This is a genomic window from Nocardia sp. JCM 34519.1 (genome assembly GCF_020361265.1).
Taxonomy (GTDB): domain Bacteria; phylum Actinomycetota; class Actinomycetes; order Mycobacteriales; family Mycobacteriaceae; genus Nocardia; species Nocardia arthritidis_A.
On record NZ_JAIRBR010000024.1, the window covers coordinates 1 to 115,343 of the forward strand.

The following is a 115,343-nucleotide window of genomic DNA, read 5'->3' on the forward strand; positions in this document are numbered from 1 at the left end:
ACGCTGTTGGAGAACCTGTTCTTCAAGGAGAAGCGTTACGACCTGGCCCGCGTCGGCCGCTACAAGATCAACAAGAAACTCGGTGTGCCGCAAGACGAACGGGCGACGACGGCGCTCACCACGCAGGACATCGGCACGATCGTCGAATACCTGTTGCGCCTGCGCCGGGGCGACCGAACCATGACCGTGCCGGGCGGTATCGAGGTTCCGGTCGAGGTCGACGATATCGATCACTTCGGCAATCGCCGTGTGCGCACCGTCGGCGAGTTGATCCAGAACCAGATCCGAGTCGGTCTGGGCCGCATGGAACGTGTGGTTCGCGAGCGGATGACGACTCAGGATGTCGAGGCGATCACGCCGCAGACCCTGATCAACATCCGCCCGGTGGTCGCCGCGATCAAGGAGTTCTTCGGAACCTCGCAACTGTCGGTGTTCCTGGATCAGAACAATCCGCTGTCGGGTCTGACGAATAAGCGCCGCCTCTCGGCGCTCGGCGCGGGCGGCCTCACCCGCGAACGCGCGGCGCTGGAGGTGCGGGATGTGCACTACACCCACTACGGCCGCATGTGCCCGATCGAGACGCCGGAAGGCCCGAATATCGGTCTCATCGGGTATCTTTCGGTGTTCGCCCGGGTGAACCCGTTCGGGTTCATCGAGACGCCCTATCGAAAAGTGTTGGGCGGCAAGGTCACCGACGAGATCGACTATCTCACCGCCGATGTCGAGGACCGGCACGTCGTCGCCCAGGCGGACGAACCGCTCGACGCCGAAGGCCGATTCCGCAACGCGCGCATCACCGTTCGACGCGCGGGCGCGGAAGTCGAGGTGGTCGACTCGTCGGAGGTCGACTATATGGATGTGTCGCCGCGTCAGATGGTGTCGGTGGCGACGGCGATGATTCCGTTCCTCGAGCATGATGATGCGAACCGTGCGCTGATGGGTGCGAATATGCAGCGTCAGGCGGTGCCGTTGATTCGGTCGGAGGCCCCGTTGGTGGGTACCGGGATGGAGTTGCGGGCCGCGGTCGACGCCGGTGATGTGGTGGTGAACGAGAAGTCCGGTGTGGTGGAGGAGGTTTCGGCCGACTATGTCACGGTGATGGCCGATGACGGCACCCGCAAGTCGTATCGGATGCGGAAGTTCAACCGCTCCAACCAGGGCACGTGTTCGAACCAGCGTCCGATCGTGGACGAGGGCCAACGCGTCGAGGCCGGGCAGGTTTTGGCGGATGGGCCGTGCACCGAGAACGGTGAAATGGCCCTCGGTAAAAACCTGCTGGTGGCGATCATGCCGTGGGAGGGCCACAACTACGAAGACGCCATCATCCTCTCGCAGCGTTTGGTGGAAGAGGATGTGTTGACCTCGATTCATATCGAGGAACACGAGATCGACGCCCGCGACACCAAACTCGGTGCCGAGGAAATCACCCGCGACATCCCCAACGTCTCCGACGAAGTCCTCGCCGATTTGGATGAGCGAGGGATCGTGCGGATCGGTGCGGAGGTCCGCGACGGCGACATCCTGGTCGGGAAGGTCACCCCGAAGGGCGAAACCGAACTCACCCCGGAGGAACGGCTGTTGCGGGCGATCTTCGGGGAGAAGGCCCGCGAAGTCCGCGACACCTCGCTGAAGGTGCCCCACGGCGAGTCCGGCAAGGTCATCGGGATCCGGGTGTTCTCCCGCGATGACGACGACGACCTGCCGCCGGGCGTCAACGAGTTGGTGCGCGTGTACGTCGCCCAGAAACGCAAGATCCAGGACGGTGACAAACTCGCCGGCCGCCACGGCAACAAGGGCGTCATCGGCAAGATCCTGCCCACCGAGGACATGCCGTTCCTGCCCGACGGCACCCCGGTCGACATTATTTTGAACACCCACGGTGTGCCGCGACGGATGAACATCGGCCAGATCCTGGAAACCCACCTCGGGTGGATCGGCAAAGCCGGCTGGGACGTCGGCGCGGGCGCCGACGGCACCCGCCCCGACTGGGCCAAAGCCCTGCCCGAGGAAATGCTCGCCGCCCCCGCCGACTCGAATATCGCGACCCCGGTGTTCGACGGCGCCCGCGAAGAAGAACTCACCGGCCTGTTGGGATCGACCCTGCCCAACCGGGACGGGGAACGCATGGTCGACGCCAACGGCAAAGCCCAACTGTTCGACGGGCGTTCGGGGGAACCGTTCCCGTACCCGGTCGCCGTGGGCTACATGTACATCCTGAAACTGCACCACCTGGTCGACGACAAGATCCACGCCCGCTCCACCGGCCCCTACTCGATGATCACCCAGCAGCCGCTCGGTGGTAAGGCCCAATTCGGTGGCCAACGGTTCGGGGAAATGGAGTGCTGGGCCATGCAGGCCTACGGCGCCGCCTACACCCTGCAAGAGTTGCTCACCATCAAATCCGACGACGTCGTCGGACGGGTCAAGGTCTACGAAGCCATCGTCAAGGGCGAGAACATCCCCGAACCCGGCATCCCCGAATCGTTCAAGGTCCTGCTCAAAGAGCTGCAATCACTGTGCCTCAACGTCGAAGTACTCTCCTCCGACGGCGCCGCCATCGAACTACGCGAAGGCGAAGACGAAGACCTCGAACGCGCGGCAGCCAACCTCGGCATCAACCTCTCCCGCAACGAAGCCGCAACCGTCGACGATTTGAACTAGGCCGGCGGCTGCGGCGAAATTCGCTACTTCTCGATGTTTTCGAAATCGAACTGGCCTGCCCAGGTGAGTGGGGCCGCCTTCACCTTGTCCGAACGACCAGCTGCCGCAATGTAATCGAACAGCGGAATGCTGGGAAGGTCACGGAGCAAAAGGGTTTGGGCTTGGCCGACCAGCTTGTAGGACTCCTCCTCGGTCGGCGCGGCCAGTGCCTGGTCGATCAGGTGGTCGAATTCCGGATTGTTGTAGTTGGTGTTGTTGTATCCGGCGGTGCTGTAGTAGTTCGAGGTCAGGAACTGCAGCATCGTCGGATAGTCACCCTGCCAGCCGTAGCGGAACCCCTTGCCGATCGTCTTGTTCGTGATCGCCGACCGCATGTCCTTGAAGGCCGCGTACGGCGCGCCGACCGCGTCGATGCCGAGGGTGTTCTTGATGCTGTTGCACACGGCGTCGACCCAGGGTTGATGGCCGCCGTCGGAGTTGTACGCGATCTGGAACTGGCCCGACCATGGAGAGATCGCGTCGGCCTGCGCCCACACCTTCTTGGCCTCGTCCGGGTTGTAATTCAGCACATCGACCCCGGGCAGGTTCGGGTTGAAGCCGGGCAGCGTGCTCGCGGTGAAGTCACGCGCCGGGATTCGGAGGCCGTGGAAGATCTTGTCGGCGATCAGTACCCGGTCCACCGCCATCGAGATCGCCCTTCGGCGCAGCACACCCTCCTGGCCGCCGAAGTGCGCCATCGTCGGCTGCACGCCGATATGCGAGTTCTGTGCGGTGGGTTTGGTGATGGCGCGGTCGCCGAGATCCTTCTTGTAGGTGGTCAGCGCGCTGTCCGGAATGGTGTCGAGGGTGTCCAGGTTGCCCGCTTGCAGATCCGCGTACGCGGTGTCGAAGGATTGGTACATCACCATCCGCAGACCCTTGTTCTTCGGGGGCCTGCCACCCTTGTAGTCCGGGTTGGGCGCCAAGTCGACCTGGACGTTGTGTTTCCAGGCGCCATCGTGCGCGAACTTGTACGGCCCGTTGCCGATCGGGTTCTCGCCGAACGCCTTCAGATCCTTGTAGGCCACCGCGGGCAGCGGATAGAACGGCGCGTACGCCAGCTCGGCCTCGAAATCGATCGACGGGCTCTTCAGCGCGACGGTGAACGTGTGGTCGTCCACCACTTGCAGACCCGACATCGTCTGCACCTTGGGATCTTTCACGCTCACGTCGTCGTAGCCGACGATCGGGCTGAACACGTAGCCCTGAATCTGGGCGTTGGTGCCGAGCGCCGCGAAATTCCAGGCGTCGACGAATGATTTCGCGGTCACCGGGGTGCCGTCGGTGAACTTCCAGTCCGGCTTCAAGGTGATCTTGTAATGGATGCGATCGCTGGTGTCGATCGACTGAGCCACCTCGTTGTGGGCGTTGCCATTCGCGTCGTAGTACTTGAGGCCCGCGAACAACCGGTCGACGATGCGGCTGCCGTAGTTGTCGTTCTGGTTGGCGGGTAGCAGCGGATTCTGTGGTTCGCCGAGATTGGTTGTCACGACGCCCGTGTCGTCGCTGCTGTTACTGGACGAGCACGCGGTCAGCGCTAGTCCTGCGGTCAGCAACACCGCGGCGCCCAGCGCGGCGATTCTGTCGAGCCTCAACGGGTTCTCCGATCGACAAAGCAAAATTCGGACCGTCCGCGGCCCGGGGTGCCCGCACCGGGACGGTCCACTTGTGATTCCCTCGGACAGTAATCAATCCGGACGTCCAGTGTGATCGTATCGACCGACCAATTCGGCGACCGGCGCTCCCGCACCTCCCGTGACCACACCGGAATCGTGATCATCACGCATCCGATTCACCCGAAAGAGCCTGCGGGACCGTGGTATCACTGACCGAACGCGGTGTGCCGCGTGCTCGTGGCCCGGTTTCGTCGGCGCACGGAGGTACGGCAACGGAAGATCCCCAGTTGGTCCGGCGATCCCATCCGGGCATGCGGCCGCTCCGAAGGCCATGCGGATGTGTGGTGGTGCCGAAACCCTTGTTCTGATTGGCCTTTCGGATCGGAGTTCTATGCGCTCGTCTGTTCGTCTGTGTTCGATTGCCATGGCCGCCGCGCTGGCGGTGCTCGCCGGGGCGGCAACGCCCGCGCAGGCCCACGCCCAAGCGCCGGGGCCGGTCGCGCCGCTGGGGCCCGATTTCCTTTGGGGCGTCGCGGCTTCCGGATTCCAGACCGAGGGCTCGGCCCCGGATAGCAACTGGACGCGCTATATTGCCCGGTCGGGATACGAGCCATACCTGAATTCCGTTGACAGCTATCACCGTTTCCTCGAGGACATCGCCCGCGCGGCCGCACTGGGCGTCAAGGTGTACCGCGTCAGCATCGAATGGGCGCGGGTGCAACCGCGTCCGGATGGGTGGGACGAGGGCGCATTCCTGTTCTACGACGCACTGATCGGCGCGATCACGGCCGCGGGAATGCGGCCGATGCTGACGCTGGACCACTGGGTGTATCCGGGTTGGGTGTCCGGTGACGGCGGCTGGCAGGGCGACCGGATGGTGCAGCGCTGGCTCACCGGCATGCGCCGGGTGGTCGACCGGTACGCGAACCGGAATCCGTTGTGGGTCACCATCAACGAGCCGGTCGCCTATATCGTGCAGGAACTGAACAACACCGGCGTGCCCGGAGCCGACCGCGACCGGGTGTTCAACACGATCGCGGACCGAATGGCTCAGGCGCACAACGGAATCTACGACTACATCCACGGCGTGCAGCCGGGCGCCATGGTCACCAGCAATGTCGGATTCGTCGCGAAGGCCGACGAGCAGGTCAACGGGCCGTGGGTGGACCGGATCCGGGACCGGCTCGATTACGTCGGGGTCGACTACTACTTCGACGCGGTCGCCGACCCCAAGGCGGTCGCCCGCTCCGCCGCGGGCAGCGACACGCTGCAGCTGTGGGAGTTGCCGCTGGCGAGCGAGGGAATCTACTACGCGCTGCGGCGCTATCAGCGGATCTTCCCCGGCAAGAGCCTCTACGTCGTCGAGAACGGCATGGCCACCGAGAACGGGCTGCCGCGTCCGGACGGCTACGACCGCGCCGACTATCTGCGCGATGTCGTGTACTGGTTGCAGCGCGCACGCATGGACGGCATCCCGGTGATCGGCTACAACTACTGGAGCATCACCGACAACTACGAATGGGGTTCCTACACACCGCGTTTCGGCCTCTACACGGTGGATGTCCGCAGCGATCCGATCCTGCTGCGCCGCCCGACCGACGCCGTCGGGGCCTACAGCGAGATCACCAGGAGCGGCGGCGTACCCGGAAACTATCTGCCGACCCGCCCGCCGGCCGGCTGCTCCCAGATCGATCCGCCGTCCAGCTGCGACGATCCGGTCACACTTCCCGGGGTGTAGCCACCGCAATCGCGTTTTGCGGATGCGCGACCAGGCGGATGGTGACTACCTTCGCGATCATGGCGAGTGATGCAGCCTTCGATGACAGGGCCGTACTGGACACCGACGTGCGACGCGGGCCGCGGCGCCGCCTCGCGCTGCGGATCCCGCTGCTCAGCCCGGTCCTCGACAAGTTGGCGGGCGATCGGCACGCCATCATCGACCGGGTCGTCACCGCGCCCGCGCCGCTGCAGCCGATCGATCTCACCGACGACGCCAGGGTCGCCGAGGTGCTCGAGCTGGCCGTGCGGGTCGGTGAGGTGGTGTTGGCGTCCGGCACCAGCGTGATCGATACGACCGCCCAGGTCAGATTTATCGCCGAGACGTACGGGCTGTCGCAGTGCCATATCGACGTCACCTACGACGCGATTCGCATCTGGGCCGACCGCGGGCCGCTGCTGCCGCCCGCGAGCACCATGCGCGTCGTGCGCCACCGGGCGCTCGATTTCACCCGATTGGCCGCGGCCGACCGGCTCACCCGCCGCATCCGCCGGGAACTGCCGCCGCCGGAGGAGGCCCGTGCCACGCTCGACGCCATCGTGGCCGCGGCCCACCCGTATCCGCGCTGGGCCGCGACACTGGCGTGGTCGTTGCTGGCCGCCGCCATCGCGGCGCTGCTCGGCGGCGATCTGATCGTCGCGGCGGTCAGCTTCGTCGCGACCGCCGCCATCGACCGCACCAACCGGGTGCTCAACCGGTACGGTCTGCCGTTCTTCTTCCAGCACATGGTCGGCGGCGCGATCGCCGCGACACCGGCGATCGTGCTGTCCACACTGGCCGAACCACTGGGCATCAAGGTGGACGCCACCCTGATCATCGCCGCCGGAATCACCGTGCTGCTCAGCGGTTTACAGCTGTTCGGCGCGGTGCAGGACGCGATAACCGGCGCGCCGATCACCGCGTCGGCGCGCATGCTGGAGGTGATGATCATGACCGGCGGCATCATCGCGGGCATCGCGTGCGCGCTGCGGGTCGGTGAGATCACCGGCGCCACCGTGCCCGCGATCAATATGAATCCGAGCCGGGACAGCACCGACCTGGTACTCAAGGTGGTCGCGGGTGCGGTGGCGGCGTTCATGTTCGCGCTCGCCTGCTACGCCGAGCGGCGCGCGCTCGCGGCGGCCGCATTCGGCGGCGCGGCGGGCACCATCTGCTATCTGCTGGTGCAGGACGCCGGATTCGGCCCGGTGGTGTCCTCCGGCGTCGCCGCGACGATGATCGGCCTGGCCGGCGGTCTGCTCGCGCGGCGCGCCCTCACTCCCCCGCTGGTCGTCGCCGTCGCCGGAATCACCCCGCTGCTACCGGGTCTCAAGGTGTATCGCGGACTGTACGCGCTGCTCAACGATCAACTCATCCTCGGAGCCAACCAACTGCTCGCCGCCTTCGGCGTCGGCTGCGCCCTCGCCGCGGGCGTAACCCTCGGCGAATGGTTCGACCGCACCGTCCGCAGACCCCGAATCCTGCGCACCGACGGTACAACTCGCCGCCCCATCTTCTCCCGCCGTTCCGGAACAGTGTGATCCGTGGCTTCCGGTGGTTATCCCGCTTGTCAGTTGCGGTAAATCGCTACGTAAGCGTTGGTGACTGTCCCGATACTGGTGGGGCCCAAGCACGTAGCCGTGCCCTGACCGGACGGAGCGAAGGACCCACCCCACGAGCCCTCGTAAGGACCGATGGCCATGAGCGGAAAAGCATTCGGAATACCGTGCAGGCCAACACATTCGACGATCAGGGTGTACTCCCTGCCAGCAGGCGCGTCGGTGTCGTGACATGCCGCTGTCGCACCGAACAGATCTCGCGTGACGACACAGTCCTGCGGCGCGGCTTGCGCTGTCCCCGAGCCGATTACCGCCGCAAAGCCCAGCACCGACGCGGCCCCGACCGCCACCCGCCCCGCGGCAATTGTCGTTCTTCTCATGTGAAATCCTCCCGATAGGTCATCCGATCATCGGATATGAGCCTTGATTCGTTACGGCCGCTGAGCATTTCGCCTTTGAACGAGTGCAGCATGGCCACGCACAGGGTCTGCTCGGCATCGAACCATTCGAAGGTGCCGACCGGACGAAATCCCAAGCGGCCCGCCAGTTTCAGGGAACGTTTATTGGTTGTCCGAGTGACGATGAGGACCGGCTCGTCGGAGAGTTCGTTCGCTGCCGCGCGTAAGGCGGCGGTGGCGGCCTCGAATGCCAAGCCCGCGCCCCAGGCGTCGCGCCGCATCAGGTAACCCATCTCCAGTTCGCCGCCGTCTTCGGCGATATGGCCGGGCTGGTTGGCGGGGCGCCGCTTCAGCTCCAGTGTTCCGATGAGGTCGTCGGTGGCGTTGTCCGCGATGACGAAGGCGCCGGGGGCGGCGGTCGCGTTGGCGGTGCCGCCGATCGCATCGAGACGTTGCTCGACATCCTGCCGCGGACGCGGGCCGCCGAGATGTGCCCAGACCTCCGGGTCGGTACGCAGCTGGATGAGCCTTTCCCGATCGGTGTCGCGCGCCTTGCGCAGCAGGGTCCGGTCGGTTGCGATCCTGACGGCGGACAGCATCGGCAACTGGTTCATCTGGCTCTCCCTTTGCTGGATGTCGATCCATCAGATCACGACACCGCGTCACCGCGGCCCGACCGATCCGAAACGGCCACCGCCCAAGATCGAATTCCGCTGCTCGGAAGGGGAATTGAAAGCTCGCCGCCGAAGGTTTGAGTTCCCGCCCGCGAGGCACTACCGGTTCTGGAGGGGCGGTCTCGTCGAAGGAGGATGAGGTGGCTGTTGTGTGGGTGATCGTGGTGGTAGTGCTGATCCTGGCGGTCGTCGCAATATTGTGCTGGCCGCTGATCCAACGGCAGCGACTACGCAAGCGGTTCGGCGCGGAGTACGACCGGGCCGTGGCCGACCATGCGGACCGCCGGTCGGCCGAACGCGAGCTGAAGGACCGGGAGCGCAGGCATTCGCAGTTGGAGCTGCGGGAGCTGCCCGCCGAACGCAAGCGGTACTTCGCCGACGAATGGGCAGGCGTGCAGGAACAATTCATCGACAACCCCGATCAGGCGGTACATGCGGCGGACCGGCTAGTCACCGAGGTGATGGCCGAACGTGGCTATCCCACAACGGATTACGATCAGCAGGTGGCCGACCTCTCGGTCGAGCACGGCGGGGTACTGGACAACTACCGCAACGCGCACGCCATCGCCCTCCGGCACGACGGCGCCTCGACCGAGGATATGCGGACCGCACTGGTGCACTATCGCGCGCTGTTCGCCGAACTGCTGGACGGGAATTCGCACGACGCGCAGCGCGGTGACAAGCACGCGGCAGGATCCGAACACGATAAGAAGGACGTACTGCCATGAACGAACGAACAACGGACGCGACCGAACGCGACGATGCCGAGACCGGCGAGCATGCCACGCCCCACGGCGCGACCGACGACCCGAAGCTTGCCGCAGCCCACCGTCCGGCCGAATATGAAGCGCCGCAGGCGAAGACGGCAGCGCCGCAATCCGGCCCGAGCACGTCCGATACCGACACATCCACCGAATCGGCGGTACACGATATGCGTGAGGCCGGTATCGCAAGCGAATCCTCAGGCCCGCAACCGCAATCCGATCGAACTGCCGCGCAATCGAATTCGGAGCACGAACCGATCGAGCCGCTGTTCGTCGCGGCCGACCGGGAGCGGCTGCGCGACCGCTGGCGCGAACTGCAGATCGCCTTCGTCGACGATCCACGCGCCGCGGTCGAGCAGGCGCACGAACTGGTCGGCGCGACAATCGATCAGCTCACCGCGGCCTACGCCGATCGGCACAAGCGCATGTCCGATGAATGGTCGAGCGGCGCGGGCGATACGGAGGCGCTGCGCACCAGATTCCGCGAATATCGCGTGTTCTTCCAACAGCTGCTGTCGGTCTGAGCGATTCGGCCGGTTCACCCGCGGCCGACCACCGCCGCGAGCAATTCCCCTGCGGCGCCGCCGAGTTCGCGCGGCGCCCGCCAGACGGCCCGCAGCGTGCGGTGCAGATCCAGTTCGGTGACGCGCACCGGGCACAGCTCGCCGCGCGCGAGCTGGTCGGCGACGACGAGGGTGCTGAGCACGGCCGGGCCGACACCGCCGAGTACGCTGGCCCGGATCGCGGCGGCGCTGCCGAGTTCCAAAAGCGGTTCGGCGCGCGGATATTCGGCGAGCGCGAGATCCAGTGTGTCGCGGGTGCCCGAGCCGGGCTCGCGGACCAGCAGCGGGGTCGCGGCGAGTTCGGCGGTGGCGAGCGGGCGTTTGCGCCGCGCCCACGGATGCCGCGGCGCCACCACGACCACCAGGCTGTCGCGGGCCACCGCGACGCTGTGCAGCCGTGGCGGCACGGTGGGGCATTCGACGAATCCGAGATCGCATTCGCCGGCGAACAGTTCCTCGAACACCTGCTGTGAATTCTTGACCTGCAGGTGAATTTGGATATCCGGTCGCTGCCTGCGGAATTCGCCGAGCCAACCGGGCAGCAGGCATTCCGCGACGGTCAGGCTGGCGGCGATGGTGAGTTCGGCCGCTCGGTCGGCGCGCAGTGCGTGCGCCGCGTCGACCAGCCGGTCCAGGTCGGCGAGTACCTCCCGCGCCCAGTGCGCCACCACGGTGCCCGCCGGGGTGAGCCGGGAGCCGCGCGGGCTGCGTTCGACGAGTTGCAATCCGAGCCTGCGTTCCCACTGCCGCAGCGCGCGGCTCGCATTCGGTTGTGCCATACCGACATTCCGGCTCGCGGCGCCGAGGCTGCCCTGCTCGTCGACGGCCACCAGCAACTCCAACAGCACCAGGTCGGGCCTCGACATATCCCGATCATATGGGGTCGAGGCTCATATCACCGGGATATGAGGTGATAGCCGGATCGACTCTACCGCCGCCGATCCGCACCCCGCACCGTGATGGGGTGACAACCGAAGCGACCGGAAATCGAAAAACCCTGCCGGGCAAGACATCATGGCCGACTCACCAGGTCGCCGAATTGCGTGCCGCGGCACCGGGACTCGGCCTCGCCTGCGCGGTCATGGCGATCGTGCTGACGATCAACCACTATCTGCCCGCGCTGAGTCCCCTGCTGGTCGCGATCGTGCTCGGTGCGGTACTGGCGAATGTCGTTGCGCTGCCGCAGCGTTTACAGCCGGGCCTGCAATTCTCCGGCCGCAGACTATTGCGATCGGGGGTCGCGCTGCTCGGGTTGCAGCTGACCTTCAGCGATATTCTCGGACTCGGCCCGGTGGCCATCGTCGTCGTTATCGCGATCGTCGGATCGGGTATCGGGTTCACCATGTGGCTCGGCCGGTTTCTCGGCATCAGCTGGAGCCAGCGGCTGCTGATCGCCTGTGGCTTCTCCATCTGCGGCGCCGCGGCGGCCGCCGCGGTGGACGGCGTGATCGACGCCGAGGATGAGGAGCTGTTGACCGCACTGGCGCTGGTAGTCGTCTTCGGTACCGTGATGATCGGCGTAATCCCCTTGTTGGCCGATACTTTCGGGCTCGATCAGCACACCGGCGGCATCTGGGCCGGCGGCGCCATCCACGAGGTGGCCCAGGTGGTCGCGGCGGGCGGCGCGATCGGCGGTGCGGCGCTCACCGTCGGCGTGGTGGTGAAGCTGGCCAGGGTCGTGCTGCTCGCCCCGGTGCTCGCGATCGTCGGCTGGCAGGTGCGGCGCACCAGCCCGGACCGGGCCGCCGCGAAAAATGTTCCGCTGGTACCGCTTTTCGTGCTCGCCTTCCTCGGCTGCGCCGCGCTGCGCACCACCGGCATCGTGCCCACCGGAGTGCTCGGGCCCGCAAAATTGCTGCAGACCGCGCTGCTCACCGCCGCCATGTTCGCCATCGGCGCGGGCGTCCGGCTCACCGCGCTCGCCAAGGTCGGGCCGCGCCCGATCGTGCTCGCCGCCGCGAGCACCGGCTGGATCGCCGCTGTCGCACTCGGCGGTGCGCTGCTCGCGGGCTGATCAGCCCGAACTAATCGTGGCGCGGCTCAACCGTTTCCGGGAAGCGCTGGTGTATGCGCTCGATATAGCGCCGGACGTTGTGCAGGTCGACGCGTAGCGCGCGGGCTTCGTCCGGCCGCCGATTCCGCTCGGCGACGTCGACCGCGCGCGTCAGCGAGATGATCTGTGCGGCAAGGGCGTCCAATAGCACACGGGCCTGCGCCACATCCGGGTCCTCCGACATTCGCAGTTCATATCACGTTCCGGCGCGATAGACGGGCCGCTACGCGCGATCGATACCGGACGATAGCTGTTCACACCGCCGCCGCGATGTCCCGGATCACCTCCGCCATCTGCTCCGCATGGGTGCGCACGCTCAACGGGCACATCCGAACGGTGTAGGCGCCCGCCACCTCGGTGCTGGACAGGAAGTACCGTCCGGCGCCGTTGATCCGTTCCAGCAGTTGCCTGCTCGCCGCCGCGCCGTCGCGGTGCCGGAATCCGACGACGGTCAGATCCGGCGCCCACGGCACCTCCAGTCGCGGTATCCGCATCAGCTCGCGATGGGCGAATTCCGCGAGTTCGAGCTTTTCGGTGAGCGCTCGGCGGAACGCGCCGATGCCGTGCAGGTGCAGCGGCAGCCACAACCGCAAACCTCGCCACTCCCTTGATAATTCGGGGCCGATGTCGGCGTAGTCGGGCAGACCTGCGCACCGCTCGATATCGTGCAGATAGCTGCCGTCCCCCGAATGCGCCGCCCGCAGTGCGCTTTCCGAGCGCACCAGCACCACTCCGGTCCCGTACGGGAGGAACATGCTCTTGTGCGGATCCAGCACGATCGAATCCGCCCGCTCGATGCCGGTCAGCAACGCCCGCCCGCGCTCGGTGAGCTGGAACGGCGCACCGTACGCGCCGTCGACGTGGAACCACAGCCCCTCGCGTTCGGCCAATTCGCCGAGTTCGTCGAGCGGGTCGATCAATCCGGTACTCGTACTGCCCGCCGCCGCGGCGAGCAGGAACGGGCGCAGCCCACGCGCCCGGTCGGCGGCGATCATCTCCGCGGCTCGCCCCGTATCCATCCGCAGTTCCGCGGTGGACGGCACGATCCGGATCCGGTCGTCCGGCAGTCCGCACAGCCGCGCCGCCTTCGCGATGCAGTGGTGCGCGTATTCACCTACGTAGAGCACCGAATCCGGGCCGCCGCCGCGTTCGCGCGCCGCGACGACGGCGGCCAGCGTCGCCAGCGATCCGCCGGTGGTTATCAACCCACCAGCCCCTTCCGGCAACCCGAACAGGCCACACAGCCAGGCGATCACACTGTGCTCGATGGCGACGAGTTCCGGTGCGAGCGCGGCGAATCCGGTGAAGCGATTGAGCGACATGGCGATCATCTCGCCGATCGCGGCGCTGATCAGCCCGCCGGCCGGAAAGTACGCCAGATAGCCCGCGGACGCGGTGTTCAGTCCGCGATCGGCGGCGTCGCCGACCATCGACAACAGCTTGTCCAGCTCGCCCGGCAGCTCCGGCGGCGGCGCGAGCAGCGGATTCGCCGCCCCCGGACGCCACACCGGCGTCCGCGGCCATTTCTCGACCTGATCCGCTACGAAATCTATTGCCCGCATGCCCATTTCACGAATCGACGCAGCATCGGGCTCCAGTGGGAATTCCGTCATCCCGCGACGGTAGAACGCGACCGGTCGGCGATTCTTGTACGTGATTGCGGTAAGCAACTCCGCCCGTCTGCGCCCGATAGACGCCCGGCGGCATTCCGACGATGCGGCGGAAATGCCTCGACATGTGCGCCTGATCCACGAATCCGGTTTCGGCGGCCGCGACCGCGAGCGGGGTACCGGCCGCGAGCAGTTCGCGCACCCGGCGCACCCGCAGTTGGTTGAGGTATGCGAACGGCGGAAGTCCCAACTCCGCGTGGAATGCCCGCAGCAGTGCAAACTTTCCGGTTCCGGCGTGCTCGGCCAGCTCATCCAGGGTCGGCGGTGCGGTCATCCGCTCGTGCAGCATGGCCCGGGCCAGCGCGACATCGCGGCGGCCCGCAGCGCGCACCGGCCGCGGCCGCCGGTCGCCGTGCCGGGTGAGCAGCAGGCCGAGCGCGGCGTGCAGCGCCGAACTCGCGGCGAGCCGGTCACCGCGTTCGGCGGCCCGGTGCGCGACGCGAATAGCGTTGGCGCACAGGTCGTCATACACCACCGACCGCCGGAACTCCGTCGCGCCGGTCGACAGTTCCCGTGCCACCGCGCCGACCAGGGCCGGGCTCGGATATATTGCGCGATAACCCCATTCGCCCGGCGCCGCCGGCTGCCCGGTGTGCACCTGCCCCGGGTTGATCAGGATGAGTCCGCCGGGCCGCACCACCTCGTTGTCACCGCGGATACCGAGGCGCTCGCCGTTGATCTCGTTCAGCCCGATGGCGAATGCCTCGTGACTGTGCCTGGTGAATTCGTGCCGCCGGTACCGGGCCACCACCAGATCGACGTCGGCGACCGCCGGATGCCGCCAGTACCTGACCTGTTCTGCCACGGTCTCATGATCCCTCGGCCATCCGGCTACCGGGACCCCGAGACCGAGGGCGTGCGCCGGGAACTGGTAGACGGCATGATCATTCGGATAATTCAGCTTTCCCAATTGATTCGGATGAAAGGCAGCCCGATGGCCGGTGCGAAGCGGCGGTTCGCCGCCGCGTTCAGCGGTTTACTCTGCTGCTCAGCGCTTTTCGGCTCCCTGGCGCCGAATGCGACCGCGGCGCCGTTCGGCAAGAACCCCGACGGCAGCGTTGCGCCGCCCGGAGCGAACGACTGGAGCTGCGCGCCGAGCGCCGCCCATCCGGAACCCGTGGTGCTCGTCCACGGCACCTGGGACAACCAGAACGCCTGGGACGTGCTCGCGCCGCGACTGAAAGCCGTTGGCTACTGCGTATTTTCGTTGAACTACGGCCGAGACGCCACGAGTGTGTTCGGGTCGATTCCCGGGCAGTACGCGACCGGTGATATCCGGGCATCGGCACGGGAGGTCGGCGCGTTCGTCGAGCGGGTGCGGGCCGCGACCGGGGCGGCGAAGGTCGCACTCGTCGGCCATTCGCAGGGTGCGGTGGTGTCCCGGCAGTATGTGCGGTTCGACGGTGGCGGCGACCGGGTCGGCCACCTCATCACCCTGGTCGGATCGAATCACGGCACCTCGTACCAGGGGCTCGTCGACGCCAACCGCGTCGACACCCCGCAGAGCCCGGAGCATATGGCCGCGCCCCTGGTCGGCGTCGCGATAGTGCAGCAGCTGGTCGGCAGCGAATTCCTGCACCAGCTCAACGACGACGGCGAGACCGTACCCGGCATCGACTACACGGCGATCGCCAGCCGCCTCGACGATGTGTCGCGGCCGCCGGAGGAGACATTCCTCCATGCCGGTCCCGGCGCGACAGTGCACAACGTGATGGTCCAGGATCTCTGCCCCGCCGACCCCTACCTGCATGCCACCCTGCCGAATTCACCGACCGTCGCCTACATCGTCGAGCGCGCCCTCGATCCCTCCTTCGAGGGCAACCCCTGCCCCTAGCAGGATGGCCGGGTCGGTAGGCGCAGTTCGTCGCCCTTGCCGATCGTCCTGCGGCCCAACGGGGTTTCGAGGGTGACCGGGCCGCCGTCGGTCACGGTGACCGTGGTGGTGGACTTTTCGATGCGCACCGTGAGCCTGCTGTCGCCGACGGCCAGGCCGCGCACCGTCATGCCGTCACGAAAACCGCTGGGCAGCATGGGATCCAGGCGCGGACCGGAATCGGTCCAGCGCAGGCCGGTCGGGCCGTAGAGCAGGCCTTGCAGGAAGCCCGCCGAGCCGGTGACGAAGATCCACGCCGATTGTCCTTGGGCGTTCGCGCCGGAACGGTCACCGCGCGCCTCGGACTGAAAACCGTAGGGCGGGCGCACATACGGCTGCGCGCCCTGATCCAGGAATTCCTGGGTGCGGCACGGATCGTATTGCGCGCTCAGGATCGCGCCGACGCTGTTGCTCATATTCGGGCCGCCCGGATCGGTGCGGTCGAAGTAGTAGTGCAGCGTATCGACCGGCGAATAGCCTTGTCCCGCATAGGAGAACGGATAGCTGAGCAGCACCGTATCGGCCTGTTTGATCGGCGCGCCCGCGTAGCCGAGGTATTCGGCGGGCACACCGGGCACGATATCCGGCGGCATCGCCATATTCGCCTCGATATCGGCCCATCGCGGATCCACCGGCAGACCCGCCGATTGCGCTGTGCGCCTGGCGATTCGCATGGTGTTCATGACGCCGCCGTTGGTGAGGGCGTTGTCCACCGAGGTCGCGACGTATTCGTCGGCGCCACCGACCGGCGCGTAATGGTATTTGCCGTCCGGCAGTTTCGGGCCGACCCTGGCGGTGAGGTAGTCGGCGATCGCGACGATCACCGGCCCGCCGCCGGTGCGCAGCCACTGCTCGTCACCGGTCGCGAGATAGTACTGCCACTGCGACAGCACGATTTCGTTGTGCAGATGCTCTTCCACCAGGCCGCATACCGCGGGCGTCGCGCACCGCTGGCCCGGGCCCTCATCCCACGGGTACAGCGCCCCGGGCAGACCGTAGGCGTGCGCGTTCGCCTGTGCCGCGGGCAAGGCCGCGACCCGGAATTCTACGACGGTGCGCGCCAGTTCCGGATACAGCGCGAGAAGTGTTGGGAAGATCCAGGTTTCGGCATCCCAGAAGGTGAGACCGCCATAGTCGTCCGAGGAAAGGCCCGCGGGCTGCACCGACCACCGGTCCCCCGCCCGCACGCTGGCCAGCACCGAATACAGGGCGGTGCGCACCCAACGACCGTAATCGTCGCGGCCCTCGATCCGAATCGCGGGCTGCCACAGCGCATCCCACGCCGCGACGTGCTCGGCGCGGACCGCGTCGAAACCAGCGGCGCGGCCCGCTTCGGCGGCGGCCGTCGCGGCGGCGCGGGGGTCGGGACCGTAGTCGTCGGAGGAGATGCCGACGTATTTGACGAAGCCATAGCTGCCGCCGTCGCGCACGTCGAGCGTATAGGCGATGCCGTCGCCGCCGGGCAGCGCGGACCCGGCGGCACCCGCCGGTGCGTCCACCGCGGAGACCAGGTACGCAGTGTCGTCGGTGCCATCCGCGCGCATCCCGACCACGGTCCGGCCGCGATCCGGATCGGCGGTCGCGGTGATCACCGACGCGCGGCGGGCGGCCGCCCGATCGATCAGGTCGGTCACCGTGAGCGGGCCCGAGAAGTGCGGGCGCACAGTCACTTTCTGCACCGCCAGATCGGGACGCGCCCGCGAGACGAAGGTTTCGTATGCCAACTCCACCGGATGATCAGCGTCCGGCGTCCAGGTCACCCGAGTGGTGGCTTTCGCGGCGCGAAAATCCATGGTTTGCCGGTAATCCCGAACCGCGGCCGGGTCCACATCCGGTCGATAGGCCCGCCCCGCCGCCTCCACGGTGAAGCCGGACCACGCGGGCAGCGCCGCGATCACCTGAGTGTTGTTCCACGAAAGTTGCGAGCGCGCATAGAAACCCGCGAGATAAGTGCCCGTGTATCTGGGTTCCTGCAAGGGAAATGCCGTGCGCACGTCGTCGCCGTAGCCCTGGTAGCCGCCGCCGCTCGGCGGCAACATGGTCCCGATCCGGCCGTTGCCGAGATACGGGGCCGCCCGGAAGTCCTGCGGCGCGAACGTATCCGACGTGGCCGCCCACTGGCCGGAATCATCGGTCTCCGCGCGAACCGGCCGGGCCAGATAGGCCGACGGCAGTATGACGATGGTGAGCAGGATCAGCGCCATGCGCACGATGCCGTACCACATCCGCGATCCCCGGGCCGATGCCATCCGCGAGTGTCCTCTCGACGAGCGTGTTCCATCCACACCACAGCCCGCCTGACACACTATCGACCGGCGGGCCTGATCCCCGACAGGCACGCACGTAATGGTGCCAATACAACCGGCTCGTCCGGAAGCCGGGGAAACTGCCGGTTGTGGCAATTACTGGAAAGTCTCTGAACCCTCGGCCGGAAGGCAATTCAGCGCACCGGCGGCAGGGTGCGTTCGTTCGGGTCGACACCGGGCGGCATATTCGCGCCGTTGTTCGGCACATCCGGCCGGGGAGCGTTGGCCGCCCCGCGAATTTGCTGGCCCGGCGGCGGGAAATCGCAGTAATTCCACTTCGGCAGGGTGCCGTCCTGAACCACCTCGGGTTTGATCGGCGTCGATCGGTACTGGCAGTACGGCCGCAGCCAGATATCGAAGATGGCGTGGAATTCGTTGTCGTGCGCCGGAACACCCAGCGCCGCACCGCCGAGTGCCAAGGAGGGGAACAGCGCCCGCAGCGCCGAATTCCGCAGTTGCGCCGCCCTGACGATGGCCGAGAGGTTTGTGAGCAGGCCGGTGATCGGGTCGGCGCTGCGGTCGAGCACCGCGCCGAGCTCGGTCAATTGTCCTGGCGCGCTGTCCAATACGGTGCGCAGCTCGGCATTGGCCCGATTCAGCTGATCGACCAGCACGCCCGAATTACGGGTCAGGGTGGTCAGATCCGGTTGAGCGTGCTTGGTGGTCGCGGCGATGGTGCGCAGGTTGGTGATCAGATTCGTGGTCTGCGGCAGCAGATTGTCCAGACCGGCGGCGGCCAGGCTGAGCCCGTCGACCGTGTGCCGCAACTGATCCGGGCCGCCGCTCAGCGCGGTATCCAACTCGCCGAGTATCACCCCGATCTTCTCCGGGTCGAGCTGGGTGATGAGTGCGCTGGCATTGTCGAGCAGCGACCACACCGGCGTCGGTGTGTGCACCCTTCGCGGTTCGAACGGCACCACCGCCCCGTCGTCGAGGTACGGCCCCGCATCATGGGCCGGACGAAAATCCAGGTACTGCTCGCCCGCCGCGGACAATCGGGCGACGGCGACCTCCGTGTCGACCGGAATCCGGTATTTCGTGTCGATTCGTATCTCTGCGGCAATCGAATTCCCGGCATCGACCACGTCGACCTTCGCGACCTCGCCGACCCGTACCCCGCGCATGGTGGCATCACCGCCCGACTGCAGCCCGCCCGACGCGTCGAGCAGCACCGTGACGGTGTAGGTCGAGCGCAGCGGATTCAACCGCATCACCGAAACCAGCAGATACCCGCCGCCGACGAACAACACCAGCACCAGGCTCAGGTTCGCCAGCAGCAGCCGGTGCCGCACAAGGGCTTTCATCGCGGGCCCGTCAGCCGGGCGGTGACGATCTGCAGCACCTGCATCAGGCTGCCGACGAAATCCGCCATATCGGTCAGATCGAAGAATTTGCTGGTGCCGGGGGCCGTCAGCAGCCCGATATCGAGGTACTGGATATTCGCGTACGGCGCGAGCGCGCTGCCGCGGAAGGTGGCATCCACGTACGGCCGGATCTCGTGAAAGGCATCCTGTAGCGCGCCGAAGGTGTCACCGGTGGCGGCCAAGGCGGACATCAGCTTTCGGGTGTTGTCCAGCAACCCGTGCAACTGTTCGGTCGAGGAGTCGGCGTAATCACCGAGCGCCGCACTGACGGTCGCCACCTTCGCGAGCAATTCTCCCAGCGCCCTGTTGTTTTCGGCGATCGTGCCGAGCAGCGGCGGCAAGGTCTCGGCGACCTGCCCGAGTTCGGCGTGATTCGCCTCGATGGTGGCGGTGAGCGCGTCGAATCCGGCCAGCGCGCCGTCGATGCGGGAGCTGTTGTCGTGCAGGGTGGTGAAGGTGCTCGTCGTTTTGGTGATCAGATAGGACAATTCGTCGGCGCGGCCGCCGACCGCCGCGTCCAATTCGTCGGTCAGCTTCGCGATATCGGCGATGCCACCGCCGTTGAACAGCAGCGATATCGAGACCAGCAATTCCTCGACGGTGGCGCCCGCGGAGGTCTGCTCGATCGGCAGGGTGTCGCCTGCGCGCAGTTTCGGACCGTCCGGAGCAGCGTTCGGTTCGGCGAGCGCGATGAACATATCGCCGAGCGGCGTCGCCTGCCGCAGCTGAGCCATTGTGCCCCTTGGTAATTCGACATCCTTGCGGATATCGAGCTCGACCTCCGCCTGATAATTGGTGACGTCGATGTGCGAGACCACCCCGACATCCGAACCGCCGACCTTCACCTTCGCCTGGTCCGGCAGGTTGAGCACATTCGCGAAGACCGCATGGATCGGGTAGGTGGCGTCGAATATTCCCTTGGACGGCAAGGGCAATCGCTCCACCGTGACCCCGCAGCCCGCGGTCGTGGCCAGGACGGCCGCCGCGATCAGCGGAGCACCCGCCCGCCTCACTTCGTCAACCCCAGCAGCGCGGCGGTGATACCGAAATCCGGTCCGAGATCGGCGACCCGGCCGGTGCGGCAGCCGTCCGCACGCATCTGCAGCCGTTGGCATATCACCGCGATCTGCTCACCGGACAGCGCGGTGCCGAGCAGCGCGTGCAACCTGATGTAGCCGTATTGCCGGTTCATCGACCGATCGATGCTCTGCAGCAGCATCGGCGCCACGTCCACGATCTCGGTGACGCCGAACGCGTTGGCGCGCAGTTGATCCGTCACCTCGGTCAGCCGGTGCACGGTGTCGATCAGCCTGTCCTGGTACTTGCTCAGCAGCGAGCTGGTGTTGACCAGGAAGCCGTCGATCTGCTCCAGCGTCGCCTGCAGGCCCGGCGCCTGATCGGCGAGCAACCCGGACAGCTGGGTGGTCCGATTGCTGAAATCCCGTACGGATTCGTCGTTTTCGGCGAGCACGGTGGTGAGCTCGTTCAGCTGCACGATGATGGTGGCCACCGCGTCTTTGTTGTCGACGCCGACCTTCAGCGCACCGGACAGCGCGTTCAGCGTGTCCCGCAGCTTCGCACCGTTCCCGTTCAGCATCGGATACAGCACCCGGCCCGACAGCACACCGACCTCGGTGCCCGGCTCCGGCTTCAGCGCCGCGGCGAACTGATCGATGGTTTTGATCAGGGCATCGATCTCGACCGGCGTCCTGGTCCTGGCCGTCGGGAGATGCGTTCCGGCCGCGAGGGTTTCGCCGCCGGTGTACGCGGGTGTCAGCTCGATGTGCCGGTCGGTCACCACCGACGGCGAGACGATCGCGGCGACCACGTCGTGCGCGATCTTCACGTTCCGGTCGATCGAAAGGTGCACTTCGGCGAATGTCGGCTTGGGCACTACTTTTTCGACCCGGCCCACCGGCGTGCCGAGCACATCGACCTCGTCACCCTCGAAAACGCCCGCGCCGCTCTCGAAATCGGCGGTGATGCGAATCGTATTGCCCAGCGCGCTGTTCACCGAGCCCGGCACCAGCGAGCACCCACCCATCGCGAGCGCGATGCACCCGGCCCCGAGCACCCTGACCCACTCGATCATCACCGGCACCCCTCGATGACGTTCGCGAAACACAGCCAGTTGTCCGGGAACAGCCACGGGAAGGCGACCTCGGCGTAATTGCCGTTGCCCCAGGCATTCGCGAGATAGCGGACCGAGGGCGGCATGATAGACAGCAGCCGGTCCAGGTTCTCCTTGTTCTTGCGCAGGCCCTGGGTCATGGTGTCCAGTTGGTCGATGGTCGGGCCGAGTTGGTCGTCGTTGTCGGCGCCGATATCGCGCAGTTGCCGGGTGAGCGTGGCGATATTGTCGAGCAGCTGCCGCAGCAACCCCTCCCGCTCCATCACCCTGGCCGCGATCGCATCGCCCTGGGTGATCACCAGCCGCACGCTGTTGCGGTTCTCCCCAAGGATTTTCGTCACCCGGTCCAGATCCTGCAGCAGGTTCGCGACTTCGCCGCGCCGCTTGTCGATCACCTCGGCGAGCGCGCCGACGCTGTCCAGTGCCTGTGCGAACAGCTGCGGCGAACTGCCGAACTGCTGGTCGAGCAGGTTCAGCGTGGTCACCAGCTTGCCGGTGTCCAGCGCCGCGAACTTCGGCGTGCCGATCTGCACCACATCGGCGAGGTTGTACGGAACATCGGTGTTGGACAGCGGAATCCGATTTCCCGGCAGGCCGGAGTGGTCGCCGGGTCGCAGATCGACGTAACGACGGCCGAGCAGGGTGGCCAGCCGGATCGATGCCTTCGCGTCCGGACCGGGCCGCACGTCGCGGTCCACCTGAAGGGTGACCGTCACGAAGCTGCCGTCCAGCCGCAGCCCCGAAACCCGGCCCACCGCAACGCCGGCCACATCCACCTCGTCTCCCACCCGGACCCCCGCCGCCTGCGCGAACTCCGCCTGAATGGATTGCTCACCGGCGCCGAGCATTTGGCAGCCGCGGGGCACCGCGAGCATGAGCGCGAGCAGCACCGCGCCCAGCAGGCCGATCCACAGATTGCGGTTCCCGTCGAATCGGGCGAGGATGCCGGTCACGGACGGCACACCGCCGACTGCGCCGGGCCGCCGATCTGCGAGATCAGGCCGCGCGGGAAGAGCACACCCCACAGCGTGATGTCGACGCGGCACATGTAGGCGTTGGTGTAGGTGCCCTCGTCGGCGAATCGGCCCGCGTCGGCCATGATCGCGGGCAGATCGACCGCCGTCCGGTCCAGCCGCTCACCGTTGGCCAGCAACAGATCCAGCGCGTCCCTGGTAGCGCGCTGGGCCGGTGCCAGCTGCGGCTGGACCCGGGAGAGCATGGCGACGACCGAGCCGGTGGCCTCGGCGATCCGCGTTGTCGATCGCTGCAATGACTGCCCCTGTTCGTACAGTCCGTTCACCAGCGCCCTCGTCTGGGTCACCAGTGTCTCCAATTCGCTTCCGCGCCTTGCCAATTCGGACATCACACCGGAGAGCTCGGTGATCACGTCACCGAGCAGCGTGTCGCGCTGGCGGAAGTCGGTGGCCAGCGCGGCGGCCTGGGTGATGAACGCGCTCAACGACACTCCGTCACCCTGCAACGCCTGGATCAAGGTCTCCGAGAGGTTGTTCACCTGATCCGGGGACAGCACCTGGAACAGTGGCCGGAAACCATTGAGCAGCACCGACACCTCGAACGACGGTTCGGTGCGGGCCAGCGGGATCGTGGCGCCACCGGGCAGCGGCGCCGGATCGCCGTCCTTGCCGGGTTCGAGTGCGATGTAGCGCTGACCGATCAGATTCTGGTAGCGGACAAGGGCTTTCGTATTGCCGTACAACTTCTTGTCGCGCCGCACCAGAATTCGCACCCGCGCGTGATCGGCGCCGTCGAGCTCGATGCCATCCACCTTCCCGACCCGCACGCCCGCCATGCGCACGTCGTCGCCCTCGCGCAGCCCGAGCACATCGGTGAAGGTCGCGGTGTAGGTGTCGGTCGCCCCAGGCACCGGCCGCGCCAACGTATTCCAGATCATCGCCGTCACCAGCACCGAGACAACGGCGAACAAACCGAATCCGATCAGCGGCCGCCGGATGCTCATTTCCCCTCCCCCGGGCTCACCTGCACGGTCCCGCCGCGCAGAATCGTTGCCAGCAAGAGATATTCGGCGGCGTTCGGCCGTCGGCCGAGCAGCGCGATCTGCGCGGCATCGCCGGAGAGCGCGATCGTGCCGCCCGGCTGCGCCAGCGCGGCCGGAAACAGGCCCTGCAACGGTGTTCCGGCGAACGGATCGGGTCCGCTGTGCGGCAACGGATTTCCGGGCGCCACAGGTGCGGGCGGCGGTAATCCGGCGGCCGCGTCCAGCCGGTGCGGGCGCATGGATTCGGGCAGGTAGCCGTAATCCGGTACGGCAGGGGCGTTTCCGCAACTCGGACCCGTCAGCGCGCCGTAGCGCGGGCAGTCGGCGACGGTATTCGGCTCCCACGGGGTGAAGCTGATGCCCGCGTTCCAAACCTGTTGGTGCTGTGGACCCCAGGTGAAGGTGGTCTTCAGCCGGCGGGTCGAATCGTTCAGGTTGGCGATGGCCCTGGTCACCGAGTCCGGGTCAGCGGCGAGACCGCCGAAGGTATCGCTGGTGCCCGCCGTAACCTCCTTGCCGACATCGGGATTGCGTGCGAACAGGTCCTGCACCGTGCCCACCGTGCTGGTACTTCCGGTGAGCAGCGCCACCAGCTGTCCCCGCCGGTCCGCGACGGTGCGCGCCGATTCGACCGAATTCGCCAGCACCCCGATCAGATCCGGCGCCGACTGATTCAACGCGCGCATGGACGCCGCCAGATCGTCGAGCAGGCCCGGCGTGTCGGGCGTCGCGGCGCTCACCTCGCGCAGCCAGCGATCCACCCGCTCCAGCGTCGAGCCGGGCAGCCGGCCGCTGCCGTCGAGCGCGTACGAAAGGGTGCCGAGCACCCGGCCGAATTGCATCGGATCGATCTTGTCGAGCACGCCGCGCACCGAGGTGAGGGTGTGCTGCAGCGTGATCGTGCCCGCGCCGTGGTCCTGCGCGATCCGCGAACCCGCGTGCAGGAATTCGCGATCGCCGCCGTTGAATACGAGTTCGACACCGGCCACCGCGAACAGATTGTCGGGCACCACTCGCGCCGTCACATTCGCCGGAATCTTGCCCGCGAATTCCGGATCCAGATCGATGTGCACCGATTGCTCCGTGCCCACCGCCGCGACCGAAACATCGGTCACCTCACCGATCTGCATGCCGCGGAATTTGACGGCTGATCCCTGTGGCAGACCGTCGCCGACATTCGTCAGCTGCGCGACCACGGCTATTTTCGATCCGAAAGAGCCGGTGTAGCGGCCCATCAGGAAACCGAGCGCGAGCGCGAAAACCACCAACCCCGCGGCACCCGCGATAAGCAGTTGCCGCGCGGTCGGACCACGCCCGGTCTGATCGATCACCGGCGGGCTGACACAGAATCAGCAAGTGTGACGCAACAGCGCGTGCCGCACCGCAACGAACTCCCCTCTCAACGCCGATGATCAGCCGATTTCGCGAGAAGCCTAACCATTCGCCGAGCCGCAGCACGGCCGCCACGCCGTTCCAGCTATCACTCGGTGAATAGTCGTGGGCCACTCGTCCTGCACCGATTCCTAACTGTGCCAGACAGTTATGCGCTACCGTTTCGGTTATGTGCAGCCCGTTTTTCGGCAGGTGGTACTCGGCGGGGATGTCCGTGGCGGAGCCCATCTTCCTGCGACCGGTCCGGCGGAAATTGTTGGCCGATGCGCGCGGCCGGGTCCTGTTCATCGGGCTGGGCCCCGGACACGACATCGGCTATCTTCCGGAAGCGGTGACCTCGATCGCCGCCGTGGAACCGAACCCGGCAATGCGCTCGACCGCGCGGGCGCGGGCGCGCCGCCACGGGATAGCGCTCGAAATCCACGACGCGTACGCGGAGAACCTGCCGTTTCCGGACGCCGAATTCGACACCGTCGTCTTACCGATGGTGCTGTGCAGCGTTCAGGATATGGCGGCGGCGCTGGCGCAGGTGCGGCGCGTATTGCGGCCCGGCGGACAAGTCCTGGTGCTCGAGCATGTGCACGCCGGCGACGACGGTCTGCTCAACCGCGCGATCGGTTTCACCCAGGACGCCATGGAACGCCCGTGGATGGCGCTCGCCGACGGCTGCCACCCGAACCGTCGCACCCGAGAAGCGTTGCGCGACGCGGCATTCGACACCTCCGGCCTGCACCGCATGATCCCCCGCCTGCTGCCGCCGACCCCGATGACCATCCTGCTGGTCGGTCGCGCCCTCCCGACGGCGGCGTGAATCCCGCCCGAGGCGCAGGTACGCCTACCGCTCGCCCAACACCGGTTCCATCGCTCCGCGAAATGCCCGCAGGCACAGTGCCGTCAACTCGTCTCGGGTGATGGTCCGCGATTCGATCCATTCGACGCACACCGCCCGAACGAAGACCAACCACCCGTGTATCGCCACCGCGGCCAATTCCCGTGCGTGGCCTTGTAACCCGAGTTTGTCGAGAATGCGCTGCCCGACCATGGTCAATTCCTCCGCGATGATCGCCTGGATCACCGGATCACCGGACAGCGCACCGCGATTCACCGACAACGCCTCGCGGGGATGGTCGACGAAGTATTGGATGTGCGCGTCCAGCCCGGACGCGAAGATCTCCTCGAACGAGCGATCGTCGTCGAGTTCCGTGCTGGACAGCAGCCGGTCGCTGGCCCGCCGGAAGACCGCGGCATAGAAGTCGCGCTTGGTCGGAAAGTAGTGGTACATCAGGCCGCGCGTGACGCCGGCGCGCTCGGCGACCACCTCCATCAGCACATCCTCGTAAGGCATTTCGGCGAAGAGGGCCGCGCCGATATCGAGCAGTTGTCCGCGGCGCTGCTCCGGGCTCATCCGTCGTCGTACCATCCGCGATACGTTACTTGACACACGTACAACAACGGGTACCTTCGCTATTGCACACACGCACAATAAGAGGATTCGCCATGACCTCCACCGTCAACCTCCCCACCGTCCCCGGCTACGTGAACTGGCTCGTCCGAAAGGCGCTGCGCTCACCACTGCATCCGATGCTCAGCCGCAGCATCATGCTGCTCACCGTCACCGGCCGGAAAACCGGCGCCCGCTACGTCATTCCGATCCGATACCTGCGTGAGGGCGACATCATCACCTGCTACACCGACGGCGGGTGGTGGCGGAACCTGCGCGGCGGCGCCACCGTCGAATTGCGGATCGCCGGGCGGGACCGGAGCGGAAATGCCACGGCGACAAGGGGTTCCGCCATCGTCGCCCAGGGCCTCGGCCGCTTTCTGCAGGCATTTCCGAGCGATTCGAAATACTACGGCGTCCGCCGCGACGCCGATGGACGCCCGAATGCGGGCGATATCGACGCGGCCGCCGCCTACACCACCCTGGTCCGCATCGAACTCGCGAGCTGAAGGTCGACGACAAATCCATTGCCCGACGGCTTCTTCCATCGTGCTCTATACCGAAGGGCCTACGGCGGAGGAATTCTCACCTCAGCCGCGACCGGCCGACGCACGTCGGTCCGCGACATAACTTATGCCGGTGACGATGTCGGGTTCGATGCGGAATATGCGGGCCTGCGCCCCGGATATTCCAACTGGTAGTAGACGCCGATAGCGCTCCAATTCCGCGGCGTCGGTGACCGCCTCGGTGAGCCCGGTGACGATCACGCACCAGCCGAGCAGGGTTTCGTGATCGATCATGTCCGCTTCGTACGCCACCACCTGCCGGTCCGCCGAAAAGCCGGTCCCGAGATGCGCTCTGATCACCACGCATCCGCCATCGACGATGTGGTTGACCGGCCGGAGGGTGGGCAGGGCGTAGCGCGCGAAGACCACTCGGCCGAACCGAGCGGTCCCGAGCAACCGCAGCGATTCCACGATCGGTAACTCACGCGCCTGCCGCTCATCCTCGACAGCCATGAATAACATTATTCCGCACCACGTTTCGCAATGACAGCGTCAACCCCGACACAATCTCACCGTCGCGGCAGACCGCGCGGATGCTCGAAATGCACCGGACCGGGTGGATTTCCGGTCACCGCCTCGATGATTTCCGCGGCCAGCGCGGCGACTTTCACGTTGCGGTGCTGGGATATTCCGCGCAGCCGGTCGAAGGCATCGTCGCGGGAGCAGCGGAATCTGGCCATCATGATGCCGAGCGCCTGATCGATGGTCGATCGCGAGGCCAAGGCGGCGTGCAGTTGCTCGGTCTGCGCCGCCCGGTCGGCCGCCGTCAGCGCCAGCGCCAACAGCACACCGATGTGGTCGGCGGTCAGCTCCGCCGCATGCCGGGCGGTGGCGCCGAATCCGTTCCGTTCAGTCGCATACAGCACGAGCGCGCCGACCGGCGCGGACCTGATCACCAGCGGCTGGGTGAAAACCGACCGGATTCCCTGTATACGCAACTGCTTCGTATGATCCGGCCACCGCCGTTCGAGATCGAGATCCGGCGCGGACACCGCGAGCCCGGTGGCGAGGGTCTGCCTGGCCGGACCGAGATCGCGAATCCGGTTCTCGGCCAAAACCGTCCGGCGTAGATCGACGGTCCCGCCGACGAATTCGGCGCCCGCGCGGACAACGATGATGCCCACCATCGGCTTGCCGGGCAGCATTCGCGTCACGATCGCGCCGACCTCGGCCAACGAATCGGTGAGATCCCCGCTCGCCAGCAACAGCCCGGCAAGTCGCGACATTCCGGCGGCCAGTTCATCGGTCATGTCAGCGCCTGCAGTCCCTGGACGATCCGCGAGACATCGGCGCGCACTACCCGGGCGGTCGCTCACTACACGGACGGTCCCCGTGTGACCGCCCCGCCCCGACGTCACACGGCTACACAATACCCGGCCGGGCTCGTGTCAATCCCCTTGTGCGCATGGCATTGTCCCGCGCACGGTGGTCAATGGCCGTTGGCGCGCCTGCTCCACAATTCCATCGGTGGCCGTGCGGACGTCAGCGCGAGCATCGATACGCCGGTTTCCCTGATCATCCGATCGAGGCAGTCGAGCAGCTCGACCATGGCCGATCTGGCCGCGCGCAACTCCTCGACACCGACCTGCTCGCCGTCGAAGATCGCCCGCACCTCCTGCAGCCGCAGCCCGATACCGAAGATTTCCCGCACCAGATCGTCGCCGAGCGCGGCGAATGCCGCGGTATCGCCGGAGAGTCCGGCCCGGTCGTGGGAATAGGCCATCGGCCAACGGAATTCCCACGCACGCGCATCACGATTCCACATCGGCTCAGTCACGGAGATCTCCATCGGCGGTAGCGGATCCGGAGCCGCTCTTCGGGACTCGAGGGAATTATTACGAAATGATACCCGCTCAGACCCGAAATCCCTCGGCTGCCGGGGGTTTCGCAGGTGTAAAAACCGTGTGGGCACAATAGGCCGATGGAGATCGCCGAGCTGATCGCGGATTTGGTGGCAGCGCACCGTGGCGGGCCCGCCCCGCTGGTGCTGGTCGGAGATCCGGTGCTGCGCCGGGAGGCGCAACCCGTTGCCGGACAAATCGATTCGGCGCTGCTGCGCGAACTGGCCGACATCATGTTCGCGACCATGCGCGCCGCGCCCGGCGTCGGGGTCGCCGCACCGCAGATCGGCATCCCGCTGCGGATGGCGGTACTCGGCGATCCGGCGACCGGCCTCGACCCGGAGGTGGCGGCGGCGCGCAAGCGGCGGCCGCTGCCCGAGTTCACGATCCTCGATCCGAGCTATACCGCCGACGGTGCGCCGGTCGGATTCTATGAGGGCTGCCTCAGCATGCCCGGATTCCAGGCCGTCGTGCGGCGGCCCGAGTCCATCGTGGCGAGCTACACCGACCTCGACGGCGCCCGGCACACCGAGCGACTCACCGGCTGGCCCGCGCGCATCTTCCAGCACGAGACCGACCACCTCGCGGGCACCATCTACATCGACAGAGCGCTCACCCGGTCCATCACCACCAATGCCGCACTCCAGGAACGATGGGCCCAGCCGACACCGGCCGCGGCGGCGGAGGCGCTGGGCTTCGACCCGGCGTGACGGATCAGTGCCGGTGCGTATTGTCGGGTTGGTCGGTATCGCCGGGATGTTCGAAACCCGGTGCCATCACCAGCGATTCGCGGCGGCGCAGGTCGAGCCAGCGGGCGAAGGCGCGCAGCCGCTCGCCGTCGTCGCGGCGGGCGATGCGGACGGGCCGGTGCGCGATCTCCTCGACGCTGAGGTAGTACCAACGGTTTCCGTCGATCAGCGGGCCGATCACCGTGCCCGGCACCGCGTCACGGGCCGCGGCGGCGAGCACGGCGGGTAGGTCGTCGAGTGTGCTCCAACCAAGGCTCGACAGCGACGGCCGGGCGGATGGCGGATTCCCCGTCCCCATCGCATAGCCGATCCGCCACCACCGCACCGAATCCGGCGTCTCCACCTCCCGATCCGCGCCGGGAATCACCGCGAGGAATGCGGCCGCGACCGCCGGATCGGACTGCCACGCGGCGCAATTGATCGATCCGAGCTGCACCGCGCCGACCGCGTCCAGCGGCACCGTCGCGCGCGATGCCACCGGAACCGCACGGCGGCACAGCTCTTCGGTGCAGATGACGTGCGCCGTCCAACGGACCAGCTGCCGGTATTCGCTGGTACCGGCTTTCGGCAGCGCCGCGGCCCGCCGCCCGGCGTGCAGTGCCGCCAGGCGCGCGTCGAGCCGCTCGCGCGGCACGGGCGCGCCGTCGATCCAGCCGATGACGGGTGCGTCCTGCCGGATCATGCCGCCACCACGAACGGGATCGCGGGACTGTACTGGATGCGGCCGAACCACATGAGCTTCACCAGGATCCACCAGCGCCCAGGACGCGCGTCCGGCGGCACCGCGATGTCGAAGGTCAGCTCACCATCCGAATTCGGCGGCACCCGGAACCCTTTACTGCCGGGCCCGACGAATTCCCAAGTACCCCAGGGGCTGATCGGCATGGCCTCGCCCTCGATCGGACTGCTCGCGATGCTGCGCACCCGCAGCGCGAGCTCGGCGGCGCCACCGGGCCGGACGGTGACCGATTCGGTGATCGCGGTGATCTCCAGGCCGAGCAGCCGCGCGGAATCCGCCGCGGTACCGGCGTTCTGGGTGCCCTGGTCGAGTTCGGGCCCGGCTGGCGGCGGCAGCACGGCATCGGTGCCCGCGCCGGGCACCAGCACGGTGAGCACATCCTCGATGGTGTCCGCGCCGACCGCGAGTTGCGCGCGAACGAAATACAGGCCGGGCGCCACCCCGCCGGGCGTCGCGATGGTGAGCGGGAACGCGGTGTGCCCGCCGGGCGGCAGCGTGACAGGGCGCGTCGCGGGTTCGGTGACCCAGCCCTGGGGCGCGTCGACGGTCAGCAGCGCGTCGACGGCGGTTTCGGTGTACTGGCCGGCGATGGTGATGGTGCTGTCGAGCGGTTCGCCGGTGGCGGTGAACACCGTCGGCCCGGCCGAGATGGTGACCGGCAGGAATCCGAGCGGCGCGGGTCCTCGGTTGTGCAGCCAATATCGCGAGTACACCGGCTGCGCTGGTTCGGTCTGCCGCCCAAGGGTTTTCCCGTCGCGATCGGCCGCGTAACTCTTCGGCTCGCCGACGATGGTGGCGATCTGGCTCGCGTCGAGCGCGGTGATGATGACGTCGTCCTCGATGCTGAGCACCGCGTCGCGCCCCTCCTGTTCGAGCAGATCGGTATGCCGCGCGGCGATCCAGCCGAAGGCCGAGAAAACCGTTGCGCGGACCGGCAATCCGTTGGTCTCCACCAGCCGCACGGTGAGTCCGGCGGCCGGGTCCAGTTCGGCGGGTGCGCCGTTGGCGCTGGGATTCCCCGCGGGCTTCACGGTTTGGATCTCGACCCGGCGCTCCGGCGTCGCCCGCAGCAGCGCGTAGGTGGGTGGCAGATCCCCCGCATGACCAACGGAGGTGCGGGCGTGCATGGGCGCGGAGAAGGCGTGGCCGTGCGCGACCAGATCGACGGCGCGCCAGTCGCCCGCCCCCGCGACGATGGCGTAGTCGAATTCGTGTGTCCAGTGCTGTAACTGGAAGGCCGAACCGTCCGGCGTGCGGCGGCGCGGCGGGTCCAGCCAGACGCCCGACGGCCAGCCGGTGCAGGACCGCATGAGCGACAGATGCAGCGCGCCGCTCGGGTCGATCGCGAAACCGGGCATGCCGCGGCTGAGCAGCCCGACGGTGTACGCGTCGAGCGGCCGGGTGGCGCCGAATTCGACGGCCGTCACCCGCGCCGCCGTATGCGCGCCGAATTCGATGGCCAGCGCCGCGATCTCGGCGGCCAGCGCGTCGGCGTCCCGGCCCGCGACGATCACCGCGGGCAGCGCACCGATGTCGCGGAGGTCGGCGTTCGGCACCCACGCCTGCTCCACCGCCCGCTCGGCCGGCACGAAAAGCCTTGCGCTGTCGGCGGTCTCGAGCTGCCGCCGCAACTGCGCGGCATACCGCGGATCGCGCGCGACGAGTTCGGCGGCCAGCGGGTTGGTTTCGGGTCCGCCGAGCACGATTCGCACATCGGGCAGGTTGGAATCCACGTCGAGCCAGCCGTATCTGCTGCCCGCCGCCGTGGACGTGGTCGCGGTGACCCCGATTCCGGCCAGTGCGACCACCAGATCGCGGGCGTCGGCCGCGGCGTCCAGGGTGGGCACCACGATCTCGGCGACGGCGATCGCGGCCCGTCCCAGCTCGGCGCCGTCCGGGTCGTGCACGGAAAGGTGTGCGGTGCTGCTGAGCGCGAAGCAGGTGTTGGCCGGATTGTCCAGCGTCCACGGTGCCTGCGCGGAATCCACGTCCGGCAGCGCGAATCCGCGGGCGATCACCGCGCCCGCCACCTCGGATACCGGCCGCGCGCCCGGCACCTCGACGGCGAACTTCACCCGCAGCAGCCGATCGCTCCCGGTGAAGTCGATCACCCTGGCGCGCAGGTCGATTCGCGCCAGCCCGGCCCAAAGGGTGATCACCTGTTCGTATTCGACCTCGCCGACCACACCCGTGACGACGAGCCGCTGCCCCGCGGCGCACCGCTCGACTCGCAGGCTCGACGCGGGCCGCTCCGCCGAACTCACCACCCGCCCGGTCGGCACGAGATGCCATGGCCCCTCGCCGAATTGCGGATGCTGCGGATACTCCTCGTACACCCGCAGCTCGTTGCCGAGCCCGCCGTCGCGCAGCAGCTCCCGGCCGGAGGCCAGCTCGCGGATGCTGGTCAGGCCGCCGCCGCGGGCGAGATCCGCTCGGACGGCGAAGAATTCGTTGCCGATGGTGTCGGTCTCGACGGATGCCCAACCGGCGCCGGATGTTTCGGCGGGAAGCAGGCGCCAGGTGCGCCAGCCGATGCCGGGCACATCCACCGCGACGAAGGTCGCCGTATCGGCCTCGACGACGAACGGGACATCCGCGCCGGTGTCGTCGACGAGCCGGAACGCGCCGGGCGGCATGGTGATTCGCACCAGGTCGGTGCGGGTGAACGACAGCGTGTTCACCACGACGACCGGCAGACCGTCCCCCGCCGTATCGATCCGCCCGATGAGCGCGGTGAGCGCGGTATCGCGCACGTCCGCGGCCAGATCGTGCGCTTCCCGCCATCCGGTGACCAGGTCGATGTACACCTGGTCGGATTCCGAACCGGTGATCCCGTCGTGGTGCGCCCCGAAGGCGAGGTGCCGCCAGACCTTGTCCAGCGCGGCCTCCGGATACCGGCCGAGCCCGAGCAGCGCCGCGCAGCTGGCCAGCTTCTCGGCGTCGGTGGCGGCCGTCTCGGCCGCCCGCTGCGCCTGTTTGGTGTCGATATAGGAGACGTCTTTACCGGTGTAGATCGGATTCATATCGCGCGACTGCGGGCTGGGACGGACGCCGCGCTCGGCCAGTTCGGCGTGCACGGCCGCGAAGAAATCCTTGGGCAGACCGCAGATGAACCGCGGCCAAACGTATTTCGCGTTCCAGTCCCGGTGGATCTCGGTGACCCACTTGTTCGGCGGGGTGTAGTCGGTGCCCACCGGTAGCAGGCAATTCCTGGTCGCCGCAACGGGTTTCAGCGCCTGGAACAGTTCGTAGACCTTCTGCTCGGCCTCCGGCAGGGTGGCCGAGGAATCCATCCACCACCCGGCCGAATAGTGGTTCGGCATGTAGTGGGTGAGCACCCCGCGCCCGGACGGCGCCAACCATTCGAATTCGGCCGGGAATTGCATGTGGCGAGCGTCCCCGCCGACGCCGTGAACGGTGTTGAGAATCGGCCCCCACTGATGGAACGGCCCACGCGCCCACGAGGTGCTGCTCAGCCCGGCCTCGGCGACCAGCCCGGGAAATTGCGGATCGTGACCGAATACGTCGAGCTGCCATGCGGTTCGCGGCCGCGCGCCCATGATCGAACGCTGATATCCGATGCCGTACACCAGATTCCGGATGGTGGTCTCGGAGCCGGTGAGGTTGGTGTTGGGCTCGTTATAGGTGCCGCCCATGATCTCGACCCGGCCCTGTGCGATCAAATCCCGCAGCACCGAACGATATTCGGGAAATGTGTCCCAGAACGGCTTGAGATAGTCGACCTCGGCCAAGACGAACGCGTAGTCGGGATCCGACAGCGCCATGGTGAGATGCGCACGCACCAGGTTGAATCCGTTGTGCTCCCACACCGGCCGCGTCGTACCGTCGTTGCCCTGCAGCTCCCAGGTCTGGGTGAACGCGGCCTGGGTGTTCCACCACACCGGGTCGTAGTGGAAATGCGAGATCATGAACATGGTCCAGCCCGGTTCGGCCACCGTCACCGCGGTCTCCAGCCGGGCGGTTCCCGCCGTCACCGTCACGGGTAGTTCGGCGCCAGGGCGCGCCTCGATGGTGAGCGGCACGTCGACGACGACCTGCCCGTCCCCGTCCGGAACCGCCGCGCTCCCCCGCACGGACCGCCCGCTCACCTCGATGGTGCACGCCCCTGCGCGACGCAGAGTCACCCGTAGTACTTGCCTGGGTTCCGCCGCGGATCCCACGAAGAGGTCGGTCGAGTCGGCGGCGACGATCTGCGCGGTCACCTCTTCAGACTCCCATGCGAAGCGATCTTCTACCGGCGGATGAAAGATGACGGTGGGTCATGCGGGCACGACCCACCGTCGGCAGCGCCCCGCCGGATCGGGCGACGGAACACTTAGCAACTGTTTGCACATTAGTTGCCCGATTATCGGACCTGAAGTTTGATTCGCCCACTGAAATTCACCCGGGCCGACTTTTCGCCCAGCGCGCCGGACTGCTTAAAGTTACGCCGAGCAGACGCCGCCGAGATTAACCCCAAACGAAGGAATCAATACGATTTCTTATTGGGGTGATTTGGATTACACCCACTTGCATGAAGTTTGCTGAAGATTAACGCTTTTAGACATGGCCCATTTGCTCGTTTTCACGCGTCCATCGAAAGGTCACCTATATCCGCTTGTTCCGGTTTTGGGGGAATTATCGGCTCGGGGACATCGAATCACCGCGGAAACCTTGCCGGGCAGTCGGGAGACGCTGGCCCCGCTAGGCATCGAGACCCGCGACCTGCCCGCCAACCTGGTCCACAACGGCCTCGGCGACAGCGCACAGCGCTCACCGTTGGCCGCGCTGCGGGCGGCGAGCCGCTCCCTGGTCGACAACATCCCGGCCGAGATCGCCGCGATGCGCGCCGCGGTCGCCGCGACCCACCCCGACGCCCTGCTGATCGACATAACCTCGGTCGGTGCTCAAATCTTCGGCGCCGCAACGGGTTTGCCGTGGGCATCGTGGTCGCCGATGCTGCTGCCGATGCCATCGAAGCAGGTTCCGCCGTTCGGCTTGGGGCTGACTCCGAAGCCGGGCCCGCTCGGCAGGCTGCGCGACGCGACCGTGCGCGCCGCGATGACCCGGATGTGGGACGAGGTGCTCTCCGACCTCAACGCGGCCCGCCGCGGCCACGGCCTCGAACCGCTCCGGCACACCCTCGACTACCTGGCCCAACCGCCGCTCATGCTGAATTTCACCGCGCGGCCCTTCGACGATCCACGCGACGACTGGCCGACCGAGGTGCACCAGATCGGCCCCGGCCTCTGGGCGCCGCCCGCCGACCGCCCGGCCTGGCTGGACGGGATCGACAAGCCGCTCGCGCTCGTCACCTGCTCCACCGAATTCCAGGACGACGGCGAGCTGGCACAACTGGCGCTGGACGCGCTCGCCGGCAGCGGCATGTACACGGTGGTGACGACGGGTGCGGTGGACCCGTCCGGCCTCACGGTACCGGCCGACGCCCGCGTCGAACGCTTCCTGCCGCACCACCTGCTGCTGGACCGGGCCGAGGTGGTGGTCTCGCACGGCGGTATGGGCATCACCCAAAAGGCTTTGGCCGCAGGCGTTCCCGTGTGCGCCGTGCCGTTCGGGCGGGATCAGCGCGAGGTGGCCCGGCGGGTCGTCACGAACGAGGCCGGGGTGTGGGTGTCCAAGAAGAACCTGAACCCGGCACGGCTGCGCGCGGGTATCGACGAGGCCATCACCCGCCGGGCCGGCGCGCGGCGGGTCGCCGCCGGATTCGCCGCGGCGGGCGGCCCGGGCCGCGGCGCGGATCTGCTCGAACAGCACCTCCGGCTATCGGCCGCCGCCATCTCGATCGGCAGGTGACCCGGTGGCCGACGGATGGCGTCGCTGGGCTGCGCTCGGTGCGGTGTGCCTGGCCGCACTGCTCATCGGCATCGCGAATACCGTTGTGAACGTTGCCCTTCCGGCGCTCGGCGGCCAGCTCGGCGCGTCGACGTCCGCGCTGCAGTGGGTGATCGACGCCTACATCCTGGTGCTGGCCGGGCTGCTGCTGGTCGGCGGCTACCTCGGCGACCGGTACGGGCGCAAGCGGATGCTGCTGCTCGGCCTCGCGCTGTTCGCGCTCGCGTCGCTGGCGGCGGGTTGCGCGGACAGTGCCGGTGCGCTGATCGCGGCCCGCGCGGTGCTCGGCGGCGCGGCGGCGCTGATCTATCCGGCCACTCTGGCCAGCATCGCCGCGACATTCACCGACCGGGCCGAGAAGGCGACCGCGGTCGGCATCTGGTCGGCGGTTTCGGGCCTTTCGGTAGCGCTCGGACCGCTCGCCGGCGGCCTACTGCTCGCCCATTTCCATTGGGGCGCGGTATTTTTCGTCAATCTCCCGGTAGTGGCGGCGACCTTCGCCGCGGTACTGGTTGCGGTGCCGGAATCGCGCGGTCCGGTGATCGGGCGGCTGGATCGGATCGGCGCGGCGGCCGCGATCATCGGCACCGGACTGCTGGTGTGGGCGATCATCGAAGCACCGCAGCGCGGCTGGCTCGATCCGGTGATCCTCGCGGCCTTCGCGGCGTCTGCCCTGGTCCTGGTCGTATTCTTCCGCTGGGAGCGCCGGACGCGGCATCCGCTACTGGACATCCGGCTGTTCCGCGACCGCCGCTTCTCGATCGCGAGTTGGTCCATCACCACCGCCTATTTCGGGCTGGTCGGCTTCAGCTTCATGATCACCTTCTTCTTCCAGACCGTGCGCGGTTACAGCCCGCTGCGGGCCGGGCTCGCCACCATCCCCTACGCCGTCGTGGTCGCCGCGACCGCGCCGCTCGCGATGACTCTCACCCGCAGATTCGGCACGAAAATCGTTGTCGCGGTGGGGTTGTCGCTGATGAGCTGCGGCTTCCTGCTGGCCTCGACCATCGGCGTTCGGTCCGCCTACCTCGGCCCGATCCTGCCGAGTATGTGCGTGATGGCGGCCGGACTGGCCTGCGTCACCGGTCCGGCGACCGACGCACTGCTCAACACCGTGCCGCCGTCGCGCGCCGGCGTGGTGTCCGCGGTCAACGACACCACCCGTGAACTCGGCGCCGCCCTCGGCGTCGCCGTCCTCGGATCCGCCATGAGCTGGACCTACCGCGACCGGCTCGCCCGGCTCTGGTCCGAGCTGAACATTCCGGGCGCGCTCGTCGAACGGGGACGCGGATCCGCCGTCACGGCGCTCACCGCGGCGCCGGACGCCACCGCCGCCGACGGCGCCCGGCTGGCCTTCGTCGACGGGCTGCGCACCGGCGCGTTCGCCGCCGCCGCGGTCACCGCCATCGGCGCGCTGCTCGCCATCGCCCTACTGCCCCAACGTGATCGAACCACCACCGACCATCCGGCGAGCGAACTCGCCGCACTGGCCGGATGACAGCCCCGCCCTGATGACGAAGCCGTCGTCGACCCCCACTACCCACACTGGAGGCCAACAATGGTTCACCTGATCGACACAATCGCTCTGGAACCGCTGGACGACAACGTCTTTCGCAGCGCACCCAAGGCGGGCACAACGCCGGCCCGGGTATTCGGCGGTGAAATCGCGGCCAAGGCCGTCGCGGCGGCCGCGGGCAGCATCGGCGCGGAATTCGCCATCCATTCGCTGCACGGATATTTCGTTCGCCCGGGCGACCCGGAATCGAGTATCGATTTCGAGGTGGAGGCGGTGCGCGACGGCCGCACATTCGCGCTGCGGCACGTGGTCGCGCGGCAGGGCGACCGCGACATCTTCGTCATGAACGCCTCCTACCACGTCGGCGATAAAGGTGTGCGGCATGCGGATCCGGCGCCGATGGTCCCCGCGCCGGAGGCCATCGCGCGCTTCGGCCCGGCCGAACCCGGCCACGCCTGGCTTTCGGCGATCGGACTGGACGACAACTGGGAGATCCGCCGGATCCCCGACGGCCTCACCGATTCGGCCGACGGCCCGCACACCCGCCAGCAGGTCTGGCTGCGCTACACCCATCCGCTGCCCGACGACCCGGTCCTGCACAGCTGCGCCCTCGCCTACGCCAGCGACATCACGCTGCTCGGCGCGGCGCTGACCCGGCACAACTGGGTCAAAATGCAAACGGCCGCACTGGATTACTCGATCTGGTTCCTGCGCCCGTGCCGCATCGATGACTGGCTGCTCTACGACGAGGCCTCGCCGTCGGCCGATTTCGGCAGGGCGTTCACCAACGGTCGCGTCTTCGATCGCGACGGCAGGCTGGTCGCGATGGTCGCGCAGGAGCGGATGCTGCGGCTGGTCGACGCGGTCTGATCGACTCCCCGAACCCGCCCCAGTTGCGAATCCTTCCGGCTCAACTAGTTTGACGTGCGTGAATGATTCGGGACTTCCGGCCACTCGCCTCACGCGTAGGCGTTTTCTGGGTGGCGCCGCGCTGGCCGCGGCGTTCGCGGCGATGCCGCCGAACGTGCGGCGTGCGCTCGCCCAACCGGTGACGCCGCAGCCGATCGAACACGTCGTGCTGCTCATGCAGGAAAACCGTTCCTTCGACCACTATTTCGGCACCATGCCGGGCGTACGCGGCTTCGGCGATCCGGGCGCGATCCGGTTACCCAACGGCGCATCGGTATTCCAGCAACCGGATCCGCAGAATCCGGACGGCTACACGCTGCCGTTCCATCTGGACACCTATCGCAACAGCGTGCAGAAGATCCCGTCCACCTCACACGCCTGGTCCGTGCAGCACGCCGCGCTCAACGGCGGCAAGATGGACCAGTGGCTGCCCGCACACCGCAAGGCCGACGGGGTGAACGGCCCCTACGTGATGGGCTACTACGAAAGGGCAGACATCCCTTTCCATTTCGCGCTGGCCGACGCCTTCACCGTATGCGACGCCTACCACTGCTCGGTACTCGGACCGACCTGGCCCAACCGCATGATGTGGATGACCGGAACCATCGATCCGAATGGCACGAACGGCGGCCCGATCATCCGGAACGTCCCCGGCGGCTACAGCTGGACGACCTATCCGGAACGCCTGGAACAGGCCGGGGTGAGCTGGAAGGTCTACAACGAGATCGACGACTACGGTCTCAACCTCCTCGAACAATTCGATCAGTACCAGACGGCCGGGCCGGATTCCCCGCTGTTCGCCAAGGGCATCGCCACTTCGCCGATCGGCCAGTTCGAGGCCGACGCCCGCGCGGGCAACCTGCCCGCGGTGTCCTGGATCCTGCCCAACGCCGCGGCCTGCGAACATCCCGACTACCGGCCCGCCGACGGCGCGAAGTTCATCGCCGACCGGATCAACGCCATCGCCGCGAATCCGGATGTTTGGGCCAAGACGGTATTCATCCTCAACTACGACGAGAACGACGGACTCTTCGACCACGTGGTTCCGCCGCTGCCGCCCAGCGGTGAACCGGGCGAATTCGTCCAGGGCGCGCCCATCGGCGGCGGCTACCGGGTGCCGTGCGTCATCGTCTCGCCATGGACGGCGGGCGGCTGGGTGGCGACCGAAAAATTCGACCACACCTCCTGTCTGCGATTCCTGGAGTGGTTCACCGGCGTTCGCGAGCCGAATATTTCCGACTGGCGCCGCCGCACCTTCGGCGACCTGACCTCGGCGCTGCGCCTGGACCGGCCGCCGAGCACTCAGCCGGTGCAGTTTCCGGGCGTCGACGCGGAGGTGGCCCGCGCCAACGCCACCGACCTGCTACCCAAGCCGCAGGTCCCGGCGAGCCCGCAAACCGAACCGGCACAGGAGCCGGGCACCAAACCGCATATCCCGTAATCGACCGGCACCGAACGATATTCGAGCCGGATCGCTCAGCCGAACGGCATCTGCACCGGCGCATGATACCCGGACGAGGGCGGCGCGGACCCACCGCCGAACGGCATCTGGACCGCGCCCTGGTTACCAGATGACGGAGCGGAACCGCCTGTGCCGAAAGGCATTTGGGCAGGACCCTGGTACCCCGGCGTCGATGGCGCGGATCCGCCCGAACCGAACGGCATTTGGGCAGGCCCCTGATTACCGGAGGACGGCGGCGCCGGTCCGCCTGTGCCGAACGGCATCTGGACTGGACCCTGGCTTCCAGACGGCGGAGCGGAACCGCCTGTGCCGAACGGCATTTGAGCCGGACCCTGATAACCGGACGACGGCGGCGGGGATTCGCCCGAACCGAACGGCATTTGCGTCGGGCCACCGGATCCGGGCGATGCCGGTACCGGACCCGTTGCGCCGAACGGCATTTGCGATGGAGCATGGTAATCGGGAGCGGGTGCGCCGGATCGGGTGTCGCAGAACATGACACAACCGCCGGACAGAGGTTGCGCAGGTGCCATGATGCCGCCGCCGGATGACGCGCAGAACAGGACGCAACCACCGTGCGGCGCGGGCGGCGGCGCCGGATTTCCGGAGAAGGGGTAGTCGACCGCGACCGCCGCCGGAACCAGTACCGCCGCCGCCACTCCAACGCCGATCACGGTGATCGCGGCCATCGTTGCGACTTCCTTCCGCAAGCGGGTTCGTCGTGCTCCGACCTGCCTGGCGAAACGGGCGTCAACCGCCCCTGAATCCCACGATAACCGCACAATTCGAGACCCGTCGCGACCTGACGTACCGCCCCGGGAAAGCCCTGCACAGCGCCGTCCATCCCGATTGATGCCGCGCTACCGGTCCGCGACCTCCGGGACTGCCCGTCATGCGCCGACGACGCGACCGGTTCGCCGCTCAGCGAACCGTTTTCGGCCCCGGCGCCGCACGGTTCGAGCGGCCGACCGTGCGCCAACATTCCTCCAGCGAAAGGACTTTCGGCCCTAGGTGGGTGAGATCATCGCGATGGAAGGTTGACGGGTGGGTACGCACGCGCTTCCTGTCGACCGCACACCGAGACCATGACCCGGGCACCCGCACGCATGCGGCGAGTCCAGGTGACGGTGCACGGCGTGGTGCAGGGCGTCGGCTACCGCCCGTTCGTCTACCGCCTCGCGCACGAACTCGGTCTCACCGGTGATGTGCGCAATGCGGGCGGCCAGGTCGTCGCGCGGGTCGCGGGCGACACCGATTCGATCGCCGAATTCGTTGTGCGCCTTCACGATTCGGCACCGGCTGCGGCCGTCATCGACGATATCGCGGTGACACCGCTCGCCGCGGGTATCGAGCTGAGCCCGGATTTCGCGGTCGCCGACAGCGGACCGGCCACCACGCCGAGGCTGGCCGCGCGGGTTCCGCCGGATCTGGCGATCTGCCCGGCCTGCCTGCGCGAACTCTTCGATCCGGCCGACCGGCGCTACCGTTACCCGTTTCTCAACTGCACCGACTGCGGCCCGCGCGCGACGGTGATCGACGCGCTGCCCTACGACCGGGAGCGCACCGCGATGCGCGAATTCCCGCTGTGTCCCGCTTGCGCCGCGGAATACCGCGATCCGGCCGATCGGCGTTTCCACGCCGAACCCACGAGCTGCCCGGACTGCGGCCCCCGCCTGAGCTGGCTGCCGACCGGTGCCACCGGGGATGACGCGCTGTCGGCGGCCTGCGCCGCGGTGGCTGCGGGCGGCATCGTCGCGATCAAGGGCATCGGCGGCTATCAGCTGGTATGCGATGCGCAGGCCGCGCATACCGTCGCCAGGCTGCGCGCGTGCAAGCCACGCCCGGCCAAGCCGCTGGCAGTCATGGTCCGCGATCTGCCTGCGGCCCGGACCCTCGGCGTGGTCGACACCATCGCGGCCGGGCTGGTCACCTCGCCCGCCGCGCCGATCGTGCTGCTGCCCCGGCACGCCGGCGCGCCCGTCGCCGCCGATATCGCACCCGGCACCGCGACGATCGGCGTCTTCCTGCCGTACAGCCCGCTGCATCACCTGCTGCTCGCCGAATTGGACCGCCCACTGGTGGTGACCAGCGGTAACCGCGGCGGCGCGCCGACCGTCATCGATGACGCGGCCGCCGTAGCCGCGCTCGGCCCGATCGTGGACGGCGTCCTGTGCCACGACCGGGCGATCCGCGCCCGCTACGACGATTCGGTGGTGCGGGTGGTCGCGGGCCGGACCGTCACGCTGCGCCGCGCACGCGGCTACGCCCCCGGCGCGCTGCCGCTGCCCATATCCGCGCCCAGGCCGGTGCTCGCGGTCGGAGCTCAGCTGAAACATACTGCTGCCCTTGCTATTTCGGACAGCGCGAGTGTCGGGCCGCATCTCGGCGATCTGGCCGACGCGGATGCGTACGCCGCCTTCGAGGCGGGCATCGACGCGCTTTGCCGGTTATCCGGCGCACACCCGGAATTCGTTGCGCACGACCGTCATCCGGGCTACCTGTCGACCGGGTACGCGCGTGCGCACTGGCCCGTTGACCGCCGCATCGCGATCCAGCACCACCACGCGCATATCGCGGCCACCGCCGCCGAACACCTTGTCTCCGACCCGTTCGTCGGAATTGCCCTGGACGGCTTGGGCTTCGGTGACGACGGCACGCTTTGGGGCGGCGAGGTGCTGCTGGCGAACTACACCGGATACCGCCGGGTCGGCCGGTTCGCCACCGCGCCGCTGCCCGGCGGTGCGGCCGCGGTGCGCAGGCCCGCCCGTATGGCGCTCGGATACCTTTGGGGCGCAGAGTCTTTCGGAACGGCACTGCCCGAAGAGGCGGCGGCCGGACTGCTGGACCGACTACCCGAACGGGAAACCTCCGCCGTCCGCGCGATCATCGAACGAAATATCAACTGCCCCCGGGCATCCAGTGCCGGACGACTGTTCGACGCGCTGGCCGCGCTACTCGGCCTCTGCGACGACAACAGCTACGAGGGCGAGGCGGCCGTCCGGCTGGAGGCCGCCGCAGCCGAATTTGCCGGTACCGCAACCGAACCGTTGCGCTGGGCGCTGCACCGCCGCGACGGTTTGCTGGTATACGACCCGACGCCGACCCTGTGCGAGGCGCTCGCCTGTGACCGCCCGGTCGGCGAGATCGCCGCGCGATTCCACCGCACTGTCGCCGCGGTGGTGGTAGCCATGGCCGTCGATGCCGCGGCGGCCCTCGCACCGGATCCTGTCGTCTGCCTCGGCGGCGGCGTCTTCCAGAACGCGCTGCTCACCTCCCTCGTACTGTCCGGCCTAGCCGATGCCGGACTGAAAGGTCTTGTCGGTGAGCGGATTCCGATGAACGACGGCGGAATCTGCTACGGCCAGGCCGCGATCGCGGCCGCCACGATCGCCGACAACCCGGCACGGTCGCGAATCCCTGCCCCACCAACGATTAGGAGCTAGCCGATGTGCCTCGGAGTGCCCGGCCGGATCGTCGCGGTGACCGACGAATCGCCGCTGCGGATGGGGACGGTCGATTTCGACGGAATCCGGCGCCCGGTCTGCCTGGCCTATGTGCCGGAGGCCGCGCTCGGCGACTACGTGATCGTGCACGTCGGCTTCGCGATCAGCCGAGTCGACGAGGTCGAGGCGGCGAAGACACTCGCGGTGCTCCGGGCGATCCCGGACGCCATCGCCACCGAACTCGGACCCGATGTGGAGGTCGTATGAAATACCTTGACGAATACCGTGATCCGGCGCTGGCCCGGCGGCTGCTGCACGAGTTGCGGGCCACCGCGACCCGGCCGTGGGCGATCATGGAGGTCTGCGGCGGGCAGACGCATACGCTGGTCCGCCAGGGCATCGACGAGTTGCTGCCCGCGGGTATCCGGATGATCCACGGACCGGGCTGCCCGGTGTGCGTCACCCCTCTGGAGATGATCGATCAGGCGGTCGAAATCGCCGCCAGGCCGGGGGTGATCTTCACCAGTTACGGTGACATGCTGCGGGTTCCGGGCAGCACCGGCGATCTGCTCGGGGTGAAGGCCCGCGGCGGCGACGTCCGGGTGGTGTATTCGCCGCTGGACGCGGTGACCATCGCCCGCGAGCATCCGGACCGCGAAGTGGTGTTCTTCGCGGTCGGTTTCGAAACCACCGCACCGGCGAACGCGATGGCGGTGCTGCACGCCGCGACCACCGGGGTGACCAATTTCAGCATGCTGGTGAGCCATGTGCTGGTGCCGCCCGCGATCACCGCGATACTGGACGCGCCCGACAATCAGGTGCAGGCCTTCCTCGCCGCCGGGCATGTGTGCGCGGTGATGGGCTGGACCGAGTACGAGCCGATCGTCGCGAAATACCAAGTGCCCATAGTGGTCACCGGTTTCGAACCGCTCGATCTGCTGGAGGGCATTCTAATGGTGGTGCGGCAGTTGGAAAGCGGCACCGCCGAACTCGGCAATCAGTATGTGCGCGCCGTGCGCCGTTGCGGCAATAGCGAAGCGCAGCAGACGATTCGGCGGGTCTTCCAGGTGAGCGAGCGCAACTGGCGTGGTATCGGCACCATTCCGGACAGCGGGCTCACCCTGGCCCCCGAATTCGCCGGGCACGACGCACGGCGCCGCTTCGGCACCGACGACACGGTCGCCACCGAGAACGCCGATTGCATCGCGGGCGATATCCTACGCGGCACCGCACTGCCCACCGACTGCCCGGCATATGGCACCCGCTGCACACCGCGCAAACCGCTTGGCGCGCCGATGGTTTCGTCGGAGGGCACCTGCGCGGCCTTTTACACCGCCGGACGGCGGCCGAATGCGGCGGTGGGTCGATGAACACGGCGCGGATAGCCGACCCCGCCTGCCCGCTCCCCCATACGGAGAACGAGCGGGTGCTGCTCGGACACGGATCCGGCGGCCAGCTGATGGCGGAGCTGATCGATCGGGTGATCGTCGCCGAACTCGGCGATCACGAACCGCTGCAGGATGCCGCGATCGTCGAAATCGACGGCGCGGGCGTGGTTTTCAGCACCGACAGTTTCGTCGTCACCCCGCGCTGGTTCCCCGGCGGCGATATCGGCGCGCTCGCGGTGCACGGCACGGTCAACGATCTGGCCATGCGCGGCGCGCGGCCGGTCGCGCTCTCCCTGGCCTATGTGCTGGAGGAGGGGTTGTCGCTGGCCGAGCTGCGGGCCGTCACGGCCTCGGTGGCCCGGGCGGCGTCCGCGTGCGGCGTTCGCGTCGTCACCGGCGACACCAAGGTGGTCGGCAGCGGCGCCGCCGACGGAATCTACATCACCACAACCGGAATCGGCGCCCGGCTGCCCGGCGCCGACCCATCGGCCACCCGCGGCAGACCCGGTGACGTGGTGCTGCTGTCCGGCCCGATCGGCGCGCACGGCACCGCGATCCTCTGCGCCCGTGGCGATCTCGGCTTCGACGCCGATATCCGTTCCGACACAAGGCCGTTGCACGAGCTGGTGGCCGCGCTGATCGCGACGTGCGGGACCGACGTGCACGCGCTGCGCGATCCGACCCGCGGCGGGCTGGCCAGCGCGCTCAACGAACTCGCCGCCGCATCCTGTGTCGGCGTCGAGATCGTCGAGGCCGATGTGCCCGTGCCCACCGAGGTCGCCGCCACCTGCGAACTGCTCGGCCTGGACCCGATGCACGTCGCGAACGAGGGCTGCCTGGTGGCCTTCGTCGCCGAGGCCGCGGCCGAGCGCGCGCTCGCGGCCATGCGTTCGGTGGCGGCGGGCGCGGCGGCGACGGTGATCGGCCGGGTCACCGACGGTCCGGCGGGACGGGTCACCGCGCGCACGCTCATCGGCGCGGCCCGCATCGTGGACATGCTGGTCGGCGAGCAGTTACCGCGAATCTGTTGAAAGGCGTTGCGGGTGAATGGCATCGGTCGCAACGCACGGGGACGTTGGACCCTCGTCGCAGACGCGCGGCCGGGCCAGACTCGATGGGCGAAGGCAGGGAGGCAGTGCGATGACCGGCTCCGGTGACAGTGCGAACGAGACCGCCGTGATCGACCGCGACGGCCTGGATCGGCTGGTGGATGTGCTGCGCGAGCAGCGATACCGCGTCATCGGACCGCAGGCGCGCGACGGCGCGATCGTCCTGGACGAACTCGATTCCGGCACCCGGTTGCCCGCCGGTTGGGGCGTGCGCACCGCGCCGGGCAGCTACCGGCTGTTCCGCCGCGAGGACGAGGCGGTTTTCGCGAATTCGGCGGGCCCCGGCTCCTGGAAACAGTTCCTGCATCCGCCGCATCGCAAGGTGTGGGAGACCGGACCGGATTTGAATATCGTTGCGGCCGAGGATTTTCCGGTACGCACCGCATTCATCGGCGTGCGCGGGTGCGATCTGGCCGCGATCGCGGTGCTCGGTCGGGTGCTCGGCGGCGGCACGCATCCGGACCGATCGTATGCCGCCCGCCGCGCCGGACTGTTCATCGTCGCGGTCAACTGCACCGAGCCGGGCGGCGTGTGCTTCTGCGCGTCCATGGGTACCGGCCCGGCGGCGGGCCCAGGCTACGATCTGGCCCTCACCGAACGCGTCGACGACGCCGGACACCGCTTCCTGGTCGAAGTCGGCACGCCCGCAGGGGCCGAGGTGCTCGCGGAGCTCACCGCCCGCCCCGCCGATACCACCGAGATCGCGGCGGCACATGCCGCAGTTGCGGCGGCCGCGGACCGGATGGGCCGCGCGATGCCCGATGTCGACGTGCGCGCGGTGCTGCGCGAATCCCGCGAGTCACCGCACTGGGACGATGTGGCGAGCCGCTGTCTGACCTGTGCCAACTGCACCATGGTGTGCCCGACCTGCTTCTGCACCACCACCGAGGACGTCACCGACCTGACCGGCGAGCACGCCGAACGCTGGGAACGCTGGGCGTCCTGCTTCGAACTCGACTTCTCCTACCTGCACGGCGGCAGCGTGCGGCAGTCGGGACAGAGCCGCTACCGGCAGTGGCTCAGCCACAAGCTCAGCACCTGGCACGACCAGTTCGGCAGTTCCGGCTGCGTCGGCTGCGGACGGTGCATCGCCTGGTGCCCGGCCGGAATAGATCTGACCGCAGAGGTCACCCGGCTGGCGGAACTCGGCTCCGCGGAACGACTTTCGCAAGGGGGCCAGGTATGACGACCGCTGCCGAACTCGCCGAATTCGCCCAGCTGGCCACGCTCGGCCCCGAGGAGTTGGCGGTACTGGCCGCGGCCGGGCACGACGTCACCTACCCGACCGGGCATCGGCTGATCGTGGAAGGTCAACGGGCGGACCGCTGTTGGCTGATCCGCGACGGTGCCGTGCTGCTCGACGCGCAGGTGCCGGGACGCGGTGACGTGGTGGTGCAGACGCTCGGATCCGGCGATCTGCTCGGCTGGTCCTGGCTGGTGCCGCCGTATCGCTGGCATTTCGGCGCGCGCACCGTCGACACCGTGCACGCGATCGAATTCGATTCCACGACGCTGGCCGAATTCGCCGAATCCGACCCGGCATTCGGCCACGCGCTGACCCTGATGCTGTTCGGCGCGGTGCTCGAACGGCTGCAGGCGACCAGGGCCAGACTCCTCGATCTCTACCGCAATCCGGCCGAAACCTGTACCTGCACACCGGTGCGGATCGGCGGCCTGCGATGACCGTCGGCGCACCGGCCCGCGACACGCAGGCCGACGACATGATGCGGCCGTACCGGGTGGTCGACCGTATCCAGCAGACCGCCGACACGGCGACGCTGCTGCTGGCGCCGACCGGCACCGCCGCTCCGCCATTCTTGGCGGGACAGTTCATGATGCTCTACCACTTCGGCGTCGGCGAGGTCGCGATTTCGATAAGCGGAAACCCTTGTGCCACCGACGGTTTGCTCGAGCACACGATTCGCGCGGTCGGCGCGGTGAGCGGTGCGCTGCACGATCGCGCGGTCGGCGAATCGATCGGCGTCCGTGGGCCTTTCGGCACCGGTTGGGATCTGGCGTCGGCCGCCGGGCGCGATCTGGTCATCGTCGGCGGCGGGGTCGGCCTCGCGCCGCTGCGCCCGGTGGTGCTCGGCGCGCTCGCCGACCGCGCCCGCTACCGCCGGGTCACGCTGATCACCGGCGCGCGCACCCCGGCCGACATCCTGTTCCGCGATGATCAGCAACGCTGGAAAACCCATGCGGCACTGGACCTCCACCAGACCGTCGACCATCCAGCACCCGGCTGGACCGGCCCCATCGGCTTCGTCACCGAACCGCTCGCCCGGCTCGCCGTCGACCCGGCGAATACGACGGCCTTCCTCTGCGGCCCGGAACCGATGATGCGGTTCTGTGCGCAAACCCTGCTGCGCAAAGGCATTCCGGCCACCGATATCCGAGTCTCGCTGGAGCGCAACATGCGCTGCGGTGTCGCCCGCTGCGGCCACTGCCAGCTCGGCCCGCTGCTGGTGTGCCGGGACGGTCCTGTCGTCGATTACGCGACCGCCGAACCGCTGCTCACGGTGCGGGAGCTGTGATGGGCGCCCCAACACTCGCGGTCTGGAAGTTCACCTCCTGCGACGGCTGCCAGCTGACCCTGCTCGACTGCGAGGACGAACTGCTGGCGCTCGCGGGCCGCATCCGCATCGCGCATTTCACCGAGGCGTCCAGCGCGGTGGAGCCCGGACCGTACGATGTCTCGCTGGTCGAGGGCTCCATCACCACGCCCGACGACGAACGCCGGATCGCCGAAATCCGCGCGCAATCCCGGATTCTGGTGACCATCGGGGCGTGCGCCTGCCACGGCGGTATCCAGGCACTGCGCAATTTCGCCGACATCGCCGACTTCACCTCGGTGGTTTACGCCAGCCCGCAACATATTTCGACGCTGGCCACCTCGACGCCGATCGCGGCGCACGTACCGGTGGATTTCGAGCTGCGCGGCTGCCCGATCGACCGCCGCCAACTGCTGAACACGTTGGGCGCCTTCCTAACCGGTCGCGCACCCGATATTCCGAACACCAGCGTCTGCACCGAATGCAAGCGCCGCGGCACCACCTGTGTGACCGTGGCACACGGCATTCCCTGCCTCGGCCCGGTCACCCAGGCCGGTTGCGGTGCGCTGTGTCCGTCGTACCACCGCGGCTGCTTCGGATGTTTCGGCCCGATGGCGCGGCCGAATGTCGGTGCGCTGCTGCCGATCCTGCGCATCAACGGAATGTCCACCGACGACGTCGACCGAGTCTTCACCACCTTCGCCGCGGCCGCGCCCGCCTTCGCCGAACGGAATCGCGATGAGTCACCGGAGTAGACAGCTGCGGGTCAGCTCGCTGGCCAGGGTCGAGGGCGAGGGTGCGCTGCGCGTCGTGATCGATGATGGCGTCGTAGCTCGCGCCGAACTGAATATCTATGAGCCGCCACGATTCTTCGAGGCGTTCCTGCGCGGTCGCGCATACACCGAACCACCCGACATCACCGCACGCATCTGCGGTATCTGTCCAGTGGCCTACCAGACCAGCGCCTGCAACGCGCTGGAACAGATCTGCGGCGTCGAACTCGACCCGCCGCTGCTCGCGCTGCGCAGGCTGCTCTACTGCGGCGAATGGATCTCCAGTCACGCCTTGCACATTCACCTGCTGCACATACCGGACTTCCTCGGCTATCCGGACGCCATCACGCTGGCCGCCGATCACCGGGATCTGGTGGAACAGGGTCTCGCGCTGAAGAAGGCGGGCAATGCGCTGCTGGAATTGATCGGCGGCAGGCCGATCCACCCGATCAACGTGCGCGTCGGCGGGTTCTATTCGACGCCGGGCCGGGCGGATCTGGCACCGCTGGCCGAACAGCTCAGGCGTGCACAGGATTACGCGATACACACGGTCCAGTGGGCGGCCGGTTTCGACTATCCGGACCTGGAACTCGAGCACGACCTGCTCGCCGCCGCCGCACCGGATCGGTATGCCATCGAGAACGGCATCGTGCACACCAGCACCGGATTATCCTTTCCGCCACAGGAATTCGCCGCACATGTGGTCGAACGCCAGGTGCCGCACTCCACCGCTCTGCACGCCGAACTCGACGGCAGGCGCTATCTCACCGGGCCGCTCGCGCGATACACGCTCAACTACGAACAGCTCTCACCGCTGGCCAAGGAGATGGCGGCGCAGGCCGGTCTCGGTACCGTATGCCGGAATCCGTTCCGCAGCATCCTGGTTCGGGCCGTTGAGGTCGTCTACGCCGTCGAGGAGGCACTGCGGATCATCGGCGACTACGAAATGCCTTCGCGCCCAGCGGTTCCCGCCGAGGCACGGGCCGGGATCGGGCACGGGGTGACCGAGGCGCCGCGCGGATTGCTGTACCACCGTTACCAGGTCGACGCCGACGGCATCGTCCGCGCCGCGAATATCGTCCCGCCCACTTCACAGAATCAGGCAGCCATCGAGGACGATCTGCGCCGCGTCGTCGCGGCCAACCTGGACCTCGACGATGCCGCGCTCACCGCGCTGTGCGAACGCACCATCCGCAACTACGATCCGTGCATCTCCTGCTCGGCACATTTCCTGGAGCTCGAGGTGGTGGGTCGATGACCGGGCCGCGGGCCGTCGTCATCGGCGTCGGCAACGAGTTCCGCCACGACGACGGCATCGGCCCCCGCATCGCCACCGATCTCGAAAAACTCGGCCTGCCAGAGGTTCTGGTGACGCTGTGCGACGGCGAACCCGCGGGCCTGCTCGACCTGTGGGCCGGCGCCGAATTGGCGGTCGTGGTAGACGCGGTGCTGTGCGAACCGTGCACGCCGGGCCGCATCTGGCGCACCACCGTCGACGCGCTGCGCGGCGTCACCCGCGCCGCCAGCTCGCATGCCATGGGAATCCCGGACGCGCTCCCGCTCGGCCGGGCGCTCGGGCGGGTTCCGGACGAGCTCGTGGTTATCGCGGTCGAGGCCGAATGCCTGGAACTCGGTATCGGCCTTTCGGATCCGGTGGCCGCCGCCGTACCGGACGTGCTGGCCGCCGTACTCGCCGAACTGGCCCGCATCGGCATCGAGACGCCGGTCGAGCCGGATCGTTCATGACGCGCTGGGTTTACGCCGATTCGCCGCCCAGCCAACCCTTTTCAGGCCGGCATCACACAGTTCGAGCAGGCGCGCACGGTCGTCGTCGGCGCACTGCGCCGCCTGCGCCTCGGCGCGCAATGCCGCGATGTGCTGCCCGAGCGCCCCGACGTCGCCGGAGGCGAGCGCCTGCCGGGCATCGTGCAGCGCCTGGCGAATGCGCTGTTCCAAATCGTTCATCGCACAACACCTTCCGAACACGGCGTGACCACTCAACGATAGATCGCGCCGCGCGCCGGACGGCCGGTTTACGCTCAGCCCGCCGGGACGATCAGCCCGAGATCCGCGTCGTAGCGGCGGTACAGCAGGTGGCCGCGTCCGGTATCCCGGTCGGTGTAGAACAGGTACGGCAACCCGTATGCGCACAATCGCAGCGTCGCTTCGGTTTCGGTCTGTTTGCGCGCGGGCTTCGGATTGGTTGTCAGCAACGTGGTGTCGGCCGGATGCACCCGATGCTGGCGGGTCATTTTCAAACCCGTCGGCCCCGCGCGGTAGATCACGGCATCCTCACCGGTCTCCGCGTCGGTGAACAGGTGCGCGTCGTAATCCATGGCATCCAGCACCGCGGCGGCGGCGAGCGGTTCGGCGACCAGCAGCGGGTACACCTTCCGCCGGGCGAGGTCACCGGGCCCGATACCGGCGAGCGGGCGGGCGGCGGCATCGGGCCACGGTCGCGGTCGCCACGGCGCGGACAGTTCCGCGATCCGCCGTTCCAGCCGCACCACCACCGTCAGGATGTCGCCGCCGCCGCGCGTCATCGTCTGCACCCTTACCGGCTTGTCCCCGACCCGCAGATTCACCTGGATGAGCAGCGGCCCGTCGTCGCAGTTCGCACCGGTCACCCGGACCCGTGCGCCGCCGGGGATCCCGTATCGCTCCAGCAGCCTGCCGATCGCTCCGGACACCCGTTCCATCTCCAGCGACGAAACCCGGCCGCGCGCGAACACGACCACGTCGGGAAATCTCGGCGACGACCACCCTTGTGACGCGCGCGGCAACGTCGGCCCTCACTTTCGGTCGATCCATCGGACGCGTTCCGTGGAGTCACCCACTCTGGCCGATGCCGCGCATCGAACCAAGATCCGAAAGGGATACGAAGTTGGGGACCAAAGACCTTGACACCCTCCGCCACAACAGATTTCGCTTCACCATCGAGTGCACTCGACCGAGCACCGCCTGCCGGTCGTGCCCGGCGCCACATTCGGTGGCCGGGCCTTCGGTTGCCCACTATCCGGGGCGCTACGCTCGAAAACGCCTCCCCGGCAATCCAGCGGTCGAAGGTGCCCCCGCCGACGAACGGAAGAATGGTTCCCATGCGCACAGCAGCACGACGCGACAACCGAATCGGTGAGGCACGGTCCGCGACACCCACCATCGCGCAGCGGATCCGCTACGCCTGCGGCGGCACCCTCCCACCGTCGATGTCGGAGTGGGTGATCGACGATCTGACCGGACCGGGCGCGGCCCGCCGCTACCTGCTGCGTATCTTGATCCCGATCATCCCGCCGCTGTGCCTGTTCCTGCTGATCCCCGGGCCGCTGTGGATGGGTCTGGCGATGATGGCGCTGCTCTATCTGCCGCTCATCTATTTCACCGTCGCGCTCATGTACGTCTACCGGCGCCACCGGCTGGCCAAGCACGGCCTCGATCCGGCGCTGGCCGATGTGCGCGAACGCGACCGGGCCGCCGCCGAGCGCGCGGCGTACGAGCGCCGCCACGGCCGCGGCTGATCCGTTGCCGCGCAGGCTATTTCGTCTCCATATCGATGACGACCTTGATGTCGGCATATTCGCCGGGCCGGAATGCCTCGGCCGCCCGCTCCAGTGGCAGCCTGCGCGTGATCAGGCCCGCCAGCCAGCCGGTATCGGCCCGCGCCAGCGCCGCCGCGGCCTGCTCGTAGTGGCGGCGGTTCGCGTTCACCGAGCCGAAGATCACATCGTTTTCCAGCACCAGGTTTCGGTTCAGCAGTCCGGCGTCCACCTGCGCCGCCCGGCCTGCCGATGACACACCGGTGAGGCAGACGATGCCCGCCGGGCTGCTGGTCTCCATCGCGCCGAGGGCGACCTGCGCGTTGCCGGTGGCCTCGATCACGATGTCCGGGGCGATCTTCGGGCCGACCACCGTCAATTCCTCGGTGTGATACTGCGCGCCGAGCTCGGCGACCAGCTTCGGCTTCGGCCCGTCGGCGACGCGATCGAGCACATGGACTTCGAGTCCGCGCTCGCGGCCGAGCAGCGCCGCGAGCAGCCCGATCGGTCCGGCGCCGGTGATCAGCACCCGGCGTGGCGCGAACCACGCTCGCGCACCGATCTTTTCGATCTGCTCCCAGGCCTTGGCCACCACCGTCGCGGGTTCCAGCAGCACCCCGACATCGGCCAGGCCCGGATCCACCTTGACTGCGTACTCCGGCTCGATAGTCCACTGCTGCGCGGCGTAACCGTCGCGTTCCTTGATGCCGCGCTCGGTGTATTCGCCGTTGCGGCACATATCGAATTCGCCCCGGGCGCAGGCGCCGCACGGCAGTGGATCCGGCCGCCGCACGATGCCGACCACCAGATCGCCCGTCGCGAATCCGCTGCTTGCGGGCGCCGTTCGCACCCGGCCGAGCGATTCATGGCCGAGGGTCAGCCGTTCCCGGCCCGGCGGCGCCCAACCGTATGCGCCGGAAGCGATTTCGCGATCGGTGCCGCAGATGCCGACCGCGATGGCGTCGACCGTCAACGCACCGGCCTCCGGCGCCGGGTCCGGCACCTCCGTTACGCCGAGCGTGCCGGGTGTCTGCGGAATCAGGGTGAGCGCGCGCACAGCATCTCCTTATCTCGGGTATCGCGCACAGCGAATACCCGGACGCGGCCGTTCACACCCCCGACCGCTCGGACCATACGCCGGAAGCGCCCGCGACAGGCCGGATTCGGCGCTTGCCGAGGGTCAGCGCGCGGCCATGCGCAGCGCGGCATCCAGACGGATGACCTCGCCGTTGAGCACCGGATTGTCGATGACGTGCGCGACGAGCGCGGCGAACTCATCCGGGTGGCCGAGCCGCTGCGGGTGCGGAATCTGTTCCGCCAGTGCGGTTCTCGCCTCCGGCGAGAGGCCGGCCAGCAGCGGCGTATCGAACATGCCGGGCGCGATGGTGACCACCCGGATGAGATGTTCGGCCAGATCGCGGGCCAGCGGCAGGGTCATGCCCGCCACCGCCGCCTTGGACGCCGAGTACGCGGCCTGACCGACCTGCCCGTCGAAGGCCGCCACCGACGCGGTGTTCACGATGACGCCGCGCTCGCCGTCGACCGGCGCGGTGCGGGCGATGCGCTGGGCGGCCAGCCGCAGCACATTGAAGGTGCCGACCAGGTTGACCTCGACGACGAGTTGGAAGGCGGACAGCGGAATCACCCGATCCCCCGTGAGCACCCGGCCGGGCAGCCCGATGCCCGCACAGTTCACCACCGCCCGCAGCGGGCCGAGGGATTCGGCGACATCCAGCGCGGCCGCGACATCGTCCTCATCGGTCGCGTCACCGGGCGCGAAGGTCAGCCCGGGTTCCGCGGCCACCCGCGCGGCATCGGATTCCGGCAGGTCGAAGCTCACCACCGCGGCGCCGTCGGCGGCGAGCCTGCGCGCGGTCGCCAGCCCGAGCCCGGAGGCGCCTCCGGTGACCAGCACCACGTTGTCCCGGATCTGCATATGGTTCCCTCCGAACGACGCGAATCAGGCGCAGCCATTCATATCAGCAAGGAACCACGTTATCAATAAGGCATCTTTTTAAGAGGGGACGACCGCCCGGACGATATGCGGACCGAGGCGTTCCGCCGGTAGATCCGCGCCGAGGTAGCGGCCGATCGCGGCGGCCGGATCCAGATCCTCGGCGACCTCGAATCCGGCGGCGCGCAGTTCCCCTGCCATCTCCTCCGGGGTGAACAGGCTGAGCCAGCGCTCGCCCAGCGCGGCCAGCCGGGCGTCGCGCACCTCGGCCATTGCCTGTTCCTCCGGCGTGACGGCGCGCACCGGCTGGGCATAGTCGAGCACCACCTCGGTGCCCGGTGCTAGACCGGCCAGATAGCGCAGCGTCGCGCGGATCGCATCGCCGGTGAGATAGACGACGACACCGAGCCAAATCACGAAGGCGGGCTGGCTCGGATCGAATTCCGTTGCGGCCATGGCTTGTTCGAGTGTCTGCCGTTCGAAGTCGACCGGCACGTAGGTCACCGAGCCGGGGATATCGATCGCGGTCTCGCGCAACCGGTTCCGCTTCCACTCCTGGGTGGCCGGATGGTCGATCTCGTAGACACGCAGTCCCGCATGCGGATTGCGGTAGGCGAGGGTGTCCAGACCCGCGCCGAGCACCACCGCCTGCGTCGTGCCCGCGGCGACCGCCGCCGCCAGCGCGTCGTCCGCGTACCGCGCTCTGGCGGCGATGATCAACCGCATCCTGCGACGGATTGCCGGATCCTCGTGGATGTTCAGCGAATCGACCATGCCGTCGACGATGCGAACGGCGAGCGGATCGGTGAAGATCCGCCCGCCGTCCTCGAGCTGGTGCTCCGCACGATAGATCGCGACACCCATCGCGGTGCGGCTCGGTTCTCCGGTCTGCATGCACAAACCCTTTCCTGCTCAGACCACGTGCCGGAAAGGCTTGTCCACCAACCACTTACGCCGACACACAGTACAGTTTGACTACTCCGCAAGCCAGCGTATCGGCACCGGTCAGGCGCAGATCACGCACGGTCATCCGGTGCTCGAAAATGCCTTCGTCGCGGTGGCCGAGGAGCTAAATCTCGGTAGAGCGGCGCGGCGGCTGCACATTACCCAACCCGCGCTGAGCCGCCAGATCCGCCGGACGCTTCGCCGCCGATCCGGCCGCGCTCACCGCTTGACTCTCACACCATGTCAGGCGGTGCAGTGGAGTCATGGTCTCCTACATCGGCTCCGGCCCGTACTGCTACAGCAACTCACTCGCCATGCTCATCGGATCCGACGCGCCGCCGGTCGGTCTGATCGAAACCCTCACCGGCGCACCGTTCGGCGTCGAACTGTATCGCGGCCCCGGGGCGACGCCGGGCGGCATGCCGTTCTTCAGCCCGGTCGGCTGGGATCCGGAAATCGGCCTGGACGCGGCCATCGAACTGCTCGGCCGCACCTGCGCGCGCACCACCGGCGGCACGCCCGATGAGGCGCTGGACCGGCTGCGGGCGGCGGTGTCGCACGGGCCGGTGCTGGTCGGCCCGGTGGATATGGGACTGTTGCGGTATCACCCGAACTCCGGAAATGTCGATGGCGCAGACCATTACGTGGTGGCGCTGGAGGTCGGCGACGATTCGGTGCTGCTGCACGATCCGCAGGGCAACCCGTACGCGACGCTGCCGATCACGGATTTCCTGGAAGCCTGGCGCGCCGACCGCATCGGCTACACGAATACGCCATACGTCATGCGATTCGGATTCGACGTCGAGCGCGACGTGGAACCCCTTGCAGCACTGAATGATTCGCTGCCACACGCGGTGCGCTGGCTCACCGGCGCGGCACAGCAGGCCGAACAGTTCGCCGAACTCGCCGACGCGGAACTGCCCGAACCGGCGCGCGGCCTGCTGAGCTGGTTCTCCGTCGGACTCGGCGCGCGCAGGCTCAACGACGCATCGATCCACCTGCGCGATATCGGCCGCACCGAGGCCGCCGATATCGCCGCCGAACAGTCCAGGATCATCGGCGGACTGCAATATCCGGTAGCCAACAAGGACGATGCCGCCTTCGCCGCCGGAATGCGCCGCCTCGCACCCGGCTACGACCAACTGCGTCAGGCCTTGCAGTAACCGAACCGCCACACCGAGCTCGCCCGAAACGCGGCAGGCTCCGCGACGCATCGACCCACCTGCAAGCGGCGGGCCACGCCGAAAACCGCGACCGCACAGTCCAGAACCATTGGCGGACTGCGATATCCGGTGGCCGACACGGATGACGCGGCCGTGCCACCGGAATGCGTCTCCTGGCACCCGGCTACGACCAGCTGCGCCGGGCCTTGCAGTGACCGAACCGCCGCACCGAGCTCGCCCGAAACGCGGCAGGCTCCGCGACGCATCGATCCACCTACGAGCGACGGGCCACACCGAAGACCGCGGGCGAACAGTCCAGAATCATCGGCGGACTGCGATATCCATTGGCCGACAAGGATGATTCGGCCTTCGCCACCGGAATGCGCCGCCCGATCTCGGTCTCGCTCCAGCACGCCACGGTCGCCGGTGCGAGTTCGATGCGGCGCAGCCGAATTCGCCGTAGCGTCAGAGGTACCCTGCAACTGCCCAGCTCAAACTAGCAGTGCCCCAACGCGTTTCACGGTGCGGATGATCGGGGCGGATTCCAGTGTCGCCACTCCGGACACCCCCGCGATCCGTTCGGTGAGATAGCGTCCGAGGTCGACGGCGTCGCGGCAGTTGACGGCAGCGACCAGATTGGTCGGGCCCGTGGTCAGTCCGACGAAGGCGACCTCGGGATGCCGGGCCAGTTCCGCCCCGACCGCGGCCACCGCCGATGGCTGTGCGCCGATCCACAGCCTGGCCTCGGTGCCGAATCCGAATGCGGCGGCGGGGATATCGAGGCGGAAATGCAGAATCCCGCTGCGCCGCAGGATATCCATGCGGCGGCGGACGGTGACCTCCGACCAGCCGGTGGCGGTGGCGAGCTCGGCATAGGAGCCGCGGCCGTCCCGGCTGAGGGCGGTCAGCAGCGCGCGCTCACCGTCATCTAAATGCGTTGGGGTAGTGGCGGTTTCGCCGAGCTCCGGACGCAACCGGTCGATCTGGTCCGGCGTCAGCACATCCGGGGCCTGCCACTGGTCCGGCACCTTGAACCCGCCCAGGATGAGATGCGCCGACATCGCGACGATCCGGCTGGTGCGCGGAAGTTTGTGCAGCAGTAGCGATTCCTGGTCGTCGGTATTGCGCGTTTGCACGGTGCACGACACCTCGGTCCCGCCGGAGAGCAGGTAGACGAAATGCGTATCGTCGCGGGCGGCAAGCGCATTCGCCACCGATTCGGCCGCGTCGGGTGTGCAGCGCAGTCGAATGGTCCACTGCGCGTGGCCGAGTCGGCTGCCGTCCACCGCGCCGACCACCCGCATCCCGTATTCGGCGCGCAGCCGCCGGTAGCGACGGGCGACGGTGTTCTCCGAAATGCCGAGCACCTCGCCGACCGCCCGGAAGGGGACCCGCCCGTCGATCCGCAGGGCGTGCAGAATTCCTCGATCGACGGAATCCATCGATGATCCTCCATTCGATGACGGTTTCCAGCAAGAATAGCCTCGACTATGCGGAGATCCGCGGCCAACTGGCCATGATCGTGCCCATGAGCAACGACCCGAATATCCTCGTCCTGGCCGCGACCGGCAATGTCGGCTCCCAACTCGTCCACCAGCTACTCGACGCGGGCCACGGCGTCCGCGCCGCCACCCGAAATCCGGCTACCGCCGAATTCCCGACCCAGGTCCAGGTGGTTCACGCCGATCTGGCCGAGCCGGATACGCTGCGCGCTTGCGTCCGCGACTTCGACGCGGTGTTCCTGCTGTGGCCGCTGCACACCGGCGCGCAATTCCCGAAGGCGCTCGACATCATCGCCGAACGCGCCCGCCGCCTGGTCTTCCTCGGCACCGGCGGCGTCCCGGATCTGCCGTATACCGAACAGCTGCGCCTCGTGCACGGCCTCGGCATCGAATCCGTTGTGCTGCAACCCACCATGTTCGCCGTCAACACGCTGTGGTGGGCCGACCAGATCCGCGCGGGCGATATCGTGCGCGGCAGCCACGGCGATTTGTCGATGTGCCCGATCCACGAGGCGGATATGGCCGCCGTCGCGCGGCACGCGCTCACCGAATCCGGCCATGCCGGAGCCACATACACGATGACCGGCCCGCAGGTGCTGACCAGAGCCGAGCAGGTACGGGTGATCGGCGAGGCGCTGGGCAGACCACTGCGCTGGGTGGAGCTCACCCGCGCCGAGGAACGCGAACGCCTGCTCGCCGATCCGGACTTCCCGGACTCCTACGTCGATGTGCTGCTCGATGGTTTCGACGCGATGCGCACCGGCCCGCAACAGTTTCCGACCAGCACCGTCACCGACATCACCGGCCGCCCGCCGCGCACACTGCATCAGTGGGTGCTCGACCACCGCGCCGAATTCCGCTGAGCCGCAACAACTCAGTGGTAGGAGGAAGCACATTGATCGACAGACCATTTCGCTTCGGTATCGGATTATCCGCCGACGCGTCGATGTCCGGCTGGCAGCACCAGGCCCGAGCGGCGGAAGACCTCGGCTACGACGTGATCATGGTGTCGGACCATCTCGGAATGGCCGCGCCGTTCCCGGCATTGACCGCGCTGGCCGCCGTGACCACCCGGCTGCGGCTGGGCACATTCGTGCTCAACACAGGCTTCTACCAACCGGCGTTGCTGGCCCGCGACGTATCGAGCACCGATCTGCTGACCGGGGGACGCCTCGAGCTCGGACTCGGAACCGGTTGGGCACAAGACGAATTCGCGGATGCCGAGCTGCCGTTCCCGTCCGCCGGTCAACGGATCGCCCATGTCGAGCGCATGATAACCGAGCTGCGGCGGCGGTTCGCGACCGGGAATCCGCCGGTGCTGCAACAGCCCGCTCCGCCGATCCTCGTCGCCTGCCGCGGCGATCGGCTGCTCGCGATGGCGGCCGCCAATGCCGACATCATCTCGCTGGCCGGCGTGGACGTGACCGAACGCCCGGTCACCGAGGAGGCCGTCGAGCGGGCGCTTGCCGATCGCGTCGAATTCATCCGCGCCGCGGCCGGACGCCCGATCGAGCAACTGGAACTCGGATTGACCATCATGACAGTGCATTTGGACGGCAGAGGCATGCCCGACCTGACGACGCAACGCATGTTCGCTCCCGGCCTGTCCGACGACGAACTGCTGGCCCTGCCCGGCGTCCTACACGGTTCGCCCGATGACATCGCCGGAACACTCGAGCGCTATCGGCAGAAATACCATCTGACCCACTTCGTCGTGCCCGCCACCGCCATGGCCGACTTCGCCGAGGTGATCCAACGTCTCCGCTGAGCCGCAAACGAAATCGGGGCCGAGCGGCTGGTCGACCCCGATTTCACCGCGTTATTTCTTGGTGCGGTCCCGCTTTTCGCGCACGCGCACCGAGATACGCACCGGCGACCCGTCGAAGCCGAACTCCTCGCGCAGCCGCCGCTCCAGGAACCTGCGGTAGCCCGCCTCCAGGAAGCCGGTGGTCAACAGCACGAACGTCGGCGGCCGGGTGGTGGCCTGGGTGGCGAACAGAATGCGGGGCAGCCTGCCGCCGCGCATCGGCGGCGGCGTGGCCGCGACCACCTCTTTGAGCCAGGTGTTCAGCCGGCCGGTCGGGATCCGCTTATCCCACGACTCCAGCGCGGTTTCCATTGCGGGAACCAGCTTTTGGACGGCGCGCCCGGTGTGCGCGGAAATATTGACCCGCTGCGCCCACGGCACCCGGACCAGTTCCCGGTCCACCTCCTTCTCCAACTGGAGCCGGCGATCCTCGTCGACCAGATCCCACTTGTTGAAGGCCAGCACCAGCGCCCGGCCGGAATCGGCGACCAGGCTGATCACCCGCAGATCCTGTTCGGTGATCGGCTGCGAGGCATCGATCAGCATGATCGCCACCTCGGAGGCCTCCAGCGCCGATTTGGTGCGCAGCGAGGCGTAGAACTCGGTTCCGCTGGCATTGGCCACCTTTCGGCGCAGGCCTGCGGTGTCCACGAATTTCCAGATCTTGCCGCCCAATTCGACGAGCGAGTCCACCGGATCGACGGTGGTGCCCGCCACATCGTGCACCACCGAACGCTCATCGCCCGAAAGCTTGTTCAGCAGACTGGATTTGCCGACGTTCGGCTTACCGACCAGCGCGACGCGGCGTGGGCCGCCGAGGCCGCCGGAACCCTCGCGCGGGGTCTCGGGCAACACCGCGAGGATGTCGTCGAGCAGATCGCCGGTGCCGCGGCCGTGCGCGGCGCTGACCATCCTCGGCTCGCCGAGCCCGAGCGACCACAGTGCCGCCGCCTCGGCCTCGACGCGCTGATCGTCGACCTTGTTGGCGACCAGGATCACCGGAATCTTGGAGCGGCGCAGCTTCTTCACCGCCGCCTCGTCGGTCGCGGTCGCGCCGACGACGGCGTCCACCACCAGCACGATCGCGTCCGCGGTTTCCATCGCCAGCTCGGCCTGCCGCGCCACCGACTGCTGTAGACCCTTGGCATCGGGCTCCCAGCCGCCGGTGTCCTGAACCCAGAAGCGGCGGCCCGCCCAGTTGGCCTCGTACGAGACGCGGTCCCTGGTGACGCCGGGAATGTCCTCTACGACGGCCTCGCGCCGCCCCAGGATCCGGTTCACCAGCGTCGATTTGCCGACATTCGGGCGGCCGACCACGGCGAGGGTCGGCATGGCGAGCTGTTCCTCGTCCTCCGGCTCACCCGCCAGATCGACGATCTCCCAATCGGATTCGTCGCTCCAGATACCGTCGCCCGCAAGCACGTCCTCCGTCACGACCGCCCCTCTCCGGCCGAAACCTGCTGCGCCACAACGCGATACAACTCGTCGATGACCTCGTCCATATTCATTTCACTGGTGTCGACCAGCACCGCGTCCGCGGCCGGCCGCAGCGGCGACACCTTGCGGGTGGAATCGAGGGTGTCGCGGCGCTGCACGTCGGCGAGCACCGCCGCGTAGTCGTCACCGCGCCCCTCGGCGATGTTCTGCTGATTACGCCGATGCGCCCGCGCCTCCGCCGAAGCGGTCAGATAGATCTTGGCGTCCGCGTCGGGCAGCACGACGGTGCCGATATCGCGGCCCTCGACCACGATCCGCTGCGCCACCAGCGTGAGCTCGCGCTGCAGGTCCACGAGCAGTTCGCGCACCTCGGGCACCGCCGACACCGCGGACACCGCCTTGGTCACCGCGTCACCGCGGATCTCCGCCGACACGTCGACACCGTCGAGCTCGATCAGCTCGCGCCGCGGATCGGTGCCGATGCGCAGCGGCAACTCCTTCACCGCCGCGGCGATGGCGGCCGAATCGGTCAGCTCGATGCCCGCGCGCAGCACGCGCAGGGTGGCGACCCGATACATGGCGCCGGTGTCCAGATAGCGGGCGCCCAGCCGGGTGGCCAACCGCCGCGACACGCTCGACTTACCGGTCCCCGACGGCCCGTCCATCGCGACGACCAGCGGCGACGTGCCCGACAGCCGCTCGGCCCGGACCGGAATCTCCACACCGTTCACAACGACACCGCCTCATACAATTTGCCGATTTCATCGCGGCCGAGCACCCGCAGCGTGCCCGGACGCTGATCGCCGAGCGCGACCGGCCCGATATGCGTGCGCACCAGCCGGGTCACCGGATGGCCGACCGCGTCGAGCAGCCGCCGCACGATGTGCTTGCGCCCTTCGTGCAACACGATCTTGACCAGAGAACGTCCCTCACCCAACTCCAGCACCTGGAACCGGTCCACCTTCGCCGGACCATCCTCCAATTCGATGCCGTCGCGCAGGCGCTTACCGGTGATCTTGGCGTTGACCTCACCGTTGACCGTCGCGAGGTAGGTCTTGGACACCTCGTACGAAGGGTGCATCAGCCGGTGCGCGAGATCGCCGTCGTTGGTGAGCAGCAGCAGCCCCTCGGTGTCGGCGTCCAGCCTGCCGACATGGAACAGGCGCTGGCCCGCGGCGATGCGCTCGGCGACGATATCGCCGACACACGGCCTGCCGAGATCATCGGACATGGTGGACTGCCAGCCCTTCGGCTTGTTCAGCGCCAGGTGCACCAGTTCCTCGCGGACCATGATGCGGGTGCCGTCCACCCGGACCACCGCATGCTGCGGATCGATCCGCAGCCCCTGTTCGGTGACGATCGCGCCGTCCACCTCGACACGGCCCGCGGCGATCAGCTCCTCGGCGGCGCGGCGCGAGGCGACACCCGCCTTGGCCAGCACCTTCTGCAGCCGTTCGCCCTCGCCCCACGGCAGCTTGGTGTGGCCGCCCTCGGCGGGCGTGTCGACGTGCTGGCGGCGGGCCGGTTTGGCATTGCTCAGCAGCGTCGGCTGCTGGGACTGCCGCTGCGGCTTGGCGTTCTTGGTTTTCTTGCCGACCGGCTTACCGGGCGTCGCGGATTCGGTGCGGCGCTGGGTCCCCGGCTCCTGCTTACGCCCGGGTTCGGCTTTGCGTTGCGAATTCCGTTGCGGTGCGGCATTTCCCGCACCATAGCCGGTACCACGGGCACCGGCTCCCCGGCGTGGCGCGCCGTCGCGCTGCCGATCGGGGATGCCGCGTTCGGTGCTCCCCCGCTGTGCCGCACGGGCGCCGCGGCTGGTGCCCGCGGTGCGGCCGGCGCCACCCCGTGCGGGCTGGTCGCCTCTATTTCTACGATCCGGTGTGCCATCTCGGCGAGCGGAAGTATTCATCTGTCCTAATCCTCGGCGCCGAGATCCAGGTCGGTCTCGGCGGGTTTCCTCAGCCTGGTGTAACGGGGATCCGTATCCAGGCTCTCGTTGATCTCATCGATCAGGTCGACGCCGGGCAGCAGCGGCGCCAACGGTGGCAGGTCGCTCACCGACGCCAACCCGATCCGTTCCAAGAACAGTTCGGTGGTGCAGTAGAGCGTCCCGTTGGTTTCCGGGTCTGTCCCGGCCTCGGCAATCAAGCCCCTGGCCAGCAGGGTCCGCATCACACCGTCGACATTAACGCCACGCACCGCGCTGACCCTGGTCCGGGTCACCGGCTGACGGTAGGCAATCACCGCCAGCGTTTCCAGAGCCGCCCGCGTCAATTTCGACCGCGAGCCGTCGAGCAGCATCCGTTCCACATACGGCGCGTACTCGCTGCGAGTATAGAAGCGCCAGCCGTCACCGACGAAACGCAGATCGATCCCGCTGCCCCGCTCCGACAGCTCCGCCGACATCGCGCGCAGCGCCGCCTCCACCCGCGGCGCGGTATCGGCCAACGCCGCGGCCAGCTGTTCTACCGGGGCCGGAGCGTCGACGACCAGCAGCATCGCCTCCAATGCCGCGCGGAATTCGGCATCCCCGAGCGGTTCGGGCGTGAGTTCCGCCACCTCGTCGGCTGAGGCGGCGTCATCATCGCCGGTGTGATCGAGATCAACGAGGCTCGCGTCGGTCGCCCACGCCGGATTCGCCGACACGACGGCATCGGGCGAGTCAGCGGCATCGGGCGAGTCAGCGGCAGCGGGCGAGTCAGCGGCAGCGGGCGAGTCAGCGGCATCGGCCGAGTCAGCGGCATCGGCCGAGGCGGCATCGGGCGGAGCTGAAGTACCGATCGAGGTGTCGGCATCAACCGGGATCGCGGCACCGACCGAGGCGGATGCACCCTCCAGACCCGAAGTACCGATAGGGGTTTTGCCACTGACCGGGGTCGCCGCAGCAGCCGAGGCCACAACATCGGCCGCAGTAGCAGTCGCGGCGGCATCAACCGAAACAGCATCGTCTGAGGCGACAGCATCCGCCGGGGCCGAAGTACCAGTAGGGGTTTCGGAGTCCACCGAGGTCGCGGCAGCGGACGACGCAGAAGCATCAGCCCGAGCCGCAGCCGCGATCGCAGCGGCGACATCGACCGGAGCAGAGGCATCCGCCGAGGCCGACGTACCAACAGAGGCATCGACACCACCACACACCGCAGCATCGCCAGAGATCGCGGCATCGCCAGACACCGCGGCGTCGGCTGATGCAGCAGCATCGACCCGGGCCGCAGCGGCGATCGGAGCGGCGGCATCGACCGGAGCAGCATCCGCTGGGGCCGACGTATCAACACCGCCAGACGCCGCAGCATGGCCAGAAGCCGCAGCATCGGCTGAGGCAGCCGCATCTGCCCGAGCCGCAGCGGCAATCGCGGCAGCGACATCGACCGGAGCAGAGGCACCCGCCGAGGCCGACATAGCAACAGAGGCATCGACATCGCCAGAGGTCACGGCAGCGCCAGAGGTCGCGGCAGCGGACGACGCAACCGCATCAGCCCGAGCCGCAGCCGCGATCGCAGCGGCGACATCGACCGGAGCAGAACCATCCGCCGAGGCCGACATACCAACAGAGGCATCAACATCGCCAGACAACGCAGCATCGCCAGAGGCACCGGCATCGCTAGACGTTGCAGCATCGGCCGACGCAGCCGCATCGGCCCGAGCCGCAGCGGCGATCGCGGCAGCGACATCGACTCGTCGAACGGGAGCCTCGACCGAGGCGGCATCCACGGGAACGGCGGCGTCGGCATCGACGGAGGAGTCCGCGGATTCCTCCGTCCGCCCGCTGAACTCGTTCACCCGTAGTCCTCCTCGATGGTCAATGCCGGTGTGTGCGCCGCCCCGTTCTCCGGATCCCCGATCCAGCTGATCGACAGCGGCCCGAGCGGATCGGGCTGGTCGAATTCGATTGTCTTGCCGCGGTACAGCTCGAGCAGCGCCAGAAAACGGGCGACGATCTCGATCGGTATCGCGCAGTCGGCCACCAGCTCACCGAAGGTGGTCCAGCCGCCGGGTCCGCGCAGCTTCAACCGTTCCAGCACCAGCGCGGCCTGTTCGGCGATCGAAATGGCATGTGCGTGCAGGTGTTCCAGACCGACCTTGCGGACCGGCCGGGGCCGGAACGCCGCTGCGGCGATATCGGCGAAACCTGCCGCGTCAACCCCAAGGGTAACCTCCGGCAGCAGGCCGAGGTAACGCTCCTCCAACCCCACCGCGCGCGGGTAACGCCGCAGCGCCACCGCCTCCAATTCGCCGAGCAACTCGGCGACCTGCTTGAACGCCCGGTATTGCAGCAGCCGGGCGAACAGCAGGTCGCGCGCCTCCAGCAGCTCGAGGTCCTCGGCGTCGGTCACCTCGCCGGAGGGCAGCAGCCGCGCCGCCTTCAGGTCCAGCAGCGTGGCCGCCACCACCAGGAATTCGGTGGTCTGATCGAGGATCTTGTCCGCGCGCAGCTTGTGTTCGTCGGCCAGGCTCGCGGTCAATGCCTTGGTGTAGGCGATGAATTCGTCGGTCACCTTGTGCAGCGCGATCTCGGTGACGTCCAGCTTGCGCGAGCTGATCAACTGCAGCAGCAGGTCGAACGGTCCCTGAAAGTTGCTCAGGCGCAGCTGGAATCCGGATGGCGGCTGCGACTCCCGTTCCGCCGCAACCGGTTCGGCGGACACGCCGGTATCACCCTGCACGACAGCAGGTTCGGTACCGATGGTTTCCGTTGTCGACTGTCGTGCGGCTGGGGCAGGCCCGGTCACCGGCCGGACCGGTAGATGACTTCCCGCGCCATCGACCGATATTGTTCGGCTCCACTGGATTTGGGGGCCCAGGTGGTGATGGGTTCACCGGCGACGCTGGCATCGGGGAATCGGACGGTCCGCGAGATCGCCGAATCGTAGACCAGGTCGCCGAATACCTCGACGACCCGCGCCATGACCTGCCGGGAATGTAGTAGGCGCGCATCGAACATGGTGACAACGATGCCGTACAGGCTCAGCCGCGGATTCAACCGGTCCCGCACCTTCTCCACGGTGTCGTTGAGCAGGGCGAGGCCGCGCAGCGAAAAGTATTCGCATTCCATCGGAATGATCACGCCGTCCGAACACGCGAGTGCGTTCACCGTGAGCAGACCGAGCGAGGGCTGGCAGTCGATGAGGACGTAATCGTAGTTGTCGCGGATGGGCGCGAGCGCGCGGCCGAGCGACTGTTCCCGCCCGACCTCGTTGACCAGCTGGATCTCCGCGGCCGATAGATCGATATTGCTCGGCAGCAGATCCATGCCTTCGACCCGGGTGTGCATCAGCACGTCGTTGATGCCGACCTTGGAGCCGATGAGCAAATTGTGCACGGTGAATTCCAGATCGTGGTGCGCCACACCCAATCCCGCGGACAGCGCGCCCTGCGGATCGAGATCCACCAGCAGCACCCGCCTGCCGTATTCGGCGAGCGCGGCGCCGAGATTGATGGTCGAGGTGGTCTTGCCCACCCCGCCCTTCTGATTGCACATGGCGATGATCTGGGCATTGCCGTGCGACTGGACCGGCGCCGGGTCGGGTACCAGGCGCAGCGGGCGCCCCGTCGGACCGAGTGTCGCGTCGTCCGGCAGATCCGCCCCGGACCACACGGCTGCTTCCGCCGCGGCGGCCGAGTACGGACCTCGCGGGCCCATAAGCGGCTGCGCCCCAGCACCCATCGGCGGCTCCGCCGCGTCGGCTGTCGTCACGATCCGCTGCTCCTTATACGTTCCTGCCCGTTTCTTCGCCGAGCCTAGCGAAGCCGATCAGGCCCGACCTCGCTTACGGCTCCTCCTCGCTGGCGCTCGGTTCCGCCGTGCGCGATGCGCGCTGTATCTGATGGTTCGCTCTCTTCGTTCGCTCACGTACGGTCCAGCTTCCGATAGACGCTACCGCCCGATCGCTCGAGATCCACGCTCGGACACGCGACAGCGGTTTTCCGGCGATTCGCGGATAAGTCTCGAATGCGCCATCCACGCCTTTCCGGCCGGTCGATACCGGCCGTTTCGTCCGAATTCGCGGTCGGGTGTGTCGCGCCGCATGGTTTTCGTGTTCGCGTACACCGCGATCCGCTGCGCGCGAACACAAATGGTATGCGCAGCGGCGGTCAACGCGCCCGGGGATGCGCGGTCGCCCAGACTTCGCGCAGGGTATTGACGGTCACCAGGGTGTAGATCTGGGTCGTCGTCACCGAGGCGTGCCCCAGAAGTTCTTGTACGACACGCACATCCGCGCCGCCGTCGAGCAGATGGGTGGCGAACGAATGCCGCAGCGTATGCGGCGAGACCGCCGCGTCGATACCCGCGCGCTCGGCCGCGGTCTGCAGCACCTGCCACGCGCTCTGCCGCGACAACCGCCCCCCGCGCGCGTTCAGGAACAGCGCACCGGCGTTCGCCTTGCCGCGCGCGGCGAGCAGCGGCCTGCCGCGCACCAGGTATGCGTCGACCGCGGCGAGCGCGGGCCTGCCGATCGGCACCATGCGCTGCTTACCGCCCTTGCCGTGCAACACCACCGCCCGCTCTGCGGTGTCCAGATCGTCGACGTCGAGCCCGACCATCTCCGAGATCCGGGCACCGGTCGAATACAGCAGCTCGAGCAGCGCCCGGTCGCGCAGCCCACGCGGCCCGCCGTCCGCGCCGTCACCGTCCACCGGGCCGCCCGCCGCCTCCAGCACCCGCAGCACCTGTTCGTACGGAAGGGCTTTCGGCAACCGGCGGCCGGGGGCGGGCGGTTTCACCGCGTGCGCGACATCGGTGACGGTGAGCCCCTCGGCGGCGGCGAACCGGTGCAGCCCGCGCACCGCGATCAGTGCCCGCGCCACCGAGCTCGCGGCCAGCGGCGGATGCTGCGGACCACCGGCCCGCAGCGCCATGATGAATTCGGCGACATCACCCTCGGTCACCGCGTCCAGCGCCGAAATACCGCGCCCGGTAAGGAAATTCCGGTAGCGGTCCAGATCGCGCCGGTAGGCGCCGAGCGTATTGCGCGCCGCGCCGCGCTCGACGGCGAGATGGTCGAGATAGGCGTCGATCTCGCGCGCGAGCACCACGGGCGCCCCGTCAGGCTTCCGACTGCTGTTGCGCGGCTTTGCGTTCCAGGAACGCGGTGGGTCGCCCCGGCCACGGCGCATCGGCGGGCCGCGGCGCGATACCGCCCGCCCGCGCGGCGGCCAGCGCGAGCACACCCGCGACGGCGGTGGCGTTGGAGATCTCCCCCGCCAGCGCCGCGCGCACCGCCTCCGCCACCGGCAGTCGCACCAGCTCCAGATCGGCCTCCTCGAATTCCGGTTCGGGACGGTCGGTTTCGGACAGGCCGACAGCCAGGTACACGCGCAGCGCCTCATCGGTGAAGCCGGGCGAGAGCGCGACATCCACCAGCACCGACCAGTCCCGCGCCGCCAGCCCCGTCTCCTCGGCGAGCTCGCGCCGCGCCGCCGTCAAGGGATCCTCGCCCGGCACGTCGAGCAGCCCGGCGGGCAGTTCGAGCAGCCGGGTGCCGACCGGATGCCGGTACTGGCGGATCAGCACCACGTTGTCGGCATCGTCGACGGCGAGCACGGCCACCGCGCCGTGATGTTCGACCACCTCACGTTCGACGACCTTGCCGCCCGGCATGGCCACCTTGTCGAGCCGCAGCGCGAGGATCGCGCCACTGTAGACGGTCCTACTCGCCACCGTCTCGAAATCGTGGCTCCCCGGACCGTTCACTCAGGCACCCTGCTCCGCGTCGGCGAATTCTTCCTCACCCGGGATGTCGACCGGAAGACGTTCGGCCAGTTTGTATTTCAGCGCCGCCGCGATAAGCGCCGCGAACAGCGGATGCGGCCGGGTCGGGCGGCTCTTCAGCTCGGGATGCGCCTGCGTCGCCACGAAGAACGGGTGCACGTCGGCGGGCAGCTCGACGAATTCGACCAGGTGCCCGTCCGGCGAGGTGCCGCTGAACTTCAGCCCGCTCTGCGCGATCTTGTCGCGGTAGGCGTTGTTCACCTCGAAGCGGTGCCGGTGCCGCTCCGACACTTGCTCGCCGCCGTATGCCTGGGCCACAACCGAACCCTTTTCCAGCACAGCGGGATACGCGCCGAGCCGCATGGTGCCGCCGAGATCGGCCGCGCCCGCCACCGCGTCTCGCTGATCGGCCATCGTCGAAATCACCGGATGCGGTGTGTCCGGATCGAATTCGGCCGAGCTCGCCTCGATCAGGCCGGCCGAGCGGGCCGCCTCGATCACCACGCACTGCAGGCCGAGGCACAGCCCGAGCAGCGGAATGCCCCGTGTCCGTGCGTATTTCACCGCACCGATCTTGCCCTCGATGCCGCGGATGCCGAAGCCGCCCGGAATCAGCACCGCGTCCACCTCGCGCAGCGCGGCCTGTGCGCCCGACGGGGTCTCGCATTCGTCCGACGGCACCCAGCGGATGTTCACCTTCGCCCGCGAGGCGAAGCCGCCCGCGCGCAGCGCCTCGGTCACCGACAGGTACGCGTCGGGCAGGTCGACGTACTTGCCGACCAGCGCCACCTCGACGGTTTCCCGCGGCGAATGCACCCGCTCCAACAGGTCGCCCCAGACGGTCCAGTCCACGTCGCGGAACGGCAGCCCGAGCTTGCGCACCACGTAGGCGTCGAGGCCCTCGCGGTGCAGCACGCGCGGAATGTCGTAGATCGACGGCGCGTCCGGGGTGGAGATGCACGCGTCGACGTCGACGTCGCACATCAGCGCGATCTTGCTCTTCAGACCCTGCGGCACGTCGCGGTCGCAGCGCAGGATCAGCGCGTCCGGCTGGATACCGATGCTGCGCAGCGCCGCCACCGAGTGCTGGGTCGGCTTGGTCTTCAGCTCACCCGACGGCGCCAGGTACGGCACCAGCGACACGTGCAGGAAGAAGACGTTCTCCCGGCCGACGTCGTGGCGGATCTGCCGGGCCGCCTCCAGAAACGGCTGCGACTCGATATCGCCTACGGTGCCGCCGATTTCGGTGATCACCACATCCGGGGTCTGACCCTGCAGATCCGGACCGGCCATGGCGACGATCCGGCTCTTGATCTCATCGGTGATGTGCGGAATCACCTGCACCGTATCGCCGAGGTATTCGCCGCGGCGCTCCTTGGCGATGACCGACGAATAGATTTGCCCGGTGGTCACATTCGCGTCCCTGGACAGATCCCGGTCGAGGAATCGCTCGTAGTGGCCGACGTCGAGATCGGTCTCCGCACCGTCCTCGGTCACGAACACCTCTCCGTGCTGGAACGGATTCATGGTGCCCGGATCGACATTCAAGTACGGGTCCAGCTTCTGCATGGTGACCCGCAGTCCACGCGCCGTCAGCAGCTGTCCGAGGCTGGAGGCGGTAAGACCCTTACCCAGAGAGGAGGCGACACCACCGCTGACGAAGATGTGCTTCGTGGCCGTTCGCGCCTGAATCCGTGTTTGACCCACGGGTCTTCACGGTAACACGGAAAGGGAGTCCGGATCGAACGCCACGCGCGTTTGCCATCCGGTGACTGGGCCGCGGTCAGCGTGGCATCGCCGCGAGTGTGAGCGACGTCGCCTTGGTGCCGGTGCCGTATCGGCCCGCGCCGCCGCTGAGCTGTTCGGTCAGGCCGAGGGCGGTGGTGACGCGGCCGATCTCGCGGTCCAGGTTGTCGACGGTGGTTACGCTGCCCGCCAGCGCGGCGTCGGAGCGGACCGCCGCGATCGGCCCCGGCGTATCGGCCGATCCGGCGCGTCCGGCCAGTACGACACCCGCGCCGCGGCCGCGCAGCGCGCCGGCGAACCGCGCGAGATTCGAACCCTGATTGTTCTCACCGGATTTCGCGCCGTTGCCGGTGAAAACGACCGCCAGCTGCGCGGGGCGCACCGCGGGATCGCCGTATGCGAGGAAGCCGCCGCCGCGCAGCGTCTCCAGCGCCAGCCCCAGCTCCTGCGGGGTGCTGCGCGGTTGCGCGTTGCCCGGGTCTAGCAGCAGCACCAGGCCGAGCAGGTCGCCGGCCAGGCTGCCCTGGTCCACCGCGCCGGTGCGCAGTTGGGCGCCCGCCGGGATGACGTTGGTGATGGCCGTGCGCAGCCGGTCGCCCTCGGTGGCGTCGAGGAAGGCATCGGTGAGCGCGATCTTGCCGGTGACGGTGGCATTGGCGGTTTCCAACGCCTTGGTGACACCCTCGACGTCGGCCGGATCGGCGTCGGGTGCGGTGAAGACCACGACGGTGCGGTCGGCGAGGGTGCCGCCGAGGATGCGGCCCGCCGAACCGGCGATGAACCGGTCGGCCGCGTTCAGCTGATCGGTCAGTTTGCGATTCTGGTCGGCCGTCGAATCGAGCTGCTGGCGCAGATCCGTCTTATCCGCGCGCAGCCCGGATAGCAGGTCGGCGGCCAGCGTCTGCGAGCCGAGCACCACCCCGATGGCGAGCGCGAGGAAGATGGCGGCGATGGAGATTGCGTGCTGGCGAAGCGAAATCATCTGCGTCCCTTGCTACTTTCGCTCGACGTAATGTGCCAAGAACCGATGTCCCCAGTGCGAGAGCCGATGCCAGCTGTCCAAACCCCAATTCAGCACGTCGGTACCGGAATTCGAGGCTAGTAGCACCACGATCACCGCGATCAGCGCCGCGAGCACCACCAGCGCGATCGCGGTGCCCGACATCCGGTTGCGGTACAGCGTGGCGACGGCTTTCGCATCCATCAGCTTGGTGCCGAGCTTCAGCCGGGTCAGGAAGGTGGCGGGATTGCTGTCGCGGCGGCTGCGGTCGAAGAAATCGTCGAGCGAGGCGGCCGCGCCGACGGTCACGATGAGCGCGGCGCCGTGATGGTGGGCCAGCAGCAGCGCCAGATCGGCGGGCGCGCCGGAGGACGGGAAGGTGGTGGCCCCGATGCCGAGGTCCTGGATGCGCTCCAAACCCTTCGCATGCCCGTCGGTGTCCGCGGGCAGGATCATCTCCGCGCCGGATTTCAAAGTGGCCGTGGTGATTTCGTCCGGATCACCGACGATGAGATCGGGTTTGTAGCCCTGCTTCATCATGGTGTCGGCGCCGCGGCCGACACCGACCATGATCGGCGCGTACTCCTTGATGAACGGCTTGAGCCGCTTGAGGTCGTCGGCGTGATCGGGCCCGTCGGCCACCACGACCACCTGCCGGTGCTTCATGTTCAATTCCAGCTCCGGCACACCGATTCCATCGATGAGCAGGGCACTTTCGGTGCGGATGAACTCGATCGTGTTGCCGGCGAACGCCTCGAGGTGATCGGCGAGACCGTTGCGCGCCTCGATCATCCGGTCGGCGATGGCCGATTCGGTGAGCTCGATGCCCTCGACCAGGACCTCGGGTTCCTTCTTGGTCACCTTGTCGGCGTAGACGACGCCCTCGTCGATGCGGACCTTGACGCCGTCCTTGATCCTGCCGAAGGCATCCGAGCTGACCGTATCCAACAGCAGAATTCCGTTGGCCACCAACACTTCCGGGCCCAGATTCGGATAGCGGCCGGAGATCGACGGCGAGGTGTTCACCACCGCGACCACTCCGGCCTCGACCAGCCGGTCGGCGGTGACGCGATCCAGGTCCATCTCGTCGAGCACCACGATATCCCCCGGCCCGACCCGCTTGAGCAGACGCCTGGTGTTGCGGTCGACCCTGGCTATCCCGGTCAGTCCGGGCAGCGTCTCGGTGTTCTTCGACAGCAGTGCCAGCATCCTCATGGCCCGATAATGGCCGCAAACCCTCAACTAATGGTGGAGGCGCGCCGCCACCATGCGTCACATTCGTCACTGTGATACTTCCGGGTACCGCGATGTGTCATGGTCGCTCGCGCACCTCGGTGCGGGCGGGCAACCGGCGGAGGCTGGGGATCAGGAGTAGCACGATGTTGCAGGCGAGGATGCCGAGACAGCAGATCCACATGACCCGAATGGCCCCGAGCCGATCGGCAACTGTGCCTGCCAGAAGATAGCCGAGCGGTACGAGGGCGTTCTCACCGATCATGATCAGGGACGTCACCCGGCCGATGAGACGCTCAGGCACCTGTTGCTGCTTGGCGGTCTCGAAGAGGACCACCGCGAGCTCCAGACCGATGCCACTGATCAACATGGACCCGAGCAGCAGGGTCGGCCGGGGGCCTGCCGCGAGCACGGCTAGGGGCAGGGGCCACACGATCTGCACCAGCACGCAGGCCAGCATGAGACGTCTGGGACGCCAGCGCAGCGCGACGACGGACCCGAGCACCAGCCCCGCCGAGAAGACGGAGACGGCCCAGCCCCATTGGGCTGCTCCGCCCTGCCTCCCGGAGAGGATCAGCGGACCCAGCAGCTGGTAGCCGGCCAGCCACAGGGGGACGGTGATGGTACACGAGAGCGCATAAGCCCACATCCAGGGGCGGCTGCGAAAAGCCTGCCATCCCGCACGGACTCTCCTGGTCGTGCCCGCTTGGACAGGCTGCGGTACGCGCAGGAGGAGCAGGACCAGAACGCATGCGGCGAACGACGCGCCCGCGACCAGGAGCACCCGGCCGAAGCCGAACGCAGCCCCCAGCAGGGATCCGAGTCCGGGTGCCGCGATGCGAGAGAGGTTGAGGACGAGCCGCAGCGAGGCGTTGGCCCGTTGCAGGGCGGTGGCCGGGACGAGCTGGACGATCAGCCCTTGGAAGGCAGGTTGTACGGCCGCGGCGGCTGCCCCCGTCACGGCCGCGGCGCCGGCGAACATCCAGACGGCCGCATGCCCGGCAATCAGGAGGGCGCCCATAACGGCCTGCACCGCCGCAAGAACGGTGTTTCCGGCGACGGCGAGGAACGAGCGCGAGACACGGTCGGCCAGCACTCCGCCCAAAGGGAGCAGCACCGTCTGGGTGAGCACGGAACTTGCCAGCACAAGCCCGGCGTCGAAACCGTCACCGCCCACATGGAGCACGGCGAACGCGATGACCACGTTGACGAGGCTGGTGCCCGCAGTGGACACACCGCGGGCAACGACATAACGGCTGTATGGTCCGAGCCATTCTGCGGTAGATGAATAGGGCTTCGCGACCAACTAGAGCTCAGTCCCGTCGGCGCGTTGCCCGCAAGCTGAAAGAAACCGGTAGCGCCTCCCCGTCGATCAGTAGCTGGTAGCGACCATCGGCATTACGGGTGAGTGGGTTTCCAGAGCGAGGGGAAGCCTCGGCTCGATCCATATACTCGGTGAGGGAATCGATCCGCAGGCCCGCCGCGGCGGCCGCGGTCACTATTTCACCGATTCCGTGGGCGTAGCCGACCGTATGACTTCGCTCCATGGGAATGTCGATTCCGGAGTACGTGGCGGAAATTTTCCGATGAACGGGTTTCGCACCTCCGTACGGGAAATCAACGCGGACCGGTTCGACGGAATTGATCATCTGCACCAAGGGATGGGTCTCCACCACGACCAGCTTTCCATTCGGGCGCAAAGCCGCGGCAGCGGACCGCATCCATGCACCGATATCGGCTATCCAGTAGAAGATCCCATAGGAGGCGAATACCACATCGAATCGTGCTGCCAGATCGTCGGGCAGTCTCTGCGCGTCCGCAACCCGGAATACGGCAGAACATCCCGCCTTATCGGCCAGTTTTCTCGCTATATCGATCGCGGCGACAGAGTAATCGAGACCGGTAGCCGCAGCACCCAGGCGAGCCCAGGAGATGGTGTCCAAGCCTATATGGCACTGCAGGTGGAGAAGCTCGAGCCCGGATACGTCCCCGACCGCATTTGCCACTTCACCGCGTTCACGTTCATCAAGACTTGAAACTCCGGCCAGAAATTGCTCGACTTGATAGTGAGAGCTGATTTCATGCTCGCCCGCAATGTGATCCCACCAGAGCCTGTTGACTCGATTCGGATCTGCGACCTCCGAATCGTCACGGCGCGGGTTTGTCACGTCAGGCCTACCGGCAAGGAGATGAGTCCACGTAGCGCCGGATTTCTTTCGATGACCGCCGGACCCGTCAACCTCGCCAAGGGGTAATCCCTTCCGAGGGCTTCCAAAGCGACACCTCCAATGGACTGGGCGAGCGCAATTCCGACACAGGCATGCGCACCGCGCCCGAAACCGAGGTGCGGATTCGGGCGGCGGTCCAGGATCAGCGTGTCCGGATCTTCGAAGCGTCTGTCGTCGCGATTCGCCGACCCTAGGAGGGCAATAATGCTCTGCCCTTCCTCGATCCGTCTACCGTGCAAAATGATCGGTTTCACACAGAAACGCGCAGCGGATTGTGCGCTGCCTTCGAAGCGGACGAGCTCGTTGATCGCCTGGAACCTGGATGGACTCGAGCTGAAGCTCCGCAGACCATCCTCCCGGGACAGCAAGGCCCGTAAGGACAACGCAAGAAGACGCTGCGTCGAGTTGATTCCCGCGAGCAGGACAACCCGCAGCGAGTTCAAAAGAGCATCGCGGTCCACAAACTCACTCTGCGGCATGTTGCGGATGGTCCGAAGAAGTCCACTATCCGCCTCCTCGTACCAGGCGTCGAGGGTGTTCGTGACGATTTCCCGCTCCGCCAATCCGGTTGTCGCCCCTTCGGGTATCAGACCGTGCATCATACTGCGCACAATAGCGATCGACGCATCGGAAACACGGCCTACCGACTCCGTCGGCAGCTCGAACAGCGAAAGCGAGACCTTCGTTGTCAGCGGTACGGCAACAGATTGTACGAAATCGAAGGAATCAGTGCTGTCGAGGCCCTTGATCAATTGCCCCAATAGCTTGTCGACGCGTCCCTCGATAATAGATTGATCTGTGCCCTGGAGAGCTGTGACGATGACGTCACGAATGCGTGCATGCTCGGCTCCGTCCAGCGTCTGCACGCTGATCCGGGATTTCGGCAGGTCCTGGCCGAATCTCCGTGGGTCCGCGCCGAAGACGTCCGTGTCCCGCAAAATCCTCAAACAGTCGTCATAACGGGAGACGACCCACGATTGCATACCTTCGTGCCAATACAGCGGGTGTCGCTGCCGGAGCTCGGAAAAAGTAGGATAAGGGTTTTCCAGGAAGTCGGCATCGAGTGGATCGAATGTGAAATCAGCCACGTTTCGTCATCTCAATCATCCCATATCGGCCGCGCAGCTATGCGTCCCCGACAATAGGGCCGCATAGCTGCGAATTATCTCCCTAGGATCAGTACTCGTGACGCATTGCTGTTCACCTCGATCCATACTCGACTATAGGGAATACGATACCTACGGCCCGCCCGGCCCTTCAAGGTGCGAACAAATAGTAGGAATTTGTTATTTCGGCTCGGAAGTATTAATACAAACGACAAGGACGTCGCGAGTCCGGTGCGCTTACGGTGCGGCGTGGCTCGCGATTCGGGACCGTACCCGGCGTCAGCTGCGTGGGTCGAGAAAACCGACCGTTATGGGGTCCGGATCGAACGGGCGGGTTGCGCCCAGATGATCATCCGGAGGTACCGGCCTGCGCGGTTCGCGGACACCCGCGGCGCCGCCACCGGGTTCGCCGCGGTACTTCACCGAACGTGCGACTTTGGTCTGTTTTGCCTTATCCCGACCGCGGCCCATGGCTGACCTCGCATTACTACCGGGCTGCCCAAAGATTCATCGGCGGCCGACTGAATACTCTTTACTGAAAGCCACTTTAGGCGTGTCCGACGCAACCAGGGATCATGCAGGAATCAGTCGTCGGTCAGCTGCTTACGAAACTCCTGCCGCCAGTGGGGGTCCTGACGGCAGCCTATGACCAAGCCCAGGGCTTCCCGGACCGGCAGGCTGAGCGCATCGGCCAGGGCGCGGGCGGCCATGGCGCGGTCCTGCCAGACAGACCGGTCGTTCCAGTCGGCGTATGTCACCTGGGCCTCGGCGTGCACGCGGCGCAGCCGCAGGTCAAGGGCGGAATCGTCGGTAATGCCGGGGCGATCCTCCGCGCTGAGCAGGAGCAGTGCCTCGGTGACCTCCTGATAGCTGTCGAGCCCGGTCTCGGTGGCCAGCGCCGACATCTGCGCGGCGAGTGCGCGGCGCAGGCGCTCGGGCGGCGCGGCGTCAACGAGGGAGGCAAACCGGTCAGGCACGGATACCCCGAAGTTGTTGTCCGCGAGCAGAGGAAGGATCCGCGCGCTGTCGAGTTCCCCGTCCAGGCCGGGCGGTGGCAGTGGGATGCCGCAGCGGCGAACGACCGTGTCGCACACCGCCAGCAGCCGTTCCTGCCACTGCTGGGGTGTGGGTTCCTGACCCGGCATGGGCAGACCGCTGACCACGACCTGTCGGTCCGGATCCCAACGCGCCGCCCACTCGTCGTGCGGCGGCAGACCCGAGAAGACCTCGAACGGGTCGCGCGCGCCGTCAGGCAGGACGGCCCATCCGGTGTGATACTTCGTCACCAGTTCGCCGTTGTCGAAAAGGGATACCGAGATAGGGCCGCTTTCACCCCGATAGCTGACCGACACCGCGCGAGTGCCACGGGACACACGGCGAAGCACCTCGTCGCGTGTGCCCTCCAAAATATGGTGACCTTCCTCCATGCCGAACGCCCAACCGTCGTGGGTTCCCACGCGGACCACCGGCAGCAGCACGCTAGGGCTCTGCCACTGATCCGGACTTTCCGCCTCCTCCCGCCACCGTGGGCGCCGGGTCTCGGGCAACGCGCCGAACCGGATCAGGAGTTCGTCCTCGTCCAAGGCCTGCGCGAAGGTCAGGCAGAAATCGTCGTACCCGCTGGGCCAGGACTTGGTCGGCGCGGCGTGGGAAGTCGTCCGGCGGGGCGCGGCGATGACCGGGTCGGCGAGCCCGCGGTCGAACAGAGACCGCGGCTCGTGTCGCCGTTCTGGAGCGAGCTCCCACAGCAGCATCCCGTCGTCGACGACAGGCACATACGACAGCCCCACCGTCATGACGGTTCCGCCCTCCAGGGAGTCGGCGACCTGCTCCATGAAGGCCGCCAGGCTTCCCCATTTCCCGAATATCGTGCCCTCGGCCTCCGCATCCTGGCCCACCGCACCGAACGACTCGCCTGGACGGCAATCCACGACCAGCGCGTCCGCACTTATGTTGCGGGCGAAGGCCAGGAAATCCCGGTGCCAGTAGCCCCCGGGTCCCCCGAGTAAGCCCTCGGGTCCCTCGAGCAGCCCGTCCTCGGCGTACCTGGCCCACGTCTCCTGCTTACCCAAGCCCGAGGAGACGATCTGGCCGAGGGTGTAGGGCTCAAAACCGGGAAACGTGAAACCCCCTTCCTCCGGGGAAACGTAACCCCGCTTCCCGGGGGAGACTCCGTCGTGGTGCCGCAGATACGCGACCAGATCCGCAGGGAACTTCACCCCCAACTCGGCAGCCGCGGCACTAATGGCCTCCTCCGAGGCGGGCGGGCGCAGGGATGCGAACGTTCGCGGCGCGTTCGCGGCGAGCCAGGAGTCGATCCGTCGCCAGGACTCTTCCATGAGAGAAACGTGCATCGTCGGATCATCACATCTACCTCTGACATCGACGCCTACTCCGGAGGCCACCGCGGCCGACGGTCTCAACCCCTGTCGGCAACCCGAACGCACTGATCAGCGCAATGCCAGCCGAGGCCGCCCACACCGATGCGTTGCGTGCCTGTCGGGGGGCCGAACTAACGTGACGATGTAATTCGCTGAGTTATCGCCTGCATCAGTGCGGTGGCGAGGTGTTCGGCGTCGGAGAAACGCGATGCAGATACGCACACAACCATATTGTTGACAACTGCGAGTATCACCTCCGTCGAATATTGGGGCGAGCTCGCCCGGTAGTCTCGATGACTGACGAATGTCCACCGCAGCGAAGTAGGATTGACATCTCGCAGCTCGACGGAGAATGGGCCGGTGACAATATCCGAGACTTTCACCGCCAAGGTTCCCGACGTATTTCCACACGCGCGAATCTTGTCAGCGATACCCTTATAGGCGCGTTGCGCTGCGGACGCATCCGGATAAGCCGCCACATTCTGAACTATGCCATAGTTGGAGCCCCCCGGCCCGATACGGCTATACTGCGAGAACCCCGTCCAGTCGGTGATCTCGAAGTTGTACGACTGCCGAACCGCATCGCCACATTGGCTCGGCTCGATATTCTTGAGGTCCGGGAACGAAAATTCCGTATCGGCTGGCTCGGAAGATCCAGCACTGTACCATTGTTCAGGCCCGTCCTGACTCGTACGCAACGCATTGATTTCATCTTCGTGGAGCAGAAACGAAGCAAGCCGGTCATTCAGGGCAGCATCATGCTTTATACTCGAAGATGGCGCCACAGTCGATGGCGGCGACGCTACATTAGACGGCGGCGGCGCGACCGGGCCCGATGAACACCCCGATAATATAGCCACAATTGCAACGGAAAAAGCGATTCGGAACACGATCACCCCGTTATTCTGCGCATTTGTTCTGATTGAGTATATTGTCCACCCGCGCCTTGCGTATCGAACAGTAGTTGGAATTTTTTTCAAAAGGCGCCTGATCCTGCTCGAGCTTGCCGTACAGATCCACTGCGTTTTTCCAATTGGACTCATAACTCGGAGTACCCGCGCCATTATTATATTCCAGCATGGCGGGGCGCTGAATAACTTGCGCAATCGCCCAGGGCGGTGCGGATTTCGGCGAGCCATCCGCTACCTTGATATCCGGATTCCGTTCCTTCGGCTCGTAAAGATACTGACTTTCGGCGGACGGGTCGATAGCTATTCGGCGATCACGAGTGTAAGTCCAAATACCGTCGGCCAGCACACCGCTCGGCGTGCACCGGCCCTTGTAGAACATGGTCGCCGCCTGCGCCGGGTCCATGATCTCGTCGGTTGTCCCCCAGTTCCCATTCTTATCGAAGGGATGTTGCTGGAATATCCCGGCACCGCTTTCCGTATCCTTTTTGCTGGTGTGGCCCATGCACTTTTTCCCGTTGCGAGCGTCCGCTTTTTCCTCCGAGCCGGGCATCGAATTGTCGCCGATGTTGTACATGTGACTTTCGAGTAGCGCGGTCATCAACGCGAGCTGGATCTCGTCCTTCGTCATCCCGAGACAACGCCCTACCGCGTAAATATCTCGAGCGTTCCTCTTTTGCTCCTCGGTGAAATCGCCCCACTTCAATGCACCGGTAATGTGACAGTCGGTGTCCCAGTTGCTCGGATCGCCGTAATAATTAGGGGTGCCTGCATCAACGGGCGTGATGTTCTTGTACGCGGCCTCGATTTTCTGCCCGGCAAGCTTCTCCGCGTATTCGTACCCATCGAGTGCTCCCCGAAGCGCGACCGAGTTGTTTTGCAGACTCTCCGAACGCGCCGCGTCCTGCGAGCCCGATACATCCTGAATCGACCAATCATTACCGACTTTGAAGCCGTTGGCCTCCAGTTGTGCGACAGTGCTGAGCACCTTTGCTTTAGCCGCGCTCAGGTCCACTGCCGCACTGGTTACCGAGGTTTGTAACTGTTCTACGCCCTCGGCGTTGGCTCGCAATCGCCGCATGTGGTTGTCGAGGCTGTCGCTGGCGCTGTCGGCTGCCGAACCTCGCCAGCCGTCGTCGAGATCGTGCCATATTTGTTCGTGCGTCTTGGCGTGCTGGTTCAGCTCCTCGTGCACATTCCCCACCTGTGTCGCAAGCCCGTGTAACGCGCTGGGATCGACCGCTTCCAGCTGGGCCCGGGTCAGCTTCATTGCAGCTGTTTGATCGCGTCGGCGCTGGTTTGGTCCTGCTTCGAAATCTCACTCACGACTCGCGCGAACCCCTCGCTGGTGGACTGCACCAATCCGGCATGGCTGGTCAACGCCGAATCGAGAATGTTCGCACCGTTGCCGAGGATTGCGGCCAGGTCCGAACCGACGAAAGAGTTCGCGGTACTGGCGAATTCCACCGACCCCACCAATGCCGCTAGGCTGCTGCCTGCTGCCTCGAGAAGTCGCGCCTGTTCAGAGACCTTTTCGGTGTCCAAATAAAATCCGGTCGCCCCACAACAGCCGCCCGGCTTGCTGTAAATCGCCATTCGATGCTCCTCCCCTGTTCGGCAGACCACCCCTACGCCGCTGATGCCTCATCGTAGCGACCACACCATCGCCAGCGATACCCCCACGAGGAGTCCGAACCCGCACTGTCGCTTGGGATTCAGCGATACCTCGGCCCGACATCACCTGACAGCTGACGGACCGCGCCTGACCGCACCCCGGCCGACTATCGCCGGTCGCCCTATGAGCCGCTGACTTCACGTGATCTGATGGAACCGAAGCGCGGCGTGGTGCGTCATAGACCTCGAGGCGATGTGCAGATCTGAGTGATTGGGGGATGGTCGGTGGTCTTTCCGTTCGACCCGACGTCGATAACGGTCATCAGCTCGGTGCTGAGCGAATGGCGTAAGTCCGGCCCGCCGCAGGTGTCACCGGATCAGAGCCCCGACGCGTCCATCGCCCGCAACCGGATCAGGGAGATCCAGAACGAGGGCCTCGGCCTGCAATCGCAATCGGCGAAGGTGCCCGAGGATGCCTACAAGAATCCGTCCACCATGCACGACCTGTACGAGCGGGTGCAGGCCATGTCGGTCGACGAGGCGGTCTCCACGCATAAGCGCTGGGAATCGGTGCGCGATCGGCTCGACAGCGGCCTGAAGGATTTCGGCCCGGCGATCGCCAAGGCCACCGACGACAAGTGGCAGGGCGCGTCGCATAAAGCGGCGTCCGAAGGCATCACCGAATACGTCAAGAACGCGCAGGGCCTGCTCGGTTCGGTCCAGCTCGTGTCGGAGAAGGTGAAGATCATCCGATCCGGCATCGAGCTCACCCGGCCGAATGTGCAGAAGGCTCCGGACCACACCCTGTCGAGCAATATCGCGAGTTGGGTCCCCGGTCCGACCTGGCGGATCAATCAGCACCGCGACGACCAATACCAGAACGCCGCCGTCAACACGATCAAGAACGTCTTCTACCCCGCCGTCCGGGAAACCGACAGCGGAGTTCCGCTGGTGCCCAAGCCGGACAACCCGATTCACCAGGAGGAGGTCGGCCCGGTTGTACTCAAGCCCGGCGGCGACCAGCCGAAACCCAGAGGCGGCGACCCGGGCCCCGGCAAGAACGGTCCGGACGGAAACGGCAAAGACAAAGGGGACGGCAAAGACAAGGACCAGGGCACCAACCCCGACAACACGAAGCCCGACGGCACGAACCCGACCGGCACGAACCCGACGAATACGGACCCCACCAAGACCGACACTCAGAAAACCGACGACCCGTCGAAGACCAAAACCAACCCCACCAGCACCAACCCGACCTCCACCACACCGAGCCCGACGACGTTCGACCCGAGCAAGACGGGCCTGCCCGGCACCCCGAAGACAGGCATCCCGAATACCGGTAACCCGAGCGCACCGCGCAGCAGCCTCAACCTGCCACCGGTCGTCACCGCCGCCAATCCGGCGAACCTGGCCGCGGCCACCCGGGCCGGCGCCAACGGCGCTTCCGGTTTCGGCATGCCCGGCGCGGCCCGCGGCAAGGGTGACGACGACAAAGAGCACAAGACCAAGGACTACCTGGTGAATCGCGAGAACGGCGAGGAGCTCACCGGACTCGACGAGAAGAGCCGCGTGAAATCGGTGCCGCCGGTGATCGGCGAATGAGCGTGCGGGAGTGGGATTTCAGCCCACTCGGTTTCACGGTGCTGTGGCGCGCCTTCGACCGCGACATCCTGCCGTATCCATTGCAGTACCGCTCGACCCACGAGACGGTGGCCGAATACGAGCAGGCGTGGAAGGACGAGGCCGGGCAGCTACACGCCCGGCTCGACGACTGGCTGTACTCCGCGCTCGGTGTGCTCACCCAGCCGGAGGCGCGCGTCGAGGTCGCCGGATTCCTCGGCCCCGACAAGCTGCGAGCCCATGCCGCGGTGCAGCGCAACACCGCGGTGCTGCTGGTTCAGGAACCGTCCGGTGCGCCGGATTCCGGTGGGACGGTTCACATGTCGATAATCGACGCCGAACAGGTCGCGCCGCGGCTCATCGCGCTGCTGCCCGCCGTGCCGCCCGCGAGCGGACCGGGTCTCGAGGTCGCCCGGCGCGATATCGAAGAGGAGGACGACCGGCCGTACCGGGTCGGGCATCGCTCACCCAAGGAGCAGGCCGCACGCTTCTTCGGACGTCCGCGCGCCAACGTCGTCCATATCGCCGCCTACGCGGGCCCGGCATGGGACAACCGGCCCGCGCCGTCGCGCGGCTTCCACGTGATGGACTATCCGGACGGCCGCTACCTGGTCCGCAGCGGCGACACCCTGCGCGCCACACCCGCCGAGGCGGCGGGTCTGCGGGACAATCTGGACCGCGCGCTGAACGCCACGATCAAGGGCTACCGCGAAGAGCACGATCCGGATTACCGCATCGACGCGTGATCCGCCGAAGTGGTTGTCGCACAGCGTCATCGGTGATCCTTCGGCGCATTCGCCGCGACCGGACCAGTTCGTCCTGGGTGAAATCCTTTGACAGCCCGCCGCGCCCGTGCGGATATTTGTCCCGTGACCATCGCTGTCCCGACGCGCTCACGGTACCGGCGGATCTGGCGCGCACCGGACGACCAACCGGCTTGGGCGCGTCCGGCACTGCTCGCGATCGCCGCCGTCGCCGCGGTGCTGTACGCGTGGGGTATCGGCTCGCAGATCCCGCACCTCTACTACGCCGCGGCCGTCCGATCGATGTCGATGAGCTGGCACAACTTCTTCTTCGCCGCCTTCGATCCGGACGCGACGATCAGCGTCGACAAACTGCCGGGCGCGCTCTGGGTGCAGGCGCTGTCGGTGCGTATCTTCGGCCCGCACACCTGGGCGTATCTGCTGCCGCTGGTCGTGGCGGGCGTGCTGACCATCCTGGTGCTCTACCGCGCGGTGCGCCGCCTCACCACTCCGACGGCCGGGCTGATCGCCGCCGCGGTGGCCGCACTCACCCCAGCGACGGTCGCGCTGAATCGCGGCAATATCTCCGATACGCTGCTGATCCTGCTGCTGGTGCTGGCCGCCGATCAGGTCGCGGCGACGATCGCGTCCGGCCGCACGAGGCACCTGATGTACGCCGGATTGTTCGTCGGTCTGGCGTTCCAGACGAAGATGGTGCAGGCGTGGTTGGTGATACCGGCGCTGGCCGCCGCGGTGCTCATTACCGCGCCGAGATCCGAACTGCGGCAGCGCATTACCGCCACCGTGCTGTTCGGTCTTGTGGCGCTTGTGGTTTCGCTGAGTTGGCTGACAGTGGTGCAGGCGCTGCCCGCCGCACACCGGCCGTATATCGATGGCAGCCAACATAATTCGCTGTTCGAGCAGGTATTCCTCTACAACGCCGCCAGCCGCGCCAACGACTCGTTCAACGTCGGCGCCGCCAGTTTCGCCACCAGTGCCGCGTCCGGCACGAGCTATCGCGCCGCACTGGTGATCGGCCCGAACGAACGCTTCGACCACATCTTCGGCGGGGTCGGCGGCCGGGAAATCGGCTGGCTGGTACCGCTGGCGCTGCTGTGCCTGGTCGCGCTCGCGCTGCGGGCCCGCCGCGGACCGCGCACCGATCCGGCGACCGGCGCTCTTATGCTGTGGGGCGGCTGGCTGCTCATCCATATCGCGGCGTTCCTGACCATCGGCACGGTCAACCCGTACTACCTCGCGGTGCTCACACCGGCGCTGGCCGCGCTGATCGGGATGGGCGCGACGGCGTTCTTCGAGGCGGCGGACGATCCCCGGGTGCGCGGCCTCGGCGTGGCCGCCGCGGTGCTGACGGTCGGATACGCCTGGTGGCTACTCGCCCCCGCACCCACCGGAATACGTTGGGCGACAACCATTTCAGCGATCGCACTCGGCATCGCGGCACTGCTGCGGCGGGCGACGACGCTCCTGCTCGCCGCACCGGCCGTCGCCTCGGTGTCCCTGCTCGTCCACAACGACAGCGCACTGGACACCCCCTTCGAATCGGCGCAGGCCCGCCAAGTCACCCACGGATTTCTCGGATCCTCGCTGTCGACGGCCGACAAGGTCCTCGACGGCCTGCGCAAACAGCCGCACTCCGAGCGCTACCCGCTACTCACCTACACCTCGGCCCTCGCCTCGCCGTTCATCGCGGTCAGCGGCACGGAAGTCCCGTCCATCGGCGGGTTCACCGGCGAGGCGCCGGTGCCGACCGTCGACCAGATCTCCCGGATGGTCGGCTCAGGTCAGGTCGGCCTGGTGCTGATCGCCCCGGCCGACGATCCGCGCGTGCACTGGATCCAGCAGCATTGCAAGGCAATTCACAACAACGGCGACGGCCCTGCCGTACTCGCCTACTACTGCGGGCGCCGCTAGTGGCCGTCGGTCCCGGGTTCCGCGAGCTGATCGGTGACGACCTGACCTTGCCCGCCACTGCGTAACAGTCCGCGGACGATCGCGGCCAGGGTCGCGGCGGCCTCGGCGCTGGCGGCCGCCCGATCGTCGGTTTGCGCGACAAGCAGACCGGCCTCGGTGATCGCGCTCAGCAGCAGTTTCGCCAGCATGGAGATCGACATGTCGACCAGCAATCCCGCGGCTTGCGCCTGCTCGAGCTGTGCGGTGATCAGACCGAGCCCGTGCCTGGCCTCGAACTCCCGCCACGCCTGCCAACCCAGCACCCCCGGCGCGTCGGACAGCGCGATCTGCACCATGTCAGGGCGCTGGCAGATCTCCAGAAATACCCGCAGCCCCACATCGACGGTTTGGACCAGATCTCCCGGATCGGCGACGGTGGCGATGGCCGCTTGGATCTCGGCCGAGTTCTCGCGTTCCATACGCTCGAGCACAGCCAGGAACAGTCCGCGTTTGTCACCGTAGTGATAGTTGAGCGCGCCGCGGGTCACCCCCGCGGCGGCCACGATCTCGTCCGCGGATACGGCGAGGAAACCCTGTTCGGCGAAAAGTGTTCTGCCCGCTTGCTCCAACGCCGTCCGGGTCAATCGGGAACGGTCTTCCTGACTACGGCTTTGCATGTGAACGAGTGAACTCCAGAATCAGCTCGGTCAGCAAATCAGGCTGGTCCTCGGGGCTCGCGGTGTATGAGTCATCGATGAATTTCAATGTGGCGTTGGGCAATTCGCGGACAAGCCGTTCCGGGAGGCGGACCGGGAACAGCTTGTCCTCGCGAGCCCACGCAAGCAGGACAGGCAGATCGATCTCCGGGAAATGCTCGGCCGCCGCCAGCGTGAATTTCCGATTCGCCGTCTTCAAGAACCGGCGCAGGTCGTGCCGGATAGCGCCCGACTCGCGGCTCGGCATCAGGTAGGTATCGATGATGTCATGCGGCACCGGGTGTTTCGCGACCCAGCCGAGCGCGATCGGCAGCGGGTGCAGCGCCCTGATCCGCAGCAGTTCGGTCACCGGGCGCAGCGAGCCGGGAATCCGGGCCACCGGGGGCAGCATGTTGAACGGTGGCGGCAAGAACCGCTCGTAGCAGTCCACCGAGGCGAGCACCACCCGGCCGATCCGATTCCTGTTGCGGCTCAACAATACCTGCGTGATCGCACCACCGGTGTCGTTGGCGACGATGGTGACATCGTCCAGGTCCAGCGCGGCGAGGAAGTCCGCCATCATGTCGGCGAGACCGGTAGGCGTCAGATCCGCTCGCGGCACCGGGATCCGGTGTGCGCCCAGCGGCCAATCCGGGCTCAGGCACCGGTGTCCGGCCGCGGCGATGGCGGGCACCATCTTGCGCCACAGGTTCGCATTCACGAGCAGGCCGTGCACGAAGACGATGGGCGCACCGGATCCGGTGTCGTAGTAGCGAATCCGGCCACCGGGTAGCTCTACTTCGTGTTGCCCGCCGAGCGAGCTGCTGAGCTCCACACTTTCCTCCTTGGCGATATGTCGTTGTCCTGCTGTCGATTGCGGTTCCGGATCTACCGCGGTCTACCGGCTCTGCGACGCCGGCCGGCGAACCGCCGCATAAGCGGATCGTCCACCCAGTAGTAGACGGCGGCGCCCGCGAGCACCGAGACGATCAGGCTCAGCACCGCCCATCCGAACCAGCCGAGGAAGCCGAATTGCTTGCCGCCGATGAAGATTCGAGTAATCAACACCATGACCGGAAACTGCACGAGATAGAACGCATAAGAGACATTACCGAGCCGAACCATGCGCGGGGTCGCATTCAGCCCCCGAATTCCGGCAAGGTCGCGGGCGGCCATGGTGGCCACCACCGCCGTCATCGGTCCCACCAGCAGCGCCGACATCTTGTAGTTCACCGGCACCACCCAGGTGGTCGCGTACGCCGCCGCAAGAGCGAGCAGCGGCCATCCGAGAGCCGTACGGCGCCAATGGCCTTCGAGCACAAGCCGGGCCGCGAGCACCCCCAGGAAGAACTCCGGCAGCCGCGACGCGGGGAAGTCGTAGCTGAGCCAATACGAGGGCGAGACCGGGATATCGGATTGGGCGAACCACGCTTGCGAGGCGTGCAATTCGTAGTACGGCGAGGTTTCTCCCGGAACGAGCCGCGGCGCAAAGGCATTCGCGATGCCCTTGGGTCCGGGCACCCACAGGTAGTAGGCGGTGTGCAGCAGCACGATCAGGACGAGCAGCCCGCCGAGCCACCACCACAGCCGCGCCCCGCGGATGCGCCGCACCAGCGGCAACAGCAGCGGGAAACTCGTGTAGAACAACATCTCCGAGCACAGCGACCAGGACGGCACGTTCAGTCCGCCGACGGTCGTCCACTTCGGCACCCAGGTGTGGATCAGCAGCAGGTTCGGCGCCCACACCACCGGTCGGTGCAGCGGAACGCTCGCCGCCGCGACGAACAGCAGCGCCGCGACCAGATGCGACGGATAGATCTTCAGCACCCGCCGCCAATAGAACCAACGCACCGAATCGCCCGGCCGGAACGACCAATAGATGATAAAGCCGGACAGCACGAAGAAAAACGTCACGCCCGCCGCGCCCAACTGCATCGGCAGCACCGCATGGATCCGGCGGAACAGCTCGGACTTCTGAAATGGGTATACCGGCAGGAAAACCAAGGCGTGCAGCAGGAATACCGCGAACGCGGCCCACCATCTGGCGCCGGTGAGCGACGGCAGCGCGGGCCCACGCCGGTCGGTGCCACCCGAATTTTCCTGGGCGGCAACAGTTCCCGGCGACCACGCCACCGTCTCCTCGGCGGTCATCGCTCGGCGATCAGCTTCTGCAGCGCCCCGGCGACCACGGCGTCACCGTGTGCCGACGGGTGCACCGGTGTCCCCAGCAAATCGCTGCGCGGATCCAGTATTCCCGCCAACCACGGCTCGGCCGAACACAATCCGTGCCCCGCCGTCACCGCCTTGGCGTCGAAGAACTCCACACCGAGGGTCCGGGCCGCGCTCCGCTGCGCCGCATCCATTCGGTCCCACAGCTCGATCGCCGCATCGGCCCTGGTCTGCACGATCGAGCCGACGCCGAGCACATCGATGCACCACTCTCGCTGACCGGGCGCGTTCATCTCCGGATAACCGACCAGGATGATCCGCGCGTTGGGCGCGTAGTACCGCACATAATCGATCACCGGCTTGATCCGCTCGGTGTAGAGCCCGCCCGCCACGCCGCGGAAGTCGGTCGCCCGCCCCTCCGCCGCCGCCTCCGGACCACAGCCGCGGATCACGTCGAGCACACAGTTGAGCAAGGTCTGCCGCAACCGCACCTGGTTGTCGCCCCAGGCGTCGTTCAGACCGGTCTGGATGAGCACCGCCCTGGTGTTCGGTCCGAACGCGCCTGCCCCATCGGCGCTGCGGGCCTCGTGCGCCAGCGTGTAGCCGGGACCGCTCACCAGCGAGGCGCCCCGGCAGGACAGGTCGGCGAAATCCGTTGTGCCCCACAGGCCCATCCCCTTCGCCAGCTGGGTGGGCCAGGATGTGGCGCCGTGCGAGCAATCGGGGCTGGCGTTGGGTGCGGCGTTCTCCAGCGCGGCGGCGATATCGCCGTTCGCGGTGAACGAATCACCGAGTACGACAACGGATTTACCGCCCTCGGCGGCCGTCGCGGCGGGCGCGGACCCGGTGAGGACGGCCGAGGCGCAGCCGACAGCGGCGGCGATGGCGCGTAAACGGGTCGAAGTGGTCATGACTTTCCTCGTGGCTGGCCGGGTCAGTAGCCGGGCTTGGGTTCGAATCCGGGGTCGGGCAGGGTTGGCGGCTGCGGTTTGGCCGTCTCCGGCTTCGGTTGCGGCGCGGCGGGTTTCGGCTGTTGTTGGGGCGCGGGCTGTTGCGGCGGCGGGGGCGGCACGGGCTCTTGCGAGGGCGCGGGCTGTTGCGGCGGCGGCGCGGGTTGCTGCGGTTGCGGCACGGGTTGCTGCGGGGGCAGCGCGGGTTGCGGCGCTTCGGTGGGCACAGCGGGCGCGATAGTGATTGTCGCCATCGGAACGACCACCGGGCTCTTTGTCGCGGGCGGCGAATCGGATTGGTCGCCGCCACAGGCGGCGGTGGTGAGCGCCGCGGCAAGCACCGCGGCGAGAGCAGCGCCGCGGATCCGTATCCTGTTCTCGGGCACGGGTTTTCCCTTCGATCTCAGGCGTCTACGGTGAACACTTCGAACTGATAGACGAAGGCGTAGTCGTCGTGGTAGAGCTGGTCGCACAGCGCGTCGTCGCGGGTGAGCACGTCGAGCAACCCGGCGGCCGGGCGATGCCGGGACAGGAAGTTGCGGTAGACGATCCGCGCGTCCTTGCGGGCCACGCGCACAACCTCTTTCATCATCACCGCGAATTGCTCCCGGTCGATGCAGCTGGTCACGTCGGACAGCGAGAACTTGTCGATCGCACCGTCCGGCAGCGCCCGCAGTCGCTGCATCAGATCGCCTCGGACGATCTTCATTTCCGTCCGCGCCGACCTGATCGCCGCGACGTTGTCACGTAACAGGTAGTGCGGCAGCACTTCCCGATCCGGATAGCCGCCGTGGAACATGAAAGACAGCCAATCATTGTTCCTGGCAAGGTGGTTGGTGAATATATGGTCCAACCGCTCCAGCACATACCCGCCGCAATCCTGAACATCGGTGACAACGCGGTAGGAGTCGTCGTTGAGCACCAACTTCAGCGTGCGTTCGGAAAAGCCATTGCGCACCATGGCCCGCCACAATCGGCCGTCCACCTTGGTCCGGTAGATCCGGCGCTGGAACTCCAGATCGGCGGCGGTGAAGATCTCGCGCATCGCCGACCCGTACAGCAGCCGCATAACGGGCGCGACCACCCGCACGTACAGCTGCTCGTGCCGTCCCTGCGTCAGCACACCCTTTTCGATCGCCTTCCGGTAGCGCGTGAAATACGCGACGCATCCGGGCGAAAGCCGCTGCGATAACTCGTCGAACAGTCGCCATCGTTCGTTCGACGGGTCGACGCCGAGGAAGGCCAGCAGCGTGTCGTACGAGAAATGCCGGATGGCGGCGAGTTTCAGCTCCAACAGATAGGTCTGCCCCGCCGAGCTGTCCACCGCGGTGACCGTGCGCGGGTTGTTCACCATCAGACTCAGCGCCCGGCAACCGCTGCCGGTCACCGCGAGCACATCGTCGTTCGCGCCGATCTCCAAGGCTCGCAGCTCCGAACGGGAATCCTCGTCACAGGTGCTGTACAGCAACCAACGGTCCTGTGGCTCAGCAGTTTTCATCTTCTACAAATCCTTTATGGGAGACACGTTCGCGGTATCCGGCTCGGCCGGTTCGGAATTCGGATCGTCGGGCGGTTGGGTGGGCAGCAGTGCGCCCGCCGCGAGGGCGGCCACTGCGCAGATGCCGGTCACCACCAGGCAGGCCACCTCGAAGCCGTGCAGGAACGCCTGCTGCGCCGCATCCCGCAGCGCGGAACCCGCCGCCTCCTGACCGCGTGCGGCCAGGACGGCTGCCGCCTGCAGTGCCGCGCCGACGGAATCCCGGCTGTGCTCGAGCACCCCGGCGGGCACGCCGGGTACGCTGCCTTCGCCGAGCCGCCCGCTGTAGAGCGAATGGTGCACGCTGCCGACCACCGCGATGCCGAGCGTGCCGCCGAAAAGCCTTGTCGCGTCGTTCATCGCCGAGCCGATACCGGCCTTCGCGGCGGGCACGACGCTCATGATCGCCTCGGTGGCGGGCACCGCCACCGCGCCGATCCCCAACCCGATCAGCGCCATCTGGCCCGCGATCACGCCGTAGCCGGTGTCGATGCCGTCCACGCAGAACCAGGCGTACGCGATGCCCATCAGCACCAGACCCGTCGTCACCACCGCCCGAGTGCCAACGCGCACAACGAATTTGCCGCCGATCACCGAGCCGATGATGATGGCCACCGCGACCGGGATCAGCCGCACACCCGCGCCGAGCGGGGTGTATGCCTTCAGAAACTGGAAGTACTGCGTCACCAGGAAGGTGAAGCCGTTCAGGGTGAAGAACGTGATGGTGATGGTGCCGCAGGCCGCCGAGAAGCGCAGGTTGCCGAACAGCCGGACGTCGATCATCGGATGCTCGGTGTTCAGCTCCTGCCACGCCAGCACCGCGAAAAGCACTGCCGCACCAGCGAATCCGAGCAGGCTGGCGGCGCCCGACCAACCGCGGTCCGGCGCCTCGATAATGGTGTAGACGAGCAACCCGATCGCGGTGGTCGACACGACGAGGCCGGGCAGATCCAGTCGGGGTGTCCGCGGGTCCCGGGAATTCGGCACCACCAGCACCGTCAGCAGGACACAGAGCGCCCCGACCGGCACGACGACCACGAATACGCTGCCCCACCAGAAGTGATCGAGCAGCAGGCCGCCCAGGATCGGCCCGAGCACCACGCCGATACCCGACACCGCGCCCCAGACGCCGATGGCCGCGGCACGTTCCTTGCGCTCGGTGAATACGTTCGTCAGGATCGACAGCGTCGACGGGTAGATCAGTGCCGCGCCGAGCCCCATCACCGTGCGCGCCGCGATCAGCTGTCCGGTCGATGTGCACAGCGCACCTATCCCGGTGGCCACTGTGAACACCGCCAGTCCCGCCAACAGTGTTGTCCGCCTGCCGAATCGGTCACCCAGGCTGCCCGCGGCCAGCACCAGCGCGGCGAAGGTGAGCGCGTAGGCATCGACGATCCACTGCAGTCCGCTGGTACTCGATCCCAGGGCACGCACCAGGCTCGGCAGCGCCAGATTGACGATCATCGCGTCCATGTAGATCGCGATGACGCACAGGCACAGCACCGCCAGCACCGGCCCCTTGCCCCGGGCCGTGGTCGTTGTCGTCATGAAATAGTCACCCCTGCTTCGGTTTTCGCGCTCATTGCGGTGGCGACGAGCGTGGCCTGGAACGACAGCGCGATCACGTCGTTGGTGACGAGCACCGCGCCGCGCACGAGATCGCCCGCCACATGGAGCCCCCGCACCGGCGCGCCACCGGCATCCAAGGGTTCGAAGGTGCTGACGTCGATGCGCACCCCGCCCTGCGGATGCGGCGTCAGCAGGCCGGAGTCGAGCAGGCCGGCCAGCACCGGTTCCCGGCGCAGCGCCGCCTCGTCGGTGCCCGCGCCGGTGGCATTGATCACCACGTCCGCGACATCCACCCGATCCGCGGTGTGCACCTCGAATCGGCCAGCACAACAACGTATTTCGTGTAGTCCACCGAGTACCCGCAGTCGCCGCGCATCCAGCTCGGCGAGTATCCGGCGCGCGGTGACCGCCGGAATGGGCGCGCCATGCACGAGCAGTGGGGTGAGCCATTCGGCGAAGAACTCCGCCCGGTCCGCGGCGGCGAGCAGCTGCCACGCGGGCAGCAGCAGCGGCGACGCACCGTTGATCACCTGCTGCCAGCCGCGTTCCGCGCCTGCCTCGACCTCGGCCAGCTCGGCGGCCAGTTGCGCGCGGGTGGTCGGCCCGCCGCCGCGCACCTGCGACCAGTCCGGCGGGGCGGCCGACGCGGCCTCGATATCGGCCATCAGCGCCCGCCCGAAATCGGCGAGCCGCAGCATGCCGGAATCGGCGGCCCGCCGCATGCACAGCTCCACATTCGGCACCGGCGCAACGGTTTCCGGTCCACGCAGTCGCGGCAGCCGCCCCGTCCGCGAGGCCAACAGCACCGGTCCGGTATGCCCGCGCGCGGTCAGCGTGAGCAGGGTGTCGATGGCGGTCAGCCGGGTGCCGAGCACCGCGACCGCGGCGTGCTCCGGCAGCGACGGCAGCCGCCACGGATCATCGAAATATCCCTCGTGCCCGGCTATTTCGGGATACGGATCCGACTGCGGCAGCATGCCGGTACAGACGACGACTCGGTCGGCGCCGAAAATCCGCCCGCTGCGGCAGCGTATCTGCCAACGCGTACCGAACTGCTCGATCCGGACCACGTCGTCGGATACCACATCCACCTCGACGCCTGCCGAAACCGCCTGCCGCACCGCTTGATCGAACATATCCCGCGTGTAGCGGCCGAACAGGGCGCGGGCCGGGAATTCGGGCACCGAACCCCCGGTCGCCGCGGCCAACGCGGTGAGCCAGCGCTGAAATTCCTCGGGATCACCGAGATTCAGGCTGGATTTCGCCGCTCGGGTATTGAGCAGATGGGTCGGCTCGGGCGTGCCGAACGGCAGGTGCGGTGCGCCCGGATCGCGGTCTATCACCACGTATCGGGCGCCCGGCGGCAAGGTCGGGAGCAACTGCCTCGCCAACGCCGTCCCGGTCGGCCCGCGCCCGATCTGGACGATGACCGAAGCCACGGCGACGGTTGTCATGAGAACCTCGAATTCTGTACTGCCGGTTGCGGATCTAGGTGACGATCAGCGGCTCGCCCGCGACGAAGCGGTCCAGTGGCTCGGCGATGTTCATCCGCGACGGCGGGTGGAAGGCCAGCCCACGGCATGCGGTGTACCGCAGCGCGCTCGAGCCCACCATGAAGGCGACGCCGCCGAGCAGTTCGGTGGCAAGGGCCGAGGTGCGTTCGATGGTGCGCTGCACCCCGAACCGCAGGTGCAGCACTCGGCCCACCGTGCCGGATTCGGCCGCGCCCGAGCCGATTTCGAGGGCGACCGCCTCGATCGCCGCCATCGCCGTCTCCAACTCGCCGACCAGCAGCATCCGGTCGGCGGCACCGCCGCGACGCTGGTCGAGCACCTGTTCGACTAGCCCGCTGACCATGCCGAGATAGCATGCGGACACCAGCAGTTCGAAGGTGAGCCAGGCGCCCGACAGCGCCGCGTTCAGCGTGTCGGTCTTACCGAAGAACGACACGGAATCCGCCGTGACGTCGACGTCGGTGAGCACCACCTCGTTGGTCTCCGAGCCGGGGAAGATCCGGTTCGCGCTGTCGAGCGGACGCACCTCGATACCCGGTGTTCCGGCCGGGATCACGGCCAGCGCCAACTCGTCCTCGTCCGCGCCGTCCGGGCGCAGCAGCACGCTCGCGGTCAGGATGTCCATCGAATTCGACAGGCTGCATGGCTTTTTGCTGCCGTTGAGCCGCCAGCCGCCGTCGATCCGGGAACCGCTCAGCGTCGGCGCGATCACGCTGGCGCCCGGAATCCCCTCGGCGAAGGCCGAGGCCAAATACAGCCCGCCTTGCGCGACCATGCCGAGCAGCATTTCCGACGCCGGACCGGGCGGGATGGCGGCCACCGTACACGAGTGCATGTTCACCGCGATGGCCAGCGATGGCGAATAGCTGCCGATCAGCCGGTGGATGCGCGCGGCGTCGAGCAGCGAGGCGCCGAGCCCACCGGCTTCCCCGCCGATCAGCAGCCCGGTGCCGCCGGCTTTCTTGAAGATCGAAAGTCCCGGGCTCTCGGTCGATTCCAGCACATCCAGCGGCGTCTCCCGCAGCTCGGCGTCGAGGCCGGGCAGGAACCGTTCCGCCGTTTCGCGTTCTCGTGTCATGAATTGCATTGCGTCCTCCGAAGTTTCAGAAATGTTGTCCCCCCCGCGACAGGTGGCCGGGTCAGATGACGAACAGTTGGTCGGCGAGCATCTCGTCGAGGCTCTTCTCGAAGGCATGCGCGACCTGGTCGAGGTCTTCGATCGTGTGTGCGGCGCTGATCAGGAAGCTGTGCAGCTCCGGCAGGTATACCTGGTGTTTGCGCATGTAGTAGGCCAGGGCGATGGTGGCCTTGAAGTTGCTGCCGGCCATGCGTTCTCGGTACAGTCCCGCCTCGCGGTGGCTGAAGTTCAGCGAGAATACGGAGTTGCGCGCGTTGATCCGGCACGCGATATCGCGCCGGTGCGCCGCCTCGCGCATCATCGCGGCCAGCCGCTGGGTGTTGTCCTCCAGTTGGGTGTATATCTCCTGGTGCGAACCGAGATGGCGCAGGGCGGCCAGTCCCGCGGCACAGGTCAGCGAATTGCCGCTGAGCGTGCCGCCGGCGAAAACCTTGTTCTCGTAGTCGTAGAACGGGTCCTGCGAACTCTTGGCCATATCGATGAGCCGGGCCGCGCCGACCACCGCACCACACGGCAGCCCGCCGCCGATCACCTTGCCGAGGCAGGTCAGGTCCGGGTGGATGTCGGCGAGCACCTGCACCCCGCCGTAGGCCACCCGGAATCCGCTGACCACTTCGTCGAAGATCAGCGGAATGCCGAGTTCGGTGCACAGCGCCCGTAGTTCGGTGAGGAACTCCAGTTTCAGCGTGACCACCGAGGTCGGCATCGGCTCCAGGATCACGCAGGCCAATTCGTCCGCGTGCGCGCGCAGCCGGGCCAATCCGGACCGGTCGCCGTACTGCAGCACCATGGTGCTTTCCACCGTGCCCGGCGCGACACCCAGCGATCCCGCAACGGGTTTCGGCTCGTCGCGGTCGCCGGAGAACCGGAACCAGGAACTCACCATGCCCTGATCGGAGAACCCGTGATAGTGCCCCTCGAACTTGGCCACCTTGGTGCGCCGCCGCAGACCTCGACACATCCGGATGGCGATCTGGATGGCCTCGGTGCCAGAATTGCACAGCAGCGCTTTATCTGCCGAGGGGAACGCGTCGACCAGGAGTTCGGCCAGTTCGATCTCGGCCGGATTGCCGATACCGTTCACCAGGCCGCGTGCCACGCCATCGGCGATCGCGGCATTGATCGCCGGATGGGCGTAGCCGAGCAGGTGCGGCCCGTATCCCCCTGACAGATCTATATATTCGTTGCCGTCGAAATCGCGAACCATGCCACCGACCGCCTCCTTGACGAAGACGGGGAATCCGCTCGGAAAGAAGTAGCGGTCGATATGTGTTGGGGCGACGAGCGTGTCGCGGGCTCGGTCACGCATCTTCAGCGAGGTCGGCATCTGCTGGGCGAAGCTCGCGGCGAACCGCCGTTCGACCTCCGCGTTCATGTACGGCGAGTATCGATCGGTGAATTTCCGCGCGTTGGCCCAGATGTCGATGCCCGGGTTTATCTGCGAGGCGAACCCCTCACAGGAAAGGAATACCAGCTCCACCTTGGTGAAGTTGGTGGTGTACTGCGAATTGTACTGCCGCAGAACGGCACTGACGTCGTTGAAGTAGGCGACGGTGGACCAGCGATTGGAGCTGACGTCGAAGTGGTAGCGCAGTACCTCGGCCATCTTCGCGTCGTACTCGGCACGGTTGCGCTCCAGCTCCGGCCCCGCGAGCACGAAGTACCGGGTGAACCGGTCGATCGCGATATCCCACTCCTTGCGGGTGCAGGCGTAGTAGAACGAGGACAGACCCCATTTCTCGTCCTCGCTCAGCTCGACGGTCACGCCGTAGTCGAGCAGGATCAGCTCACCCTCCGGACCGAACATGATGTTGCCCGGATGCGGGTCGCCGTGGCTGAGCCCGTGCATGTACAGCATCGTGTAGATGACGTCCTGCAACCGCTGGGCCAGCCGTTCGGGCGGGAATCCGACCGTGTCCGAATGCTTTCCGGGTATGCCGTCCATATATTCCATGACCAGCATCCGGGACGTCACGAGCTCGGGCAGCACCGCGGGAACCCGCACGTACGGATGCGATCGAAAGTTGGCGTGTATCCGCCGCTGCTGGGTGGCCTCATGGGTCATGTCGGCCTGCGGCCGCAGCAGCCGAGCAACCTCGTCGAATCGCTTGGGCAGCTCCAGCTCCCGGATCCGCGGCGTCGCACGGTGCGCCAGACGCAGCAGACTCCCGATGGCTCCGAGGCTTTCGTCGATCTGCTCGGGCACCGCGTCCTTGACCAGCTTCACCGCCACCTTGCGTCCGTCGCACAGCTCGGCGATATGCACCTGCGCCACCGATGCGCTGGCCACCGGCGTGAGATCGATAGTGCGGAAAGTCTTTTCGATCGGCCCACCCAATTCCCGCTCGATCGCCCTGCGGGTGCGCTCCGGCGACATATGCGGAGTCCGGTCCTGCAGCACCCGCAGCGTGTTCACCCACTCGGGCGGCAGCAGATCCGAGCGGGTGGCCGCGATCTGGCCCATCTTGATGTAGATGGGCCCCATGCGGACCAGGAATTCCAGGATGGCGTCGGCCCGCCGCTGGTCGCGGGACCTGTTCCCCCGCTCGCGCAGCGCGGCAAGGGAGTACTCGGCAGCGCCGAGCGCCGTGAACGTGGCCGCCTTGGCCAGATGCTTCAACATGATTCGGCTCCGGGTGACTGGTCAGATGACGAAACTGAAGGCGCCGAAGGACATTCCCGCACTACCCACCCAGCCGACCGCACGCTGCCCGGTCCGCAGCCGACCCGTGTCCAGCGCAGACGCGATGGCCGCGGGCACCGACGCCGAGACCACGTTGCCCGTCTCGTGGTAGATGTGCTGGATCACCGAGCCGAGTCCGACCTTGTCGGCCAAGGTCTGCCAGTAGCGCTTGCTCGACGCGTGGGTGAACAGGGCCGCCACCTCGTCGGTCGGCGGTGCGAGCTGTTCGAACACCGCCAGCGCCTCGCCCGCGCCCGCCTCGTGCATCTCGAAGCCGAAGGAGGTGAAGATGCCGACCCCGTTGCGGGCCAACTTATCCGAGGGGTCGCAATAACCGTCGTAGCCGTCCAGGGTGACGTTGCACAACGGCGCGAGGTCCGGGCGGGAGATGAACCGGAACTCCCACGGCTCGTTGTCCTGCGCGGAGAGCACCGTCGCGGTGGCCGCCTCGCCCAGGGTGTACGCGGGGAAGGTCGATTCCAGCGCCGCCAGCTTTTCGATGCGGAACAGATGCGGGAACACCACTCCGCCCGCCCGCAGGTTGAACTCCGCGTTGACGATCATCGCGTGCCGGAATTGCCCTGTGCGGAACAGTGATTCGGTGATCTGCACCGCCCTGGTCCAGCTCATGCAGGCGTCGAGGACATCGAAGCAGTGCGCGTTGCGCAGGCCGATCGCGGCGGCCGAATGATAGGCGCCGCCCGGCTCGATGAACCCGCGACCGATACCGGTGTAAATGAGCAGATCGATCTGGTCCACCGATAGATCCGCTTGGGCCAGTGCAGAATTCGCGGCCTTGCGCAGCAGGTCTATCGGACGCTCTCCCGCGTCGAGCCAGCGTCGTCGCTCCGATCCGGCATATCGCAGGTAGTAGTCGACGGTGCGCAGCGCGGCGTCGAGATCACCGTCGAAACAGCCGGTGCTGTGCTCCGCGATCAGTTCCGTGATGTCGGTATTGCCGACGACGCGGGACGGCAGGCCCGCCGCCACCGAGCGCAGTCTCATCTCAGTTCACTCCTACGCCGGTGGGATCTTCTGTGGCCCTTGCAATTTCGTCCGAGGCATCGGACCCGCCCGGCACGATGTGCGCGGCGATCAGACCGGTCATCTCCTCGACTGTCTCGGCGTCCCACATCAGTTCGGGTGGAAAACGCTTGCCCGACCAGGTTTCCAGCGCCTCGTGCAGGTTCATCTGGTGCACCGAGCCGAGTCCGTGCTCGGCCAGCGAACGGGTCTGGTCCAACCGCGGTGCGTCGGGGCCCAGATTGCGGGTGATCCAGTCGGCGATCTGGCCGCGCAGCCCGGCCCGAACCAGCTCGAACATCGACACCAGCTGCGGGGACGAATCCTCCTGTGCCGCAGCGGTTTCAGTCACGGTAATAATGCCTTCCCAACGATGGATCTCCGCGAGCCGACCGGCCCGGAAATCGGCCCTGCACTGCTGACGGCGCAGTTTGCCGCTTGTTGTGCGCGGTATCGTGCCGGATTCGATGAAGACGATCACCGCCGGCGCGAGCGCGTGGCGCCGGGCCACCGCGTCGTGCACGATGGTGACCAGGTCCGCGGGCGCGGGGTCACCGTCCGCGCGATATTCCGCGACCAGCACCAAGCCCTCCGCACCGTCCTGCTCGACCGCGAAGGCGATCACCGCGCCGGCGCTGAGCGAGGGGTCGCTGTTCACCACCGTGGACTCGATGTCCTCCAGGTAGTAGTTCACGCCGTTGACGATCATCAGGTTCTTCACCCGGCCGCAGATGTACAGCTCGCCCTCGTACTCGAAGCCCAGGTCACCGGTCCGCAACCAGGTTTTGTCAGCACCGGCGCCGGTGATTCGGGCACCGAAGGTGCGTTCGGTGTCCTCGGGGCGGTTCCAGTAGCCGGGCGCGACGCTGGGCCCGGACACCCAGATCTCGCCCACCTCGTTCTCCCCCACCCGAAGCCCGGATTCCGGTGCCACGATAGCGATTTCGGTCCACAGCACCGGCCGGCCGCAGCCGACCAGTTCGGTGACGTCCGGTCCGCTGCCCGGTACCGCCCGGCGCAGGCCGAGCGCGCGCTCGTCGAACGCGGTGGCGGTATACGCGCTGCCGGGTGCGCTGGAGGCGACCTTGAGGGTGGCCTCCGCCAGCCCGTATCCGGGCGACAGCGCGGTCGCCGACAGTCCGTACGGTTCGAACATGCGCTGGAAGCGGTCCAGGGTGGCCCTGCGCACCGGCTCCGCACCGTTGCACACCAGTTGCCAGCTGCTCAGATCGAGCCCGAACCGTTGCTGCGGCGTGGTCCGGTCGACACACAGGTCGTACGCGAAATTCGGTGCGCCGCAGTATGTTCCCCGATACTCGGTGACGGCGGCCAGCCAGCGGATCGGCTGTTTGACGAAGGTGGACGGCGCCATCAGCACCGCCTCGACACCGGCGTACACCGGCAGCAGCACACCACTGAGCTGCCCGAAGTCGTGAAAGTGCGGCAGCCACGAGACCACCACCGCGTCGTCGCCGACACCCCAGCCCGCCACCAGCTCGGCACACTGGTGGGCGAGCATCCGATGGGTGACGATCACGCCCTTGGGCGTCGAGGTCGACCCGGAGGTGTACTGCAAGTAGGCGATTCGCGTATCCGCGTCAGGCGCGGTCCCGGCCGGCTCGGCGATTTGCGCGGAGTTTGTCGGCTCCCCGGGATCGGACAGCATATCGACCGCGATCACCGGAAGCTCGCCCAACAGCGATCCCGCAGTCTGCGCAGCCATTTCGGCGGTCACCGCCGGGGTGGTCAGAATTACCGCGGCGCCGCAATCCTGGGCTATCGCCTCGACCTGCTCCAGCTTATTCCGCTGTACCGGATAAAGCGGGACCGCGATCACCCCGGCATACAGGCAGCCGAAAAAGGAAACCACATATTCCAATCCGGGTGGATGCAGTAAAAGCGCCCTATCACCTGGAGATACCTTATCGCGGAGCCGCTCGGCGACGGCGCACGCGCGCCACTGGAGCTCCCCATAGGTGAGCATTTGTTCCGGCTCACCTTCGGCATTCAAGAATACGAATGCACGCCGCTCGCCCTTATCCTCCGACCGCACACGCAACAGTTCTGCGAAATTATGAACCGCGGGCAGGGTGGGAGGTACTGATGGATCTCGCACGAAACACCTCGACACAGTAAAGAAGCCTCCGCACGATCGATACGCCGTATTACGCAGAATGCCGGGGCACGACAGTGTGACCACCGGCTCGTATTACAAGTCTCGAGCGGAACTGAAATCGACATTAATCGACCGACGAAGCGTACGCAACAAAATGGAATTGAAATACGCTTATATGACATCCATGTTAACTGGCCTGCGTCGCAAGGCTCCGCACGAGGCACGCGCCGCCCGCCCGCCTCGATCCGTCCCCGATGAGCACGAGTTATGTTGATGCGCAATAGATTCCACAGTGACGAAAAGATGATGCCGAACGCGGGACTCCCGGCCCGCGCGGCACTGCACACACGACAGACTTTCGCCACTGCTTTTCGTATCTTCACGCACGACGGAGCAGCAAGATATTGCTAGTACCGTTATCGCAATTCCCGAAACAGCGTGAATAACTCAGCGCGGCTGCGCCGACAACCACCGCGCGCATTCGACATCGGTGACGAGCACCTTGGCCAGCCCGCCGTTCAGCGCACCGAGAACAGCCTCATGCTTGGCCACGCCACCGGAGACCAGCACCGAGGTCCGGCAATCCCGTATCGCGTCCAGCGATACCCCGATCGTGCGGGCGGACAGCACACCGCCGACCTGCGAGCCGTCGATCCGGAAGAACCTGCCGCCGATCTCCCCGACCGCTTCCGCCGCGCGCAGCTCATCGAGCGCCACGGCATCGAGATGACCGCCGGTGAACAGGCCGCTCGCCGGGCCGACCGGCCCGGTGCCGAACACCATGATATCCGCCGCAGCGCCGATCGAAAGAGCTTGGCTTACAAGATAATCCGTGGTCAGCACACCCGCGTCGGCGTATAGCGGGGCCGGTAGCGGCACGGGCCGAGCCTGCAACAGGGTGGCGCAGCGTCCGAGGATGTAGTCGGCTCCGGTCCGGTGGTCGGCGGAGGTCATCGCCCCGTTCAGTTGCACGACCGCCGCACAGCGGGCGGTCCGCGCGCGGATCGCCTTCGCGAGCGCGACCGTCTCCGGCCCCCAGGTGTAGCCCAGTGTGTCGGCACGCCGCAGTCGCCGTACCAGCAGCGCCGCGGCCGCCTGCCCCAGCGCCTGGTCACCGGGCGATTCGTCACCGCCCGATTCGCCGAGCACAACCGCCTCGACCAGCCCGAATCGCGCCTCCAACGCATGTTCGAGTGGGGTGTGCACGGCAGAATGCCACGCGTCGGTGACGCCGATTTCGACGCGCACCATGCCGTGCGCCTTGGCATGCGCGATGAGCCGACCCGCGGTAGGGCGGGAAACTCCCAGCTTGGCGGCAACTTCGGCCCGGGTGGCGCCCTCCAGGTGGTAGAGCTCCGCGGCGCGCAGTGCGAGTCGCACCTCGTCGGAGACCCGGGGCAGCGGCGAGTAGGGCGTCACGATCATCCTTGTACCAGGCGCCCACTCCTGCGGCGCCCAGTTAGGGTAGCACAACCAAACCTATTCCGTTGCACCATCATTCGCTGTGCAAATCGACGATCGACGCCCGCCGCGCGGACGGTGGCACAGATACCTATATGCTGCCGGTCACAGGTAACTCGAGGAGGAGACCACATGGCAACCAGCACCGTCGACGCCGTCATCCCGGCACCGCGCGACGTCGTATACAAGCTTTTCACCGAGCGGGAATCCATGAGCCCCTACCTGCCGGTTATCCAGGTGACCAAGATCAGGCCGGGGATCAACGCGGGCGACGAGGTCGGTGCGCAGCACGTCTTCGGCCTCGGGTCGGTCGGTATCACCGAGGAGATCACCAACCTGGTGCCCGGTGAGCGGATGGAATACAAGATCGTGAAGGGCGTCCCGGTCAAGCGGCACGTCGGCGTCGTCACCTTCGCCGACGCCGACAACGGCACCCTGGTCACCTACACCATGGAATCCGAACCCAAGCTCCCGGTGCCCGACAAGGCGCTGGAGTTCGTGCTGCACAACCTGATCACACAGTTCCTCAAGGGCGCGCAGAAGGCCGTGCGCGCCTGAACGATTCGTCGCCTACCGACGAATCAGCTTGCCGCGCCCGCCTTTTCGGCGTGCGCAGTCTCCAACAGCTCCTCCGCGTGCGCCCGGCCGGTCTCGGTATCGTCGAGGCCGGCCAGCATGCGCGCCAGCTCGATCACCCGCTCGTCCTTGGTCAGCGCGCGAACGCCGCTGTTCACCTTGCCTTTTCCGTCATCGGACTTGTTCACCACCAGGTGGGTGTCCGCGAACGCCGCCACCTGCGGCAGATGGGTCACCACGATCACCTGGTGGGTGCGCGCCAACCGGGCCAGTCGCCGCCCGATCTCCACCGCGGCCCGGCCGCCGACACCCGCGTCGACCTCGTCGAAAACCATTGTCGCGCCATGATCCGAGCTCGCGAGCACCACCTCCAGCGCCAGCATCACCCGGGACAGCTCACCGCCGGACGCGCTCTTGCTCAGCGGAAGTGACTGTGCGCCCGAATGCGCCGAGAGCCGGAACTCCACCTCGTCGACCCCGGATCCCCCGGCGTGCAACTCTTTTCCGTCGATGGTGAGCGGCGCCGAATCCTGCGGACCCGCCTGCGCCTGCCGCACCTCGACCTCCAGCCGCGCCTTTCCCATTGCCAGCCCGGACAATTCGGCGCTGACCGCGGCGGCCAGCTTGCCCGCCGCCCTGGTGCGCGCGGCGCTGAGTTTGCGCGCCGACTCCCGCACCCGCTCCGCGGCGATCTCCACCTCGGCGGCCAGCTTCGTCAGCGCCTCCTCGGAGACGTCCAGCGAATCCAGCCGGGAGCGCGCGTCATCGGCCCACGCGAGCACGCCGTCGATATCGGGTGCGTATTTGCGGGTCAGCGTTTTCAATTCGGCCTGGCGGGTGAGCAGCGAATCCAGCGCGCCCGGATCCGACGGCAGATCCTGCAGATAACCGCTCAGTTCGGCGGTCAAATCCACCACCACCGCGATCGCCTCACCCAACCGCGGCGCGAGGCCGGAAAGCGCGGGATCCTCGGCGGATTCGAGCCTGGCCCGGGCGCCGCCGAGCAAATCCAGTGCGCCGGAACCGGTCTCGGGTGCGTCCGCAGGGCCGGTCAGCGCGTCGTGCGCCGCCGCGGCCGCCTCACGCAGCGAATCCAGATCGCTCAACCTGCGCACCTCGGCCACCAGGCGTTCGTCCTCGCCCGGTTCCGGTGCGATACCGTCGATCTCGGCCAGCGAATGCTTCAGCCGGTCCGCCTCCAACGCCAATTCCCTACTGCGCGCTGTCCTTTCCAGCAGTTCGCCGCGCGCGTCCAACCAGGAACGCCGGTGCACCCGGTACTTGCGCAGCAGCGGCCCGATGGTGTCGGAGGCGAACTGGTCCAGCGCGTTCAGCTGTTGTTCGGGGCGCTGCAGCCGCAGCTGATCGTTCTGGCCGTGCACGGTCAGCAGCGGCGCGGTGAAATCGGCGAGTACCGAGGCGGGCACTCCGCGCCCGCCGAGGTGCGCGCGGGACCGGCCGTCGCTGCCGACGGTGCGGATGGCGATGACGCTGCCGTCGTCATCCTGTTCCGCGGCAGCGGCTTCCAGCACCTGCGCCACCTCGGCGCGGGCCGACGGATTGACCTCGTCGACGGTGAACCGGCCCTCGACCACCGCGCGCGTCGCGCCGAGCCGCACCCGGCCTGCGTCCGCCCGCGCCCCGCTGAGCAGGTGCAGGCTGGTCACCACCATGGTCTTACCGGCGCCGGTCTCACCGGTGAGGACGGTGAGGCCCTCGTGGAACTGCGCCGTAGCCGTGGATATGACGCCTAATCCGTCAATCCTGATCTCTGTCAGCACTCGTGTTCTCCGTTCGGCGGTGCTCGACCTCGCCTGCGCGGGGCGCTATGTGGTTACGCTCCGCTGTCTCCTCCGCACCTGCCCGCGCAGGTCGGCGGCCACGCCAGCCTGTCACGGGCAACTGGAACTTGCGCACCATCCGGTCGGCGAACGGCGCGGAATCCAGCCGCACCCAGCGCACCGGCTCGGCACCGCGGACCGCCTCCAACCGACCACCCTTCGGCAGTGCGAGAGTACGCCTGCCATCGAGGAAAACTATCGCATCATGGCCCGTCGCAACGGATCCGACGGCGATCCGCGATTCCGGGCTGGTGACCAGCGGCCGGGCGAACAGCGCGTGCGCATTGCTCGGGATCACCAGCAGCGCCTCCAGTTCCGGCCACACCACCGGACCACCCGCGGAGAACGCGTACGCGGTGGATCCGGTGGGCGTCGAGATCAGGATGCCGTCACAGCCGAACGAGGAAACCGGACGCCCGTCCACCTCCAGGACCAGCTCCAGAACGCCCATGCGGGAAGCGTTTTCGATACTCGCCTCGTTGAGCGCCCAGCCCGATTCGGTGACGACATCGTCCACCCGGACGCTGACGTCGATCGTCATGCGGTGTTCGATGCGGTACTCACCACGCACCACCTGCGCCAGCGCGTCGTCGAGGTGTTCGGCCTCGGCCTCGGTCAGGAATCCGATGCGGCCCAGGTTGATACCCAGCACCGGCACCCTGGCCGGGCGGGCCAGCTCGGCGGCACGCAGGAAGGTGCCGTCGCCACCGAGCACCAGCACCATTTCGCAGCCGACCGCCGCCTCCGGGCCGTGTTCGACCACCCGCACCGGGAAGCCGCTCGGCTCCGCCTCGAATCGGGTGCTGTCCGCCTCGTCGGCCAGCACCCGCAGACAGATTCCGGCATCCGCGAAGATCTTGGCGACCCGGTGGGCGGTCTCGATGATCTCCGCCCGCCCCGGATGCGACACCAGCAGGATCTCCCGGCAACCGGAACCGCCCGCCGACAGCGCGTTCACTGTGGACCCTCCATAACCGCATGCTCGACGAGGCCCGCGACCTGCTCGCCGTCGTACTCGAACTGCCCGATCTTACGCAGCCACAAGAAGTATTCGACATTGCCGGACGGTCCCGGCAGCGGGCTGGCCACCACGCCAAGCGTACGCAGGCCCAGCGCGGCCGCCGCGCCCGCCACCTCGCGCACCGCCTCGGCCCGCAGGCCCGAATCCCGCACGACGCCACCGGAACCCACGCGGTCCTTGCCGACCTCGAACTGCGGTTTCACCATCGGCAGCAGATCCGCCTCGGGCGCAGCGCACGCCGCGAGCGCGGGCAGCACCAGCGCGAGCGAAATGAACGACAGATCACCGACCACCAGTTCGACCGTGCCGCCGATGGTGTCCGGGGTCAGGTTGCGCACGTTCGTCCGGTCGAAAACCCGGACCCGCTCGTCGTTTTGCAGCCGCCAGATCAGCTGTCCGTAGCCGACATCGACGGCGACCACCTCACGCGCGCCGCGGGATAGCAGCACATCGGTGAACCCACCGGTCGACGCGCCCGCGTCCAGGCAGCGCCGCCCCGTCACCGTCAGCCCCTGCGGTTCGAACGCCGCCAGCGCGCCGAGCAGTTTGTGCGCGCCGCGCGACGCCCACGACACCTCGTCGGGTTCCTCGCGGACCAGCAGCGGGGTGCCCGCTTCCACCGCGGTCGCCGGTTTCACCGCGACCGCGCCGTTGATCAGGACCCGACCGGCGCCGATCAGCTCGACCGCGTGTTCCCGCGATCGGGCCAACCCGCGGCGCACCAGTTCGGCGTCCACCCGCGCGCGTCTGGCCACCTCAGATCTTGTCCACCGTGGCCAATGCCTGGACCAGCACCTCGTGCGCCTGTTCCAGGATCCGGGCGCGCCGGGTCAGATCGGTGCCGTCGATCTCCGAATCCCGTGCCCCCGCGGCCAATTCGGCCAGCAGCGCATCGATCTCCGCCCGGACCTTCTCGGGCTCGGCGAACGCGGCCTGATTCGCGCCGGGCAGATGCTGCCCGGGCAGCGGCGCGGCCGGTCGAGGCCCGGGGACCTGGGGGTGCGGCATAGGAGTAGTCATCGTGGCGACAACGCTACCGGAGTTCGCATTCGCACACACGTACCCGTCGCGTCCGTCACGCCGGGCCGGTTCCGCTGACGCGTAATGCTGAAGATCCACTGAAGATGACCGAGCGGCCCGGCCGGACGGTACCAGACTCGGCACATGCGCACGGCACTACGACCATTTCTACTGCTATTGCTCGCCGTTTCCCTGCTCTGCACCGGCTGCGGCACCGCGGCACCGTCGGCGCGCCGCCCGCGCTGGCTGATCTCCACCACCGCACTCGATCTGCTGGCCGGCGCGGGACTGCGCCCGGACGAACGCACCGCACTGTTCGACACGCCCGACACCTATCTGATCCACGGCGCCGACGCGAGCACCGGCTACGGCAACGCGGTGCGCACCCAGACCTTCACCAGTGCCGAAACCCTGCGCGGCGCACTCGATCACGGCATCGATCCGGCGGTGCGCGCGGTGCTCTACGACAACGAGAACTGGTCGCTCACCCCCTCCGACGAGCAGCGGCATCCCGCCGACGCCACCGCGCGGGCGGCTGCGGCGGCACACGCCCATCAGCTGCCGCTCATCGCGACCCCGGCCACCGACCTGACCCGGGTGCTCGCACCCGGCGAACCGTCCTATCCGGCATATCTGCGGCTCGGTATCGCCGCCGCATCCGCCGATGTGATCGACATCCAGGCCCAGGGTTCGGAGGCGGACACCGCGAAATTCGCCGACTTCGTCCGCCGGGCTGCCGCCCAGGCGCGGCAGCGCAACCCGCATGTCGTCGTGCTGGCCGGACTGAGTACCAATCCCAGCGGGCAGCGGGTGACAACCGATCAACTCCGGCAGGCGGTCGCGGCCACCCGGTCGTTCGTGGACGGATACTGGCTCAATATCCCGGCGGAGGGCACCGCATGCCCGCGCTGTGGAACTCCGCGGCCGGAGGTCGCCGTGCCGCTACTGCGCGAACTGCTGAACAGTTGACGGATCGCCCGATACCGCAATTCGGTCGCAACCCGATACCGCGAAATCACCAGCCGTCGCATACCGTCGGCCGCGACACCAAGACCGACCTGGCGGTGCCGAAGGTCGACGTCAAGAACCTGCGTGGCGTTACTGTGCGAACTCGCGAACGGCCAACGGAATCGCTCGCCCCCGGTGCTGCCGCAACCCGGCGGCCACCCGATCCCCGAAATCACCCGTCGCCGGAATCGGGTCGATCGCGGCGACCGGATGGTTGAGCGCGTCGAGCGTTTCCGCGACGAATGTCGGAATCCGTTCCGCCGGAGCGTCTTTCAACTCGTCGATGGTGCTGACGCCGGTGAGCACCAGCAGCGAGTCGAGGCCGACGCCGTTCGCGCCCTCGATATCGGTGTCCAGCCGGTCGCCGACGACCAGCGCGTCGCGAGTACCCGCACGCCGGATGGCATCCTCCAGCAGCGGCGGGTACGGCTTGCCCGCGACCAGCGGTTCCCGGTCGGTCGCGGCCCGCAGCGCGGCGACCATCGCGCCGTTGCCGGGCGCCAGTCCGCGCTCGTTCGGCAGGGTTTTGTCGGTGTTCGCGGCGATCCACAGCGCGTCGGCGCGCACCGCATAGGCCGCCTCGGCCAGGTCGGGCCAGCCGGTGTTCGGCGAATGTCCCTGCACCACCGCCGCGGGGGCGACGCCGTCGAAGCGGCGAATCGGGTGCAGACCGACCGCGGCCACCTCGGCGGCCAGATCGTCGGTGCCGACGACGAGCACCGTCGCGCCGGCGTCCAGCCGCTCGGCCAGCAGCCGGGCCGCCGCCTGCGCGCTGGTCACCACGTCGGCATCGGTGGCGGGGTAGCCGAGTTCGGCGAGATGTTCGGCCACCGGTCCGGGGCGACGGCTCGCATTGTTCGTGACGTAGATCAATCGTTGCGACGCGCCCGAATTCGCCAACGCCTGCGGCGCGCCATCGATCACGACGGGACCGCGATAAAGCGTCCCGTCCAGATCGAGCAGCAATGCCGCGTAGCGGTCCCTTAGTCGCGTCACACCCTCACTCCAAATCCATACACCCGTATCCGAATCATCCGCACCATACGCCAGCGCCCCGATCCGGAGTCGACCGCGTCGCGGGCGGCGCGATTTCCCCGGTGAACCGCAACCGGCGTTAAAACGTGTCGCTCAGTGGTACGCCCGCATCATGCCGAATCCGATCGGCACTATCTCGGACGCAGATACATCGTCTACGATGAATCCGGTACGAGCCCTTGGGATCTCGACATCGGCGCGCAATATCGCAGCATCCAGATGCAGTCCGCGTCAGCACAAAGCGGAGGCCGCACAGTGGAATTCAACACCGTGGATTTCGACGAATCCGGAGACGACGACCCAGCGGCGACCGAGGCGCGCATCCGGGCCGGGATAGCGCCCTACCACGCTCGTATGCTGGCCGTCTACGACTGGCTGGTGCTGGGTCTGGTCAGCCGCTGGGTCTGGCGCTGCCCACGCTCGAAGATGTTGGCGCACTATAACGATCAGGTCGGCGCCCGCCACCTCGACCTGGGCCCCGGCACCGGCTGGTTCCTCGGCAACTGCCGATTTCCAACGGCCACACCGTCGATCACGCTCGTCGACCTCAGCGCGGGCGTATTGGCCATGGCGGCCAAGCGAATCCGGCGCTACCGTCCGGCCACGGTAGTCGGCGACGTGTTCAAACCCCTGGATCTCTGTGCGGCACAGTTCGATTCGATCGGCATGAACTTTCTGCTGCACTGTCTGCCCGGCGCGTTTCACCGGAAGGCCGCCGTCTTCGACAATCTCACACCCCTGCTCGACGAGGGCGGCCGACTGTTCGGCAGCACCGTCCTCGGCGCCGATCCAGGACACAACGCGGTGTCGTCCGCGCTGCAGCGACGCCTCAACCGCCGCAATTCCTTCAGCAACAGCGCGGATCGCATCGAAGATCTGGCAACCGAATTGGAAGCGCGTTTCACGGAGGTCCGGCTCGCCCGCTCGGGCGTCGTCTGTCTTTTCTCCGCGCGAAATCCCCGCGCCGGCAACTGAACGGGGGAATCCCTGTGAACTTCACGGTTCTCGGTGAGTTCTCGGTCGAATTCGACGATATCGACATCACGCCGAGGCAACCGAAGATCAGAAGCATCCTGGCCCTGCTCACCATCGAGCACGGACGCACAGTGCCGATCGAATGGATCGTCGACGAACTCTGGCGCCTGCCGAGCTCCGCCACACCGAGCCGGACGGTACACACCTATATCTACGAGCTCCGGAAAATACTCGGCAAGGGCGGCGAGAAGCTGATCGTCACCAGGCAGGGCGGCTATTCGCTGCGACTCGACGACGCCTACCTGGACCTTGACGAATTCGAGCGGCTGGCCGACAGCGGCGCGAGCCTGCTGCGCGCGGGCATGGCCGAGGACTCACCCGAAAAACTCGCCGAGGCGAGCGATTACCTCGGCCAGGCCATGTCGTGCTGGCACGGCGCGCCGCTGCGCAACGTCATCCTCGGCAAGCGGCTGCGCAACCGGGTCGCCTGGTTGGAGGAACGCAATCGGCAGGTGATCGAGCTGCGCCTGCGCGCCGAGATGCGGCTCGGGCGCTTCGACGAGGTGATCGGCGAACTGAAATTCCACATCGAACAGAACCCGTATCACGAGGGTTTCCACGAAACGCTGATGGCGGCGCTGGCCCGCTCGGGCCGGCGTTCGGAGGCATTGAACGTCTACCGCGAGCTGCGCACCCGGCTCGCCGACGAGATGGGCATCGAACCGGGCCAGCCGGTGCGGCAGCTGCAACAGGACATCCTGCGCGGCAACCTCGGCCCGGTTCCCGCGGCGCCGGGCGATATCCGCGGCGAACCGCTCAAGCTGACCCAACTCCCCCCGATGGTGCCGGATTTCGTCGGCCATCGGCACGCCATCGACGCGGCCGTCGATCTGCTCACCGGGAATTCGCCGCGGACGATCTGCGTGCACGGCATGCCGGGCGTCGGCAAGAGCGCGGCGGCACTCACCATCGCCCATGCGGTGGCCGGATCATTTCCCGACGGCCAGCTGCACATCGATCTCGAGGACACCGCCCGGTCCGGGCTGGACGCCTTCTCCGATGTGCTGCGCGCGCTCGGTATCGGCGACCACGAGCTGCCCGCGACCCTCGCGGGCGCGGTCTCGCTCTTCCGCTCGATCACCCGGGGGCGGCGCATCCTCGTCGTCCTCGACAATCTGCACCGCGGCGCCGATATCGTGCCGCATCTGCCCCTCGGATCCGCGACCATCATCACCGCCCGCCGCCCGCTCACCGGCCTGTTCGGCGTGGACAAATGCCTGCTCGACCCGCTGTCCGTCCGCGACGGCCTCGACCTGCTCGCCGCCATCGTCGGAGCCGACCGGATCAAACGGGAGCAACGCGCGGCCGAACAATTGATAGAAGTCGTCGGCGCGCTCCCGCTGGCCATCCGATTCATCGGCGACCGCCTGACCGTCTCGCCGAGGTACCCGCTCGAACATCTGCGCAGGCGGATCATGAATCCCGATGACGCCGTTCGCCTTTCGGATCTGGCCAATCTGGGATTCGACCTGTTCTACCGCATCGACGCCGTCTATCGCGACCTCGACGCCGTCGAACGCACCGTCCTGCGCAGCGTCATCGCACTGCGGGACCGCCCGTTCGACGTCGACGATGTGGTGACGCTCGCGCCGACCACGCCGACGCAAACCGAGATCGCGCTGCTGAGCCTCATCGATTCCGGCATGGTGACCGCGCGTGTCGCCACCGAGCGCAAGCCGATGACGCTGCCGCCCATGGTCGCCCGCTACCTCTCGGAGCTGGACACCGGTTGAGCCACACCGAGAATCGACCGCAGCGCGGTCGCCGGCGCGTCGTCCGCCGCGGCGTTTCGGCTGCGCCAAGCGATGAAACCGTCGGGCCGCACAAGCACCGCTCCCGACTCGCTCACCCCGTACGCCTCGGCCCAGCGACCCTCCACATCGATCAGCTCCACCCCGATCCGATGCACGACAACGCCGAGCCCGTCGACGGCCCGCTCCCAGCCGTCCGAACCGGTGAGCAGCACGAAATCCGGGCCGAACAAATCCAATGTCGAAATCTCCCGGCCATCTCGCATCAGGACAACATGCGCGGCCCGCGTACCGGGCCGACCGGTCGGCTTACGCGGATCCTCCGCCGCATCCCCGGCATCGGGCTCTTCCGGAATCAGCGCGCCCGTGCGATACCGATAGCCGAGGCAGATACTCGCCTTACTCGGCCGGTTGCCTGGCTGGCGCGACCCGCCCTCCGCGGAACCCGCGATGAGCAGGCCCGCCCGGACGACGGAATCCTCGATCAGCAACTGCGCCACCGGTTTTCGTTCGACCTCATAACTGTCCAGCAGACCCGGCCCCGCCCGGCCCGCCAGCGCGAACGCCAGCTTCCACGCGAGATTGTGTACGTCATCGATACCGGAATTGCCGCCGTAACCACCGGTGGGCGGCAGGGTTTTCGCCGCGTCGCCCACCAGGAACACCCGCCCGCGCCGGAAGGTGTCGGCCAGCAACGCCCGCATCTGCCAGATGTCGACGCCCAGCACCTCCACCGCGAGATCCGGATCGCCCACCGCGCGCCGGACCAGTTCGGCACAGCGCCGCTCCGACAACTCCGGATCGGTCGCCGGATCGTGCGGAACGCTCAGCGTCCAGCGATTCAGGTTGCGTTCCAGCAGAATATTCAGCCGGATACCGGCAGCGGACGCGTCCAGATCGTTCACTATGCACAGCACGAAACTTCGGCCGCGCAGCGCCGCCGTCAGGTCCGCGCGAAACAGGATACCCGCCTGCAATGCGAGCAATCCCGGTCCGGCGCAACCGATTCCGAGCGCCTCACGGACCGGACTGCCCGAACCGTCGCATGCGATCAGATAGTCGGCGACCACGGTGACGCGGCGTCCGGTCACGGTGTCGCGCAACTCGGCCCGCACCTCCCGCTCGTCCTGTTCGAAACTGGTGAGCTCCGTGCCGAACCGGATCCCGGCGCCGAGTTCGACGGCCCGCTGCCGCAGAATCGGTTCGAGCTGATCCTGATCGCACCACACCTGCTTTTCCGGTGTCAGCCCGCCGAATTCCTCCGGCCCGCCCATCGAGTACCGATCGATTTCGCGTCCGGCCAGCGTTTCGACCCGCAGGATCGTGCTCTCCCGCGCCTCGTCCAGCGGATGGATCCGGTCCTGAATTCCCAAGGCCCGCAACAACTCCATCGCCCGCGGCCCGATATCGCTCATCCGCGGATGCCGGGAAAGACGGTCGCGCCGCTCCACCAGCAGACAGCCGACCCCGTGCCGCGCCAGGAACGCGGCCATCGTCAGCCCGCTCACCGCGCCGCCGACGACCAGCACCGGCACCCGTTCAACGGTATTCATCGCGCGCCGAGCTCGCCGACCAGCGATTCGATGTACTCGCGCACCGCCTCCTGATTGGCGGCGGTGTGCTCGGCCATCCGCTCCCGCCACTGCGGTTCCTCGGCGCGCTTGTCCTCGACGAGTTCGAAGCACATATCCCAGGTCATCTGGCTGCGATATCCGGGCAGCGGCTGATAAACCCAGGTGAGATGGTTGAACGTGAATGGTGCCAGCGGCTCGTACCGCTCCGCGTACGCGATCAACGGCGGATACAGCATCCGCCACGACACCCAGGAAAGGTTGTCGGCGTTGGTCAACCGGAACCAGATCTTGCGGCCCTCGCGGCGCAGAATCTCCGATTTCAAATATTCCGGAATCATCTGCGGCCACTGATCGATGCGATTGGAAACCTCGTAGACGACGTCGACGGGCGCGTCGACGATTACGGAGCGAGTGATGACCTGCATTGTCTTTCTCCCGATCAGGATTGGAGCACAGCGATGGCGCGGGTCCACGCGGCGGTGGCGCCCGCGATCAGGACGGGTAACGCGATGACGAAAAATCCGGCGGCGGGCAGCTTGTCCAAATTCGCCAACCGTTCGATTTGGTAATACGGGCGGTGCCGTCCCAGCACATGCGCCGGCCACAGCGCGGCACGGTCACCCGCCAGAAAACGTTCGATCATCGGCTCGAACGGACCGTCGAAACTCGCGCCGTCCGTACCGATTACGGTTATTCCGGCATCCAGCAGATAGTCGATCGCATCCGCCCCGATCGCCTTGTCGCCGCCGGTCCGGATCAGCACGATGGATCCCGGCGCGGTGCCATCCGGCAATTCGATATCGGCCCGGGTGACGATCGCGCCATCCAGTTCTGCCAGATCGAACAGCACACCGGGCCCGTAGAAGGAACGCAGCGGCGCATCGTTGATATCGCGCCGCACACCGTCCACCGCCGGGCCGTAGTGGCCCGGCGCGTCGATATGCGATCCGGCATGCACGGAGGCGTGCACCATTTCATGGCGGAGAAAAGCGCCGTCCGGGAAATCGGCCGCGTTCAGCCTGCCGACCGCATGCGCCGCGATCTTCGGTAATACGTTGGCGCAGAAGAATTCCGCGCCCGGTTCGGGTTCGAGCGCATCGATTCGGGTGGTGAACGGTCCCTCGGCGTGATTGCCGATATCGCTCGATAAATCGATGAGTTCCGCCGAGGCGAAAATCCGGGCGAGGTTGTCGGGCATCATTTCTCCTTCCCCGTCATGCGCCGCGTTCGGACACCAGCGCGAGAACCTCGCGCGGCGTGGTGGTGACCTTGATGGCGTCGTCGCCCAGTTTGATGTGCTGTGATCGCTCGATATCCGAGGTCACCTCGAGCAGCGCGATGGAGTCGTAGCCGAGGCTTTCGAAATCGGTGTCGGCGATGGTGTCGTCCAGGACCACGTTCTCGTCGGCGCCGGCGCAGCGACGCAATATCGCGATGAGTTCGTCGAGCCGCATGGCGGTTTCTCCTGTTCTACTGTGTTGGTCGGCGCACCAGCATGGCGGAATTGAAGCCGCCATGGCCGCGAGCGAGTATCAGCGCCGCGTTCAGCGGCATCGGCCGCGCGGCGCCGACCACCAGATCGATGTCGTATTCCGCGGCGGGCGCCACATTGCGGGTCGGCGGAACCACGTTGTCCCGCAACGACAACAGCGCGGTGGCCAGATCCAGCGCGGCGCCACCCGCGCCGAGGCGGCCGATCAGCGTCTTCGGCGCGGTCACCGGAACGCCGCCGGGACCGAAGACCGCCGCGAGGGCCAGCGCCTCCGCGGTGTCCAGCGGCACCGAGGCCGCGGCGTCGGCGAAGACGACATCGATATCGGACGGTCCCGAATCCGCTGCCGCGAGCGCCGATTCGATCGCGCGCCGCAGACCGCACGGATCCCCCGTGTCGGGGTCGAAGGTGGCGCCGTA

103 protein-coding genes and 1 pseudogene (1 of these 104 running past the window's edge) are annotated in these 115,343 nt (G+C 67.2%); 36 read left to right on the forward strand and 68 right to left on the reverse strand.

The genetic code is table 11. The annotated features are described in order from the left end of the window. On the forward strand, window positions 1–2,661 hold a 2,661-nt coding region (locus tag LGY53_RS36860; protein WP_225731326.1), incomplete at its 5' end, for a DNA-directed RNA polymerase subunit beta. Between the two features lie 23 nt (window positions 2,662–2,684). On the opposite strand, the gene LGY53_RS36865 is transcribed toward LGY53_RS36860, so the two are convergent. Continuing rightward, window positions 2,685–4,295 carry an ABC transporter substrate-binding protein gene (locus tag LGY53_RS36865; RefSeq protein WP_225731327.1) on the reverse strand — a complete coding sequence of 537 codons (1,611 nt, stop codon included), beginning with the start codon at window positions 4,293–4,295 and terminating at the stop codon, window positions 2,685–2,687. 445 nt (window positions 4,296–4,740) lie between these two features. On the opposite strand from LGY53_RS36865, the gene LGY53_RS36870 reads away from it, so the two are divergent. Together LGY53_RS36870 and LGY53_RS36875 are read left to right on the forward strand one after the other, a co-directional pair. Next, a complete protein-coding gene (locus LGY53_RS36870) occupies window positions 4,741–6,054 on the forward strand; it encodes a family 1 glycosylhydrolase (RefSeq protein ID WP_225731328.1) in 1,314 nt (437 codons plus the stop codon). Window positions 6,055–6,197: 143 nt separating this feature from the next. Next, a complete protein-coding gene (locus LGY53_RS36875) occupies window positions 6,198–7,613 on the forward strand; it encodes a threonine/serine exporter ThrE family protein (RefSeq protein ID WP_225731423.1) in 1,416 nt (471 codons plus the stop codon). 29 nt (window positions 7,614–7,642) lie between these two features. On the opposite strand, the gene LGY53_RS36880 is transcribed toward LGY53_RS36875, so the two are convergent. Together LGY53_RS36880 and LGY53_RS36885 are read right to left on the reverse strand one after the other, a co-directional pair. Continuing rightward, window positions 7,643–8,011, reverse strand: coding sequence for a hypothetical protein (locus LGY53_RS36880; protein WP_225731329.1), 369 nt, complete (start codon window positions 8,009–8,011; stop codon window positions 7,643–7,645). Then, a complete protein-coding gene (locus tag LGY53_RS36885; protein WP_225731330.1) occupies window positions 8,008–8,643 on the reverse strand; it encodes a GNAT family N-acetyltransferase in 636 nt (211 codons plus the stop codon). The genes LGY53_RS36880 and LGY53_RS36885 overlap by 4 nt, the downstream gene beginning before the upstream one ends. 200 nt (window positions 8,644–8,843) lie before the next feature. On the opposite strand from LGY53_RS36885, the gene LGY53_RS36890 reads away from it, so the two are divergent. Both LGY53_RS36890 and LGY53_RS36895 read left to right on the forward strand, forming a co-directional pair. Further along, a complete protein-coding gene (locus LGY53_RS36890; RefSeq protein WP_225731331.1) occupies window positions 8,844–9,431 on the forward strand; it encodes a hypothetical protein in 588 nt (195 codons plus the stop codon). Beyond that, window positions 9,428–9,991, forward strand: a complete 564-nt coding sequence (locus LGY53_RS36895; protein ID WP_225731332.1) for a hypothetical protein — start codon at window positions 9,428–9,430, stop codon at window positions 9,989–9,991. The genes LGY53_RS36890 and LGY53_RS36895 overlap by 4 nt, the downstream gene beginning before the upstream one ends. Before the next feature lie 14 nt (window positions 9,992–10,005). Here the strand turns inward: LGY53_RS36895 and LGY53_RS36900 are convergent, their stop codons facing one another. Next, on the reverse strand, window positions 10,006–10,896 hold the full coding sequence (locus tag LGY53_RS36900; RefSeq protein WP_225731333.1) for a LysR family transcriptional regulator: 891 nt from the start codon (window positions 10,894–10,896) through the stop codon (window positions 10,006–10,008). 131 nt (window positions 10,897–11,027) lie between these two features. Here LGY53_RS36900 and LGY53_RS36905 point away from each other — a divergent pair, with 131 nt between their 5' ends. Then, on the forward strand, window positions 11,028–12,044 hold the full coding sequence (locus LGY53_RS36905; protein ID WP_374111291.1) for a YeiH family protein: 1,017 nt from the start codon (window positions 11,028–11,030) through the stop codon (window positions 12,042–12,044). A gap of 10 nt (window positions 12,045–12,054) precedes the next feature. Here the strand turns inward: LGY53_RS36905 and LGY53_RS36910 are convergent, their stop codons facing one another. The 3 genes from LGY53_RS36910 to LGY53_RS36920 form a co-directional block, all read right to left on the reverse strand. Continuing rightward, window positions 12,055–12,267, reverse strand: coding sequence for a hypothetical protein (locus tag LGY53_RS36910; RefSeq protein ID WP_167474203.1), 213 nt, complete (start codon window positions 12,265–12,267; stop codon window positions 12,055–12,057). A gap of 70 nt (window positions 12,268–12,337) precedes the next feature. Further along, window positions 12,338–13,696 carry an aminotransferase class V-fold PLP-dependent enzyme gene (locus LGY53_RS36915; RefSeq protein ID WP_225731335.1) on the reverse strand — a complete coding sequence of 453 codons (1,359 nt, stop codon included), beginning with the start codon at window positions 13,694–13,696 and terminating at the stop codon, window positions 12,338–12,340. Continuing rightward, window positions 13,653–14,558, reverse strand: a complete 906-nt coding sequence (locus LGY53_RS36920) for an AraC family transcriptional regulator (protein ID WP_225731336.1) — start codon at window positions 14,556–14,558, stop codon at window positions 13,653–13,655. The genes LGY53_RS36915 and LGY53_RS36920 overlap by 44 nt, the downstream gene beginning before the upstream one ends. 6 nt (window positions 14,559–14,564) lie before the next feature. Between LGY53_RS36920 and LGY53_RS36925 the strand changes: the two genes are divergently transcribed. Continuing rightward, complete coding sequence (locus LGY53_RS36925; protein WP_225731337.1) at window positions 14,565–15,587, forward strand: triacylglycerol lipase; 1,023 nt, start codon at window positions 14,565–14,567, stop codon at window positions 15,585–15,587. Here the strand turns inward: LGY53_RS36925 and LGY53_RS36930 are convergent. The 7 genes from LGY53_RS36930 to LGY53_RS36960 all read right to left on the reverse strand — a co-directional run bounded on the left by LGY53_RS36930 (window position 15,584) and on the right by LGY53_RS36960 (window position 24,775). Then, window positions 15,584–17,875 carry a glycosyl hydrolase family 65 protein gene (locus LGY53_RS36930; RefSeq protein WP_225731338.1) on the reverse strand — a complete coding sequence of 764 codons (2,292 nt, stop codon included), beginning with the start codon at window positions 17,873–17,875 and terminating at the stop codon, window positions 15,584–15,586. The genes LGY53_RS36925 and LGY53_RS36930 overlap by 4 nt on opposite strands. Before the next feature lie 191 nt (window positions 17,876–18,066). Beyond that, the gene (locus tag LGY53_RS36935) at window positions 18,067–19,236 is read right to left on the reverse strand and encodes an MlaD family protein (RefSeq protein WP_225731339.1); all 1,170 of its coding nucleotides are present in this window, start codon (window positions 19,234–19,236) and stop codon (window positions 18,067–18,069) included. Further along, entirely contained in the window at window positions 19,233–20,309 is a 1,077-nt protein-coding gene (locus LGY53_RS36940; RefSeq protein ID WP_225731340.1) for an MCE family protein, read from the reverse strand. The genes LGY53_RS36935 and LGY53_RS36940 overlap by 4 nt, the downstream gene beginning before the upstream one ends. Next, a complete protein-coding gene (locus LGY53_RS36945) occupies window positions 20,306–21,388 on the reverse strand; it encodes an MCE family protein (RefSeq protein WP_225731341.1) in 1,083 nt (360 codons plus the stop codon). The genes LGY53_RS36940 and LGY53_RS36945 overlap by 4 nt, the downstream gene beginning before the upstream one ends. Continuing rightward, window positions 21,388–22,380 carry an MCE family protein gene (locus LGY53_RS36950; protein ID WP_225731342.1) on the reverse strand — a complete coding sequence of 331 codons (993 nt, stop codon included), beginning with the start codon at window positions 22,378–22,380 and terminating at the stop codon, window positions 21,388–21,390. Before LGY53_RS36950 ends, LGY53_RS36945 begins: the two co-directional genes overlap by 1 nt. Next, a complete protein-coding gene (locus LGY53_RS36955; RefSeq protein ID WP_225731343.1) occupies window positions 22,377–23,405 on the reverse strand; it encodes an MCE family protein in 1,029 nt (342 codons plus the stop codon). Before LGY53_RS36955 ends, LGY53_RS36950 begins: the two co-directional genes overlap by 4 nt. Beyond that, entirely contained in the window at window positions 23,402–24,775 is a 1,374-nt protein-coding gene (locus LGY53_RS36960) for an MlaD family protein (RefSeq protein WP_225731344.1), read from the reverse strand. Before LGY53_RS36960 ends, LGY53_RS36955 begins: the two co-directional genes overlap by 4 nt. Before the next feature lie 269 nt (window positions 24,776–25,044). On the opposite strand from LGY53_RS36960, the gene LGY53_RS36965 reads away from it, so the two are divergent. Continuing rightward, window positions 25,045–25,647 carry a methyltransferase domain-containing protein gene (locus LGY53_RS36965; protein ID WP_255664768.1) on the forward strand — a complete coding sequence of 201 codons (603 nt, stop codon included), beginning with the start codon at window positions 25,045–25,047 and terminating at the stop codon, window positions 25,645–25,647. Between the two features lie 24 nt (window positions 25,648–25,671). On the opposite strand, the gene LGY53_RS36970 is transcribed toward LGY53_RS36965, so the two are convergent. Then, the gene (locus LGY53_RS36970; protein ID WP_225731346.1) at window positions 25,672–26,256 is read right to left on the reverse strand and encodes a TetR/AcrR family transcriptional regulator; all 585 of its coding nucleotides are present in this window, start codon (window positions 26,254–26,256) and stop codon (window positions 25,672–25,674) included. A 77-nt stretch (window positions 26,257–26,333) separates the two neighbouring features. Between LGY53_RS36970 and LGY53_RS36975 the strand changes: the two genes are divergently transcribed. Continuing rightward, complete coding sequence (locus LGY53_RS36975; RefSeq protein WP_225731347.1) at window positions 26,334–26,786, forward strand: nitroreductase/quinone reductase family protein; 453 nt, start codon at window positions 26,334–26,336, stop codon at window positions 26,784–26,786. An 81-nt stretch (window positions 26,787–26,867) separates the two neighbouring features. Here LGY53_RS36975 and LGY53_RS36980 read toward each other — a convergent pair whose 3' ends face one another. The 3 genes from LGY53_RS36980 to LGY53_RS36990 form a co-directional block, all read right to left on the reverse strand. Continuing rightward, window positions 26,868–27,296, reverse strand: a complete 429-nt coding sequence (locus LGY53_RS36980) for a pyridoxamine 5'-phosphate oxidase family protein (protein WP_225731348.1) — start codon at window positions 27,294–27,296, stop codon at window positions 26,868–26,870. A gap of 56 nt (window positions 27,297–27,352) precedes the next feature. Then, on the reverse strand, window positions 27,353–28,093 hold the full coding sequence (locus LGY53_RS36985) for a GAF and ANTAR domain-containing protein (RefSeq protein WP_225731349.1): 741 nt from the start codon (window positions 28,091–28,093) through the stop codon (window positions 27,353–27,355). A gap of 179 nt (window positions 28,094–28,272) precedes the next feature. Then, complete coding sequence (locus LGY53_RS36990) at window positions 28,273–28,620, reverse strand: hypothetical protein (protein ID WP_225731350.1); 348 nt, start codon at window positions 28,618–28,620, stop codon at window positions 28,273–28,275. Window positions 28,621–28,764: 144 nt separating this feature from the next. On the opposite strand from LGY53_RS36990, the gene LGY53_RS36995 reads away from it, so the two are divergent. Beyond that, the gene (locus tag LGY53_RS36995) at window positions 28,765–29,394 is read left to right on the forward strand and encodes a peptide deformylase (protein ID WP_225731351.1); all 630 of its coding nucleotides are present in this window, start codon (window positions 28,765–28,767) and stop codon (window positions 29,392–29,394) included. Between the two features lie 4 nt (window positions 29,395–29,398). Here the strand turns inward: LGY53_RS36995 and LGY53_RS37000 are convergent, their stop codons facing one another. Beyond that, on the reverse strand, window positions 29,399–30,115 hold the full coding sequence (locus tag LGY53_RS37000; RefSeq protein ID WP_225731352.1) for a hypothetical protein: 717 nt from the start codon (window positions 30,113–30,115) through the stop codon (window positions 29,399–29,401). Then, window positions 30,112–34,395 carry a glycoside hydrolase family 38 C-terminal domain-containing protein gene (locus LGY53_RS37005; protein ID WP_225731353.1) on the reverse strand — a complete coding sequence of 1,428 codons (4,284 nt, stop codon included), beginning with the start codon at window positions 34,393–34,395 and terminating at the stop codon, window positions 30,112–30,114. The genes LGY53_RS37000 and LGY53_RS37005 overlap by 4 nt, the downstream gene beginning before the upstream one ends. Window positions 34,396–34,846: 451 nt before the next feature. Here LGY53_RS37005 and LGY53_RS37010 point away from each other — a divergent pair, with 451 nt between their 5' ends. The 14 genes from LGY53_RS37010 to LGY53_RS37075 all read left to right on the forward strand — a co-directional run bounded on the left by LGY53_RS37010 (window position 34,847) and on the right by LGY53_RS37075 (window position 50,923). Continuing rightward, window positions 34,847–35,986, forward strand: a complete 1,140-nt coding sequence (locus tag LGY53_RS37010) for a glycosyltransferase (RefSeq protein WP_374111288.1) — start codon at window positions 34,847–34,849, stop codon at window positions 35,984–35,986. Window positions 35,987–35,990: 4 nt separating this feature from the next. Next, window positions 35,991–37,523 (forward strand): DHA2 family efflux MFS transporter permease subunit, encoded by a 1,533-nt coding sequence (locus tag LGY53_RS37015; RefSeq protein WP_225731355.1) that lies wholly within the window; start codon window positions 35,991–35,993, stop codon window positions 37,521–37,523. Window positions 37,524–37,583: 60 nt separating this feature from the next. Then, window positions 37,584–38,411, forward strand: coding sequence for an acyl-CoA thioesterase II (locus tag LGY53_RS37020; RefSeq protein ID WP_225731356.1), 828 nt, complete (start codon window positions 37,584–37,586; stop codon window positions 38,409–38,411). Window positions 38,412–38,553: 142 nt separating this feature from the next. After that, a complete protein-coding gene (locus tag LGY53_RS37025; RefSeq protein WP_225731424.1) occupies window positions 38,554–39,891 on the forward strand; it encodes an alkaline phosphatase family protein in 1,338 nt (445 codons plus the stop codon). A 1,106-nt stretch (window positions 39,892–40,997) separates the two neighbouring features. Next, window positions 40,998–43,355 carry a carbamoyltransferase HypF gene (gene hypF, locus LGY53_RS37030; RefSeq protein WP_225731357.1) on the forward strand — a complete coding sequence of 786 codons (2,358 nt, stop codon included), beginning with the start codon at window positions 40,998–41,000 and terminating at the stop codon, window positions 43,353–43,355. A 3-nt stretch (window positions 43,356–43,358) separates the two neighbouring features. Further along, complete coding sequence (locus LGY53_RS37035; protein ID WP_167474181.1) at window positions 43,359–43,622, forward strand: HypC/HybG/HupF family hydrogenase formation chaperone; 264 nt, start codon at window positions 43,359–43,361, stop codon at window positions 43,620–43,622. Beyond that, on the forward strand, window positions 43,619–44,725 hold the full coding sequence (hypD, locus tag LGY53_RS37040; RefSeq protein ID WP_225731358.1) for a hydrogenase formation protein HypD: 1,107 nt from the start codon (window positions 43,619–43,621) through the stop codon (window positions 44,723–44,725). Before LGY53_RS37035 ends, hypD begins: the two co-directional genes overlap by 4 nt. Further along, complete coding sequence (gene hypE / locus LGY53_RS37045; protein ID WP_225731359.1) at window positions 44,722–45,774, forward strand: hydrogenase expression/formation protein HypE; 1,053 nt, start codon at window positions 44,722–44,724, stop codon at window positions 45,772–45,774. Before hypD ends, hypE begins: the two co-directional genes overlap by 4 nt. A gap of 109 nt (window positions 45,775–45,883) precedes the next feature. Then, window positions 45,884–47,038, forward strand: a complete 1,155-nt coding sequence (locus tag LGY53_RS37050) for a 4Fe-4S dicluster domain-containing protein (RefSeq protein ID WP_225731360.1) — start codon at window positions 45,884–45,886, stop codon at window positions 47,036–47,038. Next, window positions 47,035–47,535, forward strand: a complete 501-nt coding sequence (locus LGY53_RS37055) for a Crp/Fnr family transcriptional regulator (protein ID WP_225731361.1) — start codon at window positions 47,035–47,037, stop codon at window positions 47,533–47,535. Before LGY53_RS37050 ends, LGY53_RS37055 begins: the two co-directional genes overlap by 4 nt. Next, a complete protein-coding gene (locus tag LGY53_RS37060) occupies window positions 47,532–48,386 on the forward strand; it encodes an FAD/NAD(P)-binding protein (RefSeq protein ID WP_225731362.1) in 855 nt (284 codons plus the stop codon). Before LGY53_RS37055 ends, LGY53_RS37060 begins: the two co-directional genes overlap by 4 nt. Then, the gene (locus LGY53_RS37065) at window positions 48,386–49,159 is read left to right on the forward strand and encodes an oxidoreductase (protein WP_225731363.1); all 774 of its coding nucleotides are present in this window, start codon (window positions 48,386–48,388) and stop codon (window positions 49,157–49,159) included. The genes LGY53_RS37060 and LGY53_RS37065 overlap by 1 nt, the downstream gene beginning before the upstream one ends. Then, window positions 49,143–50,435 (forward strand): Ni/Fe hydrogenase subunit alpha, encoded by a 1,293-nt coding sequence (locus LGY53_RS37070; protein ID WP_225731364.1) that lies wholly within the window; start codon window positions 49,143–49,145, stop codon window positions 50,433–50,435. Before LGY53_RS37065 ends, LGY53_RS37070 begins: the two co-directional genes overlap by 17 nt. After that, on the forward strand, window positions 50,432–50,923 hold the full coding sequence (locus LGY53_RS37075; RefSeq protein ID WP_225731365.1) for a hydrogenase maturation protease: 492 nt from the start codon (window positions 50,432–50,434) through the stop codon (window positions 50,921–50,923). The genes LGY53_RS37070 and LGY53_RS37075 overlap by 4 nt, the downstream gene beginning before the upstream one ends. Here LGY53_RS37075 and LGY53_RS37080 read toward each other — a convergent pair. Further along, on the reverse strand, window positions 50,918–51,142 hold the full coding sequence (locus tag LGY53_RS37080; RefSeq protein WP_167474173.1) for a hypothetical protein: 225 nt from the start codon (window positions 51,140–51,142) through the stop codon (window positions 50,918–50,920). The two genes, LGY53_RS37075 and LGY53_RS37080, sit on opposite strands and share 6 nt — an antisense overlap. Window positions 51,143–51,216: 74 nt before the next feature. Then, a complete protein-coding gene (locus LGY53_RS37085) occupies window positions 51,217–51,915 on the reverse strand; it encodes a sigma 54 modulation/S30EA ribosomal C-terminal domain-containing protein (protein ID WP_225731366.1) in 699 nt (232 codons plus the stop codon). A gap of 360 nt (window positions 51,916–52,275) precedes the next feature. Here LGY53_RS37085 and LGY53_RS37090 point away from each other — a divergent pair, with 360 nt between their 5' ends. Then, on the forward strand, window positions 52,276–52,692 hold the full coding sequence (locus LGY53_RS37090) for a DUF5313 family protein (protein WP_225731367.1): 417 nt from the start codon (window positions 52,276–52,278) through the stop codon (window positions 52,690–52,692). 16 nt (window positions 52,693–52,708) lie between these two features. Here LGY53_RS37090 and LGY53_RS37095 read toward each other — a convergent pair whose 3' ends face one another. The 3 genes from LGY53_RS37095 to LGY53_RS37105 all read right to left on the reverse strand — a co-directional run bounded on the left by LGY53_RS37095 (window position 52,709) and on the right by LGY53_RS37105 (window position 55,558). Then, window positions 52,709–53,767, reverse strand: a complete 1,059-nt coding sequence (locus tag LGY53_RS37095; protein WP_225731368.1) for a glucose 1-dehydrogenase — start codon at window positions 53,765–53,767, stop codon at window positions 52,709–52,711. Between the two features lie 123 nt (window positions 53,768–53,890). Further along, entirely contained in the window at window positions 53,891–54,646 is a 756-nt protein-coding gene (locus LGY53_RS37100) for an SDR family NAD(P)-dependent oxidoreductase (protein WP_225731369.1), read from the reverse strand. A 78-nt stretch (window positions 54,647–54,724) separates the two neighbouring features. Then, window positions 54,725–55,558: an SAM-dependent methyltransferase gene (locus tag LGY53_RS37105; RefSeq protein ID WP_225731370.1), complete on the reverse strand. Its 834-nt coding sequence runs from the start codon at window positions 55,556–55,558 to the stop codon at window positions 54,725–54,727. Here LGY53_RS37105 and LGY53_RS44525 point away from each other — a divergent pair. Both LGY53_RS44525 and LGY53_RS37115 read left to right on the forward strand, forming a co-directional pair. Beyond that, window positions 55,557–55,790: pseudogene (locus LGY53_RS44525) on the forward strand (LysR family transcriptional regulator); the annotation flags it as partial. The gene LGY53_RS37105 and the pseudogene LGY53_RS44525 sit on opposite strands and share 2 nt — an antisense overlap. An 82-nt stretch (window positions 55,791–55,872) precedes the next feature. Then, window positions 55,873–56,772 carry a hypothetical protein gene (locus tag LGY53_RS37115; protein WP_225731371.1) on the forward strand — a complete coding sequence of 300 codons (900 nt, stop codon included), beginning with the start codon at window positions 55,873–55,875 and terminating at the stop codon, window positions 56,770–56,772. A 491-nt stretch (window positions 56,773–57,263) separates the two neighbouring features. Here LGY53_RS37115 and LGY53_RS37120 read toward each other — a convergent pair whose 3' ends face one another. Then, entirely contained in the window at window positions 57,264–58,214 is a 951-nt protein-coding gene (locus LGY53_RS37120) for an Lrp/AsnC family transcriptional regulator (protein WP_225731372.1), read from the reverse strand. Window positions 58,215–58,231: 17 nt separating this feature from the next. Between LGY53_RS37120 and LGY53_RS37125 the strand changes: the two genes are divergently transcribed. Together LGY53_RS37125 and LGY53_RS37130 are read left to right on the forward strand one after the other, a co-directional pair. After that, window positions 58,232–59,137, forward strand: coding sequence for an SDR family oxidoreductase (locus tag LGY53_RS37125; protein WP_225731373.1), 906 nt, complete (start codon window positions 58,232–58,234; stop codon window positions 59,135–59,137). A gap of 32 nt (window positions 59,138–59,169) precedes the next feature. Beyond that, a complete protein-coding gene (locus LGY53_RS37130) occupies window positions 59,170–60,042 on the forward strand; it encodes a TIGR03621 family F420-dependent LLM class oxidoreductase (protein ID WP_225731374.1) in 873 nt (290 codons plus the stop codon). A gap of 51 nt (window positions 60,043–60,093) precedes the next feature. Here the strand turns inward: LGY53_RS37130 and der are convergent, their stop codons facing one another. The 19 genes from der to LGY53_RS37225 form a co-directional block, all read right to left on the reverse strand. Further along, a complete protein-coding gene (gene der, locus LGY53_RS37135) occupies window positions 60,094–61,515 on the reverse strand; it encodes a ribosome biogenesis GTPase Der (protein ID WP_225731375.1) in 1,422 nt (473 codons plus the stop codon). Beyond that, complete coding sequence (gene cmk, locus LGY53_RS37140; protein WP_225731425.1) at window positions 61,512–62,183, reverse strand: (d)CMP kinase; 672 nt, start codon at window positions 62,181–62,183, stop codon at window positions 61,512–61,514. Before cmk ends, der begins: the two co-directional genes overlap by 4 nt. Window positions 62,184–62,245: 62 nt before the next feature. Then, window positions 62,246–63,427 carry a pseudouridine synthase gene (locus tag LGY53_RS37145; protein WP_225731376.1) on the reverse strand — a complete coding sequence of 394 codons (1,182 nt, stop codon included), beginning with the start codon at window positions 63,425–63,427 and terminating at the stop codon, window positions 62,246–62,248. A 5-nt stretch (window positions 63,428–63,432) separates the two neighbouring features. Beyond that, complete coding sequence (scpB, locus tag LGY53_RS37150) at window positions 63,433–64,077, reverse strand: SMC-Scp complex subunit ScpB (RefSeq protein ID WP_225731426.1); 645 nt, start codon at window positions 64,075–64,077, stop codon at window positions 63,433–63,435. A 1,214-nt stretch (window positions 64,078–65,291) separates the two neighbouring features. Then, the gene (locus tag LGY53_RS37155) at window positions 65,292–66,161 is read right to left on the reverse strand and encodes a ScpA family protein (RefSeq protein ID WP_225731377.1); all 870 of its coding nucleotides are present in this window, start codon (window positions 66,159–66,161) and stop codon (window positions 65,292–65,294) included. An 80-nt stretch (window positions 66,162–66,241) separates the two neighbouring features. Next, on the reverse strand, window positions 66,242–67,180 hold the full coding sequence (locus tag LGY53_RS37160; RefSeq protein WP_167479268.1) for a ParA family protein: 939 nt from the start codon (window positions 67,178–67,180) through the stop codon (window positions 66,242–66,244). 428 nt (window positions 67,181–67,608) lie between these two features. Continuing rightward, complete coding sequence (gene xerD, locus LGY53_RS37165) at window positions 67,609–68,547, reverse strand: site-specific tyrosine recombinase XerD (protein ID WP_225731428.1); 939 nt, start codon at window positions 68,545–68,547, stop codon at window positions 67,609–67,611. A gap of 13 nt (window positions 68,548–68,560) precedes the next feature. Then, window positions 68,561–69,208: an NUDIX hydrolase gene (locus LGY53_RS37170; protein WP_225731378.1), complete on the reverse strand. Its 648-nt coding sequence runs from the start codon at window positions 69,206–69,208 to the stop codon at window positions 68,561–68,563. Continuing rightward, the gene (locus LGY53_RS37175; RefSeq protein WP_225731379.1) at window positions 69,209–70,933 is read right to left on the reverse strand and encodes a CTP synthase; all 1,725 of its coding nucleotides are present in this window, start codon (window positions 70,931–70,933) and stop codon (window positions 69,209–69,211) included. Window positions 70,934–71,009: 76 nt separating this feature from the next. Beyond that, entirely contained in the window at window positions 71,010–71,954 is a 945-nt protein-coding gene (locus LGY53_RS37180; RefSeq protein ID WP_225731380.1) for a copper transporter, read from the reverse strand. Window positions 71,955–71,966: 12 nt separating this feature from the next. Beyond that, window positions 71,967–73,187 carry a putative cytokinetic ring protein SteA gene (gene steA / locus LGY53_RS37185; RefSeq protein ID WP_225731381.1) on the reverse strand — a complete coding sequence of 407 codons (1,221 nt, stop codon included), beginning with the start codon at window positions 73,185–73,187 and terminating at the stop codon, window positions 71,967–71,969. A gap of 97 nt (window positions 73,188–73,284) precedes the next feature. Next, window positions 73,285–74,439, reverse strand: a complete 1,155-nt coding sequence (locus tag LGY53_RS37190) for an MFS transporter (RefSeq protein ID WP_225731429.1) — start codon at window positions 74,437–74,439, stop codon at window positions 73,285–73,287. Between the two features lie 79 nt (window positions 74,440–74,518). Next, a complete protein-coding gene (locus tag LGY53_RS37195; protein WP_225731382.1) occupies window positions 74,519–75,373 on the reverse strand; it encodes a class I SAM-dependent methyltransferase in 855 nt (284 codons plus the stop codon). Further along, on the reverse strand, window positions 75,370–76,521 hold the full coding sequence (locus LGY53_RS44300; RefSeq protein ID WP_225731383.1) for a cytochrome P450: 1,152 nt from the start codon (window positions 76,519–76,521) through the stop codon (window positions 75,370–75,372). The genes LGY53_RS37195 and LGY53_RS44300 overlap by 4 nt, the downstream gene beginning before the upstream one ends. 297 nt (window positions 76,522–76,818) lie before the next feature. Next, entirely contained in the window at window positions 76,819–77,010 is a 192-nt protein-coding gene (locus tag LGY53_RS44530; protein WP_225731384.1) for a DUF3073 family protein, read from the reverse strand. A gap of 113 nt (window positions 77,011–77,123) precedes the next feature. Next, window positions 77,124–78,893: an SMI1/KNR4 family protein gene (locus LGY53_RS37210; protein ID WP_225731385.1), complete on the reverse strand. Its 1,770-nt coding sequence runs from the start codon at window positions 78,891–78,893 to the stop codon at window positions 77,124–77,126. Between the two features lie 158 nt (window positions 78,894–79,051). Beyond that, entirely contained in the window at window positions 79,052–79,705 is a 654-nt protein-coding gene (locus LGY53_RS37215) for a sensor domain-containing protein (protein ID WP_225731386.1), read from the reverse strand. Between the two features lie 115 nt (window positions 79,706–79,820). Further along, window positions 79,821–81,098, reverse strand: a complete 1,278-nt coding sequence (locus LGY53_RS37220) for a WXG100 family type VII secretion target (RefSeq protein WP_225731387.1) — start codon at window positions 81,096–81,098, stop codon at window positions 79,821–79,823. Beyond that, window positions 81,095–81,424, reverse strand: a complete 330-nt coding sequence (locus LGY53_RS37225; RefSeq protein WP_225731388.1) for a hypothetical protein — start codon at window positions 81,422–81,424, stop codon at window positions 81,095–81,097. The genes LGY53_RS37220 and LGY53_RS37225 overlap by 4 nt, the downstream gene beginning before the upstream one ends. A gap of 303 nt (window positions 81,425–81,727) precedes the next feature. Here LGY53_RS37225 and LGY53_RS37230 point away from each other — a divergent pair, with 303 nt between their 5' ends. The 3 genes from LGY53_RS37230 (at window position 81,728) to LGY53_RS37240 (ending at window position 85,737) form a co-directional block, all read left to right on the forward strand. After that, window positions 81,728–83,044: a hypothetical protein gene (locus LGY53_RS37230; protein WP_225731389.1), complete on the forward strand. Its 1,317-nt coding sequence runs from the start codon at window positions 81,728–81,730 to the stop codon at window positions 83,042–83,044. Next, the gene (locus tag LGY53_RS37235) at window positions 83,041–83,808 is read left to right on the forward strand and encodes an ESX secretion-associated protein EspG (RefSeq protein WP_225731390.1); all 768 of its coding nucleotides are present in this window, start codon (window positions 83,041–83,043) and stop codon (window positions 83,806–83,808) included. The genes LGY53_RS37230 and LGY53_RS37235 overlap by 4 nt, the downstream gene beginning before the upstream one ends. Before the next feature lie 123 nt (window positions 83,809–83,931). Beyond that, entirely contained in the window at window positions 83,932–85,737 is a 1,806-nt protein-coding gene (locus LGY53_RS37240; protein WP_225731391.1) for a glycosyltransferase family 39 protein, read from the forward strand. Here the strand turns inward: LGY53_RS37240 and LGY53_RS37245 are convergent. From LGY53_RS37245 to LGY53_RS37305, 13 genes are all read right to left on the reverse strand, one after another. Then, window positions 85,734–86,360 (reverse strand): TetR/AcrR family transcriptional regulator, encoded by a 627-nt coding sequence (locus LGY53_RS37245; RefSeq protein ID WP_225731392.1) that lies wholly within the window; start codon window positions 86,358–86,360, stop codon window positions 85,734–85,736. The two genes, LGY53_RS37240 and LGY53_RS37245, sit on opposite strands and share 4 nt — an antisense overlap. Before the next feature lie 19 nt (window positions 86,361–86,379). After that, the gene (locus tag LGY53_RS37250; protein ID WP_225731393.1) at window positions 86,380–87,246 is read right to left on the reverse strand and encodes an alpha/beta fold hydrolase; all 867 of its coding nucleotides are present in this window, start codon (window positions 87,244–87,246) and stop codon (window positions 86,380–86,382) included. A gap of 53 nt (window positions 87,247–87,299) precedes the next feature. After that, entirely contained in the window at window positions 87,300–88,562 is a 1,263-nt protein-coding gene (locus LGY53_RS37255; RefSeq protein ID WP_225731394.1) for an acyltransferase, read from the reverse strand. Continuing rightward, entirely contained in the window at window positions 88,559–89,491 is a 933-nt protein-coding gene (locus LGY53_RS37260) for an SGNH/GDSL hydrolase family protein (RefSeq protein ID WP_225731395.1), read from the reverse strand. Before LGY53_RS37260 ends, LGY53_RS37255 begins: the two co-directional genes overlap by 4 nt. Before the next feature lie 23 nt (window positions 89,492–89,514). After that, entirely contained in the window at window positions 89,515–89,916 is a 402-nt protein-coding gene (locus tag LGY53_RS37265) for a hypothetical protein (RefSeq protein ID WP_225731396.1), read from the reverse strand. A gap of 17 nt (window positions 89,917–89,933) precedes the next feature. Beyond that, window positions 89,934–91,028, reverse strand: a complete 1,095-nt coding sequence (locus LGY53_RS37270) for a DUF3419 family protein (RefSeq protein WP_225731397.1) — start codon at window positions 91,026–91,028, stop codon at window positions 89,934–89,936. Between the two features lie 3 nt (window positions 91,029–91,031). Beyond that, complete coding sequence (locus LGY53_RS37275; RefSeq protein WP_225731398.1) at window positions 91,032–92,615, reverse strand: MFS transporter; 1,584 nt, start codon at window positions 92,613–92,615, stop codon at window positions 91,032–91,034. Continuing rightward, window positions 92,612–94,090 carry an FAD/NAD(P)-binding protein gene (locus LGY53_RS37280; RefSeq protein ID WP_225731399.1) on the reverse strand — a complete coding sequence of 493 codons (1,479 nt, stop codon included), beginning with the start codon at window positions 94,088–94,090 and terminating at the stop codon, window positions 92,612–92,614. Before LGY53_RS37280 ends, LGY53_RS37275 begins: the two co-directional genes overlap by 4 nt. 34 nt (window positions 94,091–94,124) lie before the next feature. Beyond that, window positions 94,125–95,228, reverse strand: coding sequence for an acyl-CoA dehydrogenase family protein (locus tag LGY53_RS37285; RefSeq protein WP_225731400.1), 1,104 nt, complete (start codon window positions 95,226–95,228; stop codon window positions 94,125–94,127). 61 nt (window positions 95,229–95,289) lie between these two features. After that, entirely contained in the window at window positions 95,290–97,911 is a 2,622-nt protein-coding gene (locus tag LGY53_RS37290; RefSeq protein ID WP_225731401.1) for an aminotransferase class III-fold pyridoxal phosphate-dependent enzyme, read from the reverse strand. 21 nt (window positions 97,912–97,932) lie between these two features. Then, window positions 97,933–98,976 carry a 3-oxoacyl-[acyl-carrier-protein] synthase III C-terminal domain-containing protein gene (locus tag LGY53_RS37295; RefSeq protein ID WP_225731402.1) on the reverse strand — a complete coding sequence of 348 codons (1,044 nt, stop codon included), beginning with the start codon at window positions 98,974–98,976 and terminating at the stop codon, window positions 97,933–97,935. Between the two features lies 1 nt (window position 98,977). Beyond that, window positions 98,978–101,194, reverse strand: a complete 2,217-nt coding sequence (locus tag LGY53_RS37300; RefSeq protein WP_308103055.1) for a fatty acyl-AMP ligase — start codon at window positions 101,192–101,194, stop codon at window positions 98,978–98,980. Window positions 101,195–101,557: 363 nt separating this feature from the next. Beyond that, window positions 101,558–102,535, reverse strand: a complete 978-nt coding sequence (locus tag LGY53_RS37305; RefSeq protein WP_374111289.1) for a sugar-binding transcriptional regulator — start codon at window positions 102,533–102,535, stop codon at window positions 101,558–101,560. A 168-nt stretch (window positions 102,536–102,703) separates the two neighbouring features. Here LGY53_RS37305 and LGY53_RS37310 point away from each other — a divergent pair, with 168 nt between their 5' ends. Then, window positions 102,704–103,129, forward strand: coding sequence for an SRPBCC family protein (locus tag LGY53_RS37310; RefSeq protein ID WP_167474136.1), 426 nt, complete (start codon window positions 102,704–102,706; stop codon window positions 103,127–103,129). A 23-nt stretch (window positions 103,130–103,152) separates the two neighbouring features. Here the strand turns inward: LGY53_RS37310 and recN are convergent, their stop codons facing one another. Genes recN through LGY53_RS37330 form a run of 4 tightly spaced genes read right to left on the reverse strand, consistent with a single transcriptional unit; the run spans window position 103,153 to window position 107,029 of the window. Next, window positions 103,153–104,928, reverse strand: a complete 1,776-nt coding sequence (recN, locus tag LGY53_RS37315) for a DNA repair protein RecN (protein WP_225731404.1) — start codon at window positions 104,926–104,928, stop codon at window positions 103,153–103,155. Then, window positions 104,906–105,937: an NAD kinase gene (locus LGY53_RS37320; protein ID WP_255664788.1), complete on the reverse strand. Its 1,032-nt coding sequence runs from the start codon at window positions 105,935–105,937 to the stop codon at window positions 104,906–104,908. The genes recN and LGY53_RS37320 overlap by 23 nt, the downstream gene beginning before the upstream one ends. 5 nt (window positions 105,938–105,942) lie before the next feature. Next, window positions 105,943–106,764, reverse strand: coding sequence for a TlyA family RNA methyltransferase (locus LGY53_RS37325; RefSeq protein WP_225731406.1), 822 nt, complete (start codon window positions 106,762–106,764; stop codon window positions 105,943–105,945). Between the two features lies 1 nt (window position 106,765). Next, entirely contained in the window at window positions 106,766–107,029 is a 264-nt protein-coding gene (locus tag LGY53_RS37330; protein WP_167474133.1) for a hypothetical protein, read from the reverse strand. A gap of 144 nt (window positions 107,030–107,173) precedes the next feature. Here LGY53_RS37330 and LGY53_RS37335 point away from each other — a divergent pair, with 144 nt between their 5' ends. Continuing rightward, window positions 107,174–107,998, forward strand: coding sequence for a hypothetical protein (locus LGY53_RS37335; protein WP_225731407.1), 825 nt, complete (start codon window positions 107,174–107,176; stop codon window positions 107,996–107,998). 129 nt (window positions 107,999–108,127) lie between these two features. Here LGY53_RS37335 and LGY53_RS37340 read toward each other — a convergent pair whose 3' ends face one another. Continuing rightward, window positions 108,128–109,033: an HAD-IIA family hydrolase gene (locus tag LGY53_RS37340; protein ID WP_225731408.1), complete on the reverse strand. Its 906-nt coding sequence runs from the start codon at window positions 109,031–109,033 to the stop codon at window positions 108,128–108,130. A 294-nt stretch (window positions 109,034–109,327) separates the two neighbouring features. On the opposite strand from LGY53_RS37340, the gene LGY53_RS37345 reads away from it, so the two are divergent. Both LGY53_RS37345 and LGY53_RS37350 read left to right on the forward strand, forming a co-directional pair. After that, complete coding sequence (locus LGY53_RS37345) at window positions 109,328–110,047, forward strand: class I SAM-dependent methyltransferase (RefSeq protein WP_225731409.1); 720 nt, start codon at window positions 109,328–109,330, stop codon at window positions 110,045–110,047. Window positions 110,048–110,061: 14 nt separating this feature from the next. Then, on the forward strand, window positions 110,062–111,840 hold the full coding sequence (locus LGY53_RS37350) for an AfsR/SARP family transcriptional regulator (protein ID WP_225731410.1): 1,779 nt from the start codon (window positions 110,062–110,064) through the stop codon (window positions 111,838–111,840). On the opposite strand, the gene LGY53_RS37355 is transcribed toward LGY53_RS37350, so the two are convergent. The 5 genes in view from LGY53_RS37355 to LGY53_RS37375 are tightly spaced (at most 16 nt apart) and all read right to left on the reverse strand, a layout consistent with a single transcriptional unit that may run on beyond the window. After that, window positions 111,813–113,411, reverse strand: a complete 1,599-nt coding sequence (locus LGY53_RS37355; RefSeq protein ID WP_225731411.1) for an FAD-dependent monooxygenase — start codon at window positions 113,409–113,411, stop codon at window positions 111,813–111,815. The two genes, LGY53_RS37350 and LGY53_RS37355, sit on opposite strands and share 28 nt — an antisense overlap. Continuing rightward, on the reverse strand, window positions 113,408–113,857 hold the full coding sequence (locus tag LGY53_RS37360; RefSeq protein WP_225731412.1) for an SRPBCC family protein: 450 nt from the start codon (window positions 113,855–113,857) through the stop codon (window positions 113,408–113,410). The genes LGY53_RS37355 and LGY53_RS37360 overlap by 4 nt, the downstream gene beginning before the upstream one ends. Before the next feature lie 14 nt (window positions 113,858–113,871). Then, window positions 113,872–114,630, reverse strand: a complete 759-nt coding sequence (locus tag LGY53_RS37365; protein WP_225731413.1) for a cyclase family protein — start codon at window positions 114,628–114,630, stop codon at window positions 113,872–113,874. A 16-nt stretch (window positions 114,631–114,646) separates the two neighbouring features. After that, window positions 114,647–114,886 (reverse strand): acyl carrier protein, encoded by a 240-nt coding sequence (locus LGY53_RS37370; RefSeq protein WP_225731414.1) that lies wholly within the window; start codon window positions 114,884–114,886, stop codon window positions 114,647–114,649. Window positions 114,887–114,902: 16 nt separating this feature from the next. Continuing rightward, window positions 114,903–115,343: the 3' portion of a ketosynthase chain-length factor gene (locus LGY53_RS37375; protein WP_225731415.1), read on the reverse strand. The gene runs 768 nt beyond the window's last position; only the last 441 of its 1,209 coding nucleotides appear in the window; its start codon lies beyond the right edge, outside the window; it ends in the stop codon at window positions 114,903–114,905.

Bases quoted from the DNA above. Each gene is read 5' to 3' on its own strand.
- hypE (WP_225731359.1), top strand. From the start codon at position 44,722: ATGAACACGGCGCGGATAGCCGACCCCGCCTGCCCGCTCCCCCATACG.
- LGY53_RS37075 (WP_225731365.1), top strand. From the start codon at position 50,432: ATGACCGGGCCGCGGGCCGTCGTCATCGGCGTCGGCAACGAGTTCCGC.
- LGY53_RS37305 (WP_374111289.1), bottom strand. From the start codon at position 102,535: ATGATCGTGACGCCCTACTCGCCGCTGCCCCGGGTCTCCGACGAGGTG.
- LGY53_RS37290 (WP_225731401.1), bottom strand. From the start codon at position 97,911: ATGTTGAAGCATCTGGCCAAGGCGGCCACGTTCACGGCGCTCGGCGCT.
- steA (WP_225731381.1), bottom strand. From the start codon at position 73,187: ATGAGGATGCTGGCACTGCTGTCGAAGAACACCGAGACGCTGCCCGGA.
- LGY53_RS37080 (WP_167474173.1), bottom strand. From the start codon at position 51,142: ATGAACGATTTGGAACAGCGCATTCGCCAGGCGCTGCACGATGCCCGG.
- LGY53_RS37295 (WP_225731402.1), bottom strand. From the start codon at position 98,976: ATGAGACTGCGCTCGGTGGCGGCGGGCCTGCCGTCCCGCGTCGTCGGC.
- LGY53_RS36870 (WP_225731328.1), top strand. From the start codon at position 4,741: ATGGCCGCCGCGCTGGCGGTGCTCGCCGGGGCGGCAACGCCCGCGCAG.
- LGY53_RS37260 (WP_225731395.1), bottom strand. From the start codon at position 89,491: ATGACCACTTCGACCCGTTTACGCGCCATCGCCGCCGCTGTCGGCTGC.
- LGY53_RS37025 (WP_225731424.1), top strand. From the start codon at position 38,554: ATGCCGCCGAACGTGCGGCGTGCGCTCGCCCAACCGGTGACGCCGCAG.
- LGY53_RS36895 (WP_225731332.1), top strand. From the start codon at position 9,428: ATGAACGAACGAACAACGGACGCGACCGAACGCGACGATGCCGAGACC.
- LGY53_RS37360 (WP_225731412.1), bottom strand. From the start codon at position 113,857: ATGCAGGTCATCACTCGCTCCGTAATCGTCGACGCGCCCGTCGACGTC.
- LGY53_RS44530 (WP_225731384.1), bottom strand. From the start codon at position 77,010: ATGGGCCGCGGTCGGGATAAGGCAAAACAGACCAAAGTCGCACGTTCG.
- LGY53_RS36925 (WP_225731337.1), top strand. From the start codon at position 14,565: ATGATCCCTCGGCCATCCGGCTACCGGGACCCCGAGACCGAGGGCGTG.
- LGY53_RS37180 (WP_225731380.1), bottom strand. From the start codon at position 71,954: ATGATTTCGCTTCGCCAGCACGCAATCTCCATCGCCGCCATCTTCCTC.
- LGY53_RS37100 (WP_225731369.1), bottom strand. From the start codon at position 54,646: ATGCAGATCCGGGACAACGTGGTGCTGGTCACCGGAGGCGCCTCCGGG.
- LGY53_RS37055 (WP_225731361.1), top strand. From the start codon at position 47,035: ATGACGACCGCTGCCGAACTCGCCGAATTCGCCCAGCTGGCCACGCTC.
- hypF (WP_225731357.1), top strand. From the start codon at position 40,998: ATGACCCGGGCACCCGCACGCATGCGGCGAGTCCAGGTGACGGTGCAC.
- LGY53_RS37355 (WP_225731411.1), bottom strand. From the start codon at position 113,411: ATGAATACCGTTGAACGGGTGCCGGTGCTGGTCGTCGGCGGCGCGGTG.
- LGY53_RS37160 (WP_167479268.1), bottom strand. From the start codon at position 67,180: ATGGGTGCTGGGGCGCAGCCGCTTATGGGCCCGCGAGGTCCGTACTCG.
- LGY53_RS36885 (WP_225731330.1), bottom strand. From the start codon at position 8,643: ATGAACCAGTTGCCGATGCTGTCCGCCGTCAGGATCGCAACCGACCGG.
- LGY53_RS37335 (WP_225731407.1), top strand. From the start codon at position 107,174: ATGCGCACGGCACTACGACCATTTCTACTGCTATTGCTCGCCGTTTCC.
- LGY53_RS37090 (WP_225731367.1), top strand. From the start codon at position 52,276: ATGCGCACAGCAGCACGACGCGACAACCGAATCGGTGAGGCACGGTCC.
- LGY53_RS36985 (WP_225731349.1), bottom strand. From the start codon at position 28,093: ATGACCGATGAACTGGCCGCCGGAATGTCGCGACTTGCCGGGCTGTTG.
- LGY53_RS37070 (WP_225731364.1), top strand. From the start codon at position 49,143: ATGAGTCACCGGAGTAGACAGCTGCGGGTCAGCTCGCTGGCCAGGGTC.
- LGY53_RS37020 (WP_225731356.1), top strand. From the start codon at position 37,584: ATGGTTCACCTGATCGACACAATCGCTCTGGAACCGCTGGACGACAAC.
- LGY53_RS37065 (WP_225731363.1), top strand. From the start codon at position 48,386: ATGGGCGCCCCAACACTCGCGGTCTGGAAGTTCACCTCCTGCGACGGC.
- LGY53_RS36880 (WP_225731329.1), bottom strand. From the start codon at position 8,011: ATGAGAAGAACGACAATTGCCGCGGGGCGGGTGGCGGTCGGGGCCGCG.
- LGY53_RS37275 (WP_225731398.1), bottom strand. From the start codon at position 92,615: ATGACGACAACGACCACGGCCCGGGGCAAGGGGCCGGTGCTGGCGGTG.
- LGY53_RS36910 (WP_167474203.1), bottom strand. From the start codon at position 12,267: ATGTCGGAGGACCCGGATGTGGCGCAGGCCCGTGTGCTATTGGACGCC.
- LGY53_RS37115 (WP_225731371.1), top strand. From the start codon at position 55,873: ATGGTCTCCTACATCGGCTCCGGCCCGTACTGCTACAGCAACTCACTC.
- LGY53_RS36945 (WP_225731341.1), bottom strand. From the start codon at position 21,388: ATGATCGAGTGGGTCAGGGTGCTCGGGGCCGGGTGCATCGCGCTCGCG.
- LGY53_RS36965 (WP_255664768.1), top strand. From the start codon at position 25,045: ATGTCCGTGGCGGAGCCCATCTTCCTGCGACCGGTCCGGCGGAAATTG.
- LGY53_RS37370 (WP_225731414.1), bottom strand. From the start codon at position 114,886: ATGCGGCTCGACGAACTCATCGCGATATTGCGTCGCTGCGCCGGCGCC.
- LGY53_RS36995 (WP_225731351.1), top strand. From the start codon at position 28,765: ATGGAGATCGCCGAGCTGATCGCGGATTTGGTGGCAGCGCACCGTGGC.
- LGY53_RS37280 (WP_225731399.1), bottom strand. From the start codon at position 94,090: ATGACAACCGTCGCCGTGGCTTCGGTCATCGTCCAGATCGGGCGCGGG.
- LGY53_RS37255 (WP_225731394.1), bottom strand. From the start codon at position 88,562: ATGACCGCCGAGGAGACGGTGGCGTGGTCGCCGGGAACTGTTGCCGCC.
- LGY53_RS36975 (WP_225731347.1), top strand. From the start codon at position 26,334: ATGACCTCCACCGTCAACCTCCCCACCGTCCCCGGCTACGTGAACTGG.
- LGY53_RS37285 (WP_225731400.1), bottom strand. From the start codon at position 95,228: ATGACACGAGAACGCGAAACGGCGGAACGGTTCCTGCCCGGCCTCGAC.
- LGY53_RS37235 (WP_225731390.1), top strand. From the start codon at position 83,041: ATGAGCGTGCGGGAGTGGGATTTCAGCCCACTCGGTTTCACGGTGCTG.
- LGY53_RS36930 (WP_225731338.1), bottom strand. From the start codon at position 17,875: ATGGCATCGGCCCGGGGATCGCGGATGTGGTACGGCATCGTGCGCATG.
- LGY53_RS36915 (WP_225731335.1), bottom strand. From the start codon at position 13,696: ATGACGGAATTCCCACTGGAGCCCGATGCTGCGTCGATTCGTGAAATG.
- LGY53_RS37145 (WP_225731376.1), bottom strand. From the start codon at position 63,427: ATGAATACTTCCGCTCGCCGAGATGGCACACCGGATCGTAGAAATAGA.
- LGY53_RS37330 (WP_167474133.1), bottom strand. From the start codon at position 107,029: ATGACTACTCCTATGCCGCACCCCCAGGTCCCCGGGCCTCGACCGGCC.
- LGY53_RS37000 (WP_225731352.1), bottom strand. From the start codon at position 30,115: ATGATCCGGCAGGACGCACCCGTCATCGGCTGGATCGACGGCGCGCCC.
- LGY53_RS37220 (WP_225731387.1), bottom strand. From the start codon at position 81,098: ATGAAGCTGACCCGGGCCCAGCTGGAAGCGGTCGATCCCAGCGCGTTA.
- hypD (WP_225731358.1), top strand. From the start codon at position 43,619: ATGAAATACCTTGACGAATACCGTGATCCGGCGCTGGCCCGGCGGCTG.
- LGY53_RS37035 (WP_167474181.1), top strand. From the start codon at position 43,359: ATGTGCCTCGGAGTGCCCGGCCGGATCGTCGCGGTGACCGACGAATCG.
- LGY53_RS37105 (WP_225731370.1), bottom strand. From the start codon at position 55,558: ATGCAGACCGGAGAACCGAGCCGCACCGCGATGGGTGTCGCGATCTAT.
- LGY53_RS37060 (WP_225731362.1), top strand. From the start codon at position 47,532: ATGACCGTCGGCGCACCGGCCCGCGACACGCAGGCCGACGACATGATG.
- LGY53_RS37225 (WP_225731388.1), bottom strand. From the start codon at position 81,424: ATGGCGATTTACAGCAAGCCGGGCGGCTGTTGTGGGGCGACCGGATTT.
- LGY53_RS37125 (WP_225731373.1), top strand. From the start codon at position 58,232: ATGACGGTTTCCAGCAAGAATAGCCTCGACTATGCGGAGATCCGCGGC.
- LGY53_RS37365 (WP_225731413.1), bottom strand. From the start codon at position 114,630: ATGCCCGACAACCTCGCCCGGATTTTCGCCTCGGCGGAACTCATCGAT.
- cmk (WP_225731425.1), bottom strand. From the start codon at position 62,183: ATGGACGGGCCGTCGGGGACCGGTAAGTCGAGCGTGTCGCGGCGGTTG.
- LGY53_RS36900 (WP_225731333.1), bottom strand. From the start codon at position 10,896: ATGTCGAGGCCCGACCTGGTGCTGTTGGAGTTGCTGGTGGCCGTCGAC.
- LGY53_RS37050 (WP_225731360.1), top strand. From the start codon at position 45,884: ATGACCGGCTCCGGTGACAGTGCGAACGAGACCGCCGTGATCGACCGC.
- LGY53_RS36980 (WP_225731348.1), bottom strand. From the start codon at position 27,296: ATGGCTGTCGAGGATGAGCGGCAGGCGCGTGAGTTACCGATCGTGGAA.
- LGY53_RS37270 (WP_225731397.1), bottom strand. From the start codon at position 91,028: ATGAAAACTGCTGAGCCACAGGACCGTTGGTTGCTGTACAGCACCTGT.
- LGY53_RS36935 (WP_225731339.1), bottom strand. From the start codon at position 19,236: ATGAAAGCCCTTGTGCGGCACCGGCTGCTGCTGGCGAACCTGAGCCTG.
- LGY53_RS37120 (WP_225731372.1), bottom strand. From the start codon at position 58,214: ATGGATTCCGTCGATCGAGGAATTCTGCACGCCCTGCGGATCGACGGG.
- LGY53_RS36970 (WP_225731346.1), bottom strand. From the start codon at position 26,256: ATGGTACGACGACGGATGAGCCCGGAGCAGCGCCGCGGACAACTGCTC.
- LGY53_RS37310 (WP_167474136.1), top strand. From the start codon at position 102,704: ATGGCAACCAGCACCGTCGACGCCGTCATCCCGGCACCGCGCGACGTC.
- LGY53_RS36955 (WP_225731343.1), bottom strand. From the start codon at position 23,405: ATGAGCATCCGGCGGCCGCTGATCGGATTCGGTTTGTTCGCCGTTGTC.
- LGY53_RS37210 (WP_225731385.1), bottom strand. From the start codon at position 78,893: ATGCACGTTTCTCTCATGGAAGAGTCCTGGCGACGGATCGACTCCTGG.